The 86,868-nt window shown below is 72.8% G+C and carries 68 protein-coding genes (1 of these 68 cut by a window edge); 39 read left to right on the plus strand and 29 right to left on the minus strand.

Features of this window, described 5'->3' with window-relative positions; genetic code table 11:
- The 6 genes from BL253_RS01835 to BL253_RS01860 all read left to right on the plus strand — a co-directional run.
- Positions 1-171, plus strand: the 3' portion of a protein-coding gene (locus BL253_RS01835; RefSeq protein WP_241834435.1) for an ABC transporter substrate-binding protein. Its footprint begins 1,029 nt before the window's first position; the window shows 171 of its 1,200 coding nt (coding positions 1,030-1,200); its start codon lies beyond the left edge, outside the window; its stop codon occupies positions 169-171.
- Positions 172-238: 67 nt separating this feature from the next.
- Entirely contained in the window at positions 239-3,106 is a 2,868-nt protein-coding gene (locus BL253_RS01840) for a branched-chain amino acid ABC transporter permease/ATP-binding protein (protein ID WP_076812987.1), read from the plus strand.
- Positions 3,096-3,803, plus strand: a complete 708-nt coding sequence (locus tag BL253_RS01845; protein WP_076812990.1) for an ABC transporter ATP-binding protein — start codon at positions 3,096-3,098, stop codon at positions 3,801-3,803. Before BL253_RS01840 ends, BL253_RS01845 begins: the two co-directional genes overlap by 11 nt.
- Before the next feature lie 106 nt (positions 3,804-3,909).
- Entirely contained in the window at positions 3,910-5,187 is a 1,278-nt protein-coding gene (locus tag BL253_RS01850; RefSeq protein ID WP_076813123.1) for an amidohydrolase family protein, read from the plus strand.
- On the plus strand, positions 5,184-5,969 hold the full coding sequence (locus BL253_RS01855; RefSeq protein WP_076812993.1) for an SDR family oxidoreductase: 786 nt from the start codon (positions 5,184-5,186) through the stop codon (positions 5,967-5,969). Before BL253_RS01850 ends, BL253_RS01855 begins: the two co-directional genes overlap by 4 nt.
- A 93-nt stretch (positions 5,970-6,062) precedes the next feature.
- On the plus strand, positions 6,063-6,386 hold the full coding sequence (locus BL253_RS01860) for a Rieske (2Fe-2S) protein (RefSeq protein ID WP_007509784.1): 324 nt from the start codon (positions 6,063-6,065) through the stop codon (positions 6,384-6,386).
- A gap of 41 nt (positions 6,387-6,427) precedes the next feature.
- Here BL253_RS01860 and BL253_RS01865 read toward each other — a convergent pair whose 3' ends face one another.
- Positions 6,428-7,039 carry a TetR/AcrR family transcriptional regulator gene (locus BL253_RS01865; RefSeq protein ID WP_076812996.1) on the minus strand — a complete coding sequence of 204 codons (612 nt, stop codon included), beginning with the start codon at positions 7,037-7,039 and terminating at the stop codon, positions 6,428-6,430.
- Positions 7,040-7,350: 311 nt separating this feature from the next.
- Between BL253_RS01865 and BL253_RS01870 the strand changes: the two genes are divergently transcribed.
- The 3 genes from BL253_RS01870 to BL253_RS01880 all read left to right on the plus strand — a co-directional run bounded on the left by BL253_RS01870 (position 7,351) and on the right by BL253_RS01880 (position 10,327).
- Entirely contained in the window at positions 7,351-7,743 is a 393-nt protein-coding gene (locus tag BL253_RS01870) for a Zn-ribbon domain-containing OB-fold protein (RefSeq protein ID WP_076812998.1), read from the plus strand.
- A 32-nt stretch (positions 7,744-7,775) separates the two neighbouring features.
- Positions 7,776-8,978, plus strand: coding sequence for a thiolase family protein (locus BL253_RS01875; protein ID WP_198946124.1), 1,203 nt, complete (start codon positions 7,776-7,778; stop codon positions 8,976-8,978).
- Positions 8,979-9,067: 89 nt separating this feature from the next.
- Positions 9,068-10,327, plus strand: a complete 1,260-nt coding sequence (locus BL253_RS01880) for an ABC transporter substrate-binding protein (protein ID WP_076813003.1) — start codon at positions 9,068-9,070, stop codon at positions 10,325-10,327.
- Between the two features lie 204 nt (positions 10,328-10,531).
- Here the strand turns inward: BL253_RS01880 and BL253_RS01885 are convergent, their stop codons facing one another.
- From BL253_RS01885 to BL253_RS01920, 8 genes are all read right to left on the minus strand, one after another.
- A complete protein-coding gene (locus BL253_RS01885; protein WP_076813125.1) occupies positions 10,532-11,596 on the minus strand; it encodes an NAD(P)H-dependent amine dehydrogenase family protein in 1,065 nt (354 codons plus the stop codon).
- Positions 11,597-11,834: 238 nt separating this feature from the next.
- Positions 11,835-13,421, minus strand: a complete 1,587-nt coding sequence (locus BL253_RS01890) for a class I adenylate-forming enzyme family protein (RefSeq protein WP_076813005.1) — start codon at positions 13,419-13,421, stop codon at positions 11,835-11,837.
- Entirely contained in the window at positions 13,418-14,461 is a 1,044-nt protein-coding gene (locus BL253_RS01895; protein ID WP_420801612.1) for an enoyl-CoA hydratase/isomerase family protein, read from the minus strand. The genes BL253_RS01890 and BL253_RS01895 overlap by 4 nt, the downstream gene beginning before the upstream one ends.
- Before the next feature lie 276 nt (positions 14,462-14,737).
- Positions 14,738-15,601: an enoyl-CoA hydratase/isomerase family protein gene (locus BL253_RS01900; RefSeq protein ID WP_076813008.1), complete on the minus strand. Its 864-nt coding sequence runs from the start codon at positions 15,599-15,601 to the stop codon at positions 14,738-14,740.
- Between the two features lie 58 nt (positions 15,602-15,659).
- Entirely contained in the window at positions 15,660-17,072 is a 1,413-nt protein-coding gene (locus BL253_RS01905) for an acyl-CoA dehydrogenase family protein (RefSeq protein WP_198946125.1), read from the minus strand.
- Between the two features lie 5 nt (positions 17,073-17,077).
- On the minus strand, positions 17,078-17,986 hold the full coding sequence (locus BL253_RS01910; protein WP_338013679.1) for an enoyl-CoA hydratase-related protein: 909 nt from the start codon (positions 17,984-17,986) through the stop codon (positions 17,078-17,080).
- Positions 17,983-19,308, minus strand: coding sequence for a hotdog family protein (locus BL253_RS01915; protein ID WP_241834426.1), 1,326 nt, complete (start codon positions 19,306-19,308; stop codon positions 17,983-17,985). Before BL253_RS01915 ends, BL253_RS01910 begins: the two co-directional genes overlap by 4 nt.
- A 44-nt stretch (positions 19,309-19,352) precedes the next feature.
- Positions 19,353-20,615: an amidohydrolase family protein gene (locus BL253_RS01920; RefSeq protein WP_076813011.1), complete on the minus strand. Its 1,263-nt coding sequence runs from the start codon at positions 20,613-20,615 to the stop codon at positions 19,353-19,355.
- A gap of 323 nt (positions 20,616-20,938) precedes the next feature.
- On the opposite strand from BL253_RS01920, the gene BL253_RS01925 reads away from it, so the two are divergent.
- The 4 genes from BL253_RS01925 (at position 20,939) to BL253_RS01940 (ending at position 26,373) form a co-directional block, all read left to right on the plus strand.
- The gene (locus tag BL253_RS01925; RefSeq protein ID WP_076813014.1) at positions 20,939-22,147 is read left to right on the plus strand and encodes an acyl-CoA dehydrogenase family protein; all 1,209 of its coding nucleotides are present in this window, start codon (positions 20,939-20,941) and stop codon (positions 22,145-22,147) included.
- Positions 22,148-22,150: 3 nt separating this feature from the next.
- Positions 22,151-23,212 (plus strand): acyl-CoA dehydrogenase family protein, encoded by a 1,062-nt coding sequence (locus BL253_RS01930; protein ID WP_076813016.1) that lies wholly within the window; start codon positions 22,151-22,153, stop codon positions 23,210-23,212.
- 52 nt (positions 23,213-23,264) lie between these two features.
- Positions 23,265-24,119, plus strand: a complete 855-nt coding sequence (locus tag BL253_RS01935; protein WP_076813018.1) for an enoyl-CoA hydratase/isomerase family protein — start codon at positions 23,265-23,267, stop codon at positions 24,117-24,119.
- 106 nt (positions 24,120-24,225) lie between these two features.
- Positions 24,226-26,373, plus strand: coding sequence for an acetate--CoA ligase family protein (locus BL253_RS01940; RefSeq protein ID WP_076813020.1), 2,148 nt, complete (start codon positions 24,226-24,228; stop codon positions 26,371-26,373).
- 32 nt (positions 26,374-26,405) lie between these two features.
- On the opposite strand, the gene BL253_RS01945 is transcribed toward BL253_RS01940, so the two are convergent.
- A complete protein-coding gene (locus BL253_RS01945) occupies positions 26,406-27,113 on the minus strand; it encodes a helix-turn-helix domain-containing protein (RefSeq protein ID WP_076813023.1) in 708 nt (235 codons plus the stop codon).
- A 323-nt stretch (positions 27,114-27,436) separates the two neighbouring features.
- On the opposite strand from BL253_RS01945, the gene BL253_RS01950 reads away from it, so the two are divergent.
- Both BL253_RS01950 and gad read left to right on the plus strand, forming a co-directional pair.
- Complete coding sequence (locus tag BL253_RS01950) at positions 27,437-28,780, plus strand: ABC transporter substrate-binding protein (RefSeq protein WP_081437907.1); 1,344 nt, start codon at positions 27,437-27,439, stop codon at positions 28,778-28,780.
- Between the two features lie 104 nt (positions 28,781-28,884).
- Positions 28,885-30,354, plus strand: coding sequence for a glutamate decarboxylase (gene gad / locus BL253_RS01955; RefSeq protein ID WP_076813029.1), 1,470 nt, complete (start codon positions 28,885-28,887; stop codon positions 30,352-30,354).
- A gap of 30 nt (positions 30,355-30,384) precedes the next feature.
- Here gad and BL253_RS01960 read toward each other — a convergent pair whose 3' ends face one another.
- From BL253_RS01960 to BL253_RS01975, 4 genes are all read right to left on the minus strand, one after another.
- Positions 30,385-31,638, minus strand: a complete 1,254-nt coding sequence (locus tag BL253_RS01960) for a CaiB/BaiF CoA transferase family protein (RefSeq protein WP_076813132.1) — start codon at positions 31,636-31,638, stop codon at positions 30,385-30,387.
- 118 nt (positions 31,639-31,756) lie between these two features.
- Positions 31,757-32,245: an FAS1-like dehydratase domain-containing protein gene (locus BL253_RS01965; RefSeq protein ID WP_076813032.1), complete on the minus strand. Its 489-nt coding sequence runs from the start codon at positions 32,243-32,245 to the stop codon at positions 31,757-31,759.
- Positions 32,246-32,317: 72 nt separating this feature from the next.
- Positions 32,318-32,728 carry a Zn-ribbon domain-containing OB-fold protein gene (locus BL253_RS01970; protein ID WP_076813035.1) on the minus strand — a complete coding sequence of 137 codons (411 nt, stop codon included), beginning with the start codon at positions 32,726-32,728 and terminating at the stop codon, positions 32,318-32,320.
- Positions 32,725-33,201: a MaoC family dehydratase gene (locus BL253_RS01975; protein ID WP_076813038.1), complete on the minus strand. Its 477-nt coding sequence runs from the start codon at positions 33,199-33,201 to the stop codon at positions 32,725-32,727. The genes BL253_RS01970 and BL253_RS01975 overlap by 4 nt, the downstream gene beginning before the upstream one ends.
- Before the next feature lie 314 nt (positions 33,202-33,515).
- Here BL253_RS01975 and BL253_RS01980 point away from each other — a divergent pair, with 314 nt between their 5' ends.
- The 4 genes from BL253_RS01980 (at position 33,516) to BL253_RS01995 (ending at position 40,048) form a co-directional block, all read left to right on the plus strand.
- On the plus strand, positions 33,516-34,661 hold the full coding sequence (locus BL253_RS01980) for a thiolase C-terminal domain-containing protein (RefSeq protein WP_076813041.1): 1,146 nt from the start codon (positions 33,516-33,518) through the stop codon (positions 34,659-34,661).
- A gap of 256 nt (positions 34,662-34,917) precedes the next feature.
- Positions 34,918-35,745 (plus strand): ABC transporter ATP-binding protein, encoded by an 828-nt coding sequence (locus tag BL253_RS01985; RefSeq protein ID WP_076813133.1) that lies wholly within the window; start codon positions 34,918-34,920, stop codon positions 35,743-35,745.
- 136 nt (positions 35,746-35,881) lie between these two features.
- Entirely contained in the window at positions 35,882-38,683 is a 2,802-nt protein-coding gene (locus BL253_RS01990; protein ID WP_076813043.1) for an ABC transporter permease subunit, read from the plus strand.
- A gap of 669 nt (positions 38,684-39,352) precedes the next feature.
- Complete coding sequence (locus tag BL253_RS01995) at positions 39,353-40,048, plus strand: GntR family transcriptional regulator (RefSeq protein WP_076813046.1); 696 nt, start codon at positions 39,353-39,355, stop codon at positions 40,046-40,048.
- A 97-nt stretch (positions 40,049-40,145) separates the two neighbouring features.
- On the opposite strand, the gene BL253_RS02000 is transcribed toward BL253_RS01995, so the two are convergent.
- The gene (locus tag BL253_RS02000; RefSeq protein ID WP_076813135.1) at positions 40,146-41,780 is read right to left on the minus strand and encodes an AMP-binding protein; all 1,635 of its coding nucleotides are present in this window, start codon (positions 41,778-41,780) and stop codon (positions 40,146-40,148) included.
- A 282-nt stretch (positions 41,781-42,062) separates the two neighbouring features.
- Between BL253_RS02000 and BL253_RS02005 the strand changes: the two genes are divergently transcribed.
- Both BL253_RS02005 and BL253_RS02010 read left to right on the plus strand, forming a co-directional pair.
- Positions 42,063-43,274, plus strand: a complete 1,212-nt coding sequence (locus BL253_RS02005; RefSeq protein WP_076813049.1) for an acetyl-CoA C-acetyltransferase — start codon at positions 42,063-42,065, stop codon at positions 43,272-43,274.
- An 18-nt stretch (positions 43,275-43,292) separates the two neighbouring features.
- Positions 43,293-44,102, plus strand: a complete 810-nt coding sequence (locus BL253_RS02010) for an SDR family NAD(P)-dependent oxidoreductase (RefSeq protein ID WP_076813052.1) — start codon at positions 43,293-43,295, stop codon at positions 44,100-44,102.
- A 10-nt stretch (positions 44,103-44,112) separates the two neighbouring features.
- Here the strand turns inward: BL253_RS02010 and BL253_RS02015 are convergent, their stop codons facing one another.
- Together BL253_RS02015 and BL253_RS02020 are read right to left on the minus strand one after the other, a co-directional pair.
- The gene (locus BL253_RS02015; protein ID WP_076813053.1) at positions 44,113-44,787 is read right to left on the minus strand and encodes a response regulator; all 675 of its coding nucleotides are present in this window, start codon (positions 44,785-44,787) and stop codon (positions 44,113-44,115) included.
- Positions 44,784-45,551, minus strand: a complete 768-nt coding sequence (locus BL253_RS02020) for a sensor histidine kinase (RefSeq protein WP_076813056.1) — start codon at positions 45,549-45,551, stop codon at positions 44,784-44,786. Before BL253_RS02020 ends, BL253_RS02015 begins: the two co-directional genes overlap by 4 nt.
- A gap of 331 nt (positions 45,552-45,882) precedes the next feature.
- On the opposite strand from BL253_RS02020, the gene BL253_RS02025 reads away from it, so the two are divergent.
- The gene (locus BL253_RS02025; RefSeq protein WP_076813058.1) at positions 45,883-46,797 is read left to right on the plus strand and encodes a CPBP family intramembrane glutamic endopeptidase; all 915 of its coding nucleotides are present in this window, start codon (positions 45,883-45,885) and stop codon (positions 46,795-46,797) included.
- A 33-nt stretch (positions 46,798-46,830) separates the two neighbouring features.
- On the opposite strand, the gene BL253_RS02030 is transcribed toward BL253_RS02025, so the two are convergent.
- Both BL253_RS02030 and BL253_RS02035 read right to left on the minus strand, forming a co-directional pair.
- Complete coding sequence (locus BL253_RS02030; protein ID WP_338013680.1) at positions 46,831-47,799, minus strand: aldose 1-epimerase family protein; 969 nt, start codon at positions 47,797-47,799, stop codon at positions 46,831-46,833.
- A 51-nt stretch (positions 47,800-47,850) separates the two neighbouring features.
- Positions 47,851-48,600, minus strand: a complete 750-nt coding sequence (locus BL253_RS02035; RefSeq protein WP_076813061.1) for an enoyl-CoA hydratase-related protein — start codon at positions 48,598-48,600, stop codon at positions 47,851-47,853.
- Between the two features lie 669 nt (positions 48,601-49,269).
- Here BL253_RS02035 and BL253_RS02040 point away from each other — a divergent pair.
- The gene (locus BL253_RS02040) at positions 49,270-50,814 is read left to right on the plus strand and encodes a class I adenylate-forming enzyme family protein (protein WP_076813064.1); all 1,545 of its coding nucleotides are present in this window, start codon (positions 49,270-49,272) and stop codon (positions 50,812-50,814) included.
- A gap of 75 nt (positions 50,815-50,889) precedes the next feature.
- On the opposite strand, the gene BL253_RS02045 is transcribed toward BL253_RS02040, so the two are convergent.
- Positions 50,890-51,447, minus strand: coding sequence for a hypothetical protein (locus BL253_RS02045; protein WP_076813066.1), 558 nt, complete (start codon positions 51,445-51,447; stop codon positions 50,890-50,892).
- A 384-nt stretch (positions 51,448-51,831) separates the two neighbouring features.
- Between BL253_RS02045 and BL253_RS02050 the strand changes: the two genes are divergently transcribed.
- Positions 51,832-54,711 (plus strand): DUF7507 domain-containing protein, encoded by a 2,880-nt coding sequence (locus BL253_RS02050; protein WP_076813068.1) that lies wholly within the window; start codon positions 51,832-51,834, stop codon positions 54,709-54,711.
- Between the two features lie 99 nt (positions 54,712-54,810).
- On the opposite strand, the gene BL253_RS02055 is transcribed toward BL253_RS02050, so the two are convergent.
- Together BL253_RS02055 and BL253_RS02060 are read right to left on the minus strand one after the other, a co-directional pair.
- A complete protein-coding gene (locus BL253_RS02055) occupies positions 54,811-55,425 on the minus strand; it encodes a hypothetical protein (protein WP_076813071.1) in 615 nt (204 codons plus the stop codon).
- A 38-nt stretch (positions 55,426-55,463) separates the two neighbouring features.
- Positions 55,464-56,213, minus strand: coding sequence for a hypothetical protein (locus tag BL253_RS02060; protein ID WP_076813074.1), 750 nt, complete (start codon positions 56,211-56,213; stop codon positions 55,464-55,466).
- A gap of 82 nt (positions 56,214-56,295) precedes the next feature.
- On the opposite strand from BL253_RS02060, the gene BL253_RS02065 reads away from it, so the two are divergent.
- From BL253_RS02065 to BL253_RS02085, 5 genes are all read left to right on the plus strand, one after another.
- Complete coding sequence (locus tag BL253_RS02065; RefSeq protein ID WP_241834428.1) at positions 56,296-56,502, plus strand: helix-turn-helix domain-containing protein; 207 nt, start codon at positions 56,296-56,298, stop codon at positions 56,500-56,502.
- Between the two features lie 957 nt (positions 56,503-57,459).
- Positions 57,460-58,575, plus strand: a complete 1,116-nt coding sequence (locus BL253_RS02070; RefSeq protein ID WP_076813076.1) for an NDMA-dependent alcohol dehydrogenase — start codon at positions 57,460-57,462, stop codon at positions 58,573-58,575.
- Positions 58,576-58,787: 212 nt separating this feature from the next.
- A complete protein-coding gene (locus tag BL253_RS02075) occupies positions 58,788-59,621 on the plus strand; it encodes an SDR family oxidoreductase (protein ID WP_241834429.1) in 834 nt (277 codons plus the stop codon).
- A gap of 3 nt (positions 59,622-59,624) precedes the next feature.
- Positions 59,625-61,286: a class I adenylate-forming enzyme family protein gene (locus BL253_RS02080; RefSeq protein WP_081437909.1), complete on the plus strand. Its 1,662-nt coding sequence runs from the start codon at positions 59,625-59,627 to the stop codon at positions 61,284-61,286.
- A gap of 167 nt (positions 61,287-61,453) precedes the next feature.
- Positions 61,454-61,960, plus strand: a complete 507-nt coding sequence (locus tag BL253_RS02085) for a pyridoxamine 5'-phosphate oxidase family protein (RefSeq protein WP_076813080.1) — start codon at positions 61,454-61,456, stop codon at positions 61,958-61,960.
- Here the strand turns inward: BL253_RS02085 and BL253_RS02090 are convergent, their stop codons facing one another.
- The 3 genes from BL253_RS02090 to BL253_RS02100 form a co-directional block, all read right to left on the minus strand.
- Positions 61,961-62,878: a sterol desaturase family protein gene (locus tag BL253_RS02090; RefSeq protein WP_076813082.1), complete on the minus strand. Its 918-nt coding sequence runs from the start codon at positions 62,876-62,878 to the stop codon at positions 61,961-61,963. It abuts the gene before it with no gap.
- Positions 62,879-63,014: 136 nt separating this feature from the next.
- Complete coding sequence (locus BL253_RS02095; protein ID WP_076813085.1) at positions 63,015-64,652, minus strand: amidohydrolase family protein; 1,638 nt, start codon at positions 64,650-64,652, stop codon at positions 63,015-63,017.
- Positions 64,646-66,274: a CoA transferase gene (locus BL253_RS02100; protein ID WP_076813088.1), complete on the minus strand. Its 1,629-nt coding sequence runs from the start codon at positions 66,272-66,274 to the stop codon at positions 64,646-64,648. Before BL253_RS02100 ends, BL253_RS02095 begins: the two co-directional genes overlap by 7 nt.
- A gap of 52 nt (positions 66,275-66,326) precedes the next feature.
- On the opposite strand from BL253_RS02100, the gene BL253_RS02105 reads away from it, so the two are divergent.
- Positions 66,327-67,427 (plus strand): enoyl-CoA hydratase/isomerase family protein, encoded by a 1,101-nt coding sequence (locus BL253_RS02105; protein ID WP_241834430.1) that lies wholly within the window; start codon positions 66,327-66,329, stop codon positions 67,425-67,427.
- 85 nt (positions 67,428-67,512) lie between these two features.
- On the opposite strand, the gene BL253_RS02110 is transcribed toward BL253_RS02105, so the two are convergent.
- Positions 67,513-68,070 (minus strand): hypothetical protein, encoded by a 558-nt coding sequence (locus BL253_RS02110; protein WP_076813093.1) that lies wholly within the window; start codon positions 68,068-68,070, stop codon positions 67,513-67,515.
- A gap of 285 nt (positions 68,071-68,355) precedes the next feature.
- Between BL253_RS02110 and BL253_RS02115 the strand changes: the two genes are divergently transcribed.
- The gene (locus BL253_RS02115) at positions 68,356-69,111 is read left to right on the plus strand and encodes an enoyl-CoA hydratase-related protein (RefSeq protein ID WP_076813096.1); all 756 of its coding nucleotides are present in this window, start codon (positions 68,356-68,358) and stop codon (positions 69,109-69,111) included.
- 75 nt (positions 69,112-69,186) lie between these two features.
- On the opposite strand, the gene BL253_RS02120 is transcribed toward BL253_RS02115, so the two are convergent.
- Both BL253_RS02120 and BL253_RS02125 read right to left on the minus strand, forming a co-directional pair.
- A complete protein-coding gene (locus BL253_RS02120) occupies positions 69,187-70,038 on the minus strand; it encodes an ABC transporter permease (RefSeq protein ID WP_076813098.1) in 852 nt (283 codons plus the stop codon).
- A complete protein-coding gene (locus tag BL253_RS02125; RefSeq protein WP_076813099.1) occupies positions 70,038-71,162 on the minus strand; it encodes an ATP-binding cassette domain-containing protein in 1,125 nt (374 codons plus the stop codon). Before BL253_RS02125 ends, BL253_RS02120 begins: the two co-directional genes overlap by 1 nt.
- A 188-nt stretch (positions 71,163-71,350) precedes the next feature.
- Between BL253_RS02125 and BL253_RS02130 the strand changes: the two genes are divergently transcribed.
- The 6 genes from BL253_RS02130 (at position 71,351) to BL253_RS02155 (ending at position 82,249) form a co-directional block, all read left to right on the plus strand.
- Positions 71,351-72,055: a TetR/AcrR family transcriptional regulator gene (locus BL253_RS02130; RefSeq protein WP_076813101.1), complete on the plus strand. Its 705-nt coding sequence runs from the start codon at positions 71,351-71,353 to the stop codon at positions 72,053-72,055.
- Positions 72,056-72,258: 203 nt separating this feature from the next.
- On the plus strand, positions 72,259-73,548 hold the full coding sequence (locus tag BL253_RS02135; protein ID WP_076813102.1) for an apiosidase-like domain-containing protein: 1,290 nt from the start codon (positions 72,259-72,261) through the stop codon (positions 73,546-73,548).
- A 204-nt stretch (positions 73,549-73,752) separates the two neighbouring features.
- Positions 73,753-75,012: an SAF domain-containing protein gene (locus BL253_RS02140; RefSeq protein WP_241834431.1), complete on the plus strand. Its 1,260-nt coding sequence runs from the start codon at positions 73,753-73,755 to the stop codon at positions 75,010-75,012.
- A gap of 507 nt (positions 75,013-75,519) precedes the next feature.
- The gene (locus BL253_RS02145; protein ID WP_241834432.1) at positions 75,520-78,267 is read left to right on the plus strand and encodes a beta-glucosidase family protein; all 2,748 of its coding nucleotides are present in this window, start codon (positions 75,520-75,522) and stop codon (positions 78,265-78,267) included.
- A 324-nt stretch (positions 78,268-78,591) separates the two neighbouring features.
- Positions 78,592-79,821 carry an ATP-binding protein gene (locus BL253_RS02150; protein WP_241834433.1) on the plus strand — a complete coding sequence of 410 codons (1,230 nt, stop codon included), beginning with the start codon at positions 78,592-78,594 and terminating at the stop codon, positions 79,819-79,821.
- A 514-nt stretch (positions 79,822-80,335) separates the two neighbouring features.
- Entirely contained in the window at positions 80,336-82,249 is a 1,914-nt protein-coding gene (locus BL253_RS02155) for a flavin-containing monooxygenase (RefSeq protein WP_241834434.1), read from the plus strand.
- Positions 82,250-82,282: 33 nt separating this feature from the next.
- Here BL253_RS02155 and BL253_RS02160 read toward each other — a convergent pair whose 3' ends face one another.
- Positions 82,283-82,492, minus strand: a complete 210-nt coding sequence (locus BL253_RS02160; RefSeq protein ID WP_076813107.1) for a hypothetical protein — start codon at positions 82,490-82,492, stop codon at positions 82,283-82,285.
- Positions 82,493-83,221: 729 nt separating this feature from the next.
- Between BL253_RS02160 and BL253_RS42755 the strand changes: the two genes are divergently transcribed.
- Both BL253_RS42755 and BL253_RS02175 read left to right on the plus strand, forming a co-directional pair.
- Positions 83,222-83,392, plus strand: coding sequence for a hypothetical protein (locus BL253_RS42755; protein ID WP_198946126.1), 171 nt, complete (start codon positions 83,222-83,224; stop codon positions 83,390-83,392).
- 724 nt (positions 83,393-84,116) lie between these two features.
- The coding region (locus BL253_RS02175; protein ID WP_076813112.1) for a GMC oxidoreductase at positions 84,117-86,868 on the plus strand (2,752 nt) is incomplete at its 3' end.

Below are 86,868 nucleotides of genomic sequence, written 5' to 3' on the forward strand. Positions count from 1 at the left end.
AACTTCAACGTGTTCGGGCTGCTGCCGGACGGCTACACCACGACCAAGGACTTCGACTTCCCCGGGCTTGGCCGCCTCTTCAACCACCAGATCGTCGAAGGGGTCGTGAAGGACGGCAAGCTCGTGCAGACGTCCGATGGCTACGTGCCCGTCTTCACGCCGAAGCCGTAACGATCACGATGCGTGAAAGCCGCGATGCCCGCGGGTCGGTGACGACCCGCGGGCAGGGGGTGGTCCAGTGATCCGTTTCCTTTTCCTCGGCCTGGGGCTGGGCGCCATCTACGCCCTGGCCGGGCAGGGCCTGGTCCTCATCTACCGAGGGTCGGGCGTCCTCAACTTCGCTCACGGCGCGTTCGCCGCCGTGGGCGCCCTCGCCTATTACGACCTGCACGTCAGCGCCGGTCTGCCGGTGGCGCCGTCGGTCGTGCTGGCGCTGCTCATCTCCGGTGTCATGGGCACCCTCATGCACCTGCTGGTCATGCGTCCGCTACGGCACGCGCCGCCGCTGACCAGGGTGATCGCGACCCTCGGCGTCATGGTCGTGCTGCAACAGCTCGGCCGGATCGTGTTCGGAACCTCGATCCGGATCGTGCCGTCGTTCCTGCCGACGAGGAGCGTCAGCCCGATCGGCGACGCGGCGGTGGGCCTCGACCGTTTCGTCCTGCTCGGCATCGCGATCGTGGTGTCGGCGACCCTCTGGCTGGTCTACCGGTACAGCAGGTTCGGCGCCATCACCTCGGCGGTGGCCGAGAACGAGCGCGGCGCGCAGCTCATGGGCCACTCACCCGACGTGATCGCCGGGATCAACTGGACCCTCGGCGCGATGCTCGCGGGCCTCGCGGGCATCCTCATCGCGCCGATCGCCGGCCTGGACATCAACACCCTCGTCCTGTTGATCATCCCCGCGTTGGCCACCGCGATGCTGGCCCGGTTCGACTCCTTCGCCCTTGCCCTCGGAGCCTCGCTGCTCATCGGCATCGCCCAGTCCGAGATCACCAACTACGTGCACGCATCGGGCTGGAGCGACGCGGTCCCGTTCCTGTTCGTCATCCTGGTGCTCGTCGCCCGGGGGCAGAGCCTGCCGCTGCGCAGCCACGTGAACGAGCTGCTTCCGGAGATCGGGACGGGCGTCCCGCGGCCCCGCTGGCTGGCGGTCGCCGTCGCGGCGATGGTCGTGCTCATCCTGATCACGCCGACGACCTGGAACGACGCGCTGACCGCCACGACCATCGGGGCGATCATCTGTGTGTCGCTGGTGGTCGTGACCGGGTACGCCGGCCAGCTGTCCCTGGCGCAGTACGCGTTCGCGGGCTGGGGCGGCTACGTCGCCTCCCGGCTGGCCGCCGTCCACGGCCTCCCGTTCCTGCTGGCGGTCGTCATCGGCATCGCCGCGGCCGTGCCCGTCGGCGTCCTCGTGGGGCTGCCGGCGCTGCGGACCCGGGGAATCCACCTGGCCATCGCCACCTTCGGCCTGGCCTACTCCTTCCAGAGCATCCTGTTCCAGAGCGTCCCGCTCACCGGCGGCCTGGAAGGCACGGTCGTCGATCCGCCCACGCTGTTCGGCTGGGATATCGACGCGATCAACCACCCCAAGCGCTATGCCATCGTCTGCGTGGTGGCACTGCTCCTCGCCGGGCTGGTCGCCGGGAACATCAGGCGGGGCCGGTCGGGGAGACGGCTGGTGGCCGTCCGGGGCAACGAACGGRCCGCCGCCTCGCTGGGGATCAGCGTGTACGGCGCCAAGCTCTACGCGTTCGCGCTCTCGGCGGGGATCGCGGGGCTGGGCGGCGTCCTGCTGGCCTTCCAGACGAGCTACGTCGACTTCAGCCAGTTCAACGTCTTCAACTCGATCGCCGTGATCATCAACACGGTGATCAGCGGTGTCGGCTTCCTGGTCGGTGGCGTCGCGGCCGGCCTCAGCATCGCCGGCGGCGTGACGCCCAAGATCTTCGGTGAGCTGATCACGAACGGTTCCGCCAACCAGTACGTGACCCTCGGCCTCGCGGTGCTGCTCGTGCCGACCCTGATCCAGTACCCCAACGGGCTGGCCGCCTGGGTCGTCACGTGGAAGCTGCCGTGGGCGAGCCTTCCCTTCCGGCGCGCGACGCCGCGCGACGCCACCGACGCCACCGGCGCCGGCGTGGACGCCGCGCCCGGCGCGGAGGCCGGTACCGGTACCGGTACCGGTGAGACGGCGCCGGACACGGCGGTCGCGGCGCTCGTCAGGGCCGCGTCCACGGTGCCACCCGCCGTGCCGCGCCGGGTCGCGCCGCGAGTGCTGGAGGTGCGGGACGTCTCGGTCCGCTTCGGCGGGGTCCAGGCCCTCGGCGGGGTGTCGATCGAAGTGCGCCCAGGCGAGATCGTCGGCCTGATGGGGCCGAACGGCGCCGGCAAGACGACCTTCATCGACGCGGTCACCGGCTTCAACCGGGTGCAGGACGGGACGATCCTGCTGGACGGCGTCCGGATCGACGGCATGAACGCCCGTCGGCGGGCCCGGCTGGGCGTCGGGCGGACCTTCCAGTCGCTCGAGCTGTTCGACCAGCTGAGCGTCCTGGAGAACCTGCGCACCGCGTCGGACCCGCGCGACTCGGCCGCCTACCTGACGGACCTGGTGCGCCCGAAGCACACCGAGCTGACGCCGGCCGCCCGGTCGGCGATCGAGATGTTCGAGCTGGCGGGCGACCTGCACCGGGTGCCCTCCGAGCTGCCGTACGGCCGTCGCCGGCAGGTCGCCATCGCCCGGGCCATCGCGACCGAGCCGTCGATCCTGCTGCTCGACGAGCCGGCCGCCGGGCTGCACGAGACCGAGACGCAGGAGCTCTCCGACCTGCTGCTGCGGCTGGCCGACGAGTGGGGCATCGGCATCCTGCTCGTCGAGCACGACGTCCCGATGCTCAACCGGGTGTGCCACCGCCTCGTGGTCATGGACTTCGGGAAGGTCATCGCGACCGGGACGCCGGCGGAGATCCGCACTGACCCGCGGGTGGTCGCCGCCTACCTCGGCGAGGAACGCGACGATGAGCACGGCGACGAGGAGCACGGCGAGGAGGAGCCCGCGCGGGCGGCGGAGCGCGAGGAGGAGGTGGTCGGCGATGTCCGATGAGTCCACGGCGGTGCTGCGGGCCAGGGGCCTGTTCGCCGGCTACCGGAAGATCCCCTGCGTGCGGGACGTCAGCCTCGACGTGCGTCCGGGCGAGATCGTCGTCGTCCTCGGCCCGAACGGGGCCGGCAAGACGACCACTCTCCTGACCCTCGCCGGGGCGCTTCCCGGCCTCGGCGGGGAGGTGCAGTGGCGCGGCAACCCGACCAAGGCGTCGCTGCACCGCCGGGTGCGCGACGGTCTGGGCGTCATACCCGAGGAGCGTTCCGTCATCTCCCGGCTGACGGTGCACGACAACCTGCGCATCGGCCAGGGGCCCGTCGAGCAGGCCCTGGACCTGTTCCCCGAGCTCCGGCCGCTGCTGCGCCGGCGGGCCGGCCTGCTGTCCGGCGGCGAGCAGCGGATGCTCCTGACGGCGAGAGCACTGGCGGCCCAGCCCACCGTGCTGCTGGCGGACGAGCTCTCCCTCGGCCTGGCACCCAAGATCGTCACCAGGCTCATGCAGGCGCTGCGCGGGGCCGCCGACCGCGGCGCGGGCGTGCTGCTCGTCGAGCAGCACGCCCGCCAGGCTCTGGCCGTCGCCGACCGGGCATACATCCTGCAGCGCGGCAGCGTGGTGTGGTCGGGTTCGGCCGACGAGGCGAGGCAGAACCTTCGCCGGGTCGAGCGCGCCTACCTCGGCCAGGACGTCGGCGTCTGACGGTGGACTCGGGGTCGTCCGCCACTGGCGGACGGCCCCGTGGCATAGTTAAACTGAGTTCAAATACTGACGGTGTCGAGCGTGGAGTCCGGAAGGTCGCGTGCCGATGCAAAAAGAAGACATGATCCTCGTGAGCATCGATGATCATTCGATCGAGCCGCCCGACATGTACGAAAGGCACGTTCCGGCCAAGTACCGGGACCAGGCGCCGAAGGTCATCCGCAACGCCGACGGGATCGACCAGTGGGTCTTCCAGGGCGCGGCGACGTCGACGCCGTTCGGCATGGCCGCGACGGTCGGCTGGCCGGCCGAGGAATGGGGCCGCGATCCCGGCACCTACACCGAGCTGCGGCCCGGGTGCTTCGACCTGAACGCCCGGATCGACGACATGAACGCCAACGGCGTGCTCGCGTCGATGTGCTTCCCCAGCATGGCGGGCTACAACGCCAGGACGTTCGCCGAGGCGCCCGACAAGCAGCTCTCCCTGATCATGCTCCAGGCGTACAACGACTGGCACATCGACGAGTGGTGCGCCGGCGCTCCCGGCCGGTTCATCCCGATCGGGATGCTCCCGATGTGGGACCCCGAGCTCGCGGCGGCGGAGGTACGCCGGCTCGCGGCGAAGGGCTGCCCGGCGGTCAGCTTCCTGGAGGCCCCGCACGCGCAGGGATACCCCAGCCTCCTGTCCGGCCACTGGGACCCGCTGCTGAACGCCGTCGTCGAGACCGGGACCGTGCTCTGCCTGCACATCGGCGGCGGCATGGGCCTGCTCAAGCTGCCGGTCGAGGCCCCGCCGGACCACTCGATCATCCTGTCCACGCAGGTCATGACCCTGGTCGCGCAGGACCTGCTGTTCGGCGGGGTGCTGCTGAGGTACCCGACCCTCAAGATCGCCTTCTCGGAGGCCGGCATCGGCTGGATCCCGTTCTACCTGGAGCGGGCCGACCGGCATGTGAAGAACCAGCTGTGGCTGCAGAACGACTTCGGTGGCCGGCTCCCGTCGGAGATCTTCCGGGAGCACGTGCTGGGCTGCTTCATCACCGATCCGACCGGGCTGAAGAACCGGCACGACATCGGCATCGACATCATCGCCTGGGAGTCCGACTACCCGCACACGGACACGACCTGGCCCGAGTCGCCGGAGATCCTCTGGAGCGAACTGGTCGACGCCGGGGTGACCGAGGAGGAGACCCACAAGATCACCTGGCAGAACGCCTGCCGGTTCTTCGGTTTCGACCCGTTCACCGCCATTCCGCGCGAGCAGGCCACGGTCGGCGCGCTGCGGACGCGTGCACGCAACGCGCACGTCGACACGACCCGGATGTCCAAGAACGAATGGCGGCGGCGTAACGAGGCCGCCGGGATCGGAGTACTCGTCCGATGAGCGAGACTGGCGGCGGCGAGGGGCAGCTCGCCGGCAAGGTGGTCGCGGTGACGGGCGCGACCAGCGGGTCCGGCCTGGCGATCGCCAGGAGGTTCGCGACCGAGGGCGCCTCCGTCGTTCTCCTGGCGCGGGGGGCCGAACGGCTGAAGGCGCTCGAGGAGGAGTTAGGGCCGCGTGCCGTGGGCGTGACGACCGACGTCGGCGACCCGGACAGCGTGCGGAGCGCGTTCGAGGCCATCAGGGCGCAGTTCGGAAAGCTCGACATCCTCATCAACAACGCCGGCCTGCATCGGCCCGCTCCCTTCGAGGCGCTCTCCGACGAGGACATCAGCCGGGTGGTGCGCACCAACCTGATGGGCCCGATCTACACCTGCCGGGCGGCGATTCCCCTGATCCGGGCCGCGGGCGGTGGCGACATCATCAACACCTCGTCCGAGGTGACTCTCGAGGTGTTCCCGTACGAGGCCATCTACAAGTCGACCAAGGCGGGTCTCGAGGCGCTTGGCCAGGCGCTGGGCCTGGAGTTCGAGAAGGAGGAGATCAGGGTCACGACCCTGATCCAGGGCGTGGCGCTTGGCGAGGGCGGCGGTTCGACCGACTGGGAGGACAGCGGGGAGCACACACACCTGGTGTGGCCGCGTCTCCAGGCGGAGGGAACGATCAACCGGGTGATAGGCAAGCACGGCGGAATGACAGTCGAAAGCGTGGCCGACGTCCACATCTTCATCGCCACCCGACCTCGTGGCCAGAAGCTCGACGTCGTCCGCGCCCGCAGCTACTAGTGATGCCAGAGGCAATGGCCGCCAGGCATGCGAAAGAAGATCATTTCAGCATGCCTTCCGGCCTCTAAGGCGATTGGTGCCGGAGATTCTTTAGTGGCCGAGTTCTATGATGCCCTGCCGGTCGACTTCATCGAGCCGGGCGAGACGACGACCGTCGACGTGGACGGCTTCCCAGTGGCGGTCGCCAACGTGGACGGCGAGTTCTATGCCTTCCAGAACCTGTGCCCGCACCAGGGCAGCAAGCTGGGCGGGCGAGCCTTGGACGAGGGCTGTTTCATCATCTGCCCCACGCACGCCAGCCGGTATGACGTGCGTTCCGGCGCCTGCGTCCGGCCCTCGTCCTCCGACGGATTCAACCAGGATCTGATGGTCTTCCCCACCCGTGTTCAGGACGACGTCGTCCAGATCCAGATCTGAAGCAAGAAGACAAGAAGATGAGCGGAGCCGCCGRCCGGGCGTCAGAGCGAGAGGCTGCTGTCCGGATGCAGCCCCGCGAGCACGATGGCCGTGCGGCGGTGCAGGGCCAGGTTGAGCCGTCCGGTGCGGCCCTGGGCCCATTCCAGAATGGAGTCCAGCACCAGGGCCTCCAGGATCTGCGCCATCTCCGACGGCTCGACCTGGTCGGTCACCTCGCCTTCCTTCTGCGCCCGCGCGAAGAGCACCTCGAAGGCCTCGGCGAACGCCGGGTCGAGGGGAGGTATCTCGGCGTCGGCCCGGCGGGGCCGGCGGAACTCGGCGAGCGCGCGGATGACGGCCGCCGGGTCGGCGGCCTTGATGCTGCGCGCCAGCGCGTTCATGAGGGAGCGCAGCGACTCCTCAAGACCACGATTCGCCTTGATACAGCGAGCCGCCTCCTCGCTGAGAATGGAGGCGGTCTCGTACCCCATTTCGAGAAGAATTTCCTCCTTATGGGCGAAGTGGAAGTAGAAGGTCCCCTTCGTGACTCCGGCGGCCTGGGCGATCTCCTCGGCCGTCGTTTCTTCGATCCCGGTCTCGAAGCCTCGCTCGGACCACAGGCGCAGTGCGGCACGCACCAAGCGGCGTCGAGTTTCGCGGGAGCGCGCCTGCATAAGGCGGGCCCGCCGCGGTGTGGGTGGGGTAGTCATTGACCAAATATACCGGCGTGGTCAACCGTTGCGTCGCGCGACCCGGCAAGAAAGAGCGTGCACGTGGCCGTCCCAGGCTCGTTGGCGGCGGCGCGCGCTGGGCGGACGACGTCCGGCGAAGGGCCCCGCGACGGTTGGCGGCCCCCATGTCGGGCCTCGGTAGTCGGCTCGGTGGAGCCGGTCGCGGTGAAGTGCGTCACGACCGGCGCGGGGCAATCGTATGAGCGATTCGTGTGACGTCGTCGTGACGCACACCCTGGCGTGGGGAGTTGTCCGTGGCTGATCGGGTCCCGCTGGTGGACTATCTGGTTCTCTCTGACGATCCCCATCTCGTCGCGCACGAGTGCGAACGGTGCGGGGCGCGATTCTTCGACCGTCGCAACGCCTGCGCCTCGTGCGGTGCGACCAATTTCCACCAGGTCGACATCCCGAGAAAGGGAACGCTGCTCACCTACACGATCGTGTCGACCGCCGGGCCCGGAATTCAGGTGCCGTTCGTCGCCGCCGTCGTCGACTGCGGCGGCACGACCGTGCGCGGAAACCTCGTGAACGTCCAGCCCGATCCCGGGCAGGTGCGGACGGGTATGGAGGTGCGGCTGACCACCGTCTCTGTGGGCACGGACGGCGCGGGCGTCGAGGCCGTCGGTTACGGGTTCGAGCCCGCGTAGGCGGGCCCGCCACAACGAAAGGAATGTCCGCCGTGACCCAGGACGTCTGGATCCTCGGGATCTCGATGACGAAGTTCGGCAAGCACCGGGACAAGGACTCGGTCGACCTGGCCTCCGAGGCGGCGCTCGCCGCCTTCGGCGACGCGGGGGTCGGCATCAACGACATCGATGTGCTCGCCGCCGGCAGCCTGATGGCGGGGACCTCGGCCTTCGGCCAGCAGTTGCAGAAGCAGATCGGCCAGACCGGAATCCCGGTCTACAACGTCGCCAACGCCTGTGCGACGGGCGCGACCGCGCTGCGTACCGTCATCATGGCGATCAAGGCGGGGGAGGCCGACCTCGGCTTGGCGGTCGGCGTCGAGAAGCTCTCCGGCGCCGGGCTGCTGGGCCCCGTCAACCGCCGGAAGGAAAGCGACACCTGGGCACCGGACGGCCGTTTCGGCGCGCTCGCCACGCTGGACGGCAGGGTCGGCACGGACTCGATGCCGGGGGTGTTCGCCCAGATCGGCCTGGAGTACGGGCACAGGTATGGGGGAGCCGACTTCGAGCTGTTCGCCCGGATCTCCGAGAAGAACCACGCGCATTCGACGCTGAACCCATTGGCGGCCTATTCGAAGCGGTTCACCCTCGAGGAGATCATGAATGACGTCATGATCGCCTATCCAAACACGCGGCCGATGTGCTCGGCGAACTGCGACGGCGCCGCCGCGGCGGTCGTGGTCAGCGACAGCAAGCTGCGGACGCTGTCCCTCGAGCAGCGCAGGCGCGCGGTGAAGATCAGCGCTTCGGTGCTCACCAGCGACCCGTGGCGCGAGGGATGCCAGGTGCTGCCGGACGTCAACACGCTGACCCGGCAGGCCGCGACCCGCGCCTACGAGCAGGCCGGCATCGGCCCGGAGGACCTGGACCTCGTCGAGCTGCACGACTGCTTCGCCACGGCCGAACTGGTCCACTACGACAACCTGATGCTGTGCCCCGAGGGCGGCGCGGTGGACTTCTTCAACTCCGGCGCCACCTGGCGTGACGGCAAGACGCCGGTGAACGTCAGCGGCGGACTGGAGTCCAAGGGGCACCCGATCGCGGCGACCGGCATCGCGAACGTCTGGGAGATCTGCCATCACCTGCGCGGTGAGGCCGGGGATCGCCAGATCGAGGGGGCCCGGGTCGGCCTGGCCCACGTCATAGGACTCGGCAGCGCCTGCGGCGTGCACGTCCTGGAGAAGGCGGCCGCCTAGGGAAAACCACGGAACCTCCACGAGCAAGACGGCGCCCGGCACTGAACCTTGCCGGGCGCCTATTCCCATATCAGCAGAGAGTTGAAAACGTGTTAGTGCAATTACGCCGACGGGGCTGGGCGGCCGTCGCCGCGGCCGGCGTCGTGATTCCCCTCGCCCTGGCCGGCTGCTCGCGGGCCGACCACGACGCGGCTGGCAACGCGGCCTGCGCCAGCCCAGGAGTGACCCCGGCCGAGGTGAAGGTCGGACTCATCTATCCCGACAGCGGCCCGATCGCTGCCGGGTTTCGTTTTGCCCGCAGCGGCGTCCAGGCCCGGATCGCCCTCGCGAACGCGTCGGGCGGCGTGAACGGGCGGAAGATCGCCCTTGAATGGCGTGACGACCAGGGGAGCGCGAGCGGATTCACGCTGGCCGCCCAGGATCTCGTGACGCATGCCGGGGTCTTCGGCCTGCTCGCGGAGAGCATCGTCATCTCCGGTACGGCGGGTCAGCTGGACAAGGACGGGATACCGGTCGCCGGCCTCCCCGGCGAGGAGGTGTGGACGCAGCACCGGAACATGTTCACGTTCGGTTCGCTGCAGGCGGCCGGTTCCTCCGTCACCACCTTCGGGCTCTACGCGCGGCACTTCGGCGCGACGAAGGTGGCCCTGGTCTACAACGACACGATGTCGCAGTCGGCGCAGGGACTGGTCAAGCTGTTCACCGAGAGCCTGCGGTCCCAGGGCATCACGGTGGCGGACTCGATCGTTTACACCGCCGGGGTCACGACCCCCGCCAAGGTCGTCTCCCAGATCGCGGCGAGCAACGCCGACGCCCTCGTCAGCATTCTGTCGGCCGATGACTTCGTCCCCGTCTACGCCGCGGCGAGGCAGGCCGGGCTGACGTTCAAGGTCACGCTCACCACCTCCGGCTACGACTCACAGGTCCTCGCCACTCAGGGTGCCGGCATGGCCGGGATGTCGGTGCTGACGCCGCACATCCCCTTCAGCGCCGACTCGCCCGCGCTTCGCACCTACAGGCAGGCGATGAGCGACTACGCGCCGGAGCTCGGCCCGACCGACAACGAGGTCGCGTTCGCCGCCTACGTCACGACGGACGAGTTTCTCCGAGGCCTGGAGCTCGCCKGGGCGTGCCCGACCCGTGACGCCTTCATCGAGAGCCTGCGCGCGGTGAAGAACTACAACGCGGGCGGACTGATCCCCACGACCGACCTCAGCCGCTTTGGTGAGGCCAACCTCTGCTACAGCTTCGTCAAGGTCAACCAGACCGGTACCGCCTTCGACGTCGTGCCCAGCGTCGGCGGCCCCGACCCCAACCAGTGGTGCGGCACGCGACTCGGCACGGGCTAGCCGGCTCGGGCTAGCGGGCTCGGGCTAGCGGGCTCGGGCTAGCGGGCACGGGCTAGCCGGCACGGGCTAGCGGGCTCGGTCGGCTCTGCCTAGCTCGTCGGTCAGCCCGGCGCGCCGTCGCGGAACTCGCGGCGTGCCCTCTGGGCTGGCGCCGCGCTGCCCCGAACAGGCCCGGGCCTGTTCGGGGCAGCGCCGCCTGACGACCTAGAACCTGGTGGTCGAGTTCTTCGAGGGGAAGGGCGGGATGTCGAGCAGGGAGAGGACTCCCGGCGCGGCTTCGCACACCCGGGGGATGGCGTTGACGGCGCTCATGGCCGAGGCGACGGCGATGGGGTCACCGACGAACTCGGGCAGCGCGGAGAGGGTCATGTCCAGACGGATGCAGGGCTCGCCCGTCACCTCCGCGCGGTAGCCGTCGCCCTTGAACTCGAACTCCGGGAAGTCCTGCTCGCGCAGTCTCTCCACGTGTCCGACGATGACCCGGGCCTCCCCGCCGACCATGCCCTTGACCTGGTATCGCAGGCCGGAGATCGTCCCGGCGGGGATGTGGCCGGACGCCACGTCGAAGGCTTCGTCGGCGTAGATGACGCTGTGGTCCTCGACGATCTCGTCGATCTCCACGCCGATGGCGTCCGCCAACATGTGCAGCGTCGTCTTGTGGTAACCCGTCGTAACGCCTGGCTGCAGGATGGGCGTGTGCGTGGTCTCGCGCTGGCCGAAGCCGAAGAACTTGGTGATGCCCTCGCCCTCCCAGAAGGCGTTGTTCATGAACTGGTACATCTCGATGCTCTTGACCCCGCGGGCCAGCGCGAGCGCGGACAGGGCAAGTCCGGCGGTGCCGTAACCGGGGTCCATGCCGATGGTGCAGATGGACGACCCGCCCTCGCGACAGGCCTGCTCGAGCTGCTTGAAGAGCTCGTCATCCTGCGCGCGCGGGTACACCAGCGTGGGCCACCACAGGTTCACCACGTTCTTGCCCGACCGGAGGATCCGCAGCAGGTCCCCGAACGTCTCCATCGGGTTGTCCACCCAGTTGCGCCCGACCGTGAAGACGACGCAGTCCGCGGGGGTGGCGAGAACCGCTTCCTTGTCGCTGGTCACGCGGACACCGAGCGGGTCTAACCCGTAGAGCTCGCCGACGTCGCGGCCATCCTTCTCCGCGGAGCGAGCCCAGGCACCGACCACCTCCAGATCGGGGCGGCCCAGCACGCCGATCACCGCCTCTTTGGTGACCACGCCGGTCGCCCAGTGGATGACTCGATACGCCACGATCGCCTCCGCACGTCCGTTCATTTTTAAACTGAGTACAACATAACCATCTTGCGAAGATCGTGCACATGATCCGTTCAGGACCGTGCGGATCGCTCCGGCGGAGGATGGTTGCCTGGTCAGGCCGTGTGCCGGCGGATCCGAGACCGCCGCGTCCCGCCCAGGCCCGTACATGCCGAAGCCGCCGGTCCCGGTGGGAGCGGCGGCTTCGGCGGAGGTCGGTCTTGAGTCGGCTTGGTCAGCTCGGGTCGGTCCGGGATGAGTTCGGGCCGGTCCGGGGTGAGCTCGGGTCAGCTCGGGTGAGCTCGGTGGCGAGCTGGATGAGGTCGCCGGCGCGGACCTTGCCCACCTCGGTGCGGGGGAGCTCGCCGAGCTGGACGACGCGGGCGGGCACCTTGTAGGGGAGGAGCCTCTCCCGTGCCGCCGCGGTGAGGGCAGCCCGGTCGAAGGCCGCGCCCGGGTGGATGACGACGAAGGCCCACGGGACCTCGCCGAGCCGGTCGTCCGGTATGCCGACGACGGCACAGTCGGCGACCGCGGGGGAGAGGCGGATGACCTCCTCGACCTCGCCGGGAAAGACCTTCAGGCCACCACGGTTGATCATGTCGGAGACGCGGCCCTCGATCCAGAGGAAGCCGTCCTCGTCGACCCGGGCGATGTCGCCCGTGCGGAACCAGCCGTCCGGGGTGAGCCGGTCGCCGAGCGCCCTGCCGTCGGCGTACCCCGCGGATACCGCCGGCGTGCGGACGTAGAGCTCGCCCTGCCCGCCCGGCTCGACCTCGAGCCCGTCCGGGCCGACGATGCGAGGCGTCACCCCCGCGTGCGGACGGCCGATCGAACCGAGCTTGGACTCGCCGAACGCCCGCGCGTCCGCCGCGTTCCAACCGACGATCTCGCCGCCGATCTCCGTCTGTCCGTAGCAGTTGAGCACCGTCACGCCGAACTTGTCCTTGAACAGGCGGGCGCGCAGCGGCGAGAGCGGCGCGGTGATGCCGCGCACGTAGCGCAGCGGCGCGAGCGAGGTGATCGACGGGTCGTCCGTGAGCATGTTCATCGCCGCCGGCGGCAACACCGTCGAGCGGATCTGGTGCTTCGTGACGGCCCTGGTGAACGCCGCCGTCGTGAACGTCGGCATGATGACCGCCGGCGCGCCGACGCGGAACGCGAACAGCACGTTGTAGATGCCGGCCGACAGCGCCATCGACGTCGGGATGAGGTTCGGCATCGGCGCCTTGCGCTGCGCGAGCCGGTCCTTGGCCGCGTCGCCGACGAGCTTCGCCAGCACCGGCTCCAGCAGTGCCAAATAGCCCGAGTGCCGCAGCAACACCGGCTTCGGCCGGCCCGTCGTGCCGGACGTGAACTGCACCAGCGCGATGTCGGCGTCGTGCGCGGGCACGTCCACGGGCGTGCGCCGGCCTGGTACCGCCTCGGCCCAGTCCAGCTGGCCGCTGTCCGTGCCCGCGTGGACGACGATCGGCAGGTCGCCGCCGGTGACCCGGCCCGCCCAGTCGGTCGTCGTGACGATCGCCGCCGGGCGGACCGCCTCGACCAGGTAGGCGATCTCCGCGTCCGAGGTGCGCGGGTTGAGCGGTACGTAAACGGCCTCGGCGGTCCACACGCCGAACATCGCGGCGACGACCTCGGCCCCGCCGGGCAGCATCACCGCGACCGGGTGACCGGGGCGTACCCCGACCGTCCGCAGCGCCGCGGCCAGCGCCTCGGCGCCGCGGCGCAGCGCCGCCCGGGTCGTCTCCTCGTCCTCGACGAACACCGCGGGCGTCGCGTCGTCGCCCTCGCGCGGTTCCAGCAGGTCGACCAGCCTCATGCCGACCCCTCCGGCCCTTCCGGCCCCGCTGACCGCCCCGGCCCTTCCGGCCCTTCCGGGCTCGTCGGCTCGGCCGTGTTCGTCGACTCGGCTGTGGCCGTGGGCGGTTCGTCGGCCCGCTTCGCGGCGGCGACCGCGGTGGCCGGTTTCGGCTCCTGCTCCAGCTCGGCCCACCTGGCGGGGCGTTTCTCGACGAACGCCGCCGGACCCTCGACCTGGTCGGCGTGGCCCCAGACGGAGACGAGATGCGCGGCGCCGGCCTTGCACGCGGCCGTCAGCCCGTCCTCCAACGCCCCCCACAGGGCCCGCTTGGTCGCCCGCATCGCCACCGGCGAGTTGCGGGCGACCAGTTCGGCGATCTCGGCCGCGCGCTCGCGCAGCCGTGCCGGCGGGTCGACGACCTCGCTCACCATGCCCAGCTCGTAGGCGCGCGCCGCCGGCATCCGTTCGTGCGCGCCGACCAGCGCCATCCGCATCACCGGCTCGAACGGCATCTTGCGCAGCAGCGCCATCAGCTCGAACGAGACCACCTGGCCGACGGAGACATGCGGGTCGAAGAACTTCGCGTCCGCGGCGGCGATGACGATGTCCGCGTCGGCGACGAAGTGAAACCCGCCGCCGCCGCACAGCCCGTTGACCGCCGCGATGACCGGCTTCTCGACCCGCTGGTGCCAGGCGGTGAAGTGCAGGTCGAAGACCTCGGCCTCCGCCCGGTAGCGCTCCATGCCCAGGCCGTCGGTGGCGATCTCGGCCACGTCGACGCCGGTCTGGAACGCCCGGCCCTCCCCGGTGTRCACGATGACCCGGATCTCCGGGTCGCCGTCGAGCTCCAGCCATGCCTTGGCCAGCTCATCGCGCATCCGGTTGTTCATCGCGTTCAGCTGCTTCGGCCGGTTGAAGATGAGCCAGCCGACGTGGCCGCGGCGGGCGACGACGAGCGTCTCGTAGCCGGCGTACACGTGGTCGAAGTCGGCCTCGGTCGCGGGCGTCCCCGGCGCTCCTGACGCCGTCCCGGTCGCCGACGAGTCCGTCACGCTCATCCTCCTAGGCAGTTTCTCTCGGAATCTGGAATGAAGACTGGCCGGAGCTCCGCCGTGGACACGCAATGTGTTCGGACGCACACGGCTGTACGGCCCGCTGGGACGCCAACCGGCAACCGAAGGGGTAAGGGTTGGCCCGCCAAAGCACCCCCTCGACCCCACCCAAGCCGCCAAGGCCGAAGCGTGGCGGATGAGCAAGCCCAGGGGCTTGCTCATCCGCCACAGACCCCAGACCGTCCGTGGGAGTGTGGCGGATGGGCAAGCCTATAGACGGGCTCATCTGACACGTTCCGTTGTCGGCTTCCGGGAGGCGAGGATCTTCTCGTGTTCCGTTTGTCGGTCGAGCGGGGCCCAGCGCGCCGCGCGCTTCTCCACGAACGCCGCCGGGCCCTCGACCTGGTCGGGATGGCCCCACAGGCCGACCAGGTCGGCGGCCGCGGCCTGGCAGGCGGCCGTCAGGCCGTCCTCGAGCGCGCGGTAGAGGGCGCGCTTGGTCGCGGCCATCGCCGCCGGCGAGTTACGGGCGATCTTCGCGGCCAGGGCCGCGGCGCGTTCGCGCAGCTCGGCCGGGTCCTCGACCACCTCGCTGACCATGCCGAGCTGGTAGGCCCGCGCGGCGCCGAGCCTCTCGTTCCGGCCGGCGAGCGCCAGCCGCATGATCGTCTCGGCGGCGAGCTTGCGGGTCAGCGCGATGCCCTCGAACGCGGTCACCTGCCCGACCGACACGTGCGAGTCGATGAACGCGACGTCGGACGCGGCGATGACGACGTCGGCGTCGGCGACGAAGTGCAGACCGCCACCGACGACGCGTCCCTGGATCGCGGCGACCACCGGCTTGACGACCCCGCAGTGCCAGCCGGTGATCCGCAGCTCGGACCTTTTGGTCCGCCGGGACTGCTCGCGCAGCGCGCCCGGGTCGCGGCCGAGCTGGACGACGTCCAGACCGGTGCAGAAGTCCCGGCCGGCGCCGACGTTGACGATGACGCGTACCTCCGGGTCCGCGTCGAGCTCGGCCCACGCGCGCGGCAGCTCGTCGAACATGACGCCGTCCATGGCGTTGCCGGCCTTCGGCCGGTTCAGCTCGAGCCAGCCGACCGGCCCGTCCCGGCTGACCCTGAGGGTCCGGTACTCCTGCGTCATCTGCTCCGACTCCGACTAGTTCTGGCTCCGACTGGGTGGCGATCCCGCAGGGGCGCGGTCAGCTGCGGGGAACGTCCTTCCAGGCCTTGCCGCGATACGGGTCGGGCTCGCGGGGCAGGCCCAGTACCCGCTCGGCGAGGATGTTCTTGTTGACCTCGGACGTGCCGCCCTCGATCGTGTTGGCCCGGCTGCGCAGCATGCCGCGCACCTCGTGGGGGAGGGACTCGGCGTAGACCTCGGCCGGGTCGAGCGGGGCGCCGTCCGTCCCGGCCTGCTCGGTGCCGGGGATGAGGCCCGACTCCCAGGCGGCGCCGTACGCGCCGAGCAGGTCGGCGGCCAGCGCCTGGGTGCGCTGGTTGAGGTCGCCCTGGTGGACCTTGCCGATCGAGCTCTCCGCGCCGGGCGCGAGCCCGGCGGCGAGCCGGGCGCGGATGCGCTCGTTGGTCCAGGCCCGGATCCGCTCCTCGCTGTAGAGACGCGCGATCTCCTGGCGGACGGTCGGTTCGTCCCAGCCGCCCGGCCGGCCCGCGGCGCTGACCTCCCTGGCGAGTCTCACCAGGTGCCGCGCGCCCGAGCCGCCGATCCGGTCGACGCCGCCGGAGCCGGAGCCGGAGACCATCTGCCGTTCGCCGGACAGGGTGGAGTTGCCGACCCGCCAGCCATCGCCGACCGCGCCGAGTCGCTGGCTGTCCGGGACGACCGCGTCGTCGAGGAAGACCTCGCAGAAGTCCACCTCGCCGGTGACGTGCCGCAGCGAGCGCACCTCGACGCCTGGCTGCCGCATGTCGATGAGGAAGTAGGTGATGCCGTTACGCTTCGGCACGTCGGGGTTGGTGCGGGCCAGCAGCACGCCGTAGTCGGCGAGGAAACCCCACGTCGTCCAGACCTTCTGGCCGGAGACGATCCAGTTGTCACCGTCACGGACGGCGCGGGTGGCCAGGGACGCGAGGTCGGAGCCGGCGCCCGGCTCGGAGAACAGCTGGCACCACACCTCCTCGTTGCGCACGATCGGCGGCAGGAAGCGGCGCTTCTGCTCCTCGGTGCCGTGCGCGAACAGCGCGGCGGCGGCGTTCGCCAGGCCCAGCGGGTTGAGCCGGCCGAGGTTGTACGGCCGTAGCTCCTCGTCGGCGGCCCGGGCGGCGCCCGACGACAGGCCGAGGCCGCCGTACTCGGGCGCCCAGCGGGCCGCGACCAGTCCGGAGACGCCGAACACCGGGTACCAGCGTTCGTAGTCCGCCCGGCTGCGCACCGCGCGGATCGCCGCCCGGCCACCGGCCGCGGCGGCCTCGCGCCAGGCCGCCGGCACGTTCGCCTCGACCCAGTCCCGCACCCTGGCGCGGGCCTCTTCCGGCGTGGCGTCCGCGGCGAGCAGCAGCCGCCCGGACGGCCCGACCGGGCCCTTCGCGTCCGCGGCACCCCTGGGAAGCGCCGCGTCCGGGCCGATCGCCGAGTCCGGTGTCGTCCGCGACATCCGTGTCACCGTCCTTTGAAGTTCGGCGAGCGCCTGGCGGCGAAGGCCGCCAGGCCCTCCCGGAAGTCCTCGCTGCGCGACGACAGCTCCATACCGAAGGCCTCGCCCCGCAGGTGGTCGTCCAGGTTGTCCGACGCGCCGGCGTGCATCAGCCACTTGGTCAGGCCCAGCCCGACCGTGGGGCCGGCCGCGAGCCGGGCCACGAGGTCGCCGACGGTCGCGTCGAGCTCCTCGGTCGCCGTGGCGGCGTGGATCAGACCCCAGTCGACGGCGGTGGCCGCGTCGACCCGCTCGCCGAGCAGCAGCATCCGCCGGGCCCGCACCTCGCCGACGCGGCGCGGCAGCAACCAGGTCAGGCCGCTGTCCGGGGTGAAGCCGCGCTCGGAGAACGGCGCCCAGAACCGGGCGTCGGTGGCGGCGACCGTCACGTCGGCGGCGACGGCCAGGGCCAGGCCGATCCCGGTCGTCCAGCCCCGCACCGCGCACACCACCGGGGTCTGTACCTCGCGGACCAGCGGGATCAGCCGGTGCGCCTGGAGCGGCAGCCGCCGCTGGATCGAGCCGGCCCGCGGTCTCGCTCCGCCGGCGGCGTTGCGGGCGACGATGTCCGCGCCGCCGCAGAAGTCCGCGCCGTTGCCGCGCAGCAGGATGACCCGGACGGCCTCGTCGGTGCCGGCCTGGGCGATCGCGTCGATCAGCCCGTACATCATCGCGTCGTTGATCGCGTTGCGCTTCGTCGGCCGGTCCAGCGTCAGCCGCAGCACCGGCCCGTCGAGGACGACGTCCAGCCCGGGCGCGCTCGCGTACGCGAGGCCGTCGCCGGTGCTCTCGCCGCTCGCGCCGCCGTTCCTGTCACCCGCGCCGGTGCTCTCGTCGCCGATGACCGCGTTCTCGTTGTCCACGACGGCGCTCACTGCTCCCGGAACCGCTCGACGATCGCGTCGAGTGTGTTGCGCAGGTCGCCGGTGCCGCCGGGCGGGTCGGGCAGCCGGACGGCCCCGTGCTCCCGGCTGGGCAGCAGGATGGTCGCCGTCCCGGGTGTCGTGAGCTCGCCGCGCTGGTTGGTCGCCTCGAGCTCCAGGTCGGCGGCGGGCCGGCCGCCCTCGGCCAGGTACTTCCGCACGACCGTGCCGCGCAGCCACTGCGTGTCGCCGACATAGTTGAACTTGCGGAACTCGCAGGAGAGCTTCCAGAGCCAGGCGTCGTCGCCCATCCAGTCGGTACACAGGTGGATGAGCCAGGTCTCGCGCATCCGGCCGTAGTCGTAGGTCGTCGGGTTGCCGGCGCGGCGGGCGAGCTCCGGGTCCCAGTGCACCCGCTGCTGCACGTCCGGGATGTTCAGGTCGTCGCGGTAGTAGAAGCCCGGGATGCGCCGGCGGTTCGCCAGCGCGAGGCGCAGCGGGGCGACGCCGTAGAGGCCCATGYCCATGCCGACGTGCCAGCAGACCATGTCGGTGACGCGCAGCGGGCCCTTCACCATCGGCCCGACCGTGTCGCCGACCTGGACGTCCTCCCAGTGGCGCGGGTCGCCGCCGCGCCGGGCGGCGGACTCGGCGTCGTACGCGGCCTCGATCTCGGCGATCTGCTCGTCGGTGTACCGCTGGGGCTCGATCTTCGCGTACTTGCCACGCTCCCGGGCCTTGCGGCGTTCGGTGCGGACCATGTTCCGGTACTGCCCGGACAGCGGCGTGCCGGTCTCGTCCATGAACACCTGGCCGCCCCACTCGTGGACGGCCCGGCCGGCGAACTCGCTCACCTTGTCGTGCACGCCGACGAGGGCGTTGCGGCGGAACACCCGCAGCCCCGGCCGCAGCGGCGCCCACCACTCGCGGGAGGCCGCGGAGTAGAAGGCGTGCACCCCGCGCAGCGGGTCGCCCTTCATCACGTCGCGCAGGTGGTCCGGGATGCCGGTCACCTCGTCCTCGCCGATGAGGGTGTCGCCGCCGACAAGTGGGGGCGGGGCGATCGGCCCGCCCCACACCGACGCGGCCGCGTAGTCCTCGTCGCACCACAGTGGGTTGTCGTCGCCGTAGCAGCGGGCCACGTTGCGGAACGCGTCGACGTTCGGGCGCCGGTACTGCGGCGGGGCGGTGTGCGGCTCGGCGATGCCGATCCGGGCGCGCAGCCGCGCGATCCCCTCATCGGTGATCGTCCCGCCGGRCTTGCGCTCCCGGGCCTCGGTGCTCGCCTCGGGCTCGGTGTCGGCCTCGGTGGCGTCGCTGGCATTCGTGACCACGGATGGGCCGCCTTTCGGTCGTGCGGGCCGGACCAGTGACGGCGTCAGGCCGTAGGTAGCTCCAGGCTTAGGAGCCTGGCCGCGTTGCCACGGGCGATCTTGTCGATGTCCGCCTGGGGCAGGTGGCCGAACTGCTGGGCGGCGGCTTTCTTCGACTGCGGCCAGGTGCCGTCCTGGTGCGGGTAGTCGGTCTCGAAGACGACGTTGTCGACGCCGATCCGGTCGAGCAGGTCGACGCCCACCGGGTCCTTGAAGAAGCAGCTGTAGACCTGGCGGCGATAGTAGGTCGACGGCGGCTCGGGGCAGTGCCGCTGGCCGTGCGCCCAGCCGCGGTGGGTCAGCCACACGTCGTCGGCCCGGTCGAGCACGTACGGGATCCAGCCGATCTGGGCCTCGGCGTACATGAGCCTGAGGTCCGGGAAGCGGTGCGGGACGCCGGAGAACAGGAAGTCGACGAGGCTGCCGGCGCTGTTGCTGAACAGGACCGTCGCCTGCACGGCCTCGGGCGCGTCCGGCGCCGTCTGCATGACCTTGGTGCCCGACCCGATGTGCATCGCGACGACGGTGCCGGTCTCCGCGCAGGCGGCGAAGAACGGGTCCCAGTACCCCGAGTGCAGGCTCGGCAGGTCCAGGTAGGACGGGAGCTCGGTGAACGCGACGGCCCGCACGCCGCGGGCCGCGTTGCGGCGCACCTCGGCGGCGGCCAGGTGCACGTCCCACAGCGGCACGATGCACAGCGGCAGCAGCCGGCCGCCCGACGTGCCGCACCATTCCTCGACCATCCAGTCGTTGTAGGCCTCGACGCAGAGCTTCGACAGCTCCTTGTCCTTGCCCCACAGGAAGATCTGACCGCAGAACCGCGGGTAGTTCGGGAAGGCCAGCTGGGCGGCCACCCCGTTGATGTCCATGTCGGCGATCCGGTCGGCGACCTTCCAGCAGCCGGGGCGCATGTCGTCGAACGTGATGCCGTCCATCGTGACCTCGTCGGCGGGAACGCCGGCCGCGGCGATGTAGCGCTTGAGGCTCGTCATCCGGCCCTCGTAGCTCCACCAGGCCACGTCCGGGCCGTCGATGCCGGGGGCCTCGATGTAGCTGGAGCCGACGAGCTTCACCTCGCCGGCCGGGGCCATGACGATGCGCGGGCCCGCTTCGCGGTACCTCGCGGGCAGCCGGGAGCTCCAGACCTCCGGTGCCTCGACGACGTGCGCGTCCATGTCGATGAGATCCGGGATCCTCGCCAGGACCGACGCGTCGACGTCGGGCCCGCCCACCACCTGCGGGAGCTGCTCTGCCGTCAGGTCCGTCATGGCCGTATGCACCACCGATCCGGGTGAGTACTGGTCGTCACTGCTCGATCGACTCCGTCGACCGCCGCGCCGCCGCGCGCCCGCACGCCTTGCCCGTGGTCATCGCCGTCCGGCCGTCGCCGGTGGATCGCGGCTGTCGCTGGTGTCGTGGCGGCTCGCTGCGCTAGCATAATGTATACGATCTGCCCAGCCAACCGTTCGCGGAGCCGCCGACGAAGCCGGCGCCGCGGGCGAGGCGGCGCTGGAGGGGGCGTAGCCCCCGTTCCCCTCCGGCGTGGGCAGGCCCGGCGAGGCCGGGTCCGCCGGACGAGACGAGGTGGAGCATGCGGCTGCGGGACTCCGAGTCCGACGCGAGGTTCCGCAAGGAGGTGCGCGCCTGGCTCGCCGAGAACCTGCCGGTCCTCGGCCCGCCGCCCGCCTACGGCGACTGGCCGGCCAGGAAGACCTACGACCAGCGCTGGCAGCGGATGCTCTTCGACGCCGGCTACGCCGGCATCGACTGGCCGGCCGCCTACGGAGGCCGTGGCGCGACCGCGTCCGAACAGCTGATCTTCCTTGCCGAGTCGGCGGCGGCCGGTGCCCCCGACCTCGGGGTGCACTTCGTCGGCCAGCTGCACGCCGGCCCGACGCTGATCGCCGAGGCCACCGACGAGCAGCGGGCCTTCCACCTGCCGCGGATCCTGCGCGGCGAGTCGATCTGGTGCCAGGGCTTCTCCGAGCCGGGGGCCGGCAGCGACCTGGCGAGCCTGCGCACCAGGGCCGTGCGCGACGGCGACCACTACGTCGTCACCGGCAGCAAGATCTGGACGTCCTATGGCTTCGCCGCCGACTACTGCGAGCTGCTGGTCCGCACCGACCCGGACGCTGGCAAGCACCGCGGCATCAGCTGGCTGATCATGCCGATGGACCTTCCCGGCATCGACGTCCGCCCGCTGCGCACCATCCAGGGTGAGAGCGAGTTCGCCGAGATGTTCCTCGACGAGGTCCGCGTCCCGGTGGAGAACCTCGTCGGCCGGGAGAACGACGGCTGGCGGGTCGCGATGGTGACCTTCGGCTTCGAGCGCGGGACGTCGCTGGTGCGCGAGCTGCTCACCGCGATGGCGATGGTCGAGGAGCTGGCGACGCTCGCGAAGACGCTCGGCCACGGCCCCGGCCGCACGGCCTGGGACGACGACGCGATCCGCCGGGAGATCGGCCAGGTCGCCGCCGAGCTCGACGCCATGTGGGCGCTGACCCGCCGCAACGTCACCCGCGCGGCCGGCGGCGGCGGCGTGCCGCCGGCGGGCGGGTCGGCCTTCAAGCTGACCTACTCCGAGGCGATCCACCACTTCGGCGAGGTCGCGATGAAGGTGCTGGAGCGCTATGCGATCAGCCTCGACGCGCTGCCCCTGGGCGCCGGCGCGAGCCTTCCCGTCGGGCGCCACATCATCGAGCACCTGCACGCGTTCGCGATCAGCATCGGCGCCGGCACCTCGCAGATCCAGAAGAACATCCTCGCCGAGCGCGTCCTCGGCCTGCCCCGGGAGCGGTGAGCGGTGCACTTCGATCCCGACGAGGACGGGCTCGCCCTGCAGGCGACGGTCCGTGACCTGTGCGGCGAGCGGCTCCCGCTCGAGGCGACCCGGAACTGGACGGGCGCGGCGAGCTTCGACCGCGCCGCGTGGGCCGCGCTCGCCCGGCTCGGCGCGTTCACGATGACCCAGCCGGAGGAGCGCGGCGGGCTGGAGCTCGGGGTGGCCGAGGCGGGCCTGGTCTTCCAGGTGCTCGGCGCCGAGCTGGTCCCCGGGCCGCTGGTCGCGGCCGCGCTCGTCGCCGACCTGGACGAGCGGGTCGGCGCCGGCGAGGCGTTCGCGACGGTCGTCACCCGGCCGCCGGCCGGCTCGGGGCCGGCCCGCGCCGGCGGTCCCTGGGTCATCCCGCACCTGGACCTGGCCACCGATGTGTACGCCGTCGACGAGAACGGAGTCTGGCGGACGGCCGCTCGCGCCGTCGAGGGCACGCCGGTGCCGAACCCGCTCGACCCGGCGACGCCGATGTGGCTCGCCGACACGGTGCCGGCCGGCGAGCAGGTCGGCGGGCCGGAGCTGGCGCGCGGCTGGCTGCTGCGCGGCTCGGTGCTCGCCTCGGCGCTGCTCGCCGGCAACGCGACCCGGACCGTCGAGCTCGCCGTCGCGTACGCGAAGCAGCGCGAGCAGTTCGGCCGGGTGATCGGCGGGTTCCAGGCGGTCAAGCACCTGCTCGCCGAGGCGTTCACCCGGGCCGAGGTCGCCCGCGTCGCCGTCGACGCGGCCGCGGTCGTGCTCGACGACGCCGGCACCGGCACCGGCACGGACGAAGGACCCGCCGACGGCTACGCGGATCCGACGTTCAACCCGGTGCGCGCCATCGCCGGCGCCCGGGTGCTGGCGGCCGACGCCGCGTCGCGCAACGCCAAGACCGCGATCCAGGTGCACGGTGGTATGGGCTTCACGTGGGAGACCACGATCCATCTTTTCCTGAAGCGGGCGTGGGTTCTGCGCAACGCGTTCACCACTCCCGAGGAGGCGGCCGACGCGGTCGCGCACTCGCTGGCCCGGCCGCAATGGATGGCAGCATGATCATATCTCCGTCCATGGAGGCCGTCAGAGACACAGAAAGAAGGGCTGCCGCATGACCAGCTCGGCCGTCGTCGAGGGTGTGGAGGGCTCGGACGTCCCGCCCGCGGAGATCACGCTCGATGTGCGGGACGGGATCGCCACCATCACGCTGAACCGGCCGGACGCCGGCAACGCGCTCACCGGGGACCAGCGCGAGAAGATCATCGCCTGGCTCGACCAGTTCAACGAGGACCCGACGGTCCGCTGCGTCGTGCTGACGGCGACCGGACGGTTCTTCTGCACCGGGGCGGACCTGCGCAACCAGTCCGCGCCGCCGGCCCGGCCGGACGACGTCCCGGAGAAGCTGGTCGGCGACGTGCGGCGCGCGATGCTGCGCGGCGCGATCCGCCTCATCCACGCCATCCTGGACTGCGAGAAGCCCGTCGTCGCCGCCGTCAACGGCACCGCCGCCGGCATCGGCGCGCACATCGCCTTCGCCTGCGACCTCGTCGTGGCGACCGAGAAGGCGAAGTTCATCGAGGTCTTCGCGCGCCGCGGCCTCGCCGTCGACGGTCTTGGTACCTGGCTGCTGCCGCGGCTGGTCGGCCTCACCCGGGCGCGCGAGCTGGTGCTGCTCGCCGAGGACGTCCCCGCGCCGCGCGCCGCCGAGATCGGGCTGATCACCCGGTCGGTGCCGGCGGACGAGTTCGACGCCACCGTCGCCGACATCGCCAGCCGGCTCGCGGCCGGGCCGACCAGGGCACACAGCGCCAACAAGTGGCTGCTGAACCGCTCGCTCGACGTCGAACGGCACACCCTCGCCCAGGAGGAGGCCTGGATCGTCGATGTCATGTCCAACACCGTCGACGCGAACGAGGGCGTCGCCAGCTTCGTCGAACGCCGGCCCACCCGCTTCCGCGGCTTCTGAGTCGCTGGTTCGCTCCGTCCGGGCGCGACGTCCTCCTCCGCGCCCAGCGGGATTGCGTCGCGCTCAGCCGTTTTTCCCTCAGTGAGTGAGTTCGAGGAGGATCTTTATGCCCGAGCTGCGGCACGTCGACTGGTCGAGGCTGTTCTCCCCGAAGGTCGTCGCCGTCGTCGGCGCCTCCGACACCGAGGGAAGCCCGCAGCGCGCGCAGTGGACGCAGGTCCACAGGCGATTGGGCGCGCTCGGCGCCGAGGTCGTCCCAGTGCACCCGAAGAAGCCTGACATTCTCGGGGTGAAGGCCTACCCGAGCGTCACGGCGCTGCCCGCCGACCCGGACATCGTCATCGTGCTGGTGCGCGACCCGCTGCCCATCGTCGAGGAGGCGGTGAACCGGAACGCCGGCTTCGTCGTCGTCTTCTCCGCCGGTTTCGGCGAGCTCGGCACGGCCGAGGGCGACGCCGCCGAGGCGAGGCTGCGCGAGCTCGCGAGCGGCGCGACCCGCGTGCTCGGCCCGAACACCAACCTCAACATCTTCGAGCCGTGGCCGGACGGGCTGCCCAGCCGCGGGAAGCTCGCCATCATCACCCAGTCCGGCTACCAGGGCCGCCCGATCACGCAGGCGCAGGCCCTCGGTGTCGGCATCGAGATCTGGGCGACGATCGGCAACGAGGCCGACCTGGAGTGGGCCGACTTCGTCGGCTACCTCGCCGCCCACCGGCCGAACGTCGGCGCCATCGCCACATACGTCGAGGGCTTCCAGAACGGCGAGGCGTTCATGCGCGCCGCCGACGCCTGCGTGAAGGCCCGCATCCCGATCGTCGCCATCAAGATCGGCCGCAGCGAGGAGGGCCGGGTGATGGCCGCCGCGCACACCGGCCACCTCACCGGGCCCGACGCCGTGCACGACGCCGTGTTCGACCAGTACGGCGTCATCCGCGTCGACGACCTCGACGAGGTCATCGAGATCTCGAACATGTTCTGCCACACCGGGCTCGTCGACGGCCCCGGCGGGATCGCCGTCTACGCGATGTCCGGCGGCACCGCCTCGCACGTCGCGGACCTCTTCGGCGCCGCCGGGGTCAAGATCCCGAAGTTCGAGCGGACGACGGTCGACGCGCTCGAGAAGTACATCCCCTGGTATCTGCGCCGGGACAACCCGGTCGACTCCGGCGGCGTGATCACCGCGCGCCCGGAGAACCGCGAGGTCTTACAGCTGATGCTCGACGACCCGAACACCGACGTGCTGTTCGCGCCCATCACCGGCGTGTTTCCCGGCATGAGCGACGCGCTGTCGCGCGACCTCGTCGCGCTGCACCAGAGGTTCCTGGCCGGCGAGGGCAAGCCGGTGGTCGCGGCGTGGATCTCGCCGATCCGCGACGACTCCTACCGGTCGCTGTGCGAGGCCGGCGTGCCGGTGTTCCATTCCTTCAACGCGGCCGTGCGCGGGCTTTCGGAGCTCGGCCGGTACTCGCGGTTCGTGCGCGCGTACCGGAGCCCGTTCGACGGCGACGCGATGGCCGGCATTCCGGCGCCGGCCGAACGCGCCGTCGCCGCGGTCGCGGGCCGGGAGCTGCTGGCGGGGGCCGGCGCGACCCTGAACGAGGTCGACTCGAAGAAGCTGCTCGCCGGCTACGGCATCCCGGTGGCGGGGGAACGGGTCGTGACGTCGGCCGACGACGCCGTCGCGGCGGCCGTCGCGCTCGGCCCGCCGGTCGTCATGAAGATCGTCTCCGCGGACATCGCCCACAAGTCCGACCTCGGGCTGGTGGCCGTCGGCGTCGCCGGCGAGGACGCCGTCCGGGCGACCTACGACCGGCTGCTGGCCACCGCCGCGAGCGCCGCGCCCGAGGCGGCTCTCGACGGCGTGCTCGTCGCCCAGATGGTGACCGACGCGGTCGCCGAGGTGATCCTGGGCCTGTCACACCAGCACCCGTTCGGCCCGACCATCACGTTCGGCCTCGGCGGCGTGTTCACCGAGGTGTTCGCCGACGTGGCGTTCGCCGTGCCGCCCTTCGACGCCGACCGCGCCCGCGAGGTCATCGAGTCGACGAAGGGCGTGCGGATCCTGCGCGGCACCCGAGGCCGGCCCGCCGGCGACATCGACGCCCTCGTCGACGTCATCCTGCGCCTGCAGTCCCTGGCCCTCGACCTCGGCGACGCCATCTCCGAGCTCGACATCAACCCCATCCTGGTCCGCCCCGCGGGCCAGGGCGTCGTAGCCGTGGACGCCCTCGTCATCCCGACCAGGCGGCCCTGACCAGCTGAGATCGGCCGGCGGCCGGACCCGCGCTACTCGGAGGCGAGGTCGGTGGTGGTGAGGGGGTGGCCGGGGAGTGGGGCTGTCGGGTGGGCGCGCAGGCCGTCGAGGATGATGGCGCGGGCCCGGTCGAAGGCGATCTCGGCCGTCGCGTCGGGGGCGCGGCTGAGGCCGTAGGCGGCGAGCGAGAGCAGATGGGCGACGTCGCCGGAGCCGACGTCGGGGCGCAGCGATCCCTCGGCCTGCGCCGCGAGGACCAGGGCGTCGAGCGTCTCCGCGTACTCGCGGCGGATCCGGGTGATGGCCGGGTCGGCGCGCACGGCCGCCGCCGTGGTCGGTGAGAAGAGGCTGGTCAACCGCATCGTGAGGCGTAGCTCGTGTGACGGGTTGAGACTGTTCACCAGTGCGTCCCAGGCGCGGCCCTCGGCTGCCGCCGGGTCCGCCGTCGCCGGGTCCGCTTTCGTCGCCGGGTCCGCCGCTGCCGCCGCGTCCGAGTCCGCCGCCGCGCGTGCCCTGGCGAGCGTGGTCGCCAGGCTGTCGCGCACGACCGCCACGACCAGGGCCTCCCGGTCGGGGAACCGGCGGTACAGCGTGCCGACACCGACGCCGGCGAGCCGGGCGATCTCCTCCATCGGCACGTCAGGCCCGTCGTCGGCGAACGCCTGGGTGGCCGTGGCGATGATCCGGTCGCGGTTGCGGCGCGCGTCCGCTCGCAGCCTCGGCCGCGCCTCCGCGGTCATGGCCGGACACCCTCCCCAGCCGGGCGCGGCCCAGTCGCGCGCCGCCTGGCTAAGACCCCTGGCGCCGACTGAAGGCAAGCCACCATCGGAAAATCATACCGTCGAGCGTTGCCGACGCGCTGGCGTGAACGGTGCTCCCCTGCCTGGACGTTGTCGTCCGTCGGATGGCGGTGCCCGGCCCGCCCCGGACGCACCCGCCCTCGTGACGCAACGTGACCGCGGCTTTCCCACCCATTTATCCAGATCGCTTGTCAATCCGTTGACCTTGTGACGGTGGTACGCAAGCATTCACTCCCTGACTCCGGCGACCAGAGGGATGTCGTATGCACGCCATAGAGATGTTTGTCAGCGACCCATCCGGCCATGAGGGGCGCCGCCGGGCACGTGGGCACGTCCGCGCGCTGGCCGCGTTAGCGGCGTTAGGAACCGTCGCCGCGAGCCTGTTGCTCACCGCCTGCGGCGACTCCGACAGCGATGACGAGAGCGGGGGCGCCCCGGCGGCCACCGCCAGCGCGGCCGGTACGAACCAGGTGCTCGGTGCCGTGAACCAGGCCAGGGGCACGCCCGTCAGGATCGGGATGATCTCGGACGGCAAGGGCTCCGTCACGGATCTCTCCTTCGAGAGTCCCGTCGCCGACACGACCGTCGCCTATCTCAACGACCGCAAGGGTGGCATCGGCGGGCACCCGATCGAACTGGTCAAGTGCGACGCCCTCGCCGACCCGGCCAAGGGCACCGACTGCGCGAACCAGATGGTCGAGAAGAACGTCACCGCGGTCGTCGTCGGGTCGTCCTCCGTCGTGGAGAGCATGTGGGAGCCGCTGCACCAGGCGCACATCCCGGTGCTGTTCGGCGGCGCCAACGCGGCCTCGATCCTGACGGACAAGGACTCGACGTTCGTCCTGGCGGACGCGCTGTTCTCACTGGTCAACCTGCCGATCCAGCTGGCCAAGGAGAAGAAGATCGACACGGTGTCCGTCGTCGCGATCGACGTGCCGGCCGTGATGAGCATCTACCAGACGGCCGCGCCGGCCGCCTTCAAGGCCGCGGGCGTCAAGCTGGACCTCGTGCCGGTCCCGCCGGGCACCGCCGACATGACGCCGCAGATGCAGCGCATCGCCTCCGCCGGCCCACGGGTCGTGCAGATGATCGGTAGCGACTCCTTCTGCATCGCGGGGCTCAACGGTCTGCACTCCGTCGGCTTCTCCGGGCCGGTCGTCGCCATCTCGCAGTGCGTCACCGACGCCCTGCGCAAGGCGGTCCCGGGCTCGGTGCTCAAGGGCGTGACCGTCTCGGCRACCGCACCGGTCGGCACGGACAACCCGTCGACACGGCTGTTCTCCGCCGTCGTCGACACCTACGGCAAAGGCAAGGGCATCCAGGTCAACCGCCAGGGCTCGCTGAGCATGTTCACCGTCGTCGCGGCGCTGCAGGCGGCGACCGAGGGCATCTCCGGAGACATCACCCCGGCGTCGATCACCGCGGCGATCAAGTCCATGCCGGAGAAGGACCTCCCCGGCGCCGACCCGATGAAGTTCCGCTGCGGCGGCAAGGCGGCGGCGGCGACCCCTGCGGTCTGCGTCCGCGGCGGCCTGGTCACCTCCCTGGACGAGAAGGGCCAGCCCACCGAGTTCCGCGCCGTCGCCTCGACACCCATCGAGGGCTGAGCGACCACCCGGGACGGTCGGGGTTCCGCGGCGTCGACGGCGCCGCGGAACCCGTCGGCGCCTCCTGGCCGCCGAGGGCCGCGTCACGCCATAGCCTTGCTGGCGTGGCGCTGCACAGGCAGGCGATGGGGGAACAGGCGGACGCGCGGCTGGCGGTGCGGCCGCAGCTGCGGTGGCCGGCGGCGCGAGCGGGCGCCGTGGTCGAGGGCGGCGGCGAGCTGCCCCGGTACCGGCTCCCGGCCGGCCCGATGGACCCGGAGACCGCCTACCAACTGGTGCACGACGAGCTGATCCTCGACGGGAACGCGCGGCTGAACCTGGCCACGTTCGTCACCACCTGGATGGACCCGCACGCCGACCGGCTGATGGCGGAATGCGCGGCCAAGAACATGATCGACAAGGATGAGTACCCGCAGACCGCCGAGCTCGAGGCGCGCTGCGTGAACATCCTCGCGGACCTGTGGCACGCGCCCGACGCCCGCGACGCGGTCGGCTGCTCGACGACCGGCTCGTCCGAGGCGTGCATGCTCGCGGGCCTGGCCATGACGCGCCGGTGGCGGGCGAGGCGGCGCGCCGCCGGCCTGCCCGCCGACCGGCCGAACCTCGTGATGGGCGCGAACGTGCAGGTCTGCTGGGAGAAGTTCGCCCGCTACTGGGACGTCGAGCCCCGGCTCGTCCCGCTCGCGCCCGGGCGCACCCACCTCACCGCGGACGAGGCCGCGCGGCACTGCGACGAGAACACGGTCGGCGTGGTCGCCATCCTCGGCTCGACGTTCGACGGGACCTACGAGCCCGTCGCCGAGATCGCCGCCGCGCTCGACCGGCTCGCCGCCGGCGGCGGACCGGACGTGCCCGTGCACGTCGACGCGGCGTCGGGCGGCTTCGTCGCCCCGTTCTGCGACCCGGACCTCGTCTGGGACTTCCGGCTCGACCGGGTCGCCTCGATCAACGCGTCAGGGCACAAGTACGGCCTGGTGTACCCGGGCGTCGGCTGGGTGCTCTGGCGCGACCACGACCATCTGCCCGAGGAGCTCGTCTTCCACGTCGACTATCTCGGGGGCACGATGCCGACGTTCGCGCTCAACTTCTCCCGCCCCGGCGCGCAGATCGTCGCCCAGTACTACTCGCTGCTGCGCTTCGGCCACGAGGGCTACCGCCAGGTGATGCAGGGCTGCCGCGACGTCGCGGCCCGGCTGTCCGACACGATCGCCGCGATGGGCCCGTTCGAGCTCGTCTCCGACGGCGCCACCGGCATTCCAGCGTTCGCCTTCACGATCCGCGAAGCGGGCGGGTCCGGCAGCGTTGGCGGGGCCGGCGGGGCCGGCGGGGCTGGGTTCAGCGTGTTCGACGTCTCGGAGCTGCTGCGGACCCGCGGCTGGCAGGTCCCCGCCTACCGCTTCCCACCCGCGCTGGACGAGCTCGCGGTGCTGCGGGTCGTCGTCCGCAACGGGTTCGGCCCGGATCTCGCCGACCACCTGGCCGCCGACCTGCGCCGCGTCGTCGACCGTCTCACGGCCTCCGGCCACCCCGCCCCGGTCGGCGACGAGCCGGCCAGCACCGGCTTCCATCACTAGCCGCGTCACCGGCCGGCGCCGCGGCGGACGCTAGATGACGCCGTCGGCGCGCAGGGCGGCCAGGTCGTCGGCGGTGCGGCCGAGCTCGGTGAGGATCGACGTGGTGTGGGCGCCCAGAGCCGGGATGTCACCCATCGGGAAGTCCCAGTCCTTGTTGACCGGGGGTGGCAGGACGGCCCGGACGGGGCCGGCGGGGGAGGAGACCTCGCGCCAGCGGTCGCGGGCGGCCAGGTGCGGGTGGTCGATGACGTCGGGGACGGTGTTGAGGCGGGCGTTGCCGATGCCGGCCTTGTCCAGCCGCTCGCGGGCGTCCTCGAGGGTCACGCCGCTCGCCCAGGCCGCGAGGTGGACATCGAGCTCGGCGCGCCCGCTGACCCGGCCGTCGTTCTCGGTGAACCGCGGGTCGTCGGCGAGGTCGGGCCGGCCGAGGACCTCGCGGGCCAGCCGCTGCCACTCGCCGTTGTTCGTCGTGCCGAGCACCAGTACCTGGCCGTCGGCCGTCGGGTAGTTGCCGTAGGGGGAGACGGCGGGGGAGCTGACGCCGTTCGGCTCCTGAACGAGGCCCGAGCCCATGGTGAAGTTGAGCGCGTAGCCCATCCACTCGACGGCCGCGTCGAACAGGCCGACCTGGATCGCGGCGCCCCGGCCGGTCGTGGTGCGGGCGTGCAGCGCGGCGAGCACGGATGTCAGCGTGTACATGCCGCCGCCGATGTCGGCGAGCGGGACGCCGGCCTTCGCGGGGTGCCCCTCGTGGCCGGTGATGGCGCAGGAACCGGACTCCGACTGGACCAGCAGGTCGTAGGCACGCTTGTGGGAGAGCGGGCCGCCCTCGCCGTAGCCGGAGATGTCGACGGCGATGATCCGCGGGTACCTCGCGTGCAGCTGCTCGGAGGCGAGCCCCCGGCGGGCGGCGGCCCCGGGGGCGAGGTTCTGCACGACGACATCCGCGCGGGAGACCAGTTCCTCCAGCGCCGCGGCGCCGCGCGGGTCGCGCAGGTTGACCGCGAACGACTCCTTGCCCCGGTTCAACCAGGCGAAGTGCGCGCCGATCTCGCCATGCCAGGCCCCGTCGTACGAGCGGGCCATGTCGCCGCCGTTGGGATTCTCCACCTTGACGACGCGGGCGCCGAGGTCCGCGAGGTGCCGGGTCGCCAGCGGCGCGGCGACGGCCTGCTCCAGGCCGACGACGAGCAGCCCGGCGAGCGGCAGCGCTCCGGGGGCGGCGGGGCCGGTCTCGGGCGTCGTCGAGGCTGTCGTCGAGGTGGAGGTCGTCACGTGCGACATCATTCCCTGGCCGGCGTCGACCCGCATCGCCCCGGAGCCGTCCCCGGGCAAATGCGACCACCACCACCCCGCGTGGGGAGGGCCGGGATCAGAGCTGACGGGATCAGGGCTGACAAGGTCAGGCTCGGTGGAGCAGGGTCATGACCTCGGTGACGAGGAGCTCCCCGGCCTCGTCGCGGGTGTCGGAGCGGAGCCTGACGAAGGTCATCCGCTTGCCACGGCTGTTGGTGGTGACGCGGACGTCCTCGACCTCGCCGGTGACGCGCACGGTGGTGCCGGCGAGTACGGGGCGGTGGTAGGTGAACTCCTGCTCGGCGTGCAGGATCAGGCCGCCGTCCCCGCGCAGCGCGGCGATGATCTCGGTGGTGTCGAGGGCCCCGTCGGGGCGGCCGGGCTGCAGGTCGGGGAACGCGCCGAGCAGCCGCGCGGCGAACGTGAACGTGGGCGGCGCGGGGATCGCCTCGAAGCCAGCCGCCGCGGCGGCGTCGGGCCGCTGGTAGACGGGTGAGGCGTCGGCGACGGCCTCGGCGAAGGCGGCGATGGCTCCTCGCTCGACGACGACGGTCGCCGGCGGCAGCTGGGTGCCGATGAGGTCGGTCGCGCTCACTGTGCTCTCCTCTGGAGACGCGCGGGGCCCGGGCGGAGGTCCTGGGTGGAGGTCTCAGACGGGACGGAGGTCTCAGGCGGGGCGGAAGACGGGGACGGTCAGGTCGGCCTCGTCGTCGGCGCGGAAGTCGACCCTGACGCGCATGCCGATCGCCAGCTCCGCCTCGGCCGCGCCGACGATGTTGGTCTCCAGCCGTGGGCCCTCGTCGAGGTCGACGATCGCCGCGATGTAGGGCACCCGGCCCTTGAACGGCGGCAGGTCGTTCACCCGCACCTCGGACCAGGTGTAGAGCGTGCCGGTGCCGGCGGCCCGCTCCCAGGCGACGTTCTGGCTCCAGCACGAGGGGCAGAACGGGCGGGGATAGAGGTGCGCCCTGCCGCAGTCGCCGCAGCGGCGGATCAGTAGCTCACCCTTGCGGGCGGCCTCCCACCAGGGCGCGGTCTCCTCCTCGATCGTCGGCAGATCGAACCGTGGACCGCTCATGCCCGCCTCCTTGGCGTCGCGACGGCGGAACCGGTGACGACCGCCGTGCCTTCCGCGTTGACCAGCTGGCAGTCGAGCTCGACCAGCCCCACGGCCTCGTCCTTGCTGGTCACCGTGATGTCGGTGCTCAGCACGTCGCCCGGCCAGGCCTGCGTCGTGAAGCGCACCTTGTAGCCGCGCAGGTTACCGATGCCGACGAGGTCGGTGAGCGCGGTCGCGAGCACGCCGGCGGAGAACATGCCGTGCCCGAAGACGCTCTTCATGCCGGCGGCGCGCGCCCGCTCGTCGTCGTGGTGCAGGGGATTGAGGTCGTGGGACGCGCCCGCGTAGCGGACCAGGTCCGTGCGGGTCAGCGTGAGGGTGCGTACCGGTGCCTTCCCGCCCACCTCGAGATCCTCGAAGTAGACGGTGCCCTTCTCCGTGCCCGGTCCGGCGGCCTCGGTGGGCGCCGTGGGCGCCGTCGCGTCGTCCATGCGCTCTCCCGGCGGTGCTGTCCAGGGGCGGTACCGCCGAGCGACGGTGCTGCCTACCAGTGGYGCCGGTTGCGGAGGCGCCTCGATGTGTGATCGGATAGTATATACAAAATTCGGCCCGGACCGGGGTTTTGGGGTTTCCGCTGGACCGGCCCGGGCTGGCGACGGGGCCCCTGAGCCGGTGGCCGGGTCGTGGCCGGCGTGGGGAAGATCCCGCCGCCGTTGGTCGCCGAGTGGCGGCCCGTAGGTAACGCGGTGCCGGGTGAATCGGTCAGATGAAGCGGTACCAGACTGGTACGGGGCGAGGAGGACGTATGGCGGGGCAGGTGGCCGTCGTCGGCGCGGCGCTGTCGGACTGCGGGCGGGTCGACAGCATGACTCCGTTCGCTCTGCACCACCAGGCCGCCGCCCGCGCGCTCGCCGACGCGGGCCTCAGCCACGCGGACGTCGACGGCTTCGGCTCCACCGGGCTTGGGGTGCTGGCCCCGGTCGAGCTGGCCGAATACCTCGGCCTGCGCCCGACCTGGGTCGACTCGACCAGCGTCGGGGGCTCCACGTGGGAGGTCATGCTCGAGCACGCCGTCGACGCGATCAGGGCCGGCACGGCGCACACCGTCCTGCTGGTGTACGGCTCGACGGCCCGCGCCGACCTGAAGAAGCGGCTGCGCACCGCGAACCTCTCGCTGTCGACCCGTGGCCCGAGCCAGTTCGAGGCGCCGTGGGGGCACACGCTCATCGCCAAGTACGCGATGACGGCCCGCCGGCACATGCACGAGTTCGGCACGACGATCGAGCAGTTCGCGAACATCGCCGTCGACACCCGGTACAACGCCAGCCTCAACCCGGACGCGATGTACCGGGACCCGATCACGGTCGACGACGTGTCGTCCGCGGCGATGGTCGCCACCCCGTTCACCAAGCTGCACTGCTGCATCCGCAGCGACGGCGGCGGCGCGGTGGTGCTGACCTCCGCCGAGCGCGCCGCCGACCTGCCGCGCCCCGCGGTGCGGGTGCTGGGCACGGGCACCGCCAGCAATGTCACGACGATGTCGGAGTGGACCGACTTCACGGTGTCGCCGGCGGCGGTCTCCGGGAAGCTGGCGTTCGAGCGCGCCGGGCTCACCCCGGCGGACGTCGACGTCTGCCAGTTCTACGACTCCTTCACCTCGACGGTGTTGCTCACCTTCGAGGCGCTCGGCTTCTGCGGCCGCGGTGAGGGCGGCGCCTACCTGGAGGGCGCCGCCATGCGGGTGGGCGGGCGGATGCCGACCAACACCGACGGCGGCGGCCTGTCCGCCTGCCATCCCGGGATGCGCGGGATCTTCCTGCTGGTGGAGGCCGTCCGGCAGCTGCGTGGCGAGGCGAGCGGCCGGCAGGTCCCCGGCGCCAGGGTGGCGTGCGTCAACGGGACCGGCGGCTGGTTCTCGTCCACCTCGACCGTCCTGCTGGGCGTGGACTGATGTCGTCGCCCTCTCGGCCGTCGGGTATCGACCTGGCGCGCGCCGGTCCCCCTTCCGCTGGTCACGCTCGTGGTCGTGGTCGTGGTCATGGTCGCGGTGCCGGGCGGCGGAGCCGGCGACCGCGTCGAACGTGAGTCGAACGTGACCCTTGTTACATCCGGGTCGGATTGTATATCGTATCCACTCTCATCTGCCGAAATGGCTGCACCGGGGAGGCCTCATGTCGTCTGGTGGTACCGAGTCGGCGCCGGTCGCGATGACGGCGACGCCGGCCGCGACACCGACGCCACGGCCGTCGCCGGCCGGCTCGGCCACGACGACCGTCGCCGAGCCACTGTTGCGCCTGACCGGGATCAGCAAGCGGTTCGGCGGCATCCAGGCGCTCACTGACGTCTCGCTGGACGTCGCGCCGGGAATGGTGCGCGGGCTCATCGGCCCGAACGGCGCCGGCAAGACGACGCTGTTCGACGTCATCTCCGGCATCACTGCGGCGACGACCGGCAGAGTCGAGTTCGATGGCCAGGACATCACCAGGCTGGCCTCCACCGGCCGCGCGCGCCTCGGGATGCGCCGCACGTTCCAGCGGGCCCAGGTGTTCAGCTGGCTGTCCGTCGAGGACAACGTGCTCGCGGCGCTGGAGTGGCGCGGCGGCGGTGGCGGCGTGCTCGCCGACCTGGTCGCCTGGCCGAAGCGGCGCTCGCTGGAGAAGGCCCGCCGCGAGCAGGTGGACGAGGTGCTCGAGTGGTGCGGCCTGGCCGACAGCCGCCAGATCGCCGCAGGTTCGCTGCCGCTCGGCCTTCAGCGTCTTGTCGAGCTCGCCAGGGCGATCGTCGACACCCCGAAGCTGCTGCTGCTCGACGAGCCGACCTCCGGGCTCGACCACACCGAGTCCGAGCGGTTCGGCGACCTGATCCAGTCGCTGCGCGGCAGGGGCACCGCGGTCCTGCTCRTCGAGCACGACGCCGGTTTCGTCATGCGGATGTGCGACCGGATCGCCGTGCTCAACCTCGGTTCGGTGCTGGCGGAGGGCACGCCGGCGCAGATCCAGACCGACGAGGCCGTCCGCGACGCCTACCTCGGCTAGCTGGCACGGCGGTACAGCAGTACAGCAGTACAGCAGTACAGCTCCACCCCGGTCCTGGCGGTCGCCCGCCCGCGGCACCGGATTCCGGACGCCGCGTCCACGCGGCTTCATGCGTGGACGCCATAAGGAGGAGTTCGTGACCGAGTTCTTCAACCTGGTGATCTCGGGGCTGGTCACCGGTGCGTTGTACGCGATCCTCGCGTCCGGCCTGACCCTGACCTATCAGACGTCCGGTGTCTTCAACTTCGGCCAGGGCGGGATCGCCTTCTCGACGGCCTACCTGTTCTTCCAGCTGAACACCGGCCAGGACCTCCCGATCGTGCCCAGCGCGATCATCTGTATCGGCATCTTCGCGCCGCTGCTTGGCTGGCTGCTGCACCGGGTGCTGTTCAACCCGCTGCGGGAGGCGTCGATCGCCGCCCGCATGGTGGCCTCGCTCGGCCTGCTGATCGCCCTGCCCTCCCTCGGGCTGTGGATCGTGGCCCTGCTGAAGGACAAGGCGCATTGGGACCTGCCCGCGATCGAGGATGTCTACCGGATCCCCGGCCTCGGCCCGAGCCCGAAGAAGATCCACGTCATCGGCGACGGCCTGGTCATCGACAGCGACCAGCTGGCGATGCTCGGCGCGGCGATCTTCTCGGCGGGGCTGCTCTACTACCTGGTCCGGCACACCCGTATCGGCCTGGAGATGCGGGCCYCGGTCAGCCGGCCGAACCTGGCCGCGCTGCGCGGCGTCGACCCGGACCGTGCCTCCGCCGTCTCCTGGATCACCTCGTGCGGGCTCGCGGGCCTGGTGGGCGTGCTGCTCGCGCCGATGTTCGGCCTGAGCCCGTTCAGCTACAACACGCTGCTGTTCATCTCGATCCCGGCCGTCGTCCTCGGCCGGATGGTCTCGATCCCGCTCGCGATGCTCGGCGGCCTGCTGCTCGGTGTCGCGCAGAACCTGGTCGACGGCTACGTCGACCTCGACATCACCGGTTTCCGCACCGCGGTGCCGTTCATCATCCTGTTCGTTCTGCTGATCTATTTCGGCGCGGAGCGCGGCCGCAGCGCGGGCACGACGCTGGAGGAGAAGCCGCCGGCCGACGCGCTGAGGGAGGCCGGGTCGCCGGCAAGGCGGCGCGTCCTCTGGGGGATCGGCACCATCGGCCTGCTCGCCTACACCGCCTGGGGCGCGACCGACTACTGGGCCGACCTGCTCACCCAGGGTCTGGCGATGGCGATCGTGCTGCTGTCCTTCACGGTCGTCACCGGCATCGGCGGCATGGTGAGCCTCGCCCAGGCGGCCTTCGTGCTCACCGGAGCCTTCACCGCGGGCATCCTGCTCGACGAGGGGGTGCCGTTCCTGCCCGCGCTGCTCGCCGGCACGCTGGTCTCCGCGATTGTCGGGCTGATAGTCGCGCTGCCCACCCGCAGGCTCGGCGGCCTGCCGCTGGCGCTGTCTACCCTGGCGCTCGCCTACGTCGGCCAGAACCTGCTGTTCCAGATCCGGAKCATCTCCAACGGCTCCGGCGGCTGGCCGGTGAACCCGGGGCACATCGGCGGGATCGACCTGTCCAACCCGCGCTGGCTGGTGCTGCTCCTGGTGCTGCTGGTCGGCCTCGGCGTCTGGGTCGTGCACGCGCTGCGCTCCTCCAGCACCGGGCGCGCGATGCTCGCCGTCCGCTCCAGTGAGGCCGGCGCCCGCACCAGCGGCATCGCCGTCGACCGGATGAAGCTGCTGGTGTTCGTGATCTCCGCGGGCATCGCCGGCTTCGGCGGCGTCATGCTGGCGGCGAGCCGCGGCCGGGTCACGAACACGGACTACGACGCCCTGATCGGCATGGTATGGCTGGCCACCACGGTCACCCTGTCCGTCCGCCGGCCGGCCGGCGCGGTGCTTGCGGGCCTGGTCACGGCGCTGGCCCCCGAGCTGTTCAAGGACGTCCCCGCGACCACCTACTTCATGCAGATACTGTTCGGCCTCGGCGCGATCGGCCTCGCGCGCGACCCGGAGGGCGGCCTGTCCGCCGGGAGCCGGGCGATGCGGGAGCGGTCCGCACGCAGGGCGGCCAGGCAGCGGGTGGCCGTGGCGGCGGCCGGGGCGGCCGGGGCGGACGCGCCCGCCGCGCCGCCGCCGCGGGTCGCCACGACGTCCCCGGTCGCGGCCTCGGGCGGCGAGGATGGCGGGGGCGGAGCCGCGGCGGAGCCGGTCCTGCGGGTCACCGGTCTGAAGGCCGGCTACGACGAGATCGAGGTCCTGCACGGCGTCGACCTGACCGTCGGTGCCGGCGAGGCGGTCGCGCTGCTCGGCAGCAACGGCGCGGGCAAGACGACGCTGTGCTCGGTCATCGGCGGCCTGGTCCCGGTCCGCGCGGGCGACGTGTGGCTCGCCGGTAAGGACGTCACCCGGGTGCCGGCGCGGCGCCGCGAGCGCGACGGCGTGTACCTCGCGCCCGAGGGCCGCGGCATCTTCCCCGACCTGACGGTCGAGGAGAACCTGACGCTCTGGCTGCGTGCGCCCGAGGAGCGGGAGGCCGCCTACGCGGCCTTCGGAGTGCTCAAGGACCGGCGTGGCCAGGCGGCGGGGACCTTGTCGGGCGGTGAGCAGCAGATGCTCACGCTCGCGCCGGCGCTCGTGCGGCCGCCGAAGCTGCTCGTCGCGGACGAGCCGTCGCTCGGCCTAGCGCCGCTCATCATCGAGCAGATCTTCGGCGCGTTGCGGCAGCTGCAGAGCCAGGGCACCGCGCTGCTGATCGCCGAGGAGAAGACCCGCGACGCGCTGGACATCGCCGACCGGGTCGCCTTTCTGACCGTCGGTCACATCACCTGGACAGGTCCGGCGGCCGAGGTCGACGCCGAGCGCCTGGCCACCGCCTACCTGGGCATCGCCCCTGAGTCGGCCGAGCTGGCCGAGACGGCGGCGGCCGGCGCGCGGCCGGGCGACATCGCGCCATGAGGGGTTGGGCGCTCCCGCGACGCGCTACGGCCGGATGGCGCGGTACGGCTGGATCCGAGCGGTAAGGACATGTTCGGCATGGCGTGGACCGTGTACCCGTCCGCGCATCCGTCCGTTGTCTGTCTTCTCCTGTTCGGTCTTCTCCGGTTCCTGAATCCGCGACGGCCCGGGCTGGGCGCCGCGCGATCAGAGGCGCCGCGTGGTCACAAATGAGCGCTAATTCGGTAACTCACGGTCTCTCGGGTATCGGGCACAGGCGTCCCGGGGGCGGGACCGATCGGACAAAAGTGACGGACGCGATGTCCGGTCGAACGCCCAGAGCGACCGTGCCGCCACGGCCCAGTCGTATACTTGCTACAAGTTCCGCGCGGTTCGCTGCCCGCGCGGGAACGCGGCGGGTCATCTGTGAGTCGGCATCGGCCGGCTTCCGGGCGGCCCGCGATGCCTTCCCAGGAGAAAGGCGCCCGCCAAGGCCGCGGAGGCCACGGCGAGGATCCGGCTCCCTGGGCCCCGCGGCGAGGTCTCGCCATTGTGGGGCTGCCGCTGGTCCGCACGCGGACTGGCGGGTGGGCGTTTCGCTCGACCCGGTCGAAGGAGCCAGCGACTCGGCACCCTGGACATGAACTGAAGGAGCCGGCCATACCTACCAACCGCCGGACGGCGACCGCGGTGAGCCCGCTTGCGCACCACGCCTCGGGCAAGCGGTCCGTCGTCGACCGCAGGAGCAGCGGAAGCCAGGTCGCCGACCACATCCGGGGCCTGATCTTCGCCGGTACCCTTCGCCAGGGCGACCATGTCCGCCAGGACGAGATCGCCGAGGAGCTGGGGGTCAGCCGCATTCCCGTGCGCGAGGCGATGATCGCGCTGGAGAGCGAGGGCTGGATCTCGATCGAGCCCCACCGCGGCGCGTTCGTCCACGGCCTGGACCTGAACTCGGTGCGCGACCACTACGCGCTGCTCGGCCAGCTCTACGGTCTGGCCTCCGAGCGGGCCACCGAGCGCGGCGACGACGACGGCATCGAGGCGCTGTCCACGGCCGAGCGCGCGCTGCGCGACGCGGAGGACCCCGCCGACGTCCTGCACGCCAACGAGGCCTATATCCGCCAGATTTTCGCGATGGCGCAGTCGCCGCGGCTGTCGTCCTTCGGCCGGCTGATGACGGGCGTGATTCCGGGCAACTTCTTCGAGCTCGTTCCCGGCACGATCCAGCCGCAGAAACGCGGCATCGCCGCGGTCAACCGGGCCATCAGGGCCCGCAACGGCCAGCGCGCGTCCACGGAGTTCGTGAAGATGCTGCGTGGCCATGGAGACCTCGTCGTGGACCTCCTCAAGTCCCGCAACATTCTCTGGACCCCGGAGGACTGACCCGGCGCTGAATCGTGGCCGACGGCGGCGCGCTTCGGGCACCGCCGTCAACCGCGAGAACAATCCCGAGGAAGCGAGACCCGACCGATGCGCCGGGTCAGCGCTTCTCGTAGGTGATACCGGCGGCCTCGGCGTCCCAGGTGGCGGAAGTGACGCCCTCGGTGCGCAGATCACGCTTGAGGACGCGGCCCACGGGGCTGCGGGGCAGCTCGGCGCGGAACTCGATGTAACGGGGAATCGCGAAGTACGGCAGCGCGTCCACGCACCAGCGGAAGAGCTCCTCCTCGGTGAGCGCCGACCCCTCCACGCGGGTCGCCGTCACCTTCACGTCGTCCTCGGTGAGCTTGCTGAAGACGRCGTGCACGGCGGCGTCGGCGAGCTCGCCGTGGCCCATGAGGATGCGCTCGACGTCGAAGCTGGAGATGTTCTCGCCGCGCCGGCGCAGGTARTCGGCCTTGCGGTCGACGAAGAAGAGGAAGTCGTCCTCGTCGATCCGGCCGATGTCGCCGGTGTGGTACCACCAGTTCCTGCTGGTCTCGACGGTCGCCTCCGGCCGGCCCCAGTAGCCCTCGAACATGACGTGCGCGAGTTTCGGCCGGATGACGATCTCGCCGTCGGTGCCGCGGGGCAGCTCGTTGTCCTCGTCGTCGAAGACCCGGACGTCGAAGTAGTCCTGGTTGATCATTCCGGCGGCCCGCGGCTTGTTGCGCGTGCCGGGCGGCAGGCTGGAGATCAGGCTCGCCTCGGTGACACCGTAGGCGCCGGAGAACGTGTCGATGCCGAACCGGCCGCGCAGGATGTCGTCGACCTCGGGTGGCAGCGGGGCGGCGCCCATCATCCGCAGCGACGTGTTCGCCACGGGCGCGCCGGACTTCGGCATCTCCGGGCGGTCGACGTCGTGGGCCAGCAGGTAGGCCATCGTGCCTAGCGTCGACGTCAGGGTCGCGCCGGCGCGGTTCATCTCCGGCCAGAAGTTCGAGACCGAGAACCTCCGGTAGATCGCCGAACGGCCGCCGAAGACCAGCGCGCCGATCACGGCGGTGGTCAGCGCGTTGTAGTGGAACAACGGCAGCGGCGTCCACAGCACGTCCTGGGCGGTCCGCCCCCAGGTGACGCCGATCTGGGTGGCGAGCGCCTCGTGGTAGTTGTGGCTGAGCATGCAGCCCTTGGACGGGCCGGTCGTGCCGCCGGTGTAGATGAAGGTCGCGAGGTCCGACGGCCGGCGCTCGACCGGCGCGGCGAGCGGGCTCACGCTCGTCAGGTCGTCCCAGCGGTGGGCGGTGGTCCCCGGGAACTCCACCTGGTCCGGCCCGGTGACCACGACGTGGCGCAGCCCCTCCAGATCACCGGTGACGGCCCGCGCCCGGTCGGCGAGGTCCGCCGCGACGACGAGCACGGTCGCGCCCGAGTCGCGCAGCTGGTGGCGCAGGTATTCGCCCTTGTAGGCGGTGTTGATCGGCACCGCGATGCCGCCGGCCCACTGGGTGGCCCACCAGACGAGCATCGCCTCCGGCGAGTTCTTGAGCAGGCTCGCGACCCGGTCGCCCGGCCGGACGCCGAGCTCGCGCACCAGCGCGGCCCCGAGCGTGGCGGCCGTCCGGGCGACGCCGGCCGCGCTGAACTTCGCGCCGTTCACGTCGAGGTACTCCGAGTCGGGGTCCTTCTCGGCGCGTGCCAGCAGCAGCGCGGTGGTGGTGTGTCGTGGGGCGCTGCCCCAGACGCCGTCGGTCACGTGGCTCTCCCGCATCTCGTCGTCGGGGTTCGGATCGCGGTACGGATCTGGCGACCGTTCGGTTGGTTGAATAATGTATATAACCTGCGTAGGGTAAGGCCGTCGGGGTCGCCGCCGTACGCCGGTCGGGGGCGGCCCCGATCATCTGTCTTCTGGGCGTCGGCGGCGATGAGAGAACCGTTTGCGGGTCGGTGCTCTCGGGCGTCACCGTGGGACCGACCAGATGTCGGCTCCGCCAGGAGCCGGCGGGCCGTTGGCCGCGGGACTGTCGGTGGAGGACGAATGCGTGACGCTGTGATCTGCGGTCCGGTACGGACCCCGGTGGGTGGCTACGGCGGCTCGCTGCGGCYGTTGGCCGCGCACGAGCTGGGCGCGGCCGTCGTGCGAGGCCTGGTGGAGCGGACGGGGCTCGCGGCGGCGGACGTCGACGACGTGCTGTTCGGGTGCTGCTATCCGAGCATGGACGCCCCGGCGCTGGGTCGGGTCATCGCTCTGGACGCGGGCCTGGGCGTCGAGGTTCCGGGCCTGCAGGTGGACCGTCGCTGTGGTTCCGGGGTGCAGACCCTGGTGACCGCGGCGATGCAGGTGCAGACCGGCGTGTCCGACCTGATCATCGCGGGCGGCGCGGAGAGCATGAGCAACGCGCCGTTCTTCTCCCATGAGGGCCGTTGGGGTGTGCGCGGCGGCGGGCTGACCTTCCACGACGCGCTCGCGCGTGGGCGGGTCACGGCGGGCGGCCGGAACTTCCCCGTCCCGGGCGGGATGATCGAGACAGCGGAGAACCTGCGCGGCCAGTACTCGATCTCCCGGGCGGAGCAGGACGAGCTGGCGCTGCGCTCGCACCAGCGCGCCGTCGCCGCCCAGCAGGCCGGGAGGTTCGACGACGAGATCATCCCGGTCACCGTTCCTGGCAGGCGGGAAAGCGTCGTGGTCACCCGGGACGAGCACCCGCGGCCGGACACGTCGTTGGAGACCCTGGCGAAGCTGCGGCCGATCATGGGCAAGTCCGACGCGGAGGCCACGGTCACCGCCGGCAACGCCAGCGGCCAGAACGACGGCGCGTCGGCGTGCATCGTCACGCACCCCGAGGAGGCCGAGCGCCTCGGGCTGCGCCCGCTCGCCCGGTTGGTCTCGTGGGCCGTCGCCGGGGTCCCGCCGCGCACGATGGGCATCGGCCCGGTGCCCGCGACGGCGAAGGCGCTGGAGCGTGCCGGGCTGAAGTTCTCCGACCTGGACCTCATCGAGGTCAACGAGGCGTTCGCCGCCCAGGTCCTCGCGTGCACCCGGGAGTGGGGCGTCACCGAGGCCGACTGGGAGCGGATCAACGTCAACGGCTCGGGTATCTCGCTGGGCCATCCGGTGGCGGCGACCGGCGGGCGGATCCTCGCCACCCTGCTGCACGAGATGCACCGTCGGGACGCCCGCTACGGCCTGGAGACGCTGTGCATCGGCGGCGGCCAGGGCATCGCCGCCGTCTTCGAGAAGATCGACTGAGCTGCGGGAAGGAGACCGGTGGACCTTGGACTAGGCGGTGCGGCCGTCGTCGTCAGCGGGGGCTCGAAGGGAATGGGCCGGGCCGCCGTCGAGAGCTTCGCCCGCGAGGGCGCGCGCGTCGCCGTCCTCGCCCGCGGCAAGGCGGCGCTCGACGAGACCGTCGAGCGCGCCCTCGCGCTCGGCGCGGTCGAGGCGTTCGGGATCGTGACTGACCTGACCGCCGCCGCGTCGGTGGGTGCGGCCTTCGAGGAGGTCGGCGGCCGCTGGGGCGAGCTGAACGTGCTCGTCAACGCGGCCGGACCGGTCGAGGTGGGGGTCAGGGGGTTCGAGGGTTCCGACGACGCGGAGTGGGCCGCGACGTTCGACATCGGGACGTTGTCGGCCGTGCGGACGGTGCGGGCCGCGCTGCCGCTGCTGCGCGCCGCCGCCTGGGCCAGGATCGTAAACGTCTCGGCGCACTCGACCCGCCGGCAGTCGCCCGGCCTGGTCGCCTACACCGCGGCCAAGGCGGCGCTGACGAGCGTCAGCAAGAACCTGGCACAGTCGCTCGCGCCCGACGGCATCCTCGTCAACACGGTCTCGCCCGGCTCGTTCCTGTCCGAGGGCATGAAGGGCTACCTGCGGGCGCTGCCCGCCAGCCGCGGGATCGACCCCGACAGCCTCACCGACGCGATGCGCGTCATCAAGGAGGACTTCGCGCATCCGGCGTTCCTTCCGCGCGCGGGTGACCCATCGGAGATCGGCCCGGTCATCGCCTTCGTCGGCTCCCGGACCAACTCCTACATGACCAGCGCCGACATCAACGTCGACGGCGGTAGCGACTTCTGACCCGCATCCGTCAGGACCGTGGGGCCTGGCCGAGCCGAACCACCCCTGCCTCGTAGGCAAGGATGGTCAACTGCACACGGTCGCGCACTCCGAGCTTGTCGAGCAGGTGACTGACATGCGTCTTGGTCGTCGCCAGGCTGATGAACAGCCGCTGGGAGATCTCGGCGTTCGACAGGCCCTGGGCGACCGTGACAAGCAGTTCCCGCTCACGTGAGGTCAGTCGGCCCACCAACTCCTGATGGTGGGCCGAAGGCGCCGGCGCCGCGGCGAAGTGGGCGATGAGGCGCCGCGTGATCCGCGGAGCCAGCAGTGCCTCGCCGGCGGCGACGACACGTACCGCGGCCAGCAGGTCGGCCGCCGTGACGTCCTTGAGGAGGAATCCGCTCGCACCGGCCCGCAGAGCCTCGTGCACATACCGGTCTATCTCGAAGGTGGTCAGGATGAGGACGCGGGTGTCGGCCGTGGCCGGGTCGCCCACGATGCGCCGGGTCGCTGCCACGCCGTCGAGGTGGGGCATCCGGATGTCCATCAGCAGCACGTCTGGCCGGCAGCGGCGAGCCAGCGCGACAGCCTCCAGCCCGTCGCCGGCCTGGCCGACGACCTCCATGTCCTGCGCGGAGTCGAGCAACGCGACGAAGCCGCTGCGAACGAGTTCCTGGTCCTCGACCACACCGACCTTGATCATATGCGCTCCGGATGCGGCAGCTCGGCGCGGACCTGAAAGCCGCCGCCAGGGCGAGGGGCCGCGCTGAACCCGCCGCCGAAGAGCGCGGCCCGTTCCCGCATTCCGGTAATACCGTGACCAGCGCGCGCGGGCGGCACGACCGTCCCGTCACCGTCGTCGCTCACCGCCACGACAAGGGCGTCGGGGCGGTAGGCGAGGACGACGTCGGCGGCGGAGGCTCCGGCATGTTTGAGGACATTGGTCAACGCCTCCTGGACGATGCGATACCCACACGCCTCGGCCGCCGAGGACAGTGCCCGTGGTTCGCCCTCGATGGTGACGCGCACGGACAGTCCGGCGTCCTGGAACCGGCGGACCAGCGGTTCGACGTCTGCCAGGCCGTGCACCGGGTCCGCGTTGTCCTCGTCCGGTTCGCCGTCCTCGTCACGCAGAACCGCGAGCAGCCGGCGTAGCTCGTCGAGGGCGTCGCGGCTGGTCGCCCCGATGACCCCGAGGGACCGGCCGGCGGCCTCCGGGTCGGAGTTCGCGAGATGCTCGCCGACGGTCGCCTGAACGGCGATGACACTGACCGTGTGGGACAGGATGTCGTGCAGCTCCCGGGCGATGCGCAGCCTCTCCTCGGAGACCAGCAGGGCCGCCCGGTCCGCCTCGGCGGCGGCACGCTGTTCGGCTGTGTCAGCGCGCGCCACCAGCATGGCCCGACGGCCACGCAGCAGCCGCCCGCTCAGCCACGACGCCCCGATGATGCCGAACGTCCAGCCCACGTTGTCCAGCCCGAGCCCTGGCGAGGGAGGTGGGCGGCCCGCGGGAGCGAACGTAGCGCCGGGAGTACCGACAGGACCTTGCCGCGGGCGACGTCGAGCGCGCCGCCTCCCCGCGAAGGGTCGGCATGCGCATCCGTCGACGTGGTCACGGGCGGAGCGTATGTGGGGCCGCGCGTGGAGGAATCGTTCGCGAGGATGATGTCGCCGCCGTGGACGTCATTCTCGAGCCAGGGACGTCGGCGACCCGCGCCCGATGTGGTGGCGGGGTCAGGACCGTGATCCTCCTGGTATCCGGTCGGCGCTGGTGCCGGCCTGAACCAGGGGAAGCCCCATGATCAACCGCGGTCTCGCGGCACGCCAGGTGACGATCTTCATCGGACTCGCCTTCGCCGCCGAAATCGCCATCGCGGTCCTGCTCCCGGGCCGGGACGGACCGGCCCCCCTTCTGTCCATCTTCGTGCCAACGCTCGCGGTGGTGGCCGTGACCTTCGGGTTCACCCCACGTGGCCGCCGGCGGGAGATCTGGTCCGGCATGGGCCTGAACCGCGCGGGCTGGCGACTGTGGCCGGCGGCCATCCTGCTTCCCAGCCTCGTGGTCGCGGTTCCGTACGTGATCGCATGGGCGGCGGGCATGATCGGCGTGCACGAAGTCCTCCTCACCGTGCCCGACCTGTTCCTCGAGGGCGCGGTGTTCACCGTCGTCATCCTCGGGGAGGAGATCGGCTGGCGGGGCTTCCTGCTGCCGCGGCTGCAGTCCTTCCTCCCTCGCGGCCGGGCGGCCGTGACCACCGGCTTCCTGCACGGCCTCTTCCACGTTCCGCTGCTGACCCTGACCGCCAGCTACGACGCCGACGGGAACCGGTGGATCGTCACGCCCGTCGTGGTTCTCGCGGTCACCTGTGCCGGGGTCTTCTACGCCTGGATTCGGGACGCCGGCGGCAGCATCTGGCCGGTCGCCGTCGCCCACAACATGGTTAACACCGCGCTGGACTACGCCTCGACCGTCGCCGTGGCCTCCTCGCCGAGTGCCCTCGCCTACGTTGCCGGTGAGTCCGGTCTCGGCACGCTCGCGGTCATCGCCGTCGTCGCGGGCTGCCTGCTCGTAGGGCCCTACCGCCCGACCGCTTCCGCCATCGCAGGCCATCGCGACGTGGAGATCGGAACGGTCCCTGTCGTGACCGAGACCGAGATGGGTCGGAACGGGACGGATCAGCCAGCCCTCGCCGGACCCGCGGTGAGCACGTAGTCCGTGGATACCGCGGCTATTGCCGAGGCGGCGTCACGGGACGGGGGAGATGCCCCAGGAGCCGCCGAAGCTCTCGCCCGGCTCCAGGACGCGTAGTCCCTCGCCGGAGTTGAAGGCGTTGGCGGGGCAGGTCTGCGGCTCGACGGCGATGCTGCGGCGCCGCTCGTCCGGGCTGAGCGTGTCGCCGGTGAACACCTGGATGTAGTCCCAGGCCTCGTCCATCCAGACGGTGACGGACCCGCCGCCGGCCGGCGCGGCGAGGACCACGCGGGCGCGGCCGTCAGGGTCGCGGCGCGGCGCGGCGAAGCAGTGGTCGATGACCAGCGGGCCGATCGGGCGCGCGGCGAGGAAGTCGAACGGCCCGCCCGCGACGTCCTGGCTCTCGGTCGGGATCAGCCGGTCGTCGACGAGCAGCATCCGCTCGGCCGGCAGGGTGAGGGTGACGTCGTCGGCGCGCACCGGTGTGCCACCCGCCCCGGGAACCAGCAGATACGGGTGGGCGCCCATGCCGACCGGCGCGGGGCCCGCCGACAGGTTGGTCGCCGTCATGGTGACCGTCAGCCCGTCATCGCCGAGCGCGTAGGCGGCGCCGAAGGCGACGGTGAACGGGTAACCGGACTGGGCACGCACCACGAACGAGGCCGTGGCCGCCGCGGGGCCGGTCCGCTCCAGCTCCCAGGCCGACCAGCGGGCGAGGCCGTGGCTCGCGTTGCCGGTCTTGGCCTCGCTGATCGCCAGCTGCTGGGTCTTCCCGTTCCACGGGTAGCGGCCGCCGGCGATCCGGTTCGGCCAGGGCACCAGCAGCTGGCCGGCGCTGTGAGGCGCCATGGCGTCGACCGGGTAGCCGTCGAGCACGGCGACGCCGTCCACCCGGTAGTCACGCAGCCCGCCGCCGACCTCGACGATCGTCACGGCGCTGTCCCCGTGGGTGAGTTCCAGCTGCCGTCCAGACGGCGCGATCGGTTCCACGGGGGCCAGTATGGCGCGAGCCGGGCCCCGCACGCGGGGCCCGGCTCGCCATCGATCAGTGTCCCGCCGTCGATCGGTGCCTGGTCAGCGGCCGACCCAGTTCGGCTTGCGCTTCTGGGCGAACGCGGTCGCGCCCTCCTTGGCGTCCTCGCTGGCGAAGACCGGGGCGACGGCCTTGCCGATGCTGTCCCAGTCGGCCGCCGGCACCTCACTGTGCATCAGCGCCTTGGTGACCTGGACGGCCAGCGGGCCGTTGTCCGCGATCGCGTCCGCGAGCTCGAGCGCGGTGGTCAGCACGTCGGCGGCGGGGACGACCCGGTTGACCAGGCCCACCTCGTAGAGCCGGGTCGCCATGACGGGCTTGCCGGTGAGGCCGAGCTCGAGCGCGAAGGCGAGCGGGACCCGGGTCGGCAGGCGGGTGCCGCCGCCGGCCGCGATCAGGCCGCGGGAGACCTCGGGCAGGCCGAACTTGGCGGTCTGGGCGGCGACGATGAGGTCGCAGAACAGCGCCAGCTCGAAGCCGCCGCCGACGGCGGTGCCGTTGACCGCCGCGATGATCGGCTTGGGGTACGCGTTGCGCATGAAGATGCCCAGGCCGGGGCCCTGCACCTCCATCGCGCCCGGGGTGACGAACGCCTTGAGGTCCATGCCGGCGCAGAAGATCTTCTCACCGGCGGCGGTGAGGACGATGGCGCGGACCTCGTTGTCCTTCGCCGCCTCCTCGAAGGCGTAGCCGATCCCGGTCATGGTGGCGCCGTCGAGCGAGTTGCCGGCGTTCGGCCGGTTGATCGTGACGATGGTGACCGGGCCACGCCGTTCGACGTCGACGGACATGTGCTGCTCCTTCGCGGGCGCTGACGCGCTGGTGGGGCGTCGCTGGATCGTGGGCGTCGCTGGGTCGTGGGCGTGGTTGTTCGTGGGCGTGGTTGGTCCTTGGCGTCTGGCCTCGTGGTCCTGGGCACCAGGGAGGCAGCCAGACCGAGCCAGAACCACATTCTCACCTAAGAGAATGGCAATCAACCGGACGTCCCTCGACCATCCACGCCCCGACGGGCTGCGGCGGCCAGAGGTTTCGTCTGCCTAGAACATGATTCTTATCAGGGGGTTGGCCGTCGGCGCGCGTGCTGGTCGCGGCCGGCCCGTCCATCGAGTCCCGGGTGGCGCCATTTCTCCTCGCGTCCGGCAGCCGGCCGGGCGGATCGGTCCCGCGGTCGTCGGTCGCCAGGTGGCCGCCGCCCGGGCGCCTCCGAGGACGCCAGGATGGCGCATATCGTAGAACGGCGATCTGTTCCGTCCAGCGGCTCGCGGCACCTGTCGGAAGACCTGTGACAATCGCCCTGGAAGGCCTGTGACGATCGCTGCGAACGCTTGCGCGCCCTGACCGCGGGGTGCAAGCGTCTAGGCACCGATACCCGGGGCTGAGCAGGCTTTCCGCGTCGCGCCGCGGGCGCGCCGCCGGGAGCCGCTCGGCCCGTCTGTGGCCCTTGACGAGCGGGAGTACGGATGACGATCGCGATGCTGCTGGACATGGCCCGCGGCGCCTATGGCGAGCGAATCGCCCTGGGCTCGCGCTCCGGCGGCGGGTTGTCATATGAGGAGCTCGGTGCCCGGGTCGCCACCGGCGCCGCCGCGATCAAGGCGTCCGGGGCCGAGCGGGTCGCGTTCATCGGCGTCAACGGGCCGGCGTTCCCCGTCGTCCTGTTCGCCGCCGCGTCCGCCGGGGTGCCGATCGCGCCGCTGAACTACCGGCTGTCCGCCGAGCAGCTGCGGGGCCAGATCGCCCAGCTCGGCGCGGTCCTGGTCATCGCGGACGAGGCCTACCGCGGCGCCGTCGACGGCGTGCAGGGCGCCGCGGGCATCGTCACCACCGAGGAGTGGTTCGTGGCCACCGCCACTCCCGCGCCCGGCGCGGACCCGTTCGCCGACCTCGACCCGCCGGACGTCGACCCGGACGCCACCGGTGTCCTGCTCTTCACGAGCGGCACCACCTCCGCGCCCAAGAGGGTCATCCTGCGGCACTCGAACCTGATCTCCTACGTCCTGCAGACGGTCGAGTTCGCCTCGGCCGAGGAGGACGACGCGATCCTGGTGAGCGTCCCGCCGTACCACGTCGCCGGCGTCGGCACGGTGCTGACGAACATCTACTCCGGCCGGCGGATCTGCTACCTGCCGAACTTCGAGGCCCAGGCCTGGCTCGACACGGTCCGCACCGAGCGGATCACCAACGTCATGCTGGTGCCGACGATGCTGGTGCGCATCGTCGAGGTGCTCGGCGGCAAGCCCGCCGAGGCCCCGCACCTGCGCTCGCTCGCCTACGGCGGCGCCCGCATGCCCGGCCAGGTGCTGGAGGCCGCGTTGGCCGCCTTCCCGGACACCGGCTTCGTCAACGCCTACGGCCTGACCGAGACCAGTTCGACGATCGCCGTGCTCGGCCCCGACGACCACCGCGACGCCTTCGCCTCCGACGACGCCGCGGTGCGTGCCCGCCTCAGCTCGGCCGGCCGGCCCGTGCCGGGCGTCGAGTTCCAGATCCGCGACGAGGCCGGCAAGCCGGCCGGCGTCGGCGAGCCCGGCCTGCTGTGGGTGCGCGGGGAGCAGGTCTCCGGCGAGTACGAGGGCCTGGGCTCGGTGCTCGACGAGGAGGGCTGGTTCCCGACCAAGGACGGCGCCTACCTCGACGCGGACGGCTATGTCTTCATCACCGGCCGTAGCGACGACACGATCATCCGCGGTGGCGAGAACATCGCCCCCGCCGAGATCGAGGACGTCCTCGGGCGCCACCCCAAGCTGCGCGACGTCGCCGTGTTCGGCGCGCCCGACGACACGTGGGGACAGCGGATCGTCGCCGCGGTCGTCCTCCTCCCCGACGAGACGGCGACCGCCGACGAGCTGCGCGACTACGTCCGCGCCCGCCTGCGCGGCTCCCGCACCCCCGACGAGGTGGTGTTCGTCGAAGAGCTTCCCTACACCCCGACCGGCAAGCTGCTGCGCAACCAGGTGGCCCAGCTCGTCGCCGATCGAGCCGCGGACGAGCCGGTCGGTTCCTGAGGCGCGCCGGTCCGTCGGCCTCCATCGATCGGTGGAGGCCGACGGACCAACCGGATGGCTGGACGATCCGCCTCGCTACGTCGGGACCGAATCGGCCAGCGGCAGCTGTTGGTCCTTCGGCGGGCCGCCGCCCCGGCCGCCCGGCCCGGACAGGGCCGCTGTCGGGTCGTGGCGGCGGCGGGGCTGACGGTGCCGCCCGGGCTGGCGCGTGCCGTCGGCCGCGCCCGGCACGGCGGTGGCGAAGGCCGAGCGGAGACGGTGGCTGTTGACGCGCAGGACGACGGTCAGCATGAGCAGGCCGCAGGCGGCGTGTTCGAGCTTCAGCCAGCCCGGCAGCCGCGGCATGACGAGCACGGGTGTGACGGTGACGGTGATGATGGCGGAGACGATCCGCAGCCGCTGGAACGCCCGGCGGATCCCGCGGGCGGCGCGTCGGGAGAGTATGACCACGACGACGCCGGACAGGACGCGGCCGCCGGCCGCGGCGTAGACCATCGGGACCTGCCCGCGCAGCGCGAGTGCCGCGAGCAGCGCCACCACGCTGAGCCCCAGGTACCCGGCGGCGAGCAGCTGGACTCCGGCGAGGGCCGCCTGCGCGCGCGGCTGGGCGGTGGCGTCGAGTGTGGTGTCCACGAGCTCGCCCGCCTTTCGCCAGTGCTCTCGCCTCATTGACCTGCTGATTCTTTCATGAACCCGGTGAGGGATGACCAATCGGGACGGACACCTGACACCGTCGCGAACGGCTCGGCGCGGACACGCCGGACCGGCCGCACGCGGGCCGGCCCGGCACGAGGGCCGCGGGACGGCCCGTCGCCACCGACACGCTGGCCACCTCACCGACGGCGACGACGCGCGCGCACGAGTTCCGCCGACGTGCGATCACTCTGTGTAACCATCGCCGACGTGTCCAGTCACTAGCTGGACGCGCGACCCGCGCTGTGCTGGTCCATCGACGTCTGCTGCCAGCCCGTCGCAGTCCCCCGGGCGTAGGTGGGCGGCCCAGGCCGAGGAGTGAGCATGTCGAGACGTCCACCGCGGTGCCGGGCGCATCCGCGCGCGTCTGCCGGATCCGCGGGCCCGCTGGCCCGGCTCGTGCCGGCCGTGGTCGCGCTGACCGTGCTGACGGCCGCGGTGGCCGTGGCGGCTCCGGCCATGGCCGCCACACCGCCCGCTCCCGGCGGTCCGTCCGCCGCCGCGGCGACGCTGGCACCCGCGATCACGGTGACCACGTCCGTGGCGCCGGCCTCGTTCTCCGGCGCAGGCCAGACGCTCGACTACTCCTACCTGGTGACGAACAGCGGGGACGCGCCGCTGACGAACGTCGTCGTCCACGACGCGCTCGCCGGCGTGTCACCGGTGATGTGCGCGGCCACAGAACTGGCCCCGGGGGGAACGAGCACGTGCGGCGCCACCTATGTGACGACCCAGGCGGACGTCGAGCGTGGGCGGGTCGAGAACACCGCCGTCGCGAACGGCACGCCGCCGTCCGGCCCCCCGGTGACCTCGGCGCCGGCGCACAGCTCCAGCAGCTCCACGGTCCCGCCTCCGACCGGATCGATCAGCATCGCGGGCCCGGCGAATTTGCCCGAGTTCTTTATTATCCCGGGTATCCCCCCGTCTCCCCTGACGATCACCTTCGTCGTCACCAACACCGGTGCCGCGCCGCTGCGCGAGATCTCGATCCTGCAGGCGACGCCGCCGGGCACCCAGATGTCCTGCCCGGCACAGCAACTCGCCCCCGGTGAGTCCATGAACTGCACCAGCCTGACAAACTTCACCCAGGCGGACGTGGACCGAGGATCGATCTACGTCAGTGCCGTCGTCACCGGCCGGCTCGCCACCGGCAGGTGGACGTCGGCGGCCACGACCGTCGTCGCCCACGCCTTCCAAAACCCGAGCATCGGGGGAAGTTTTGGGGGCTCGGCCACCTCTTTCAGCAAGGCCGGTGATCCGGTCACCTTCACCTACCAGTATGTCCGAACCGGAAACGTCACRCTGACCGACCTCACACTGGAGTCGTCACAGGCCGCCCCCGGCGTGCTCTGCGCCAAGACGGCGCCCCCAGCCGGCCCCGGCGGGCCGCTCAACAACACCCACTTCTGCACGGTCAAGACCGTCGCGACCCAGGCCGACGTCGACGCCGGCTTCATCTCGGACGTGGCCCGCCTCGTCGCCACCACGCCGACGGGCGAGTTGACCACTCTGCCGCCGACGGTCACCACCGGGCGACGAGCGGGTGCCGGGCCCGTTCCCCCGACGGTCGGCGCGATCTCCCTGGCCAAGTCCGCCGCGCCGGCCGAGTTCGTCGGCACGGGCCAGCGGCTGGACTACTCCTACCTGGTGACCAACACCGGCCCCGTCGGCCTGTCCGGCGTCCACGTCGTGGACGGCCTGCCCGGGCTGACACCGATCACCTGCCCGGCGACGACGCTGGCCCCGGGCGCGGCGATGACCTGCACCGCGTCCTACCTCACCACCGACGCCGCGGTGAACGTCGGCCAGGTCCGCAACGACGCGTTCGCCTACGGGACGGCGCCCGGCTCGCCGCCGGTGACCTCCGCCCCGGCGGTCACGACGACCCCGGGTCGCCCCGCGCAGCCACCCGATCCCAGCCTCGCCCTCACGGCACAGGTGGAACCGACCACCGTCCCCGCCGCCCAGCAAGTCCTGCACTACACCTACCTGGTCACGAACACCGGCAATCTGCCCTTGGGGAAGATCACGATCACCGAGGCTCTGAAAACCGGGCCGATCTCCTGCCCCGTCGACGGGCTGCTGCCCGGCGTGACGATGTCCTGCACCGCCGACTACACCCTCACCGACCAGGACGTCGCCCGCGGCTCGGTGGACAGCCAGGCGGTGGTGACCGGGCAGTCCCCGTCGATAGTGACCGGGCAGTCCCCGTCCGGGCCCCCGGCAATCTCGGCGCCCGCGCAGACGTCCGCGACCCTGCTGCCGAGGGCGACGATCTCGCTGCGAAAGTCCACGGTCCAGACGTCGTTCACGGGCCCGGGCGAGCCGATCGACTTCACCTACGTCGCGACGAACACCAGCAGCCAGCCGCTGACCAACGTGTTCGTCTACGACGCGCTGGCAGGCGTGTCACCGGTGGCCTGCGCCGCGGCGAGCCTCGCTCCGGGCCAGTCGACGACCTGCACCGCCAGCTATGTCACGACGCGGGCCGACGCCGACAAGGGCACGCTCAGCAACAGCGCGTGGGCGGCCGGAACAGCCCCGTCGGGTCCGCCGGTCGTCTCCGCCCCGGCGATCGCGACGCTGGCGGTGCCGGTCCTGTCGCTGGTGAAGACCGCCAACGCCACGTCCTTCACCGCCGCGGGTGAGCGGCTGACATACCTCTACATCATCACCAACCGCGGCCCGGTCGCACTCACCGGCCTCGTGGTGAACGACCCGAAGCCCGGCCTGTCGGCCGTGGACTGCCCGGTGACGACACTGGCCGTCACCACGATGACGATCTGCTCGGCGAACTACGTGACCACACAGGCCGACGTCGACGCGGGGAAAGTCGAGAACGTGGCGACCGCGAGCGCGACACCGGCGTTCGGCGCCACGGTGACCTCGAAGCCTTCGACCACCTCGGTTCTGCTGCGCTCCGGCACTGGCCCCGCCGGACCGCCTGGGCCTGCCGGGCCGGCTGGGCCGGTTGGACCTTCCGGACCGCCTGGGCCTGCTGGGCCTGCCGGATCGCCTGGACCTGCCGGACCTGCCGGACCCGCCGGACCCGCCGGACCTGCCGGACCTGCCGGACCGATTGGGCCTGTCGGACCTGCCGGGCCGGTTGGACCTTCCGGACCGCCAGGTCCGCCCGGACCAGTTGACCCTCGAGGATGGAAGATCGACATCGGGAAGATCCGTATCCCGCCCCTCTTCAGGTAGCCCGCGGTGGACGACGTCGCGGCCGGCCAGCCTGCCCGGTGACGGGCGGCTCCCGGGCAGGCCCAGGGCAGGCAACCTCGACGACCGGTCGGCGCCGTGCTAGACCGGCGCCTCCGGCGTCTCCCTCGGCCCGCCCAGGCTCGCGAGCCAGGCGGGGAGGGTGTCCCAGGCGACGATCTCCCAGACGAGGCGCTCCTGCACCTGGCCGGCGACCGCGACGCGGACCTCGTGCGGGATGGCCGTCTTGCCGTCCCCGAGGGGCGGGCACACGGCGCATGTCACGACGGGCGCCGGGCTCATCCGCCGCTGCCGCAGCATGCCCGCGACCGCGAGCGCCAGCGCTGTCCGCCCCGGAGAGACTCCCGCCGGGCACACGACGACGGTCCGGACGTGCGCGAGTCTCGCCATGCTGAGCGCCACCCGGACGAGTTCCCCTCGCTGCAGCTCGACAAAGTGCAGGTCGGCTCGCCTGTCCCCGACGACCGCCCGGGACCGCCGTTCCACCAGACGGCCGGCATGCTCCGGCGCCACGGGTCCGGGGGCGCGCCGCAGCAGCAGCCCGGCCCGGTCCGGCAGCGCCAGGCTGACCAACTGGGACCGGCCCGCCTCGGCGGCACCCCCGGCGTCCGGTGCGACGACCCGCGCCGCGCTGTCCATGGCCCTCTCCCCGTCCTTACTGGTGTCGATCCGGGCGCCGTTCCCGGTGATGAACATGTGAGCGCTGTCCGTCCCCACCCTGGTCACCCGTCCGGTCAGCTGAACAGGGAGCGCCACGGGGTCGCCGGCCCGTCATGGACCGCCGAGCGCCAGAAGAACGACGCGGCGAAGTCCTCCGGCTCGGTCTCGTCCTCCGTGGCCGTGCCGTCCGCTGTGGCCGTGCCGTCCGCGGTCGCGATGTCGTCCGCGGTGGCCGCGTGGCCTCCCGCCGCCGCGTGGTCTTCCGCGTTGGCGAGGGCTTCTGGGCCGGAGGCGCCGGCCTGGTCCGCGGCGGGCGCGGGCTCGTCGGCGCCGGCCGACGCGGTGACGCGTTCGGTCTCCGGGTCGTCCTCGCGTGCCGCGGTCTCCGGCTGCTCGTCGGCGGCTGTCCGCTCGTCAGCGGGCGTCCGCTCGTCGGTGGGAGGCGGCGCGAGTCCGACCGCGGCTACGGCCGCCGCCACCTCGTCCGCCCAGGGAATCTCGGCCGCCTCGGCCGCCGTGCCTGCCCCCGGCGAGCGGGCCGGCCGAGCGCCGTGCGGGCCGAGGCGGATGGCCAGCCCGGTGCGGCGCGGCCGCGGGCCCCTCGTGTCGTGCGGCGCGGTCGCCGGCTGAGCGGGCTCGCCAGCGACGTCCAGGGCGGGGTGCGTGGCCCTGCCTGGCGTCGTCGGCGCAGCACCGGCGCCACCGCCGTCACTCGGTGTTTCCGCCCGCGCCGCCGGCTCGCCGACGCTCGTTGACGGACGTCTCCCGCCTGGCTCGTCTTCGGCTGTCTGGGCTTGGTTGGCCGTCGGGTCCTGCTTGGGCATGGCTCCTCCTGACGCTCCCGGCTCTGTCGTACCCGACAGTGTCGCACCCATCAGATCTACCGTCCGCACGGTGGAGAGCTTCGTGACCATCGGCTACCTGATGAAGCGCCTAAAGGTGGGCCGAACGCGCGCGTATCAGCTCACCCGGCGCCCGTCATTCCCCATTCCGGCCGGTACGGCTGATCACATGCGCATCTGGCGGAAGGCCGACATGGACGCGTGGCTGACCGTCCACCGCCCCGACGCCGTCCCCGAGGAGGACGCCGCCGAAGGCGGTGACAACACATAGCGTTGGTGCTTCGGGTCGCGAGGCCTGAGGACCAGTTGGCCTTGGGAGCGCGGCGCCGGACTCGCCCGCTCGATACCGCTTGACGGCCGTCCGACGATGTCGCTGACGCCGGTCGGGCTACCGGCGACCGCCGGTGCGGAGGTCTTCGGGACTCAGGATGGGTCGCGGCGCTCGGAGAACGCGAACCAGCCCCCCGGGCCTCGCCGCCGGACACACTCTTGTCCATGGTCACGCGGTCGTAGGTGCCGTAGCCGGTGCCGTAGTGGGCGCCGGTGACCCGCTTGACGTCGGCGTGGGCGTCCGGGGCGCCGCGGCGGCGGGCCCGCGGGAACGCGAGCGTGGCATCCGCGATTTCCTCGTGCGGCACGGCCCTGGCTCGAACCGCGGGTAGGGGTGCCGAGCCAGTCTCCCTCCGGCGGCCGTGGCGCCCCGGAGCGCTCCGGGCGGCCGGTGGCCGCGCCGCCGGCATCGCCCGCGTAGCCGTCTATCAGGATCCGCCCCTTGACCACGCTTCGGTCGCTAGATTGGATAATGAAGACAATATGCGGGTCGATCGGAGGTGAGGCCACGAGTGGGGCGCTGGCGACGTGGCAGGGCCAGGGATGTGCCCCTGCGCCCTCTGTACCCTCTGCCCTCCGTGCCCGCCGGGTGTGCTGAGCCTGCTGGGCGCCCCGTGGGCGCGGACAGGCGCTCCGGCCRGCGATGCGCGGTCAATGGTTGGTCTCGCGAGATTGGTCGCATCCGGTGGCGGGGTGCGCCATTCTGACTAACCGTCAGGACTCCCGCCGGACCGGGATCCTCCAGGATCGCGTGATGATCAATGCGAGGACATCTTCCGTGGCGTGAGGCAAATCGCGCCGACGGAGACCGGCCCGGTCCCACGACGGGCCACGCGGGAGTGGCGGCAGCCGCGTCGGTAACACGCGCGGTCGGACGGCTCACGAGAGGACGGCTGCCATGGTCAGCACACGAGCGGCGCTGCTGTTCGGCCCCGGCCAGGACTACAAGATCGAGACCATCGAGCTGGACGAGCCCCGGGCCGGCGAGGTTCTCATCCAGCTGCGCGCGACCGGTCTGTGCCATTCCGATGAGCACGCCCGCACCGGCGACATGCCGATGCCGCACTACCCGGTCGTCTGCGGCCACGAGGGCGCCGGTGAGGTCGTCGCCGTCGGCGAGGGGGTCACGTCGGTCGCCCCCGGCGACCACGTCGCGATGTCGTTCGTCCCGTCGTGCGGGCAGTGCCAGCCCTGCCGGTCCGGGCGGGCCTACCTGTGCGACGTGGGGGCGAAGCTGTTCGACCTCGGAATGATCACGGACGGCCGGGTGGCGCATCGGTACGGCGACACGCCGGTCGCCCGCTATACCCAGCTCGGCGCGTTCGCCGAGTACCAGCTGCTCGCCGAGTCGTCCGTCATCAAGGTCGACCCGGACATCCCATGGACCGCGGTCGCGCTGGTGTCCTGCGGCGTGGCCACCGGGTTCGGTTCCGCCGTCAACCGCGGCGAGGTCCGCCCGGGCGACACCGTCGCCGTCCTCGGCGTCGGTGGCATCGGTATCAACGCGGTACAGGGCGCGAAGATCGCCGGCGCGGCCAAGATCATTGGTGTTGATCCCGTGGCGTTCAAGCGGGAGCAGGCGCTGCGCTTCGGCGCGACCCACACCTTCTCGTCGGTGGACGAGGCGATCGCCGGGGTCGGCCCGCTCACCGGCGGCGCGATGTGTGACGTCGTCATCTGCACCTTCGGCGTCATGCTCGGCAGCCTGCTCGAGCCGGCGCTGACGCTCACCACCAAGGGCGGCACCTGCGTGGTCACGTCGGTGGCGCCGATGGCGCAGGGGCAGGTCGACATGAACCTGTTCATGATGGCGATGATGAACAAGCAGCTGCGCGGCACCGTGTACGGCTCGGTGAGCCCGCGAGTGCAGATCCCGAAGCTTTTCGACCTGTACCGGGCCGGGATCCTGAAGCTCGACGAGCTGATCACGAAGACCTACACCCTCGACCAGGTCAACGAGGGCTACGCCGACCTGGAGGCCGGCCGCATCCTGCGCGGCGCGCTCGTCTTCTAGGCCGTTCCGGTTCCAGGCCGTTCCAGCTTCAGGCCGTTCCAGGCCGTTCAGCCCGTGGGCGCCCCCGCTCACGCTTCGTCGATCGCCRGTGGCCGTGGCTCACTCCACCGGTCCGTGGGCCCGCCACCGGCCACCGCCGATCAACAACCTGTGATGACGGGAGACTGAGGACGCCGATGGCTGCGCCAGGGCTCTTGGAAGGCACACGACCCTTGGAAGGCACGACGGCACTGGTCACCGGGGGCGGCGGCGGGATCGGCCTCGCGGTCTCCCGCCGGCTCGCGGCCGACGGGTCGAACGTGCTGATCTGCGGGCGGACGGCGAGCAGGCTCGACGACGCGGTGAAGCAGATCCAGGCGGCGGCCGCGCCGGGCGCCGAGGTCCGCCGCCTGGTCGCGGACGTCACCGTGGAGGAGGACGTCGCCGGCGCGGTCGCCGCCGCCTGCGAGATCACCGGCGGGCTGGACGCCGTGGTCGCCGTGGCGGGCGGTAACAACGTCATCAGCCCGCTCACCCAGGTCGACGTCGCCAAGTGGCGCGAGACGGTGGATCTCAACATCACCGGCACGCTGCTGGCGATCAAGTACGGTGCCCGCCCGATGGCCCGCGCCGGGCACGGCTCGATCGTCGGGGTGTCGTCGATCGCCGCCAGCAACACCCATCGCTGGTTCGGCCCCTACGGCGTCTCCAAGGCCGGCGTCGACCACCTGTGCCAGCTCGCCGCCGACGAGCTCGGCGCGAGCGGCGTCCGGGTCAACTGCGTGCGCCCCGGCCTCATCCGCACCGACCTCGTTGAGACGATCTTCGCCATGCCCGAGGTGCTCGACGACTACATGAGGTGCACCCCGCTCGGTCGTCCCGGCGAGCCGGAGGACGTCGCGGGCCTGGTCCGCTTCCTCGTCGGCCCGGAGTCGACCTGGCTCACCGGCCAGGTGATCAACATCGACGGCGGCCACTGCCTGCGCCGCGGGCCGGACTTCTCCCCGCTGCTCGGCTCGGTGTTCGGCGCCGACGGGTTACGCGGCCTCGTCCCCGAGGAGGGCTGACGCATGAGCGCCGACGACAGCGCGGGCGTGGCCGGCGGCGCGGCGGCGGACGGGCGGGAGACCGGGATCGACGCCCGGCACGTCGTCCTGCCGCCGCTGCACCCGTTCGTGGCGATGGACGTGGCGGCGCTGCTGGCGGACCGCGTCGCCCGCCGCGGCGACCATCCGTTCCTCGTCTGGGACCCGCCGGACGGCGCCGGCGCGACCTGGACCTACGCCGAGTTCGCCCGCGACGTCGAGGCGACCGCGGCGGGGCTCGCCGCCCGCGGCGTCCGCCCCGGCGACGCCGTCATCCTGCACCTGGACAACAGCCCCGCCTTCCTGCACGTCTGGTTCGCCTGTGCCCGTCTCGGCGCGATCGCCGTCGACGTGAACACCCGCTACGTCGAGGACGAGCTGGCGCACGCCGCCGGCCTGGTCGGCGCCGTCGGCATCGTCACCGACCCGCGCCTCGGCCTGGCCGACGGCGCCACGGCCGCGGGCCTCGGCTGGCGCGTCCTGCTCGACCCGGCCACCGGCCTCGTCCCGGACCTGCGCGGCGACCCGGCGACGCTGCCACCGGCACGCCCGGCGGACCCGGCCATGCCGCTGTCGGTCCAGCTGACCTCCGGTACCACCGCCCGGCCGAAGGCCGTCCTCTACACACACGCCAACGCCCTGTGGGCGGCGCGCACCGGCGCCGCGCACTGGAAGCTGCGCGACGCCGACCGGATGTTCGTCTTCGCGCCGCTGTTCCACACCCACGCGCTGACCTGGCAACTGCTGCCGACGCTGTGGGTCGGCGGGACGATCGTGCTGGTGCCGAAGTTCTCCACCAGCCGGTTCTGGGACACCTCGATCCGCAACGCCTGTACGGTCACCGGCCTGGTCGGCATCATGATCCAGGTCCTGCCGCGCATGCCGGTGCCGGCGGAGCACACCTACCGCAGCTGGATCTTCGGCCTGGAGATGCCCGAGCTGGAGCGGCTGTTCCRCGTGCGGCTGTTCAGCGCCTGGGGCATGACCGAGGTCGTCACCACCGTCATCATCGGCGACCCGGACGCGCCCGAGCCGCAGCCCCGGACGATCGGGCGCCCGGCGCCCGGTTACGACGTCCGGATCCGGCTTGACGACGGCAGGGACGCCGGGCCCGGCCAGACCGGCGAGCTGCGCGTCGGCGGGGTGCGCGGGCTGTCGCTGTTCGCCGGCTACCTCGGCGACCCGGCCGCCACCGCCGCCGCCTTCGACGAGGACGGCTACTTCCGGACCGGCGACGAGGTGACGCTGCTGCCGAGTGGCGCGGTCCGCTTCTCCAGCCGGTCGAAGGACATGCTCAAGGTCAGCGGCGAGAACGTGGCCGCCGCCGAGATCGAGCGGGTCGTCGGTGCCGTGCCCGGGGTGTACGAGTGCGCCGTCGTCGCCCAGCCGGACCCGGTCCGCCAGGAGGTACCGGTCGCGTTCGTGACGGTCACCGACGCGGCCGGCGACGATCACGACGTGCTGAAGGCGGAGATCATCGCGAGCTGCCGGTCCTCGCTCGCCGACTTCAAGGTGCCGCGCGCGGTGCACGTCGTCGACGCGTTGCCTCGCGCCACCCTCGAGAAGGTCGCGAAGGCGACCTTGCGCGAGTGGGCACTCCAGCGGATGACACCGCCGGTGGCCCAGGAGCCCGCGCCGGCGCGTTGACCGCGCGTTCGGCATCCGTGGCTGGCGGGTGCCGGCCGCGCCCGAGGGCCGGTGAGCGCGCCGAGACCAGCGCCCGCGCTGGTGAGAGCACTATTCTCGCCAGTGGGAACGAAATTCCTGCGCGCCGGTGGCACCGGCCGGGCGGTTGACGAAGGGATGGGACGACGATGAGTGTCGACACCGCGGCGGAAGGCTCGGCGCCCGGGACCCCGCGCCAGCAGCGACGCGGGCGGCGGATAGCGATGGCGCCCGCCGAGATCGACACGTTCCTCGCCGAGGAGCGCACCTGCCGTGTCTCCACCGTCGGCGCCGACGGCGCCCCGCACACCTCGGCGCTGTGGTTCGTCTGGGACGGCACGGCGTTCTGGCTGAACAGCATCGTCAAGAGCCAGCGCTGGACGGACCTCAACCGCGACCCGCGCGTCTCGGTCATCATCGACACCGGCCACGGCTTCGGCGAGCTGCGCGGCGTCGAGCTGATCGGGCACGTCGCCGTCGTCGGCGAGGTGCCGCGCACCGGCGACGCGGCCGCGGCCGACCTGCTCGCCGAGCCCGAGCGGCTGTTCGGCGAGAAGTACGGCAACGGGAAGTTCCACTACGACGGCCGGCACGCCTGGCTGAAGCTCGTCCCGGAGAAGATCGTCAGTTGGGACTTCCGCAAGACCGGGATGTAGCTACTCCGGGCTGGTCGGGGCGGTCGTCGCCAGTGAAGGTCCGGCGTCCGCTCCGCCGGCGTCCGCTCCGCCGGCGTCCACGCCGCCCCGGCGCGGGGGGTGGGCGTCCGGGTGGGCCGCGGCGGGGGAGACGGCGACGGCGTCGCGCGCCGGGCTGGTGCGCAGCAGCACGTCGGCGACGGAGGACGTGACGCCGAGCCAGTAGCGCTCGTTGCGGAAGTGATGCAGCCGGTGGTTGCGCCAGGCCTKCCGGTAGAATGCCGAGCGCGGCTGGTAGCGGGTGTGGATCAGGAAGTGCGTCCAGTCGTAGGCGAGCACCGCCGCTCCGACGCAGAACATCCCGGTGGCCAGCCGCGGTGAGCCGATGGCACCGGCCGCGAGCGCGACCGCCCCGGCGCCGAGCATGTCCTGCCCCCGCATGAACATCGAGTTCAGGTTCGCCGGGTCCCGGTGGTGCTGGGCGTGGCCCCAGCCGGCCGCCTGGTAGGCGGCGCGGCCGTACCAGCCTTCCGGCGCGGCGTGCAGCGTGAAGCGGTGAATCGCCCACTCCACGAAGGGCTGCGCCGCCGCGCAGCCGACGGCGACCGCCGCGTCGGACCGGCGGAAGTCCCCGCGGCTCGCGCGGGCCGCTCCGAGCGTCGCGACGACGCCGATCAGCACCGGCGGGCGCGGGTGCTCCAGGAAACGGCGCAGGGCGCCGGGCAGCGTGCTGACCTCGGTCGCGCGGCCATGCGGTCCCGGCGGGTCGAGGACCCGTACGAACCGGCGGTAGCGTGCCTGCAGGGCGGTCCTGGCCTGCCCCGCGCGGGCGGCGTCCGGCCGGGGCCTGCGTCTGGCCGCCCCGGAGAGGACAGCGCCGGCGGGGCCCAGGCGCCGGGTGACCGATCTCGGGCCGTGCAGCAGGAAGCCGTTGACCATGACGTGGACTTTACGTGTCCTGCTGGTGTCCGGCAGTCGACCTGGCTGGGAAAGCCGCAGAACAACCGGTATGCCACGTGCGGCGGCGCCTGGACACCGAACCGCTCGATGATCGGCCGGTACCTCGTCTGGCGCCTCAGCCGGCCCGGTGGACGACGGCGCCGGCGACCAGGGTGAGGACGGCCGGGCCGGGGTCGAGGTCGGCCAGCACCGCCCGGGCGGGCTGGGCGAACAGACACAGGTCGGCGGGCGCGCCGGGGACGACCCGGCGCGGCGGGCCGCCCGGATCAGCCGGGTCGCCGAGGTAGAGCGCGAGTGCCCTGGCCGCGGGCAGCGTCTCGCCGGGGCCCATGACCTGGCCGGACGGGGCCCGGCGGCGCACGGCCGCCCGCATCGAGGCCCACGGGTCGGCGCCGCCGAACGGGGCGTCCGTGCCGGCGGCCAGCGGGATGCCGGCGGCGAGCAGGCCGGCGCACCGGTACAGCCAGGGCAGATCGTCCGGCTCGACGTCGCGCAGGTAGGCGTCGCCGCGCTCGGCGAGGAAGTGCGGCTGGGTGACCACGGTGAGGCCGGCCGCGGCGACCGGCTCGGCGAGATCGGGCGGCAGCACCGCCCCGTGCTCGATCCGGTCGCCGGGCAGCGCGCCGCCGCCCGCGTCCAGCGCCGCGAGCGCGAGGGCGAGCTGAAGCCGGGTGACGCAGTGGACCGCGACCCGCCGGCCGCGGGCCCGCGCCGCCCGCACCGTCGCCGCCAGCTCGTCCAGCTCGACCGGCTGCCCGTCGTCCAACACGATCTTCACCGGCCCGAATCCGAGCCGGCCCACCTCGCCGTTCCATGATCTGGTGGGTTCCTCGGCGTCATGGCCCGGAAGATCCCACCAGATCATGGGGCGGTTGCGCGTGGCCCCGTCGGGAGCCGGCGACGCGACCAGATCGGGCGGCCCCGTCAGCACCAGGCGCTGCGGGATGGCCCCGTCCTCGACCGCCGCCCGCAGCGTCGCCACCTGAGCAGGGCCGGTGGTGGCGGTCGCGTCGGTCACGCCGGTGACGCCGTGGCTGGCCAGCCGGGCGCCGACCGCGGCGAGGTCCGCCCGTTCCACCACGCCGCCGGCGCCCGCCGCGGCCAGCAGCTGACCGAGCCAGTCGTCCTCGCGGAAGAAGCGGCCGTCCGCCGGCAGGCCGGCCGCGGCGTCACCGCCGGTCGTGGGCCCGCTGGCTGTGGGCCCGCTGGCTGTGGGCCCGCTGGCTGTGGGCCCGCTGGCTGTGGGCCCGCCGGCTGTGGGCCCGCCGGTCGTGCGCGTGTCGGCCGTGCGTCCGGCGGGCACGCGCAGCGCCGCGAGGGCGGCCGAGTTGAGGACCCACAGCGCGCCGGAGCGGTGCTGCACCCGTACCGGAACGTCGGCGACGATCCGGTCGAGCGCATGGCGGTCGAGGTCGCCGGCGACCGACTCGTGGTAGCCGACGGCCCGCACCCAGCGGCCGGGCGGGAGGCCCGCGGCCGCCACTCGCAGCACGCCGGCCAGCTGCGCCGCGTCACGCACCGCCGGTGGACCGACCGGCACCGACGAGGCCAGCGCGGCGAGCGCCAGCAGGTGGATGTGGTGGTCACGCAGCCCGGGCAGCAGCATTCCGCCGCGCGCGTCGACCACCTCCTCGCCGCGCCGCGCGCGCGGGCCATCCCCGCCGGCGCCGTCGCCCACGGCGGCGACCAGTCCGCCGTCGATCCGCACCGCCCGGCCGCCCTGGCCGTCGATCTCCGCGTTGACGATCAGCATGCGTGGCCGCCGGAGGCTCGGCCGCCGGAGGCTCGGCCGCCGGAGGCATGGGCGCCGGATGCCTGGGCGTCCAGCAGGCGGGAGTTGTCGTGGCCGGGTGGGGCGGCGTGCCCGGTGGACGCTCGCAGGCGTGGCGCGGCGACGGCGAAGGGCGCCCCGCCGCCGGGAGGCGCGGGCGGGCCCGGGTCGTGGTCGGGCAGGGTGGGACGGCCGGCCAGCAGCGAGCCCACGGCCTCGCGCAGTGCGACGTCGACATGGCGGCCGCCGCCGGTGGCGAGGCTCGCGAGCGCGGCGGCGGCGGCGAGGACGCCGGTGACCGGGTCGGCCACCGCGTCGGCGAGGAAGACGGGGCCGCCGGCCGCGTCGACGGCGACGGCGCCCGCCGCGGCCGCCGCGTCGTCCCCGAAGGCCGGGCGTTGCCGCCACGGCCCGGTCCTGCCGTAGCCGGTGATGCTCACCCAGGTCAGGCGCGGGTTCCGGCTGATCATCGCGGCGGGGTCGATGCCGAGCTGGTCGAGCGCGCGCGGGCGGGACGCCTCGAGCACGACGTCGGCGCGTTCGATCAGCCGGACCAGCGCGGCCCGGCCCTCGGCGCGGCGCAGGTCGACGGTGACGCTGGCGTGCCCGGCGTGCAGCAGGTCGTAGAACGCGGCGGGCCCCTGGCGGGCGCCGTCGAGCCGGCCGGCGCCCTCGACCTTGACGATCCGGCCGCCGGCCAGCCCCAGCAGGTGCGCGCACAGCGGCCCGGCCCACAGCGAGGACAGGTCGACGACGGTGAACCCCCCGTCGCCGCCCGCGCCGCCGCGCCCGCCGGTCTGGCGGCCGGCCTTGAGGCGGGCGCCGCCGCCGGTGGGCGCGTCCGGCGGGCGGCCGTCGACGAGGAAGGGCGCGAACGGGAAGCGCTGGCCCCTGGCCAGCGCCTGGGCGTCGGCCGCCGCCGTCGCCGGGTCGACGACCAGGGCGACCGGCAGCCCCAGCAGCTCGGCCCGCTCCGCGAGCACCGTCACCGGCCGGCCGGCGACGGCGGCGGCCAGCGCGCTCCACGGCCGTGCCCGCGACGGCGGCGCGCCGTCCTGGCCGCGCTCGGAAGGCGGCCGGGCGCTGTCGGCGCGGTCCGCGTCGGTGGGCTCGAGGTCGTCACTCTCCAGCCAGGCGGGCAGCAGGTCGACGTCGTCCGGCCGGGCGAGGTTCACGGCGAGCCAGCCGTCGGCGGCGCGGATCAGCCGGGCGGCCCGGCCCGCGGAGAAGACCCCGCCGCGGGTCAGCCCGAGGGCGGCGGCCCGCTCGCCGAGGAGCTGGCCGCCGCTCGCGGGCGGATGCGGGGGAGCGCCGGCGGGGGCGGGAAAGGGATGCCCCAGCTCTGCGGCCAGCGCCCGGATGACGGCGAGCGCCGCGTCGAGCCGGGCCACGAACGGCACGGTCAGCCCCAGCGGGGCCGCGTCGGGATGCCCGGTCAGCGCCATCGCCCCGCTCGCCGCCCAGGCCGGTTCGACGCCGTACCCCCAGCCGCCGGCCTCGACCTCCCAGCCGCCGGCCTCGCCCCGGCCCGCGCGCAGGTCGGCGGCCCAGTCGGACAGCACGTCCGGGAGAGCCGCCCGCGCCCTGGTCGCCGCCACCGTCACCGCCCTCTCCCMGTTTCCTCACGCCCGCCGGGCATACGGTATGGCCGTGTCCATGGCACTGGGTGCGCAGGCGCTGCCGGCCGGGTCGGCGCTCGACCTGGTCCGGTCACTGTCGCCGGCCGACCTCGCCGATGTCTTCCCCACGCCGATCCTCCTCGTCGACCTGGCCGACGCGCGCCCGGACGAGGTGGCGGCGCTTACCGCCCGTCGCCCACCGCTCGTGCTCGTCGGCGTCGGCCCTGGGGCCCACGCCGGGGCCGGAGCCGGAGCCGGAGCAGGGCCAGGGCCAGGGCCAGGGGCCGATCATCCGGGTCCCGGCTCGGGCCGCCCGTCGATCCCCGCCCTGGCCGGCCTCGACGTGCTGCTCCCCGAGGTGCTGGCGCCGGGCGATGACGTGGACGCGGCCGTGGCCACGCTGGTCCGGGCGGTCGGCGAGCACCCGGAGGCCGCGGTGGCGCTCGTCGGGCTGCTGCGGATGGCCGGGCGGCTCGAGCCGTTGGACGGGCTGGTCGCCGAGTCGCTGGCGTACTCGACGCTGCTGGCAGGCGGGGACTTCGCCCGCTGGCTCGCCGCCCGCCCGCCGCGCGAGCACCGGCCCGTCGCCCAGCCCGTGCTGACCCGCCGCGACGGCGACCGGCTGGTGCTGACCTTCAACCGGCCGGAGGCCCGCAACGCCTTCGACACGGCGACCCGGGACGCGCTCGTCGCCGCCCTGCGTGCCGCGGCGGCCGACGACTCCCTCACCGAGGTGGAGCTGGCCGCCACCGGGCCCGCGTTCGGCGCGGGCGGCGATCTCACCCAGTTCGGCACCGCCCCGGACCTGGCCAGGGCACACCTGGTCAGGACGGGCGCCAGCGCCGGCGCGGAGATCGTCCGCTGCCCCCACCGGACCGTCGCGTACATCCATGGCGCCTGTGTCGGCGCCGGCATCGAGATCCCGGCCTTCGCCGACCGCGTCGTCGCCGCCCCGGACGTCGCGATCCAGCTCCCCGAGCTGCGCCTCGGCCTGGTGCCGGGCGCCGGCGGCACGGTCAGCGTGACGCGGCGGGTCGGCCGGCACCGCGCCGCCTGGATGGTCCTCACCGGCACCTTCCTCGACGCCTCCACCGCACTGCGTTGGGGCCTGGTGGATGAGGTAGCCGCACCCCGCTGACGTGCGGGCCCGCTGGTACCCGCACCGCCTCGCCGGCCGCGCGCCGTGCCCGCGCGCGCCGTGCCCGCGCGCACCGTGTCAGTGGCTAAGCGCTGGCGGCGTCGGTGTGGGTGCGTGGGGAGAGGGCGGCGCGGGCGGCGTCGTGGCGCAGCTCGTCGAGGGAGTCGGCCTGACGGCGGGCGCGGTACGCGAGCGCGTCGAGGCGGCCGGGGTCGAGCCGGCTGTCCTGGTCGACGAGCGCGCGCAGGGTCGTCCAGACCGTCCACTTGCGTTCGACGGCCAGCCGCAGCGCCGCCAGCTCCAGCGCCGGCCGCAGCGGCGACCTGGCCTGGAGCTGACTGGTCGGGGTGAGCCGGGCGGCGGTGTCGACCAGCAGGCCGACGGCCGCCCGGTAGCGGCTGGTCGGGAGGTCGAGCCGGTCCATCACCGCGCGGACGGAGGCCTGGTCCTGCGCCARCTCCGTGGAGATGCCCATGAGCGCCACGCCGAACGCCGAATCACGGTGGATGCCCGCCATCCGCCTCGCCAGCCGCAGTGCCGCCGCCGCGTCGGCCAGCTGATGGTTGAGATAGCTGGCCAGCAGCCGCCGCCCGTCCGCCCCGCCCAGCCACCCCGATGTGGTGACCTGCCCCGGTTCCGTCATCTTCGAAGGCTCACCGTTCGTGGGCCCACCCAAACCAGACCGGCACGCCGCGCGACCGTGGGCCGGGCCGTCGAGATGGCGGGAAGCGTGGCTCTGCTGGCCGGAAGCGAGAAGGCTGACGAGCGGGCGGGACCAGCGACCGAAGGAGCGAAGGACCGGAGGGGCGGAGACCGGAGGCATGTCGTGATTGGCGTCGGTAGCGTGCCTAGGCGGATCGGGTCGGTGGACGACACCGCTCGCCAGTCATCGCGGCCCAGCCCGTTCCCAACGTCGACAGGACGGACCATGAGCGAGATCCGCTACGAGGTCAGCGACGGCGTCGCCGTCGTGACCCTGGACGCGCCGGCCCGGCGCAACGCCCTCACCGTCGCGATGGCGGCCGAGCTGGTCGCGGCCCTCGACGAGGCGGACGCGGACGGCGGGGTCGGCGCGGTCGTCATCGGCGGCGGCGCGTCGTTCTGCGCCGGCGCCGACCGCGCGGTGCTCGCCGGCGCCGGGGCGGACCCGGCCGAGGACGCGCACTTCAAGAACATCGAGGCGATCTACCGGGCGTTCCTGCGGGTCGGTGAGCTGCGCTCGCCCACGATCGCCGCGATCCGCGGGGCGGCGGTCGGCGCGGGGATGAACCTCGCGCTCGCCACCGACCTGCGGGTCGTAGGCAGCGACGCCCGCCTGCTGTCCGGCTTCCTTCGGATCGGCCTGCATCCGGGTGGCGGGCACTTCGCGCTGCTCGAGCGGACGGCCGGCCGGGAGGCGGCCGCCGCGCTGGGCCTGTTCGGCGCCACGATCACCGGGACGCGCGCCGTCGAGCTCGGCATGGCCTGGGTCGACGTCGACGACGCGGCCGTCGACCAGACGGCCTTCGACCTCGCCGCGGTCGCGGCGGCGGACCCGGAGCTTTCCCGGCGCACGGTCGCCTCCTTCCGCCGCTCGACCGGCAACCCCGGCGTCTCCTGGGACGTCGGCGTCGAGGTCGAGCGCTCCCCGCAGATGTGGTCGATGAGCCGCAAGGACGCGGCCGCCCGCGCCGCCACATCCTGACCAGACCGCCGGCCGGGCACGCGACGGCGGCGTACCGTCGCGGGCCCGGAGCCGGACCAGGTGTCGGTCCGGGTGTCAGTCCGTGGTGCGGCGGCGGTAGAGGTGGACGGCGAGCGGGGCGGCGACCGCGAGGATCGCGACCGACCACAGGATGGCCGCGGGGATCGGATGCTGCATCGGCCAGGCGTGGGCCGCGGCCGACGGGTTGGGATTGCCGAAGAGCTGGMGGGTCGCGGCGGCGACGGCGCTGACCGGGTTCCAGTCGGCGATCGCGCGGACGAACGCCGGCATCCCCGCGGTCGGGACCATCGCGTTCGACACGATCGCGAGCGGGAAGAGGATCACCAGGCCGATGCCCTGCGCGCTTTCCGGCCCTTCGGTCACCATGCCGAGGCAGGCCGTCGCCCAGATCAGCGCGTAGGAGAACAGCAGCGGGATCGCGAACCCGGCGATGAACTCGGGCACCGAGGTATGCGGGCGCCAGCCGATGACGAGCCCGGTCAGCAGCACCATCGTCATGCACAGGACCGCCGAGAGAATGTCGGCCACCGAACGGCTCACCAGCACCGCCGCCCGCCAGATCGGCAGTGCGCGCAGCCGGTCGATCGTGCCGGTGTTCAGGTCGGTGGTCAGCCCGACGGCGGTTCCCATCACCGAGGTGGTGAGGTTCAGCACGACCAGCCCGGCGATCGCGAAGTCCGTGTACGAGCCGCCGGGGAGCGAGATTCCGGAGCCCAGCACGTAGACGAACAGCAGCGTGAACAGCACCGGCTGGATCAGGACGTCCGAGAGCTGCAGAGGCTCGCGGGCGATGTGGATGAGGTTGCGCCGGGTGAGGACGGCGACGTCCCGGAAAGGGCGGGAGAACATCCCGGAGCGTGCCGGGAGGCTCGGGGCGGCGTTGAGCGCCGGCGCGAGCTGGGTCATCACAAGGCTCCCTTGAGCTTGTCGGAGTGGGAGGCGGCCGGCGTGCCCGTGGCCATGGCGGGCGTACGCGGCCGAGGCGTCGGCTCGGCGGCATAGGCCGGGCCACCGGCGTCGGTGTTGGCGCCGGAGCCGGTGGTGGCGTCGGCGTCACTGGCGTCACTGGCGGCGGCCGACGGTTGGCCGGCGGCGGCGGCGCCGGTGCCGGTGAGCGCGAAGAAGACGTCGTCGAGCGACGGCGGGTGCACCGCCACGTCGTCGACGACCGCGCCGACGGCGTCGAGCGCGCGGATCACCGCCGTCGCCACGCCCGCGCCGGCGTTGACCGCGGCCCGCAGCCGCCGGCCGTCGGCGCTCACGTCGACCCGCCCCGCGACCAGCGGCACGAGCGCCCCGACCGCGCCGCCGTGGGCGGTGGTGAGGGTGACCTCGAGCCGGGTCCCACCGACGGCGCCCTTCAGCTCGCTGGGGGTGCCGTTCGCGATGATCCGGCCGTGGTCGATCACGACGATCCGGTCGGCCAGCGCGTCCGCCTCGTCGAGGTACTGGGTGGTGAGCAGCAGGGTGGTGCCCTGCCCGACCAGCTCACGGATGACGTCCCACATCCGGACGCGGCTGGTCGGGTCGAGACCGGTGGTCGGCTCGTCGAGGAAGAGCACCGGTGGATTGGCGACCAGGCTCGCGGCCAGGTCGAGCCGGCGGCGCATGCCGCCCGAGTAGCCGCGCACCGGCCGGTCGGCCGCGTAGGTCAGCTCGAACCGCTCGAGCAGCTCGGTCGCCCGGGCGGCGCCCTCGGCGCGGCGCAGGCCGGCGAGCTCGGCGACCATCCGCAGGTTCTGCCGGCCGGTCAGCGCCTCGTCCAGCGTCGCGTCCTGCGCGGTCACGCCGATCCGGCGGCGGACCTCGCCGGCCTGGGTGACCACGTCGTGGCCGGCGACCCTGGCCCAGCCGCTGGTCGGCCTCGCCAGCGTGGTGAGGATCCGCACGGCGGTGCTCTTGCCCGCCCCGTTGGGGCCGAGCACCCCCAGGATCGTCCCCGCCGGGACGCTCAGGTCGATCCCGGCGAGCGCCCGCGTCTCGCCGTAGCGCTTGGCGAGGCCCTCGGCCTCGATCATCGTCTGGACCATCCGGTCCTCTTTCCCTAGAGTGGTTACTTGCCGCACGGTAAGGACAGCGTAAAACCTGCCGGCCGTCAAGTAAGTTCCGCGTCGCGGTTTGGCTGGGGTGTCCGCCGCCTGCGCGGCCGGGTCTGATGAGATCGACCGGGAGGATCTGTGGATCCGCTTGTCGGCCTGCCGACAGGTAGGATTGGCTGATGGCCAGGCCGCCGGCGCGCCCCGCGGGGGAGAAGAGCACGCGGGAGCAGATCCTCGACGTCGCGCTCGAGCTGTTCACCGCGAACGGCTACGAGAAGACCTCGCTGCGTGAGATCGCCGAGCGGATGAGCTTCTCCAAGGCCGCCCTGTACTACCACTTCGCCAGCAAGGACGACATCCTGCTGGCGCTGCACCTGCGCCTGCACGAGATCGGCCGGGCGGGGCTGGATCGGATCGACCTGGACCGGGTTCGCCCGGCCGACTGGATCCCCATGATCGACGATTTCGTCGACCTGCTGCTGGAGAACCGCCAGCTCTTCATGTTCCACCTGCGCAACCACGCGGCGCTGGAGGAGCTCCAGGATCACACGCATGACGACGCGAACCAGGACATCGAGGACCGCGCCCGGCGCCTGCTGAGCGACCTGGGGGTACCGCGGGCGCGGCGCCTGCGGCTGTCGTTCGCGCTGGGCGCGGTGGTCGTGGGGCTGGTGGTGACCGGCGACGTCTTCGCCGAGATCTCGACTGAGGAGCTGCGGGCGGAGYTGCGTTCCGTGGTCCGCGACATCCTCGAGCCCGGTGGCGTCTCGCCCGACGCCGACCCCGAGGATGCCGCCGTGAACGCCGGTGGTGCGCGTGACGGCGATACGCCCGCTATGGCCGGGCGGGGAGGTTCCCTGCCACTGGCAGGGTCGGCAGGCTGACGTCCGGGCCGTTCGCGCGGCCGACCTGGATAGGCTCGGCAGCTGTCACGGTGGGACAAACGCGGTCAAGACGCACGCCTCGTCGTTGGACCAGGTCACGTGGGTACAGTTCGGCTGACCACGACCGTCCTTCATTGTCGCGAGGGCCCGTTATGCCCGACCCCGCCGTCTCGCGACCTGTGTGACGGGAGTTGACTGCAAGCATGTCGTTGCCAGGGATGGTGGCCGCCCCGGAGGGTGTGCCCTGCTTCCTGGCCGACACCTGGTGGTTCGCGCTCACCAGCAGGCTGTCCGACGACAGGTTCGCCGAGCTGGCCGGGCTACGGGCCGCGCAGGGGTTCAGCGCCGTCCAGCTCGTCGTCGGGATTCCGCCCGAGGTGGGCCCGGGCAATGCCAACGCCTGGAGCAGCCACGGCCCTCCCTGGTTCGCGGACGGCCGCCCGAACACGCACTACCTCGACCACGCCAGGCGGCGCATCGAGCGCCTCAACGCCGTCGGGCTCACGGCCGTCGTCTACGGCTGCTGGGGCCACCAGCTGGCCTGGCTCGGCGTTCCCGGCGCCATCGCGTGGTGGGCGCGGCTGGTGGACCGGCTGGACGACCTGGATGTCCTGTACTGCCTGTCCGGTGAGACCAACCTGTGGATCGGCGCCGAGGACGCGCTGCTGCCCGACAGGTCCACCGACGACCTGCGGCTGAGTGCCGCGCGTGCCCGCCTGCCGGGCCGGCTCAAGGGAGTGCTGCGGCCCCTGCGCGCCCGCTACGTCCGCCACCGGCACGCCGCCGCGGCGCGGGCACGCCGCGAGGGCTGGGACGAGGTGCTCGGCACGCTCGCCGCCTCGACCGACCGGCCGGTGCTCGCGCACGTCATCCCGGGCGAGACCAGCGCGGACGCGCTGGACCGCGCCGGCCTGCTCGCCGCCGTCACCGTGCAGACCGGCCACGACCAGGCCAGCCGGCCGCTGCTGTGGGAGTGGCCGGCGCGGATCGCCCAGCGCTTCCCCGGCCGGCCGTTCATCAACCTGGAGCCCTGGTACGAGGGGATCCGTGACGACTTCGGCCCCACCGACCAGCTGTTCGCCTACTGGGTGTCGATGCTCGCCGGCGCGGCGGCCTACTGCTACGGCGCGCATGGGATGTGGAACGCCGGCGACGGCGCGTTCCTGGCGCACTGGGGGAAGCAGAGCCTGGACACCGCGGCCGCGCTGCCCACCGCGGGCCTGCTCGGCGCGAGCCATCGGGTGCTGCTGCGGCACGGACTCCCGGACGCCCGGGGCGTCACGACCGTCGACGCCTCCGGTGGAACGCTCCGCTCGATCACCCGGGCCCGGGCCGACGGCTCGGGAGCCGTCACGTTCTATCCCGACGTGGCGGTCGCCGACCTGCCGGCGCGACCGGCCGGCCGGGACGCCGGTGGCCGGTACTTCGCCCCCGACCAGGGGGAGCTCGTCGCGCAGCCGCCCGGCGAGGGCCCGATTGTCCTGCTCACGTGACGGCCGAAAAACGCCCCCGGGCGGCGTCACCGCCATGGAAGGAACGTCACCAGTGCCCAACGGCTCACGTGTCCGGGTGAGGCGGCCAGCGCTCCCCAGCCCGACGGCATCGATGCCCACGGCGACATTCTGATGACTGCGAGTGCTGACATGACTATGAGAACGATGCGGTCCGCCTCGTCCATCGCGTGGCCGGCGCCCGGTGTGGCGTCCCCACTGTCGTCGGCGGAGGTGCGGGTCGGCGTCGTGGGGACGGGGTACATCGCGCGCGGCCTCGCGCACATGCTGCGCCGATCGTCCCGGCTGCGGCTGTCGCGGGTGCTCACCCGGCGCCCGCTCGACGACGCGGCCGGCCCCTGGGACGGTCAGGTCACCCACTCGGTGGAGCGCCTGATCGCCCAGTCCGACGTGGTCGTGATCACGACGGGCGACGCGGTCCACGGGACCGAGGTGGCGGCCGCGGTCCTGGAGGCCCGGCTGCCGGTGATCACCATGGACGCCGAGCTGCAGGTGACCGCCGGCTCGTACCTGGCGAGCCTCGGACCCATCTTCGAGGCCCAGGGCGACCAGCCAGGCACGCTCGCGCTGCTCGCGCACGAGGCCATGCAGATGGGCGTGACCCCGCTGGTCTACGGCAACATCAAGGGCTTCCTGAACCACAACCCGACGCCGGCGGAGATGGACTACTGGGCGCGGCGGCAGGGTATCTCGCTGACCCAGGTCACCTCGTTCACCGACGGCACCAAGCTGCAGATCGAGCAGACGCTCGTCGCCAACGGGCTCGGCGCGACGATCGCGCGCCGCGGCCTGCTCGGTCCGCGCACCGACACCGTGCGGACGGGTGCCCTCCAGCTCGCCGAGGCCGCCGCGGCGCGTGGCGGGGATCCCCTCAGCGACTACGTGCTGCCCGAGCACGGGAACCCGGGTGTGTTCGTCGTGGCCACCTTCACCGAGGAACTCGGCGAGTTCCTCCACTATTACAAGGTCAGGCTCGGCGACTCGCCATACGTCCTGCTGGAACGCCCTTTCCATCTCTGCAATCTGGAGATCCCGCTGACGATCGACCGGCTGCTGCGCGGAGACCTCATCGCCTTCAACAACGGCCCGAACCCGCGGGCCAGCGTCGCGGCGGTGGCCAAGCGCGACCTGGCGGCGGGGGAGCCGATCGGGCAGGCCATCGGCGGGTTCCAGGTGCGTGGCGAGGCGGTGCTGATCGCCGACGAGCCCGACCACGTGCCCATCGGGCTGCTCGGCGGGGCGACGGTCGAGCGTCCCGTCGCCGCCGGCGAGACCGTGCGCTTCGAGCACGTGGACGTGCCTGAGAGCCTCGCGCTGCGAGCCTGGCGCTGGACGCTGCAGTCGGTCCTGACGCCTCCCGCCGGTGCCGGGGCGCGCGTGCCGAGCCAGCCCTCGTCGCCCGTGCCGCTGGCGAACGGCCGCGCCCAGCGGCACTCCGTCAGCTAACCGCGGGTCAGCTAACCGCGGGTCGACGGGCAGCCGGTCGACGGGCCGCCGGTCGACCGGCGGCGGGTCACCTGCCAGCCGGTCCACTGACGCCAGGCCGACCGAGAGCAGGCCAGCCAACGCCAGGTCCAGAGACGTAGGCACTGCGGCGGACCCCCGGATCGGCGGCTGGGACTCTGGCGTGCACGATGTCAGGCGTAGGTGGTCGCCACCTCCGGTCACACTGACCGCCGTCAGGCCTGCCACGGCCGTGGGCGGCCCGGTCAGCGTCTTCGCCGGTAACCGTGCGACCATTGCGGGGCTTTGCGTAGCTGTGCGGGCGGTTTGGTGAAGACAGGCATATCCGGTGATGGTTTGGGGCCTGACACTACTCTCTAGCTACTGAAGTGTAGAAGGTGGTATCGGAACATCCGCGCACCCGCCCGCCGTTGGCGGGCCGGTTCCGCCGGGACCGGCCCACCACCTGCCGGCCGGTGGCGGCGAGGTCGGGTCGCGCGGGGCGTGCGGGTGGAGGACACAGTGGCCAGGGACGTCGTGAACGGAGACGCCGCGAGGGCGGACGTCGCCGGGGCGGGCGTCCCGGACAGCGCGGACGTGCTGGAGAAGCGGGTCGCGGAGGCGCTCGCCCGGCTGGATCTGGAAGCGCGGGTCCGGCTGCTCACCGGCGCGTCGTTCTGGCGGACGTGGCCATCGCCTGACGGCGGGCTGCGGGCGATGGTGCTCTCCGACGGCCCGGCCGGCGTTCGCGGCGAGCGTGCCGACGAGCGGGAGCCGTCCGCCAACCTGCCGTGCCCGTCCGCGCTCGCGGCGACCTGGGACGAGCCGCTGCTGCGCCGCGTCGGTCGGCTGCTCGCCGCGCAGGCCAGGGCGAAGGGCGTCGACGTCGTGCTCGGCCCGACCGTCAACCTGCACCGCAGCCCGCTCGGCGGCCGCCACTTCGAGTGCCTCTCCGAGGACCCGCTGCTGACCGCGCGGCTGGGCGCCGCGCTGGTACGTGGGATCCAGGCGGGCGGCGTCGCGGCGACCGCGAAGCACTACGTCGCGAACGAGTCCGAGACGGACCGGTTCACCGTCGACGTCCGCGTGGACGAGCGCGCGCTGCGCGAGGTCTACCTCGCGCCGTTCGAGGCGCTGGTCCGTGAGGCCGGCGTATGGGCGGTGATGGCCGCGTACAACAGCGTGGGCGGCGCGACGATGACCGAGAGCGCGTTGCTGCGCGGCCCGCTGAAGGACGAATGGGGTTTCGACGGCCTGGTCGTCTCCGACTGGATCGCCACCCGCTCGACCGTTCTGTCCGCGCTGGCCGGCCTGGACCTGGTGATGCCGGGCCCGGGGGGTCCATGGGGCCCGGCCCTGGTCGCCGCGGTGYGGGACGGGAGCGTCCCCGCCGAACTCGTCGAGGACAAGGCCCGCCGCCTGCTGCGCCTGGCCGCCCGCGTCGGCGCCCTGGCCGGTCCGGCCGGCCCTGACCAGGCCACCGGCGCCGAGGAGACGGTGGGCGAGAGCGACCGGGTCGGCGCCGCCGGCGACGAGGGGGCCGACCCTGCCGGTCCATACGCGCGCGACCTGCTGCGGCGGGCGGCGGCGGGCGGCATGGTGCTGCTGCGCAACGAGGGCGGGCTGCTCCCGCTCACCGCCGCGGGCGACGCGTCCGGTGAGATACGCCGGGTCGCCGTGATCGGGCCGAACGCCACGCTGCCCCGTGGGCAGGGCGGTGGCAGCGCCACCGTCTTCCCGCCGCACCTGGTCGGCCCGGCCGACGGGCTGCGGGCCGCGCTTGGCGAGGACATCGAGATTGTCACCGCCACCGGTGTGCGCGCGGAGCCCTGGCCCGCGCCGCTGTCGATCGCGGGCGCGCGCGACCCGGAGTCGGGCGAGCCGGGTCTGCGGGTCCGCTTCTTCGACGAGGCCGGGAAGCTGCTGCGCAGCGAACGGCGGTTGTCCGGCCGCCTGCTGTTCATGGACGACCCGGTGCTCGCCAGCTCGGCCAGGGTGGAGGTGACGGCGCTGCTGACCGCCCGGGCGAGTGGTCACCACCCGCTCGGCTTCGCGGGCATGGGCCGGTTCTCGCTGCGCGCCCTCGTCGGCGTCGCGACCACGGGAGACACCGGCACCAGTACCGGCACGGGCACGGGCACGGAGACCGTGCTCTACGACGACACGCTCCAGCCACCCGACGGGGACATCGTCGCGGCGTTCCTGCGCCCGCCGGTCTGGTGGGCCGGCATGGACCTGACGGCGGGCGAGGACGTGCTGCTCACGTTGCGCCATGACCTGCCGGCGGGGATGCCGCTCGCGTCGTTCGCGCTGCTGGGCGAGGACCCGTCGCCGCCCGGCGCGCAGGAGCTCGAGACCGCCGTCCGGCTCGCCGCCTCGGCCGATGTGGCGGTCGTCGTCGTCGGCACGAGTGACCGGGTCGAGAGCGAGGGCGTCGACCGCGCGGGCCTGGGCCTCCCGGTCGAGCAGAACGAGCTGGTGCGCCGGGTGGCCGCCGCCAACCCCCGTACGGTCGTGGTCGTGAACGCGGGCGCGCCGGTGCTCCTGCCCTGGCGCGACGAGGTGCCGGCCGTGCTGCTGTCCTGGTTCCCGGGACAGGAGTTCGGCGCGGCGCTCGCCGACGTGCTGCTCGGCCGCGTGGAGCCCGGCGGCCGGCTGCCGACGAGCTGGCCGGCCAGGGCCGAGGACTGCCCGGTCTGGTCGGTCACACCGGTCGACGGCGCCCTGGACTACGGCGAGGGTATTCACGTCGGCTACCGGGGCTGGTCCCGGCGCGCCGTGGGGTCGTCGCCCGACGGGCCGGCGGCGGCGGGCTCTCGGCTCGCCGCCTCACCGCCCGACGGCCCGGCTTATCCGTTCGGCCACGGCCTCGGCTACACCACCTGGGTGTACGAGTCGCTCGACGTCCCGGCGGCCGTCGCCCCGAGCGAGGCGGCGCGCGTGCGGGTCACCGTGCGCAACAGCGGTGACCGTCCCGGCCGCACCGTCGTCCAGGCGTACCTGAGCCGCGAGGACTCAGCGCTCGAGCGTCCCGCGCTGTGGCTGGCCGGCTTCGCGACGGCCGACGCGGCTCCCGGTGAACAGGTCACCGTCTCGGTCGAGATCGCGCCGCGCGCCTTCCAGCACTGGCGGCCGGCGAGCGACGGCGACGGCGCGGGCGGTTGGTCGACCGAGCCGGGCACCTTCACGATCGGGGTCGGCCAGTCCAGCGCCACGCTCACCCTGCGCGACGCCGTCGCCGTGGTGACGCCAGCCTGACCGCCGCCGCGCTCGCTCGGCCGCCATGACCGTCGCCTGGGCCGCCGGCCGGGTCGATGGGCGGGTGGGGCACCCGGCCTGCCCGGCCTGCCCGGCCTGCCCGGCCTGCCCGGCCTGTCGGGCCGCTGACGTAAAAAAGGGGAAGCTAGCTTCCTGTCCCGGGATCGGACTGCCTGTCATGTTTTGGGGCATGGTGATTCGTCCCCATGCGGCCGGGGTACGCAAGGCACCGCAGGGCCGGCATTGCCGCCAATGGTTTCCGGAGGCGCACTGGATGGGCATGATCGCAGCTCCTTCGGCCGATCCGCCGAGCTGGGGACGCATGTGATCGACGGCAGTGGAAACACCGATGGCACCACGAGTGGGTCGGATCCGGACGCCGACGGGGCGTCTGGCGACGCCGAGGCCGCTGGCGGTGAGGTGTTGATGGCGCTGCGGGTCGATGGCGCGCCGGAAGCCGTGCCGCGGGCTCGTCGGGAGATCTCCAGCCGGCTGGCCCGCGCGACCCTGCCCATGCGTGACCTCATCGGCGACATCAAGCTGCTCGCTGGCGAGCTGCTGACCAACGCCGTGCTCCATGGTGAGCCTCCCGTCCATCTCCGGCTCGTCGCCCGTGGCACATCGCTGCGGGTGGAGGTGGCCGACACCAGCCAGGTGGCCCCCCTGCGCGCCCGCAGCAGCGCGGACACGATGACCGGCCGCGGGCTGGCGCTCGTCGCCGCCATCGCGGCGAGGTGGGGGACGGACGTGCACCGGCACGGCAAGGTCGTCTGGGCCGAGGTCGACCTCGTCGGCGCCGAGGAGCCGGGCGGCCAGGCCGGCTCGTACCCCGCCGGCTCGGCCCCCTCCAGCCCGGTCGAGACCGGGCTGGAGGGGGCAGGACCGGCGGGGACAGGCCTGGACGGTGCCGCCGTCCCCGCCGCGCAGGCCGAGTCCGGGCCTGGCCGCGGTGGCGGTCGAAGCGCCGACCCGGCCGTGGCGACGGCGCCGGCGGACGCCGCGACGACGGAGCACGGCCTGGGCTCGCCGCCGCGCTACCGCGTCAGCCTCGGCGACGTCTCGACCGACCTGCTGCTCGCCGCGAAGAGCCATGTCGACAACCTCGTCCGCGAGTTCACCCTGGCCGCGGTGGGCGGGATCAACGGCGAGAGCGCCCCGGTCCCGCCGGAGCTGGCGGAGCTGATCCGGACGGTGACCGAACGGTTCGGCGAGGCGAGGCAGGCGATCCGCCGGCAGGCGCTGGCCGCCGCCGCGGCCGGGCAGCCGCGCACCCAGCTGGAGCTGCGGTTGCCGGCGAGCACCGCCGAGGCCGGCGAGGAGTACCTGGCGGCCCTCGACAAGGCGGACGAGTACGCGCGGGAGGCGCGGCTGCTCACGCTGGCCTCGCCGCCGGCGCATCGAGACTTCCGGCGCTGGTACGTCTCCAGTCTGGTCACCCAGCTGCGCGCCGCGGGCAGCGGCCAGCCGGTGCCGCCGCCGCTGAGCTTCGAGGAGTACCTGCGCCAGCGGCGAGAGCGAGAGCTGCCAGGCGAGCCCGCCGGCGGGCCCAGCTGATCAGCCCGGCTGACCAGCCCGGTTAGCGAGCCGGGCTGACCAGCCCGGTTAGCCAGCCCGGCTGACCGGCCCAGGCAACGAGCCCGCTGACCAGCCCGGCTGGACAAGGCCAGCTCATCGGCCCGGCTGTGCGATCCTCCTTTCTCCCGGCGGCCTTGATCGACGGCGCAGGCCGCGCAGGCCGCGCCCGGCGCCGGTGAGCGAGCGGGTGGCGTCGGCGGGCGAGCTCGTCGCGACCGGCAGCGAGCGTGCCCGCGACGACGCGCGAGCGTACGAAAAACAATCGTTGAACATGTCAGCGACAACGAGGCTGCCCGGTTGAAGGGGGCAGAATCGGGGCGGCGGGCGCCGATCGAAGCATCAATGTCCTGGTCAGCGGGCTCGCTGGCTGGCCTGCCGGCGGTGCCCGTGGCGGGGAGATCGATGGTGACGCCGTTGTCCGAAGACCTCGGGTGGCGGTTTTGATCACCGGGGTTCCCCGTGTCTCGGGGATCGGCTGGCGATGGGAGCGATCATGGCGGCAGGGCTGCCGGACGAGCACGTCGACGTTCTGATCATCGGTGCCGGACTGTCCGGCATCGGGATCGCGGCGCATCTGCTGTCCAACCAGCCGGGCCGCCGTATAGCCCTGCTGGAGGCCCGCGGCGCGCTCGGCGGGACGTGGGACCTCTTCCGCTACCCTGGCATCCGGTCCGACTCGGACATGAACTCCCTCAGCTACGCGTTCCGGCCGTGGACGGGGGAGAAGTCGATCGTGGACGGGCCTTCGATCCTCCGCTATCTGACCGAGACCGCGCGGACCCACCGGGTCGACGAGCTGGTCAGGTACGGCCACCGGGTGGTCGCGGCCAGCTGGTCGAGCGCGCGGGCCGGCTGGACCGTCGACGTCGCGCTCACCGCGGATGCCTCGCCGGGCGTACCGGCCGCCTCCGCCGCGGCTGGCGCCCCCGCCGGCACGCGGCACGCGGACGCGCCGGGCAGCCCGGGCGGTTCGGGCGACGCCGAGCCGCGGCACGTTCGGCTGACCTGTGACGTCCTCGTCGGCGCCACCGGCTACTACCGCTACGACCGGGGCCATGAGCCGGACTTCCCCGGCCGCGCGGCGTTCCCCGGCCGGGTGGTGCATCCCCAGCACTGGCCGGACGACCTCGATCACACCGGGCAGCGGGTGGTGGTGATCGGCAGCGGCGCCACGGCGATGACGCTCGCGCCCGCGCTCGCCGAGCGGGCCGCGCACGTCACGATGCTGCAGCGCTCCCCGACGTATGTCGCCTCGCTGGCCACCTCCGACTCGCTGATGAGCGGCCTGCGGCGCGTGCTGCCGGACCGGTGGGCCGCCTGGCTGGTCCGCTGGCGCAACATCCTGCGCAACCAGCTCGTATACCGGCTCAGCCGGAGCCGCCCCGAGATGGTGCGGCGGGAGCTGCTGGCCGGGGTCGCCAGGGCGCTGCCGGACGGCTACGACGTCGCCACGCACTTCACCCCGAGCTACGGCCCGTGGGACCAGCGGCTCTGCGTCGCGCCGGACGGCGACCTGTTCCGGGCGATCTCGGCCGGGAACGTCGAGGTCGTCACCGACCATGTCGACACCTTCACCGAGCGGGGCATCCGGCTGAGGTCGGGCCGGGAGCTCGCCGCCGATGTCGTCGTCACCGCGACGGGCCTGCGGCTGCGGATGTTCGACGGGATCGCGCTGACCGTCGACGGCGAGACGGTGCGCGTGCCGCGGCGGCGGGTCTACAAGGGCATGATGCTCGAGGGCGTCCCCAACTTCGTCTTCGCCTTCGGCTATGTCAACGCGTCCTGGACGCTGAAGGTCGACCTGGTGGCCGAGCATCTCGGCCGGCTGCTGCGCTATCTCGACCGGCACGGCTATCGCGCCTTTGTTCCCGGCGGTCCCGCCGCGCCAGCCGAGGCCGAGGCCGAGGCCCAGGCCGAAGCCGGGGCCCGGCCGGACGGCGCGAGCCAGGCCGGCGGCGCGCTCGCGGCGACCGGCACGATCCCGGCTGGCCGCGCCGGCGGGGCGGCCGGTGGGACGTCGCTGCTCGACCTGACCGCCGGCTATGTGCTCCGCGACGCGGGAGAGCTGCCCCGCCAGGGCGACCGCCCACCGTGGCGGACCCGGATGAGCTACCTGGCGGACGTCCGCGCGCTCCGGTTCGGCCGGGTGACCGGTCCCGACCTGCGTTTTCTCTCCCTGCCCGAGACGGCACCCGAAGCGGTCGCCGGAGGGCCGGCCGCCGACGTGTGCCCGGTGGTGCCGGAGCCCCGCGCGGGCACGGGCAGCTCGCCATCCGGCGGCGGCCGGACGCGGGTCCCGGAGCATGCCCGCCGGGGTGGGGCTCGCCACGAGCCGTCCGTCGTGGCTGGGGATCGTCCCGGCGCGGATACCGCGACCGCTGGCGGCGAGGCCACCCGAGACGTCTGACAGGCTTCTCGCTCGGCGGCTGCTTGCCCGGACTCACACGCCGTCGGAAACGGGCCGGGGCGGGCGGTGCCAGCGATTCGCCGGGTCGGCGGGTCGGCGAGTCGCGGGCAGCCGGCCGGCGGCGAGCCGATGCGCGCCATGCCGGGACAGCTCGGGAGCGTCGTCGGCGGCACTGATGCTCAGCAGATCCTTGTCGTTGGCGGCGGCGATCACCTCGGCTGCCCACCGCAGCTGGTCGCGCACCTGGCCTCCCGTCGGATCGACGCCGCGTCGCCGCGGACCACCGGATCTGGCTCGTTGTTCAATCCTGTCTACGAACATCTACGACACTGTAAATCTCGTCTACGTGTTCAGTCGGCTACATCATGTTGTCCTTCCATGGCTCTTGGTGACGACTCGATGCCTTTCGGTGGTCATCGACGCCATGCGGGCACCCGCCGAGAGCCCGCCGAGGGTGGCGGGCGGCCCTCCGCCGGGCCGGCCGGGCGCAACACGGGCCCGCCGCGACGGCGGACGGCTCAGGCCCGCCGCCAGCCCGGCGAGTGGCTGRTCGTGGCTGGCGATCCCACGGGCGAGGGTCATTGACGGGGCGGGTCGGAATCTCCGGCGACGTTCGGCGGCGGCCCACCGGTGCCCAGCGGCGCGCGGACTCCGGTGCCGCCGGGTGCTTTATGGGCCCGTCACCTGCGCGGACGACCCTATTGGCATCACCGGGCGACGGCTCGCCGGAGAATCGCTGCCGGGCAGCGCCTTTGTCTTCCTGTGACCGGTGCCACTCATTCCTTTGGAGTCGGTGCAAAAGAGTGGAATGTGGCCCGGACCACTCGCCTGCCGCCGGTGGTCATTGGCTTGTCTCGCATGCGTCAGAGGTCACCTCCGTTCGTCCTACAAAAGCCTCGAAATGTAGTTCAGAATGGGATTGCGGCCGCCGGGGAAATGCGGTCGCGGTCACACCTGCCCCAGGAGAACGACATGAGCAACGACACCTCCACCATCACCCGCCTGCGGTCGCAGGCCGCCTCTCGGCGGGTCGCCCGCCGTCAGCGCCGGGCCCTCGAGACCTACCTCGCCCAAGACACCCTCTCGCCGAACGCTCGCCACGAGCTCGAGGTCATCCTCGTCCGCCAGGGCCCGTCCCTGTAGGACCTGGGCTCATCCGCGCCGCCAGCCCGCCGCGTATGGCGGTGGCCAGGGGCGCGGGGCCGGGCGTTTCGATCGGCTCGAATTCGGCGCCTTCCCGAATGCCGGTGGTACCGGTTTCGAGGGGGCCGCGACGAGGCTCGCCGGATACGGGCCTGAGTGACCCACGACACGGGCGGCGCGTGAGGACCGGACGACCAGGTGCCGGGCGAAAAGGGCACCGAAGAGACAGACACCGAGTTATCCGCGACACATCCGCGACGCCGCCCGTCCGCGGACGTTGCGCGAGAAAAGCATGACGGCCGTCACGAGCCGCCAGCACCTTTCGGAGCCGACCGGGACTTCCCGGTCGGCTCCGGGTGTTTCTGGGCTGTCACGGCCGGCTTCGGCGACATCGCCGACATCGCCGACAGTCCGGCGCGCACGGCGCGGGCCATCCCGCGGCCCACGAACTCATGGTGGTTTCGCGCCGCCGGCACGCCATGCTGGGCGCGCGCGTCCCTGCGCCCCAGCGTCACTCTCTGTCGCGAGTCTGACTGTCCGCGACGGCCAGGGCCGCGGCGTCGTCGCGGGCGCCCGCTCCTCGAACCCGCCGATATCAACGTGGCCCGGGAAGCGGACGCGACCAGCCAGTACCTCTCCCTTCTTCGACAGATGGCAATCGGACGACTACCGTGCGTGCCAAATTGATGGTGACCGACTGTCGTAGCGAAGGGTCCGAGGGCGTATGGTCCGCAAGTCCGCGCCAGAGCAGGTCGAGACGGTCGTCGTCGGGTCGGGCTTCGGTGGATCGGTCACCGCGTTCCGGCTCGCCGAGGCCGGCCGTGATGTGCTGGTGCTCGAACGAGGCCGGGCCTACCCGCCGGGCGCCTTCCCGCGTACGCCGCGCGAGGTGGCCCGCGAGTACTGGAACCCCGGCGAGGGCAGGCACGGCCTGTTCGACATCTGGTCGCTGGGCGGGTTCGACGCGGTGGTGTCCTCCGGGCTCGGCGGCGGCTCGCTGGTCTTCGCGAACGCGCTGATGCGTGCCGACGAACGCTGGTTCGTCCAGCCCGACGCGCGGTCGAGCCGCCGGGGGACCACGGCCGGCGGCCGCGCGGGCACCGAAGCCGCGAGCCGGACCCGCGGCGCCGGCGGGTCGGCTGGCGCCAGCTCGCGGCGCCGGGCAGCCGCCGGTCGACCGTGGCCGATCAGCCGCGCTGACCTCGAACCGCACTATGCCGCGGTCGAGAAGATGCTCGGCGCGACGCCGTTCCCGGCCGGGCGCCCCGGTTACGAGGCCGCCGAGCGGACCACCGCGCTGCGCGCCGCGGCCGAGCGGATGGGGCTGGAATGGCGGCAGCCGGCGCTCGCGGTCAGCTTCGCCGCCCGCGGCGTCACCGCGCCGGGGCTCGCGCTCCCCGAAGCCCCTTACGGCAACGTGCACGGCCGCGCCCGTGCGACCTGCCAGCTCGCTGGCGACTGCGTCCTCGGGTGCAATCACGGGGCCAAGAACAGCCTGGACCACACCTACCTGTCGGCGGCGGCCTACCACGGCGCCGAGATCCGCACGCGTTGCGAGGTGCTGGCGATCGCGCCGGACGTCGACGGCGGCTGGGTCGTCACCTACGCCGAGCACCACGGCGCCGTCGACGGCACGTCGCGTGACCTGGCCATGCTGCCGGCGCGCACGGTGCGCTGCGCGCGGGTCGTGCTGGCCGCGGGCGCGCTCGGTTCGACCTACCTGTTGCTGCGCAGCCGGGCCGCGCTGCCGGGGCTCAGCCCGATGCTCGGGCACGGCTTCAGCGGCAACGGCGACGCGCTCGGGCTGGTGGCCGGCGCCCGGCGCGAGGACGGCTCTGCGTGGTCGCTGGGCGCCGCCCCAACGGTCACCTCGGCCGTCGCGGTGCCGGACGGGCCGGACGGTGAGCCCGGCTTCCACATCCAGGACGCCGGCGTCCCCGCGTTCGTCGCCTGGCTGCTGGCGGGCCACCGGGCCGCCGGCGGAGGTGACGGCGGCCTGCGGGGCGGCCTCGTCCACCCACTGCGGCTCGCCCGAGACTGGGCCGCCCAGCGGCTGCGCGGCGGCCCGGACGACCTGCGCGGGCAGCTGTCCCGGCTCGCCGAGGCCGGCGCGGAGGGGGCGGCCATCCTGCCCCTGCTCGCGATGGGCCGGCCCGCGGCCGACGGCGTGCTGCGGCTGGATGGCGACCGGCTCGGCCTCGAACGTGCGGGCGCCGACCGGGACGTGGACGCCGAGCGGATGCGCGCGGCGATGGCGCGGCTGGCCGACGGCCTCGGCGGCCGGCTCGAGTCGCACTCGCTGGCCACGGCCCGCCGTCGGGTCACCGCCCATCCGCTCGGGGGTGCCCCGATGGGGGACAACCCGCGCGACGGCGTCGTCGACCGGCTTGGCCAGGTCTTCGGCCACCCCGGTCTGTACGTCCTGGACGGCGCCGCACTGCCCGGGCCGCTTGGCGTGGGCCCGGCGTTGACGATCGCGGCGTTCGCCGATCTCGCCGTCCAGCGCATGCTGGGCGAGAGCCGCGGCCGGGCCGGCGGAGTGCCCAGTCCTCGCGCGGCGGGCGGCCGGACAGCGGCCCGAGGCACGCCCACCCGTGGCGCCGCCGTGGCGACCGCCGCGGGGAAGAGCACGGCCGGGAAGAGCACGGCCGGGAAGAGCACGGCCGGGACGAAGAGCACGGCAGGGGCGAAGAGCACGGCGGCCAGGACGAAGAGCGCCGCGGGGGCTGGTTCTGCCGGGACGAGGGCCACGGGAACGGGTACAACCCGGACCGGCGTGACCCGGACCAGCGCAACCCGGTCCGGTGCGGCCAGGATGGGCGCCGCGAGCGCGGGCTCGGTGAGGACTCCAGGCGCCGCGGCCGGCACATCGGCGGCTGGAGCCGGCCGGTCCGCAAGCGTGACGTCGGCCGAGATTCCGTCGCCCAGGTCGGACGCGGCGCCGGCGGCGTCGGCGCGCGGGAAGGCGCGCCAGCCGCTGGTACCCAGGACGCCGGCGGCCGCCAGGGCGGCCGCGGCCACGGTGGTTCCCGCCTCCACAGGTCCTACGACCGCGGCGATGACCACGACGAGTCCGGTCCCGGCGGCCGCCACGCGTCAGGGCGCCGGACGAGCCGCCGCCGTCAAGGCGACGGCCATCGACACGGCCAGCCAGCGCGGGTCATCCACCGGTTCGACCGGCCAGGCCAAGGCGAGTGGTGTGGCTGGTGTCTCCAAGGCGAGTGGGGCGACTGCCGCGACCGACGGCGTCAAGCCTGGTGCCGTGGCGAGCGTGGCCAAGGGGAGCGGCCTGGCGGGTGCGGCTACGGGGACCAGCGCCACCGGTGGGAAGGACATGACCGGCGCCGTCAAGGGGAGTGGGGCTGCCAGCGCGGGCAAAGCGACCAAGGCGCCCGGCACGACCAAGGCGACGAAGGCGCCCGCCGCGACGAAGGCGCCCGCCGCGACGAAGGCGCCCGCCGCGACGAAGGCGCCCG

This window comes from Pseudofrankia asymbiotica (genome assembly GCF_001983105.1).
GTDB lineage: Bacteria > Actinomycetota > Actinomycetes > Frankiales > Frankiaceae > Pseudofrankia > Pseudofrankia asymbiotica.

What these genes read in the sequence shown, in the direction of transcription:
- BL253_RS01845 (WP_076812990.1), top strand. Translation starts at nt 3,096, where the DNA reads ATGTCCGATGAGTCCACGGCGGTGCTGCGGGCCAGGGGCCTGTTCGCC.
- BL253_RS01850 (WP_076813123.1), top strand. Translation starts at nt 3,910, where the DNA reads ATGCAAAAAGAAGACATGATCCTCGTGAGCATCGATGATCATTCGATC.
- BL253_RS01855 (WP_076812993.1), top strand. Translation starts at nt 5,184, where the DNA reads ATGAGCGAGACTGGCGGCGGCGAGGGGCAGCTCGCCGGCAAGGTGGTC.
- BL253_RS01865 (WP_076812996.1), bottom strand. Translation starts at nt 7,039, where the DNA reads ATGCAGGCGCGCTCCCGCGAAACTCGACGCCGCTTGGTGCGTGCCGCA.
- BL253_RS01890 (WP_076813005.1), bottom strand. Translation starts at nt 13,421, where the DNA reads ATGAGGCTGGTCGACCTGCTGGAACCGCGCGAGGGCGACGACGCGACG.
- BL253_RS01900 (WP_076813008.1), bottom strand. Translation starts at nt 15,601, where the DNA reads ATGACGCAGGAGTACCGGACCCTCAGGGTCAGCCGGGACGGGCCGGTC.
- BL253_RS01905 (WP_198946125.1), bottom strand. Translation starts at nt 17,072, where the DNA reads ATGTCGCGGACGACACCGGACTCGGCGATCGGCCCGGACGCGGCGCTT.
- BL253_RS01920 (WP_076813011.1), bottom strand. Translation starts at nt 20,615, where the DNA reads ATGACGGACCTGACGGCAGAGCAGCTCCCGCAGGTGGTGGGCGGGCCC.
- BL253_RS01925 (WP_076813014.1), top strand. Translation starts at nt 20,939, where the DNA reads ATGCGGCTGCGGGACTCCGAGTCCGACGCGAGGTTCCGCAAGGAGGTG.
- BL253_RS01935 (WP_076813018.1), top strand. Translation starts at nt 23,265, where the DNA reads ATGACCAGCTCGGCCGTCGTCGAGGGTGTGGAGGGCTCGGACGTCCCG.
- BL253_RS01940 (WP_076813020.1), top strand. Translation starts at nt 24,226, where the DNA reads ATGCCCGAGCTGCGGCACGTCGACTGGTCGAGGCTGTTCTCCCCGAAG.
- BL253_RS01945 (WP_076813023.1), bottom strand. Translation starts at nt 27,113, where the DNA reads ATGACCGCGGAGGCGCGGCCGAGGCTGCGAGCGGACGCGCGCCGCAAC.
- BL253_RS01960 (WP_076813132.1), bottom strand. Translation starts at nt 31,638, where the DNA reads ATGTCGCACGTGACGACCTCCACCTCGACGACAGCCTCGACGACGCCC.
- BL253_RS01970 (WP_076813035.1), bottom strand. Translation starts at nt 32,728, where the DNA reads ATGAGCGGTCCACGGTTCGATCTGCCGACGATCGAGGAGGAGACCGCG.
- BL253_RS01975 (WP_076813038.1), bottom strand. Translation starts at nt 33,201, where the DNA reads ATGGACGACGCGACGGCGCCCACGGCGCCCACCGAGGCCGCCGGACCG.
- BL253_RS01980 (WP_076813041.1), top strand. Translation starts at nt 33,516, where the DNA reads ATGGCGGGGCAGGTGGCCGTCGTCGGCGCGGCGCTGTCGGACTGCGGG.
- BL253_RS02015 (WP_076813053.1), bottom strand. Translation starts at nt 44,787, where the DNA reads ATGATCAAGGTCGGTGTGGTCGAGGACCAGGAACTCGTTCGCAGCGGC.
- BL253_RS02025 (WP_076813058.1), top strand. Translation starts at nt 45,883, where the DNA reads ATGATCAACCGCGGTCTCGCGGCACGCCAGGTGACGATCTTCATCGGA.
- BL253_RS02035 (WP_076813061.1), bottom strand. Translation starts at nt 48,600, where the DNA reads ATGTCCGTCGACGTCGAACGGCGTGGCCCGGTCACCATCGTCACGATC.
- BL253_RS02040 (WP_076813064.1), top strand. Translation starts at nt 49,270, where the DNA reads ATGACGATCGCGATGCTGCTGGACATGGCCCGCGGCGCCTATGGCGAG.
- BL253_RS02055 (WP_076813071.1), bottom strand. Translation starts at nt 55,425, where the DNA reads ATGTTCATCACCGGGAACGGCGCCCGGATCGACACCAGTAAGGACGGG.
- BL253_RS02060 (WP_076813074.1), bottom strand. Translation starts at nt 56,213, where the DNA reads ATGCCCAAGCAGGACCCGACGGCCAACCAAGCCCAGACAGCCGAAGAC.
- BL253_RS02070 (WP_076813076.1), top strand. Translation starts at nt 57,460, where the DNA reads ATGGTCAGCACACGAGCGGCGCTGCTGTTCGGCCCCGGCCAGGACTAC.
- BL253_RS02085 (WP_076813080.1), top strand. Translation starts at nt 61,454, where the DNA reads ATGAGTGTCGACACCGCGGCGGAAGGCTCGGCGCCCGGGACCCCGCGC.
- BL253_RS02095 (WP_076813085.1), bottom strand. Translation starts at nt 64,652, where the DNA reads ATGCTGATCGTCAACGCGGAGATCGACGGCCAGGGCGGCCGGGCGGTG.
- BL253_RS02105 (WP_241834430.1), top strand. Translation starts at nt 66,327, where the DNA reads ATGGCACTGGGTGCGCAGGCGCTGCCGGCCGGGTCGGCGCTCGACCTG.
- BL253_RS02115 (WP_076813096.1), top strand. Translation starts at nt 68,356, where the DNA reads ATGAGCGAGATCCGCTACGAGGTCAGCGACGGCGTCGCCGTCGTGACC.
- BL253_RS02125 (WP_076813099.1), bottom strand. Translation starts at nt 71,162, where the DNA reads ATGGTCCAGACGATGATCGAGGCCGAGGGCCTCGCCAAGCGCTACGGC.
- BL253_RS02135 (WP_076813102.1), top strand. Translation starts at nt 72,259, where the DNA reads ATGTCGTTGCCAGGGATGGTGGCCGCCCCGGAGGGTGTGCCCTGCTTC.
- BL253_RS02155 (WP_241834434.1), top strand. Translation starts at nt 80,336, where the DNA reads ATGGCGGCAGGGCTGCCGGACGAGCACGTCGACGTTCTGATCATCGGT.
- BL253_RS42755 (WP_198946126.1), top strand. Translation starts at nt 83,222, where the DNA reads ATGAGCAACGACACCTCCACCATCACCCGCCTGCGGTCGCAGGCCGCC.